This is a genomic window from Crystallibacter permensis, assembly GCF_025960875.1.
Taxonomy (GTDB): Bacteria; Actinomycetota; Actinomycetes; order Actinomycetales; family Micrococcaceae; genus Crystallibacter; species Crystallibacter permensis.
The window spans coordinates 1-112,064 of sequence record NZ_JAODLR010000010.1 but is presented as its reverse complement, the minus strand read 5'-3'; the positions used below and the strand labels follow the sequence as shown (position 1 = coordinate 112,064).

Below are 112,064 nucleotides of genomic sequence, written 5' to 3'. Positions count from 1 at the left end.
TCATCGGCAGCCCGTCCAGGGTGGGGGTGAAGCCGGTGACGTTGTCGATGCCTACCCGTACCAGGTGATCCCACATTTCCTGCGCTGCTTCCTGGTCCGGTGCCAGCAGGACCAGCGGCCGGTCATCGGTTTCCGGGTCATACGCCCAGGCACCGAAGCTGGCCATCTTCGTCCCGGCGGGGATGTTCAAGGCCCCCGTCACTGTTCCCTGGTGCACCTGACCGTTCGAGCGGGTGTCAACAAAGGTCACGCGGTCTTCCGTCAGGTCACCGGCCAGCGCTTGGTTGTCCAGTTGCGGCAGCTCACTGCGGGGCCCCATCACATCCGGGCCGAGACGGTTCTGCCGCTTCATCCGCCCGAAGTAGGCGTGAGCATCCGGCTGCCCGTCGAGAAGTTCGCGGACGAAGCCTTCCTCGTCATTGGCAGCAAGGTACGGACCCCACCATGCGTACAGGCGCTCATAGCCCACGGTCGTGGAAGGGATCGCGCCCAAGGCCTTGCCGCAGGCGCTGCCCGAACCATGGCCGGGGTAGACCTGCACGTGATCGGGCAGGGTCAGGAACTTCTCCCGCAGGCTCGCGAAGAGCTGCTTCGCGCCGACAAAACGGGTATCCAGCCCGCCGGCGGCTTCATCCAGCAGGTCAGGCCGGCCGAGATCGCCTGAGAAGACGAAGTCGCCGGAGAGGAGGTACCCGGGTTGGTCGCTGAACGCGCCGTCGGTGATCAGGAAGGCAAGGTGCTCCGGAGTGTGACCGGGCGTGTGCACGGCCTTGATCGTGATGTTGCCCGAGGTGATGGTGCTGCCGTCGTAGAGCCGCTCGGCGCCGAAGCCGTACTGCCAGTCATCTCCGCCCTCACCGGAGACATACATGTCCGCCCCGGTGGCTTCGGCCAGTTCCCGCGTCCCTGAGAGGTAATCGGCGTGGATGTGGGTTTCGGTCACCGCAACGATCTTCATCCCATTGGCGGCTGCCAGCTCCTGATACGGGGTAATGTCGCGGCGGGCATCGACCACTACGGCTTCGCCTTTAGCCTGGCAGCCGATGAAGTAGCTCGCCTGGGCCAGATCCTCGTCATAAATACGCTCAAGAAGCATGATCTTCCTTCCGATAGTCTTTCAGATACCTAGGGGGGTATCGCTCTGGGAACAACAATAATACCTAGGGGGGTATCCGCGCAAGTGCCTCCGGACTCGCCCTGAAATACCCCGGCGGGTATTATGGTGACAGTTTGATTCAACGGAAAGGAATCACAGATGTGTCGGACAACCACCTGCATGTATTGCCGCAAGACCACCTGGAGTGGCTGCGGTAACCACGTCGACCAGGTCATGCGAGGCGTACCCAACAGTGAGCGCTGCACCTGCTCCACGGTCAACGGGCGCACCACCACAAAGGAAAAAGGTTCCGGAGCCGGCAACTGGCTGAGTCGACTGTTCGGACGCTCAGCATGAGCGCGACATCTGAACCCAGGGTGCTGGTCCTGCATCTGGCCGGACCGGGGCACGAGCCCTTCCCGGACCTTGCCATGGCAATGCGGGTCGCCGGCAACGCCGCAGCGGAGCTGCCCGACGTGGAAATCGAAATTCTCGTCCAGGGACCGAGCGTCGGTCAGCTCATCGGAGACAAGGCGATCGCAGAGGTTCCGGAACCCTCAGTATCGGTCTATGCCTGCGGGAACAGCCTCCGGTCCGCCGGGATCGACCCTTCCGCCCTGCCTTCAGGGGTGAAAGTGATCCCCGCGGCCGTCGCGCACATCGCCCACCGTCAGTTCGACGGCGCAGCTTACCTTCGGGTGTAAGCATGGGTCGGGCTGCCGATGGCTAGGGCAGCGTTTACTTTCCCTCATGGCGCAGGTTTCGTTTCGTACAGGGCGTATTCGCGGTCCGTGTTCACGCGTCTGGCGCAGTGACTCAGTCTCACAAGCGGACTCCGGGCAATGACGTTAGTGTCATACCACGGCAATGTTCGCAAATAGCAGTCGAGGCATTCATGGACACTCACCAGCCGTCGTCTTCCCCCACCAGGCTGTCTGCCTCCGGCGGGACCGGCGCGCCGTTGTGGAAGAAGGTCAGCGCCGACCTGATGGAAGAGATTCATAACGGCGTTTTCGCTTCGGGCTTCCCGGGGGAAGTGGAGCTGGCCAAACGCTACGGCGTGAGCAGGGGGACGATCAGGGCTGCGTTGCGCCCGTTGCGTGAGGCTGGACATATCACTGCCCAGCCTGGGCGTAGGCCTGCTGTGGTTGCGGGCAGCAGCACCGCCTACGGCCCGATCTACAGCATCCTGGCTTCCATCCAGGAATCCGGTATGAACCACTCCAGACCGTGGAGTTCCGCCCATAGCCGTGCTTCCCGACGGGACAGCTCTCTTCCCCACAAACCAAAACGGAACATACGCGGTTGCGCATGTCGCCGGAAGTCCATAGGTCTTCCGCGCGAAGATCGGCCCGTACAAACGAGAATTACAGGCACCGATCCATATCGCCGATTTGTCTATAGGAACATCTCCTCCGGCCGCCGCCTGACACGCTGGGGCGGGCACAGCCCAGAACCAACGCCACCACCGCTAAAGCGCTGCCCGGGGAGGCAACAAGCAGGATGGCTGGCCGCTGATTCGGTCACCACGCCGCAGGTGTCCTAGCCAACACGCGCCGTAACGGCGCGAGGGCCGGCGCTGATCTAGGATCATGCTGTGGTGAAGGTAAAGGGCGTTATCCGCCCCATGGAAACAAGAGAACTCGAAGCCGAAGGCGAAGACTACGCGGCGGCGCGCGAAGCACTGCTGGCCCAGGTCCCCGAAGGCTGGCAAGTACTTTCCGTCATGACGACACGCTAACGAGCGCGAGAAGATCTTAGGCGTCGTTGCCGAGGTTGGGGATTGATTCTCTGGCGCTCAGCCAACCGTCAGGAAACTTTGCAGCTGCACACATAAACCAGCGCTAACGTCGTAGACACCTCAAAGGTGCGAGTGAACACGGCACCGGCCATGGTCAGGAGTAATCCCCCAACCTCCCAGACCAGCCGGTGCCCACTCATTTAATCGCTCACGAGCGATTCCCTTTGCGAAGGCCCAGAAACGGGCCCCACGGCAGTGGCAGGGCTGCAAGGTTTGTAGTGTTAGTTTATGGAAACCAGGCTCCCGCCCGGACTGCGCCCACCCGTGGCAGTTGCACTCGCCCGCGTCGCGGAGAACATCCCCAAGACAGCGGGATCCTGGCAAGCAGAGCCGAAATGGGACGGCTACCGCGCGATAATCGCCAGAGACGGGGAAGACACCTCCTTATGGTCCCGCCAAGGCAAAAACCTCGGCCGCTACTTCCCAGACCTCTTAGCGGCAGCCACCCTGCAGCTGCCGCCCGGCTGTCTCATCGACGGCGAAGCCGTCATCTGGTCCAATGACCGGTTGGATTTCTCCGCGCTGCAGCAGCGGCTGACGACCTCAGCCAAGTCCCTGGTCAAACTGGTCCGCGAAAAGCCGGCACACTTCGTCGCGTTCGACCTCCTCGCCGTGGCCGGACACGACACCCGACAGGAACCCCTCAGCAGCCGCCGCGCACTGCTCGAAGAACTCGCCAAAGACTGGGAAGCCCCGCTCGACCTCTCACCCGCCACCACCGACCCCGCACAAGCCCAAACCTGGTTCAAGGAACTGCCGGCCACAGGAGTAGAGGGCTTGATAATTAAAAAGACCACAGAATCCTACGCGGGAGGCCAGAGAATCTGGCAAAAGCTGAAGCACAGAGAATCCGCCGACGTGGTCTGCGGAGCAGTTGTCGGTCCCATCAACCGGCCCGAAGCCATCGTCATTGGCTTGCCCATCGACGGCGAACTGCGCATCGTCGGCCGTTCCGCCCCGCTCAAGGCCGCGGCCGCGAAACTCCTCGGAGCCCAGCTGCAACCGGCCGGACCCGGCCACCCCTGGCCCCACCGAGTGAAATCCACGGCCCTCGACCGGTTCAACGCCGACAAAGACGAAACCGAACTGACCCTCGTCGAACCGATCGTCGTCGAGGTCTCAGCCGACACCGCGATGACCGGCACATCATTCCGCCACGCCGTCAGGTTCCTGCGTGCCCGTCCCGAGTTGCATCCGGAGGAGCTTTCGACACCCTTCGATAAGCCCTGAACAAGTGCGACTTTGCCAGTGCGCGGCCAGAGCTGGAGCCGGACGACGTCTCCATACTTTCAATGTCGGATCAACGGTGCCCTGAACCGCGTCCCAGACTGTCCATAATATCCATTCGTCCTAATGGATACATTTAGTAGGACTTCTTCTTGGCGGCAGGAACGCCACCACCTGTTGACTGCGCTGGTGTTTTTCTCCGGTGTGCAGGAGTCCGATACTCGCTCGCTCGCATCGGGAAGCGGTCCTCGCTGCGCTCGGCTGTAGAAGCGTTTTTTTCTTTTTTGCTGCTGTCCTGACGGATCATACGTGCCCGCTCCGTACCGTCAACCGGCCTGCGGCCGGCCGCGGACCCGGGATTTTCGTCCGGCGCTCCTGCGTCGCTTATTTCCTCCCGAAATTCCCGTGCCCTTGCCCCTGGCGGGGTTGAGCAGTACTCCGACGGGCACAGCTCCGCAAGCTTCGCCAGCAGGCAAAAAACAACGGGGGGAAGAGCAGAGCTGGCCGGTGCAGAACCGCTGCCCCCACCCCACACCTCGCCAAAGGAAAACAACCATGACCCAGCACCTCATCGCCTGGCCCACCGATTCCTCGTTCGTTTGCCGCGCCGACGCGCTCGGGCGCCGCGACTCGCGCCGCGATATCGATCCGACGCTCACGGACTGCCGCAGGTGCAAAGCCTCGCCGGTGTGGCAGGCAGCCCTGGACGGTACTACCGCCCCGGGCTCGTCTTCTTCGATGACTGCGAGCCGGTGAACGTTTTTGTGCGGCCGCGGACGTGGAACGGCTGGGCCATGCCGTGCCTGCCGGCCAGCCTCGCCCCGGCATACCTGACGAAGACCGGGTTCTATGACTTCGAGGTCAAAGCCGACGGGATCCACTACATCAGCGGCAACGGCAACCCCGAAACCGCCCCGGCCATCACCATCAGGGGCATCAAGTGCTACGACTTCAGCACCCAGGGACTCTGCTGGAACACCGCACAACCGGATACATACGGGGCCACGGGTCAGACCGCGCCGGCCGCCTAAACGGCACCGGGTCCACCCCGCGCCGGCGGGGTGGACCACCACCAGGAACAGCAGCTGGGGACGACAGGGGTGGGGGATCGGGACCACCTAACGCAGCAACGCAAACCCGTTGGCGCGGGAAGGGTTCACAACCTGTCATTTTCCATACTCGCCTGCACGGCGGGCCGCCTGTTTTCGCGGTTGTGCAGGCGAGTGTTGAGCGCTGGTTTTTCAATACTCCTCTGCACTAATGTCGATGTTGCTTACTACTCCTCTGCACACCAAGGGAGGTAGCGGAGTGGATGCAGAATCTACACACATTCGTGAGCCGGGCACGTTGACCATGCCCGATGCTTTGTGGGACCGGACGAAGTCAGTTTCGGCGGTGATCACGCCCTTGGCAGCGCACGCGGTCGTCGGCAGGGCGACAGTTGATGCGGCTGCCCTGGCGTTGGGCATATCGCGACGCCAGGTGTATGTGCTGATCAAACGCCATCGCGCCGGGTCTGGGTTGCTGACGGATTTGGCCCCGGGCCGCTCCTCCGGAGGGAAAGGAACCGCGCGTCTGTTGGACGAAGTCGAAGACCTCGTCCGCGAGATCGTGCGGAAGCAGTTCCTGACCCGGCAGAAACGTACCTTGGCGGCTGTGTATCGCGACATCGCTGCAGCGTGCCGCGCACGGCAGCTCCCTGTCCCGGCTCGAAACACGGTCGAGCGGCGAATCCGGGCGCTGAATCCAGTTGAGGTAGGCCGGCGCAGGGGTGGCCCCAATGCGGTGCGGCAGTTGCAGTCTGCCGGGGACGAGGTGCCGGTGATCGGCACAATCTTGGAACAGGTGCAGATCGATCACACGGTCATCGACGTCATCGTCGTCGACGAACGGGAGCGCCAACCGATCGGCCGCCCGTATCTGACTGTCGCGATCGATGTCTACAGCCGATGCATTGTTGGCATGGTCGTCACCCTGGAGGCGCCCTCGGCAGTGTCGGTCGGGCTGTGCCTGGCGCATGCCGGCACAGACAAAAGGCCATCGCTTGAAAGTTTGGGTATTGAGGCGCAGTGGTCCATGAGCGGGAAGCCGAGACAGCTGCACCTGGATAACGCCAGCGAATTCAAGAGCGAGGCGCTCCGGCGAGGATGCGAGCAACACGGTATCCAGCTGGCCTACCGCCCGCCGGGCCGGCCTCACTATGGCGGGATCGTGGAAAGGGTGATCGGCACCGCGATGCAGCAAATCCACGAACTTCCCGGAACCACCTTTTCCAATCCCGTCGAACGGGGCCGGTATGACTCGGACCGGAAAGCGGCGCTGACCCTGCGCGAGCTGGAGAAATGGATGACCCTGGCCGTGACCAGCTACCACGGCACCCTCCACAGCACCTTGGGGCAGACGCCCACCGGTCGGTGGGCAGAAGGAGTGGCGGCCACAGGGCTGCCGGCGGTTGCCTTGAACCCGACAGCGTTCCTGGTCGACTTCCTTCCCGTCGTGCGGCGTACCTTGACGCGAACGGGATTCGTCATCGACCATGTCCACTATTTCTCGAACGTGCTGAAACCGTGGATCAGCCGGCGCGACACGCTTGGGCCGTTTCTGATCCGTCGGGACCCCCGGGACATCAGCCGGATCTGGGTGTTGGAACCGGAGGGGGTTCATTATGTGGAGGTTCCTTACCGGACGATGGCGAACCCGTCTGTGAGCCTGTGGGAGCACAGACACGCATTGGCGCGGCTGCACGAGCGCGGCCTAGCGCAAGTGGATGAGGCGGCATTGTTCCGCATGATCGAGCAGATGAGAGAGATCGCGGCTACTGCGTCGAAAACAACCAAGCGCATGCGACGCGACGCCGACCGCCGCAATGCAGCGACGACGCGGCGCGGCGGGATACCAGCCCCTTTGCTCCCGCCGCAAGCCCTTGCTGATCAGGCGCCGGAGACGGTGTCGGATGCGGCCCGGGTGCTGCGATTCGATCAGATCGAGCAGTGGTGACCATGGCCGACTACGAGGCACCAGAGTTGTCGCACCTGCACCCGAGTGTGCGGGACACGGCCCGATTGCCTGCGAACGAACGGGTTGAACTGATCCGGGCCGACCGGTGGATCGGCTACCCGCGCGCGGTGGAGGTGGTGGCCCGCCTGGAGACCCTGCTGTGCTGGCCGGACAAACAGCGAATGCCGAACCTGTTGCTGATTGGGCCGACGAACAACGGCAAGTCGATGATCGTGGAAAAGTTTCGCCGGGGGCACCTACCTGTGACCGAGGCAGACCGGGAAAACATTCCGGTGTTGTGCGTGCAGATGCCGTCCGAGCCTTCCGTGTTGCGCTTCTACATCGCGCTCCTGGCGGCGCTCGGTGCACCTCTTCAACCACGCCGGCGTCTGGCCGACGTGGAGCAGATCTCGCTGAAGTTGCTGCGTTCAACGGGAGTGCGCATGCTTGTCATCGACTTTACCGACCGTGATTTGTGTTGTTCGTGATGTCTGTTCGAGCCTGTGATCCGATTGTCACGGGCCCGTTTACCGACCGGGACCGGGACGTTCGTCATGTTCTGGTGTCGGTATGGAGGATTAAGTGGTACGACGCGTTGTGGTTGGGGACCTGAGGGTCCAGCAGATCAATCGGAAGGATGGGCAGCGGTCGTGGACGATCGTGTGGCCCGAGGGGACAGTCCATGAGGAGGCGGACCGGTTCCTGCGGCAGCATGAGGGTTCGGGGACGCAGAAGACCTACGCGTACTACCTGGTGGACCACCTGCGCTGGTTGGAGCGTGAATGCCTGACCTTCGACAAGGTGCGGCTGCGCGATCTTGAGCGTTACATGGGCATCGTCGGCGCCGAGGTCCGCATGCCGCTCGGGGAACCGTGGAGGGTCGGCAAGCGCCCCTATGGACGCTCGGCTCTGTCTACCGCGGCGGCCTGCCTGAAGGGCTTCTACATGCATCAGTCCTCCCACGGCATCAACGGGGAGCTCGGCAAGAAGCTCGACACGTCTCGGCTGCCGTCGCGAGCGGACCGGCGCCGCTCCTTCCTCGGGCACGTGAAGTCCTCGCTGCCGGCCAACCCGCTTGCTCCCTCGGGGCCGCACCGTCGGCATCCGAAGATGCTCCCGGACGGCGCGCGGGAGAAGCTGCTGGCCACCGTCAACGCGGCCCGGGACCGGCTGGTGGTGACCTGGCTCGCGGACGGTGGCCTGCGGATCGGCGAACTGTGCGGGCTGCACATGGTCGACCTGCACCTACGCGAGAACGCGGCCTGCGGCCAGTGCCGCACCCCGCACCTGCATGTCTGCCACCGTCCGGGAAACCCGAACCGGGCCGAGGCGAAGACCAAGCATCCCTGGCGGGTCGAGCGCGGCATCGTGACCGGCGGGCTGATCAAGCGGGTCAGTCCGGCGATGGTGCACGCCTACTTCGAGTACGTCACCACCGAATACCCGGCCGGCGCCAACCACGGCATGCTCCTGGTCCAGTTGCACGGCACCGATGCCGGTCAGCCGTGGTCCCCGGTCGGTGCCCGGCGGATGCTCGGCCGGGCCGGGAAACGCGCTGGCCTGGGGCACGTGAAGCCCCACGCGTTCCGGCACTCGTTCACGTCCGCGGTTCTCGACGCCGCCGACGGCAACCTGCTGATCGCCCGTGATGCCGGCGGCTGGGCGTCGGCGGCGATGGTCGACGAGGTCTACGGGCACGTCGACGTCCACGATCCGGCGTTTGACGCTGCACTACGCGCGGTCTGGGGTGAGGCGTGATGCGGCGGCAGGAGTACCTTCGGCCGCTGTTCGCCGAGCGTCCGGACCGGGTCGGCCGCGACCGGCTGGAGATCCTGACCACGCTGATCGGCGGGCCGTCGTTCGACCCGATCTTCCGACCGGACGTCATCGCGATTCCTGGTGGCCACGCGGTCTACCGCTGGGAGTGCTTGGTCGAAGGGTGCGAACGCACCCGCAGCGGCGGGTCGGACCTGTGCTCGGAACACCAGCGGCAATGGGCCCACGACAGCGAGCAAGGCGTGGGCAAGGCCGCCTTCGTGGCCGCCGCCCAAGGGCTGGACCGGCGCCTCGGAACGGAAGAGACCATCTGCCGGATTTGCCCTGAACGCCCGGCGGCCCGCAGCGACCTGAGGTTGTGCCAGCGCCATCTGAGCCGTTGGGCCGCACGCAGTGGCGAAGGAGACGACAACGACTCCTTCGCCGCCTGGGTAAGCGACGAACAGGCGTGCCCCGGCTACGGACCCTGCGGCGCGGTCGTCTGCCCGAATCTGGCCGACTCCCCGCTGGGGCTGTGCGCGTGGCACGGCAGCCGCTACCGCCATGACAGCCGGCCCGGGGACGCCGCGATGCCGGACAGCTGGTGGCAGCGATACGAGAAGTTCGGGAAGGCGGTGCCGATCGAGTACGGCGACCAGGCCACGTTCCGGCGCTGGTGCGCTGCCGTTCCCGCGCAGCCGTGGCCGGGGCAGATCAATCTGCGCGGGCTGCGGCCCCTGGTGCGGGCCGAGATCCAGTGGGGGTTGTTCGTCCACACCCGCAGGGCCCGGCCCAGCCGCTGGGACCTGGGCTGGATCCGGTCGCTGGTGACCACCTGCCGCACGCTGGAGGTGGACTCGCTGGTCGACTTCGAGTTCGGCGCCGGTGGGTCCGCCGCGTTCACCGGGGCGATCGCCAAGGAGATCCTGCACGAGCTGCGGCTGGTCTACTTCACCCCTGAACAGGCCAAGGACGCCGGATTCCTGGAGACCGAGCACTTCGGGGTGCTGTTCCCGCACCGGATGAGCCACATCGACCTGACCGGCATCCCGCAGCGCTGGCTGCGGGACCTGACGTGGGACTACTTGGCGGACCTGCTGCGGTCGCCGCGCTGCCCGCGCTCGGCCGGCCCGGTCGACGGCCTGCGCCGGGCCGCCGCCGAGCTGGGAGCCTTCCTGGAAGTCGACGTTCCGGGCGGTGGCCACGACCCGGCGGTCCTGCGGGAAGCCCATGCCCAGCGGTTCGTCGCCGACCAGCGCCACCGCGAACGCGAAGGGCTTCCTTCACTGGCCGTCAAACGGACGGACGGGACCGGGAGCATCGTCACCACCGTCACCCGGTCGCTCGTGTTCAACGCCGTCCGCAAGCTGATGCGCGGGGCCCTCGACAGCGGTGCCGCCGAACAGCTGGGCCTGGAACGGGAGTTCATCATCGTGTTCCCGGCCGCCGGCGCCGCCACCGGCCGCACCGCGCGTCGGCCCTTCCCCGACGAAGTCGCCCGGGCTCTGGCCGACGAGGCGAATCTGGCCGAACTCGCCGCCACCTACGACATCAACGACAACGGCGTGCGCGACATCTGGGAGACTACCGTCATCACCGGCCGCCGCCTCGGCGAGGTGGTCAACGCGCGGTGGGACTGCATCGGCCGCTACGGCGGCCTGGCGATGTTCTGGCATGACCGACCAAGGTCGGCAACTACGACGCCGCGATCCGCATACCCGAACGCCTCTACGGCATCCTCGCCGAACGCCAGCGCAAGACCCTGGACCGCTTCACCGCCCGCTACGGCTACCGGCCGACCGGAGCCCAACGCGCCGGGCTGGCCCTGTTCCCCACGACCTACCGCAACCACGACGGGACGGCTTCGCTGACCCACCAATGGTTCTACAGCAGGTTCCGGCCCTGGGTGGATGCCATGGACCTCGGCCACTATGTCCCCCACCAGGCTCGCCACACCCTGGCCACCAACCTGCTGCGCCACGGCGCCACACTGACCCACATCCGCCGATACCTCGGACAGGTCAGTGATCGCATGGCGGAGCACTATGTTCACCTGACCAGTTCCGACCTGGAGAACGTGCTTCAGCACGTCTGGGTTGCCGGCCCCGGCACGGCCCAGCCCGGCGAGCTCCTCGCCGGGGACGCCGCCCCGCTCACCCGCCAGCAGGCCCAGGCACTGGCGATCGACCTGTCGCGCCGCAGCACGCCGGCCGAGGGCGGGTTCTGCACCTTCCAGCCCGTCGTCAGCGGCGGCGCCTGCCCCTGGAACCTGGACTGCCACAACTGCGACAAGTTCGTCCTCTCAGGCGCCGACCTCCTCTATTGGCGCCGTAAGCGCGAGCAGTGGCGGCTGCTGGCCGAAGGCGCCCCGGACGACGCCACCGCCGACTACCTCCACAAGTACTTCAAGCCCACCGCCCGCGCCATCGATGGCCTGGAGAAGGCCCTGGCCGGCCTCGGCCTCCTCGACGACGCCCTCGCCCTGGACCTGCGCAAACCCCAGGACTACTTTCACCGCGTGTGGTCCACCGCCTTCCGCGCCACCGACCTCGCCGACGCGGGCAACGACGAGGAGAGCGAGTACATCGATACGCCCACGATCGAGGACACCGACCCCGAACAGGACGCCGCATGAACACCGCTACCGTCCCCGAGCCCCGCACCGCAGCGGCCCAGGCCGCCCGCCGCCGTAAGACCGAAACCGCCCTCGAGCGGGTCCATCAGGCCATCGCTCGGCTCCGGCGCGAGAAAGCCCAGGTCAGCGTCGCCGCCGTCGCCCGCCGAGCGGATGTCTCGCGCACCTTCCTCTACGACAACGTCCAGGCCAGGACCGCCATCGCCACGGCGATGGCCGAGGCCGGTAAACGCCGGTCCCAGATGCTCGTAGACCAGGACAGCGGACGCGAGGCGACGTGGCGCGAACGCGCCCTGAACGCCGAGGAAGGCCTCAAGGCCGCCCAAGCCGAGATCCTCACCCAACGCACCCGCATCGGTGAACTCCTCGGCCAGATCCGTGACTTGCAGGCCGAATGGACAGAGGAAGCCGTCCAGCGGATCACCACCGAGAACACCACCCTCAAACAGCGCGTCCGCCAGATGACGGCCGAGAACCGCACGCTCGACGAGCGGCTCAAGGCCGCCCGCTCAAACCTGCGCTTCCAGGACCGACGCGTCGCCGACCTCGAAGCCCAGATCGCGGGCCCCTGAAAATCCAGACCGTGCCGCTCCGTCCTGCCCGGTGACCAAGGAAATCCCTGGTCACCGGGCCGGATCGCGCCCACGCCCGCCGCGCGTCGGCGACCTCGATGCAGTTCAACAAGCAGATGCGGAAAAGGGCAGGCAACCCGCCGCGACGAGCAACACCGAGAACACCCGACACGCTGCAGCAAATCGACCCAACTCGCCGTCGCGGACATGTAGTCTATGTATCGTCGCAGTTCAGAGCCGCTTCACGAGCTCCTGCGGTCGGTAAAGTCGATGAGCTGCACAATGTCCTCGCCGGGCAGGGCAACAGCCGCCGGGAGTTCCTCAATCTCCTGCGATTCCTGGGCAACGAGCTGCGCATCCCGATCATCGGCGTCGGAACACGGGAGGCGTATCTTGCGGTCAGATCCGATGATCAGTTGGAGAACCGGTTCGAACCCATCGTCCTTCCCCTGTGGAATACGGGTGAGGACACACTGTCGTTGTTGGCCAGCTTCGCCGCCGCCCTGCCGCTGCAGCGCCCCTCGGACATCGCTACCCCCGATATGGCGCAGTATTTGCTAACCCGAAGCGAGGGAACCATTGGCGAACTCACCCGGCTCTTGACCACCGCGGCGATCGCCGCCGTGGAAAGCGGTGAAGAACGCATCAATCGCCGCACCCTGGTCATGGCCGACTACGCAGGACCCACCGAACGGCGGCGCTTGTTCGAACGCGAACTGATGTGAGACCGCCGGAACGCTGGCCCCTGCACCCGGCACCTGTAGAAATGGAATCGTTGTCTTCCTGGCTGCGGCGGATCGCTGCCAGCTACGGCATGTACTCCGACGCGCTGCTCGAATACGGACTCGGCCAAAGGGAACTCAGCGACCCCGAGCTGGATCTGAACCCGCCGACGGACCTGCTCGAAGAGCTCGCCAAGCGCACCGGTCTTGACCAACACCGCGTAAACGCAATGACCATGGCCGGCTGGGTGCCATGGCTCTTCGACAGCCTCATCCCTGCCCCCGGCGCTTACGAAACCTATGTGCACCAGCTCTCGGTGCTCCTGCCGCCGAAGCGGCGCAATATCTACGCCCCGCGGAAGTGGCGGCCATGGCTGCCGGAAACCGGGGCGCGGCGGGGATGCCCGGACTGCCTGGAATCCAGCCCGGCGCTACTGCTCTTCCGGCAATTGCCGCTCATGGCCAGCTGCCTGGTCCACGGGCGCCGGCTCGAAACCTACGAAGGACATCCTCCTGACTACATTCTGTGGGCAACTCCCGCCCATGACCAGCGGCCGCTGCCGGAGTCGCTGTCCCTCATGGACCGGCGGACCTGGCAGGCGATAACCACCGGTTCCGTCGATCTTCCCCGGTATCCGGTTCACGCCGGCATCTGGTTCCGGCTGCTGCGGACCCTCCTGGACGAACTCACCACCGCGCAGGGACGATATGGCCGGCAACTGGAGGACGTGCGTCGTGTCTGGGAACACTGCGGCCACCCTTTTCGGGCCGGCCTGTATTCGTGGCAGCCGTTCGAGACCCTTCATTGGGCCGTCCAGCAGCAGCTGCTCGAAGCAGCCGCCGCCGCGATGGAACTGATCGAAGCCGGCTCACTGACCGCTCTGGGTACCTCCGCGCACCTCCTGCGTCCCGAACCGAACCCCCGGATCAGCGACGGAACACGGCCTGGCACACGGACAGCAACCGCTCAAGAGAAGCCGACTCTCGATGAGCTCTGGAAACAGGCAACGGACGCACCGGAAGTCTGCATCGCAGCAGCCAAAGTAGACCCGCTCGTCGCGCAGCAGCTCTACGACTTCGCACGATACGGGTGCCGGAGTGAAGAATCCGTGGGCAGTCTCCGGGAAACCTTCGCCGAGCTTCACATACCCCTCGACTTTTGTCACAAACAGAGAATCAATGACCCTTTGCCTGACTTAGAATAAATAACGGGTTAAGTGACATCGTCTGATTCCAGCCGGATCCGGAATCGCACTGTCACTTAAACGAACGTATAAATGATGGAGGGCAACCGATGCTGGTCGGCTATATGCGGGTTTCCAAAACCGACGGATCACAGACCACCGACCTGCAGCGCGATGCCCTGCTTGCCGCCGGCGTCGACTCCGGCCAGTTGTATGAAGACAAGGCATCCGGCAAACGCGACGACAGGCCGCACCTGACCGCCTGCCTCAAAGCCCTCCGGGACGGCGACACCCTGGTGGTCTGGAAACTTGACCGCCTCGGCCGCGACCTGCGCCACCTGGTCAACGTCGTCCATAACCTCACCGAACGGGGCATCGGCCTCAAAGTCCTCACCGGACAGGGCGCAGCCATCGACACCACCACAGCCTCCGGGAAACTGGTCTTTGGGATCTTCGCGGCCCTGGCCGAATTCGAACGCGAGCTCATCTCCGAACGCACCCTCGCCGGCCTCGCCTCGGCACGGGCCCGCGGACGAAAAGGCGGACGGCCCTACAAAATGACACCGGCCAAAGTCCGGCTCGCCATGGCATCCATGGGCCAGCCCGACACCAAGGTCGGAGACCTCTGCGACGAGCTGGGAATCACCCGGCAGACCCTGTACCGGCACGTATCACCCACAGGGGAACTGCGTCCGGACGGTGAGAAACTTTTTTCCAGATAGTCTGCCGGGCAGTGAACAGGGAACGGAAAGTGGCCTAAACCTACGGTTCAGCGCCGCGGGGCGGCTAATTGTCCCCGCCGCCGCCCTAATCCCCTATGTATCAGCCTGTGGGGCGGCGGTTTATGTGGTCAATGGGGCGCATGCGGATGGCCACGATGAAGCCGGAGAGCGCAGTCAGGCCGGTGACGGTCAATACGGCTGCCGGGATGCCGTAGGCGTCGGCGATGAGTCCCGAGAGCAGGGCGCCGACGGCGAATCCGCCATCGCGCCATAGCCGGTAGATGCCGACTGAACGTGCCCGCCACCCGGGGTGGGCGACGTCGCCGATCGCTGCGAGCAGCGTCGGGTAGACCATGGCGGTGCCGGCACCGAGCAGGATGACGGCGGCAAGCCAAATTCCAAAGTCATTCCCGAAGGCGACCATGCCCAGCGCCGCGGCCTGGACGAACATGCCGCCGGCGATCAGGGGTTTGCGCCCGATCCGGTCCGAGAGCGCGCCGGTGACCAGCTGCCCGGCGCCCCAGACGGCCGGGTAGAGAGCGGCGAGGATGCCGATGCGTTCGATGCTGAGCCCTGCGGCGGCGAACAGGACGGGGAAAAGTCCCCAGGCGAGGCCGTCGTTGAGGTTGTTTACCATCCCGGCCTGGCTGACGGAGGAGAGGGATTTGTCGCGGAAGCTGGTCAGGGTGAAGACGGCACGGTTGCTCAGCCCGGCCTGGCTTCCGGCGTGGACCGGGACATGGGCGGCGGCTTCGGCCTTGGCGTGGTGGTGGGTTTCCCGCACGGCCAGGACGGACAGGCCGAGTCCGACCGCGATGAAGGCGGCACCGAGCAGGAACGGCCCTGGACGCAGCCCGTAGGTGGAGGCGATGTAACCGGTGGCCAGTGCGGTGCCTGCGACGCCGAGGTAACCGGCTGCTTCGTTCAACCCCATGGCCAGGCCGCGGCGTTCGGGGCCGACGAGGTCCATTTTCATCATCACCGTGGTTGACCAGGTCAGGCCCTGGCTGATGCCGAGCACCACGTTGGCCGCGACGATCCAGCCCCAGGAGGGTCCGTAGATCAGCAGGACCGGGACCGGGAGGGCGATGAGCCAGCCGGCGACCAGGACGGGTTTGCGGCCGTGGCGGTCCGAGAGGGTTCCGGCGAAGTAGTTGGTGGCGGCTTTGGCCAGCCCGAACGCCAGGATGTAGGTCAGGGCGGAGGTGTACTGGTCGAGGTGGAAGACCTGTCCGGCGAGCAGCGGCAGCACCGTCCGCTCCTGGCCAAGGGTGCCGCCGACCAGGGCGTTGACGGCGACGAGGAGCATGAACTGGGCCAGGTTCTGCCGCAGGCCCAGCGTGATGCCCTCTGGGGTTCGGGGCTGCCGGCGGGCGGGGGTGTTGCCTGAGGCCATTGACGGATCCTGTCGGTGTTCGGTGCGGTATCCGGCTGAGCCGACGGCGGTGTCCCTGTGGAGCCGGCCGTTTACCGCCCGTGTCTGTTTTGATTCTGGACGTATCCGCACCGGGGGTCGTAGAGCACAGGTTGCAGAGCCATGCATGGGTTGCAGTGAGTTTTCCCGCGGTCGCTGGCTGGTCAGCGGGCTTGGACGGTGGCCATCATGCCTTGGTCTTCGTGGTCCAGGATGTGGCAGTGGAACACGGTGCGGCCGGAAAAGTCGTCAAAGGCCACCCGCACTTTCACCTGGCTGCGGGCGGGGACGTTGACCACGTCCTGCCAAGTGGGCCTGGTCACGTCGCGGCCGCCGTCCTGGATAATCTGCATGGGCCACACGTGCAGGTGGATGGGATGGTCCATGGGGCTGGAGTTGGCCAGGGTCCACTCTTCCACGGTCCCGGCTGCTGCCGTCTCGTCGAGCCGTTCGGGGTCGAACTCCCGTCCGTTGATGGTGAAGGCCATCATGGTGCCCTGTCCGCTGCCCATGCCCATTCCCCCGCTCATGTTTCCGTTCATGCCCATGGCGAAGTCCAGTGTACGGGCGGCGGTGACCGGTTCGTTCCGCAGATCGCGCAGCGGCTGTCCCTCAGGCACGGGCCCTGGGTCAGTGCCGGCGCTTCCCGAGACGGCCAGGGTGAGCAGTTCGACCGGGTCGCCACCGGGTACGTTGTCACCCCTCATGGCCCCGCTCATCATGGCGTTCATGCTGCCGCGGTCCACGGGGGCCGCGGTGAGGGTGGAGGACCCGCCACGGGTGTCCACGAGCAGCTCAACGCGGTTGCCGGGGGCGAGAACCACTTCGGTGACGTCCTCGGGGACCGGCAGGCGCCCGAGGTCCCGGCTGAGCAGCCGGACCCCCTGGCCCTCCAGTGCCAGGCGCAGGTACCGGGAGGGGCAGGCGTTGATGATCCGCCAGCGCTCCCGCTCCCGGGGCGCGGCGCGCAGTTGCGGGCGGAGTTGTCCGTTGACCAGGACGATCTGTCCCTCGCGTCCCATCATCTGCTGCATCTGGTCCACCTCGGCGAGATTCCCGGAAGCATCCAGGGACAGGTCGGAGACCACCATGACCCGGTCCCGGGTGACCGGGACCGGGTCGGGGTCCTCCACCACGATGGCGCCGTAGAGGCCGGCGGCGACCTGGCCGGCGACGTGCCCGTGGCGGTGCGGGTGGTACCAGTAGGTGCCCGGCGGGTGGTCCTCTGGCAGGGTGAATTCGTAGTCGAAGGACCCGCCCGGGTCGATGCTGACGAAGGGGTTGTCGCTGTTGCCCTGGGGGGAGACGTGCAGTCCGTGCACGTGCAGGTTCGTGGGAGCCTGCAGCCCGTTGCGCATGGTGATCCGGATCGTGTCGCCCGCGCGGACCCGCAGGGTCGGGCCGGGCAGGGAGCCGTTGAACGCCTGGACGGAGGCCTCCCGCCCGCCGACCTGGATCCGTGCCGGCGCGGCGGTCAGGTCCAGCTCCAGTACACCGCCGCGGCTGGCCAGCACCTGGGGTTCGGCCAGGTCCTCACCCCCGGTGTATCCGAAGCCCGGGCCGTTGCCGGTGGTCAGCCACAGCCCGGCGCCGCCGGCAGCGGCAGCGCCGGCACCGACCGCGCCCAGTGCCAGCAGCTGGCGGCGTGTCAACGGCCTCACCGGCCGTCCTCCTCCAGTATCCGCCGCCGTTCCTGGTATTCCTCGGCGCTGATCTCCCCGCGGGCGTAACGCTCCTGAAGGATCTCCCGGGCACGGGCGGGGCCGACACCTGTGCGCGGTGGTCCTTGCATATCGGCGGGTGTGTTGCCGCCGGCGTTGCTGGTGAAGGCTTTGACCAGCACCACGGCGAGCACGACTACGCCCGCGATCAGCAGAAGCCAGAAGATCCAGGCAAATCCCATTCCGCCCATACCAAAGCCGTTCATCATCAAGGGATTCCTTATCTCTTTTCGTGCACGGCCAGGCCGTTCCTGACCGCAGGTTTTCCAGGACGTGCCGGTGGGTCGTGGTTCTAGGCCTTGGCTGACTGATGGGAGTTGTGCCAGGCGTCCCAGGCGGCGTAGCTGCCCTCGAGCTCGACGACGTCGTACCCGGCCCGGCGCAGGGCGCTGGCCGCGACGGAGTTCCGCACACCGGACTGGCAGTAGCTCACAATGGTTCCTTCGGTCGGGAGTTCATCCAGGTGCCACATGGCGCGGCCGCCGCTGAGCTGGTGCGAGCCGGGGACGTGCCCGGCGGTGTGCTCGGTCTTGTTGCGGACATCGAGCACCATGGCGGCGTCGAACCCGTCGAGTTTTTCGGGCTGGATCAGCTTGGGGGTGAAGGTGGGCAGCCCGTCGATGCCGGTGAGGTAGCCGGCGACGTTGTCGATGCCGACCCGTACCAGGTGGTCCCACATGTCCTGCGCCTGCTCCTGGTCCTTGGCCAGGAGCACCAGCGGGTTCTTGTCGGTTTCCGGGTTCACCACCCAGGCGCCGTAACTCGCTACTGACTTGCCGGCAGGGATGTTCAGGGACCGGACCACGGTGCCCTTATGGACTTCGCTGTTGGGGCGGGTGTCGATGAAGGTCAGCGTATCTTCTGCCAGGCCCGCGGCAACGATCCCGGTGGCAAGTTCGGGCAGCGGGGCGCGTTCGCCCATGACGGCCGGTCCTTCACGGTTTTCACGCTTCATCCGGCCGAAGTAGGCATGGGCGTCGGGCTGTCCGTCCAGGAGCTCGTCGATGAAGCCCTGTTCGTCGTTCGCGGCCAGGTAAGGTCCCCACCAGGAGTAGAGCCGCTCATAACCGACGGTGGAGGAGGGGACGGCACCCAGAGCCTTGCCGCAGGCGCTGCCCGCGCCGTGGGCAGGATGGACCTGGACGTAGTCCGGCAGCGTCAGGAACTTATCCCGCAGGCTCGCGAAGAGCTGCTTGGCGCCCTCGAACCGGGTGTCGATCCCGCCGGCTGCTTCGTCCAGCAGGTCCGGCCGGCCCAGGTCGCCGGAGAAGACGAAGTCGCCGGAGAGCAGGTAGCCGGGCTGGTCGCTGAACGCCCCGTCGGTCACGAGGAAGGACAGGTGCTCGGGGGTGTGGCCCGGGGTGTGGACGGCCTGGATGCTGATGTTGCCTACGGTGATCGCGTCGCCGTCGTAGAGCCGTTCACCGTCGAATTCGTACTGCCAGTCGGGCCCGCCCTCACCCGAGACGTAGATCTTCGCGCCCGTGGCGGCGGCAAGTTCGCGGGTACCGGAGAGGTAGTCGGCGTGGATGTGGGTTTCGGTGACGGCCACGATCTCCATGCCGTTCTTCGCGGCCAGATCCTGATAGACCGCGATGTCGCGGCGGCCATCCACCACGACAGCCGTGCCGTTGGCCTGGCAGCCGATCAGGTAGCTGGCCTGGGCGAGGTCTTCATCGTAAATACGCTCGATAAGCATGTGATGCTCTCCTTCGGGAAGGGATGGGGGAGTTTTCCCCGTTGTTCTGATAACAAGACTAATACCCCCTGGGGTATTACGCAAGGCCGGAGCTGGCCTTGGTCCTGAGGGTCAGGATGTCCGCGCCGCCCGACTCAAGAGGCGGTGCCGGAGGGAACCTAGGGAGCGCCGCCGGTCAGGAGGAGGGTTGTCCGCCGGGGCCGCGGCGTAGATAACGGGGCGGCCGTTGCGGTACCACTCGGTGATCCCGCCGGCGACGTTCACGGTCTGGTAACCCCGGTCCGCGAGGATTTGTGCGGCCTGGCTGCTGCGCTTGCCTGAGCCGCACAGCAGGTGCAACGTTGTGTTCGGCAGGTCCTTCAGCCGGGAGGATATGTCATCCAGCGGGATGTTGAGGCTGCCCGGTATGTGGGCGATGGCGTATTCCTCACGGCTGCGGACGTCGACCACCACGGCTGCGGGCCAGGTGACGGCGAGTTCATCGGCCGTGATGGTCCGCGTGGCTGCCATGTGGTAGTTCCTTTTCAGGCCTGTTGCCGGGCGGTTTCGGCGTGGACTTCGTCCATGTCCAGGTTCTTCACGGCCTGGATGACCTGCTCCAGTCCTCGGGCGTTCAGGGCGCCGGGCTGGGAGAAGACCAGGGTTTTGTCGCGGAAGGCCATCAGGGTGGGGATGGAGATGATGCCGGCCGCTGCGGCGAGGGCCGGCTCAGCTTCGGTGTCCACCTTGGCGAAGACAATGTCCGGGTGCTTTACGGAGGCTGTCTCGTAGGTGGGGGCGAACATGCGGCACGGGCCGCACCAGGCTGCCCAGAAATCCACGAGGACGATCCCGTTGTTCTCCAGGGTTTCAGCGAGGTTCTCTTGGGTGACGTTGATGGTTGCCATGATCCGTTCGTGTCCTTCCGGTGTCGTCCGAAGCGCTTGGAGGATGTGGAGCCCTGAAGGGAGCCCAGATGACGGGGTCAGGTGGTGGGGAGGCCTGCGCGGGTCCAGGCTGTCATGCCGCCGGCCATGGTGTCCGCGGTGTAGCCGGCACCGTTGAGCGCGTCAGCGACCTGGGCGGACCGGTTCCCGCTGCGGCAGACGGCGATGACCGGGACGCTGGGGTCCAGTTCGGACAGGCGGGTCTGCAGCTGTCCCATGGGGATGTGCAGGGCGCCGGGGATCATGCCGTCGGCGACTTCGAAATCTTCGCGGACATCAAGGATCCGGGCCTGGTCGCGGCGCTGGTCGGTTTCGGTGACGGTGATTTCAGCCATGGGGTTCTCCTTCGAAAGTTCGGGTCAAAAGCGGGGTGGTGTGGTTAGCGGACGGTTTCGCCGGCCTGGCGCCAAGCGCCTATGCCGCCGCGGAGGGAGTAGACTTCGTAGCCCTGGGCGGCGAGGAGCCGGGCTGCGGAGGCCGAGCGGACCCCGGAGGCGCACATCGCGATGACCGGCCGGGTTTTCTGGATGCCGGCGGTGCTGGTCTGCAGCCGGTCCAGGGGGACGTGTTTGGCCTGGGGCGCCCGGCCGGTGCGCCATTCCTGGGCAGATCGGACATCGATCAAGGTAGCGCCGGAGGAAAGAAGGTCCTTGGCCTCGGCTACGGAGACGGTTTTGTAGGGTTTGCTGAATGCCTTCTTCAGGGAGCTGATGAGTCCCATGACGTTCATTCCTTTCGTATTGATCGAGTGGCGCCCCGGCGGGACGGCAGCGGTACTGGTTCGGCTGCCGGTCAGGCCGGAGAGGGCTGGCCGCTTCTGTGGGCGCTGTTCCTGTCGTTCTTGCGCAACGGGCAGGAGTTGACGAAAAACCAGCAGATTCCGGCAGCAGTCACGGCCAGGGCAGCAACACCGGCGACGATGATCCAGCGCAGTTCCTCCGGCGCCTGTTGGGTCAGGACAAAGGTGCCCATCGCCAGGACGAACCAGCCGAATGCTTTCCGCAGGGCAGCTTCCGGGATACGGCCCGCCAATTTGGAGCCCACCAGGGTACCCACTATCGCGGCTGCCGTGACGGCCAGGGTCAGGCCCCAGTCCAGGTGCACCGTGGTGAGGTAGCCGGCGAGCCCGGCGAAGGACTTCATGGCGATGACCACCAGCGAGGTTCCGACGGCCACGGACATCGGCAGGCCGCCCAGCAGTGCCAGGGCGGGAACGACGAGGAATCCGCCGCCGGCGCCTACCAGGCCGGTGACCAGACCCACGACGGCGCCGTCCAGCAGCACCCGGCCCAGGGGAAGTTCGTGCTTCACGGGTTCGGCGCCGTCACCCCCGCCTGCCTTTTTCCTGCCGCGGAGCATCGCGACAGAGGTGGCCACCATCATCAGGGCGAAGGCGATCAGCAGGATCTGACCCGGGATCCGGCCGCCGAGCAGCCCGCCGACGAAGGCGCCCGCCATGCCGGCGGCGCCGAAGATCAAACCGGTCCGCCACATTACCCTTCCGCCGCGGGCATGGCTGATCACGCTCACCGCGGAGGTGACGCCGACCACGAACAGGGACGCCGCGATCGCTTCCTTGGCCTCGAATCCGGCCACATAGACCAGGATCGGGACAGTAAGGATGGAGCCACCGCCGCCCAGGACGCCGAGCGAGAGCCCGATGACCACGGACAGGGCAAGGACAAGGAACAGGGTCATGGTCACGACGCTTTGGCCTCGGCTTCTGCGGCCGGGCCGACCGGGAACTGCAGGATGGCGCTTTCGCGGGTAGGCTCCTTGGCGGCCTTGTTCCACGGCATGGCCGAGATCGCCTGGCCCATCGCGCAGGTGTTCGTCGCGGCGGAGAAGGTCAGACCCGTGCCAATGGCGGCGGCAAGCATCCGGATCTTCGGGGAAACGAACTTGCCGCCCGCCAGGCCAAGGACAACAAGGGAGCCGGCGGCCAGGCGTACCTGGCGCTCCAGGTCCCAGCGGTTCTTGCCGCGGACCACGTCGCCGCCGGCGGCCGCGAACCCCGGGACACCGCCGGTCAGGACGTAAGCGGTGCCGATGCCGGCACCGCCCAGGCGCTGCCGTGCCTGCTCGGCGCGGGCACCGGACTGGCAGACCAGCACAACGCGGCTGCCCAGCCGGGCCGCCAGCTCATCCGTGTGCTCGGAGAGCAGCGGCAGCGGCACATTGTAGGAGCCGCGGATGTGCATGGACTCGAATTCGGCGGCGGAACGCACGTCGATCACCACGAGGTCCTGGTGCTCTTTGAACCAGGACTGGAGGGTTCCGGGGGCGAGTGCGGTAACGGCTGTTGCCTTGGAAGGGGACGTCATGGGTGGCCTCTCGGAAGGGGACGGGTGAATACCCACAGAGTATTGCAGATACCCCCGGGGGTAGTCAAAACACCCACGGGGGTATATAGTTGAGGGCAGCACCCCCATCGATGGAGACCCCCATGGAACTAAACCCAACCGAACTCACACCAGTGATCAACCGCCTCAAGCGCGCACAGGGCCAGCTTGCCGCCGTCACCCGGATGCTTGAAGAAGGCCGGGACTGCAAGGACGTCGTCACCCAGCTGGCGGCCGTGTCCAAAGCCCTTGACCGTGCCGGCTTCGCCATCATTGCCACCGGCCTGGAGCAGTGCATTGTCCAGAAGGACGCGACCATGGACCGGAAAGACCTGGAAAAGCTTTTCCTCTCCCTCGCCTAAACAGCGGACCGTCGAGCAACTTCGAGGAGCATCATGACGTACACCCTTGCCACCACCGTCTCCCTTCCCTGGGCGGAAGCGCTGGAACGCACCCGCGGGGCCCTGGCCGCGCAGGGGTTCGGAATCCTGACCGAAATCAACGTCCGGTCCACCTTCGAAGCCAAGCTTGGCGCCGAAGCTGCGGACGCCGTCGGGGATTACGTCATCCTCGGCGCCTGCAACCCGGCCCTGGCCAGCCGCGCCCTCGCCGCAGAGCCCGAAATCGGTGCACTGCTGCCGTGCAACGTAGTGGTGCGGCGGAGCAAGGACGCAGCCGTGACCATCATCGAGGCCATTGACCCGCAGACCATGGTCCAACTCAGCGACACGCCGGCCGTGAAAGAAGTGGCAGACGACGCCGGCACCCGACTCCGTACAGCCTTCGCCGGGCTGAGTGAAGCAACAAAGTAAATGTCCATAAACAGGACGCCGGCAGAAACCGTGAAAGATGGACACGGCAGGGGCTTTCTCATTCACTCCGCTGGGCCGCTTGAGCAGGACACCCTTGCCAGCATCCTCCGCAGCGCCTCCAACGCCCGTGCCGCACTCATCGCGGGAACTGGCATCGAAGTGGTGGTCCAGGGCCCCGGCGTCAAACTCCTCGCCACAAACTCACACGCCACGGAGGCCGTCAATAGCGCACGGCACCTGGACGTGAGCATCCTTGCCTGCGGCAACAGCATGCGCTCAACAGGCTTGGAAGAAAAAGACCTCGCTCCCGGCATTGACATGGTTCCCGCGGCCATCTCACACCTGGCCCAGCGCCAATGGGACGGCTGGGCCTACGCCAGGCTCTAAATTAGGTGGCTCTCCGGACGCGCGCTCCGCGCCGGACAAGGCACAAAACACGATCTCTGCGTAGCCCCGTACAACCCGTGCGGACGACTTCGGACATGCAAGTGCAGACGACTTCTGAAACTAACAGCCTGTTCACCTCCAATTCCTCGGTCGATGTCGCGTTCGCCCCGCCTGAGAAAGCGCCCGGTCAAGGATCCCCAAACAGGACGCGCAAAAGGGCCGCCTGACGCCTAACGTGAAATTTCGTACCGATCCTCCTCAGACCCCGGAGCCCGCGGCATTGAGCCCGCTCAATGCGTAAACCGCCAAGTCCTGTGGTGCCAGGTCTGTCCGAACAGCGCCGGCTTTTGCCGCCTGGCTGATGAGCTCGGCGATGAAGTCCTGCAGGTGCAGCTGTGCATCGGTTGCGTGGGCGTTTTGATGCAGGAAAGCCGCTGCCTCGCCGGCACCGCGGTGGTGGAGCATGAGGGCGTATGCCTCCAGGGCGGCACGGAGCTCGTCGCTCGAACCCGCTGCCTGGCTCCCGGGGGCGGACAGTGGGCGCGCAGCTTGGCGGCGGTGACGATATCAGCCCGGGTGGCATCTTAAGACATCACAAACACGGGTACGCCGGGGATGCCTTACGGTCCCGAATGCCCGGTTCCCTCCTAGCTGGGCTGGAGTTTGTGGTCCGGTTTGACGATTCGAGGAAGAAGTTTGACGTAGGCGACCATTCCGAGGAGTTCGACTAAGGTCTGCGTGACGACGACAAGGGACACGAGGGCGAGTGGTTCGGGCAGGGCCAGGGCCAGCGGGAGGATGACCAGCGAGTTGCGTGTCGCGCCGCTGAAAATCACGGCTTTCGTACTGCCCGCATCCAGCCCGGCTACCCGTGCCGCCGCCTTGCCGACGGGGACCATCAGCACCAGGAAGGCGGCATAAACGGGGATGACTGAGAGCAGTGATGCGAGTTCGTGCCCGACGCCAACGATCTGCGATCCGATGACGACGGCCAGCGTCAGCATCATCAACGGAACCATCAGCCCTTCCATCACCGCCATCACGTCCCGGCCGGCGGCTGCCCGCCGGGACCACCATTGCGTGAGGGCCGCCAGCACGAGCGGGATGATGATCAGCAGGACCAGAGCCTCGATGAAAGGTCCGGGTTCGATGGCTGAAACAAGGCCGGGGCCGATGAACAGCAGCAGGTACAGGGGCAACAGCAGCATCTGTGTCAGCATCAGCAGCGGCGCGGCAGCCAGGAGCCGTTCATTGGCGCCGCCGGCCAGTCCGGAAAACACGATTACATAATCGATGCAGGGAGTGAGGAGCACCATCATCACCCCGATCAGCAGGGCCTGATCATGGGCGATGAACCGCGACAGGCCGAAGACCACGGCCGGGACGACCACGAAATTCAGGACGAGAACGGTGGCCATGAACCGGACATCGCGTACCGCCTGGCTGGTCGAGGCGAACGGGATGCCCAGGAACGTCGCGAACAGCAGCAACCCCAGGACGGGGTTGATCGCCTGCTCGAGGGGCCCAGAGGCGGCAGGGACCAGCCAGCCGAACACCGCGCCGACGATGATGGCCAGCAGATACAGGGCGATCTGATGCCGTTCCATGGTTTTGATCAAAGGCGTTATTCCCACGTACCAAGCCTAGACAGATGCGTACCCGACGCATGACAGCGCACAAAGCCTGCGTGAGGAAACGAGAACCCGTTGGATGTTGCGACTCTTTTATGCGCGGCGATCGGACACTTTGCCCTGCGCGAGGTAAGCGCAGGATTGGCTTAAGCGCCCACGAAAGCGTTAAAAAAGCGAACGACAACCGAGGCTGCCACACCGACGTAGACCACCGCCACGAGAGTCCACGCCCACTCGGAGGCGGCCCTGGCCAGGCCAGCTGGTACTTTGATGACTCCACGGGCCATGTTTCTGACGGTCAGCAGGATGAACATGGGTATCATCGCGGCCCAGACAACCATGCAGTACAGGCACAGGATGTAGATTTCGAAGAGGGCCTGGCCCCATAGCCAGGCAACGAAAACCATGCCCAGTGTCACGCCGGCTTGCAGCCCGAGCCAGTACCAGCGGCTGAACCGGGCGCCCGCGAGTATGGCCATCGCGACGGTGATGATGATGGCGAACGCGGCGATGCCGATCAGGGGGTTGGGGAAGCCGAACAGTTCCGATTGCCAGGTTTTCATGACCCGGCCGCAGGAGACCCAGGGATTGATATCGCAGCTGGTCGCGTGCCCGGAGTCCTTGTACAGTTCCAGCCGTTCCAGGACCAGGATCCCTGAGGCAATGAAACCTATCGCCCCGGTGACCAGCAGGAGGAACCCGAACGGCCGCTGTCGGGCGAAAACCGGCAGGGCACCGCCTGCGGCATTGCCTTCCGGGGCCGCTGTCACGGGACGTGGCGTGGCGGTACGATTTGACGTGTTCACGGGGTGCGCCCCTTGGCCGTGTCGGAGATGAGTGCCTTCAGGGTGCTTTTCTGCGCCACGCCCAGGATCCGGGCTGCCACGCGGGTCTGGCGGTCCAGGACGAGGGTGGTGGGAACGGCCTGCGGCGGTACGTACTCGGTGAGGACGAGCAGGATTCCGCCGTCGGTGTCGTCGAAGCTGGGGTAGGTGGTCCCGAAGTTGCGTTCAAAGGCCGCCGCGGTGGCGGCGGAGTCGCGGAGGTTGACGCCGTAGAACAGCACGCCGTCGTCCTGGAATTCCTGGTGCAGGGCTTCGAGGTCGGCTGCTTCGACGCGGCAGGGGGCGCAGGCGGCGTACCAGAAGTTCAGCACCACGACCTGGTCCGCCCACTCAGTGGAGCCCACGGCTGTGCCGTCGTAGAGCCGGCCGGTGAGCTGGACGGGTTTGCCCCGGCCTGCGGGGGCGTATTCGGAGACCGAGCCGTCGCCGGCGATGTAGTTCTTGTTGTCTCCTGCCTTGGCCTGGGCGGCCAGCGAATCCGGTGCGGCGCAGCCGGCGAGGAGCAGGGCAGCGAATGCCGTGCCGAGCAGGACGCCGCGGCGGCCAGGCCGCGGTGTGCCGGGAGGAACGGGGATGCGGGGGTTCATGGTGGTGCCTTCCGGTTAGACGGGGGTGGTGAAGGTGCCGGCGAGGTTTTGCAGCTGGTAGATCCAGAGCATCCAGATTCCGGAGACCATCAGCACGCCCACGAGGATGAGCAGGGAGCCGCCGATGATGTTGAACGGGCGGATGTGGCGGCGGATGAAGCCCAGGCTTTTCGTGACCCAGTCCAGGCCCAGGGCCACGAGGACGAAGGGTATGCCCAGGCCCAGGCAGTAGAGGAAGCCCAGCAGCGCGCCGCGCCAGGCGTCCCCGGTGGTGGTGCTCAGGGCCAGGACGGCGCTGAGGGTCGGGCCCATGCAGGGGGTCCAGCCGAGTCCGAAGACCACGCCGAGCAGCGGGGCGCCGGCGACGCCGGTCCTGGGCTTGAAGGAGAGTTTTTTGGTGGTCTGGAAGAAGGAGAACCTGCCGACCAGGACCAGGCCCATGAGCACGACGAACACGCCAAGGACGCGGATCAGGGTGTCCTGCCATTGCAGCAGCCACCCGCCGATCACGCCGAACGCTGCCCCGTAGAGGGTGAACACGGCGGCGAAGCCGAGGATGAACAGGCCCACGCCGGCCAGGACCCGGCGCCGGCTGTCCGGCCGGGACGGGTCGGCCAGCCCGGACACGTAGCCCAGATACCCGGGGACGAGCGGCAGGATGCAGGGCGAGATGAATGAGACCAGACCGGCGGTCATGGCCAGCGGCATGGCCACCAGCAGCGCACCGGACTGGACCATTTCGGCGAAGTATCCGCCAATACTCATGTCGTTCCTTTACAGCACGGCGGAGGGCCCGTTGCCGGCACACCGTGGGTGTACCGGCAACGGGAAAGGGCCAGGGGCGGCTAGTTGCCGGCCTTGGCCTTCCTCCTCACGACGAACGCGGTCAGGGCGACGATGAGGACCAGGACCACCGCGGCCCCGATAAGGACGCCGGTGGCATCCGAACCGGTGGCTGCCTGTTCGCTGTCCCCTGCGGCTTCCGTCGACAGTGCTGCGGAGTCCGCGGGAGTGGCCGGTGCCGGAGCAGCAGACGGGGAGGCAGCCGGTGTACTTTCCGGTGTTGCCTGGCTCTCCGCCGATCCGGCAACGGTGAAGGTCAGTGTTCCTTCGATGGGGTGCGAGTCCGAGGACACGGCGCGCCACAGCACCGTGTAGTCACCGGCCGGCGCCCCGGAGCGGACTTCCTGGATCATGGCGTCGTCCACGATGCGGGTTTCGCCGTCGGTCCAGTCGTTGCCCTCGGCGTCCTGGATCAGGACGGTGCTGCCGAGGCCGACCACGTCCGCGGAATAGCGCAGGACGATGTCTCCGGGCATCTGTTCGACGGTGTCGCCGTCGGCAGGGTCGCTGCCCAGCAGTTCATCGTGCGCGAAAGCCCCGGATACCGGCTGCAGCAGGACAAGCGCTGCCGCCAGGAGGAAGGCAAGGGCCGCCGCCGCGGCGCGCGGCAGGCGGAAGGGCATCGGGTTGTTCATGGTTTTTCCTTTAAAGAAACGGGTCGCCCGGCCCCGCGTCGTCTCAGGCAGGGCGGGCAGGAATATAGGTGAAGTGCCGTGCTCGTTGAGCAGCGGGATCAGAGCATGAGCCGGCAGCCCGTTCGGGCCACAGGCGCAGCGTGGGAGCCGGACCAATGCCGGCCGGTGGCCCGCGCGGCGAGTCCCTCCGGTACCCCGTGCGGGCTACCGGGACGGAACCACATGTTCCGGGAAGGACACGGACCGCCGGTATCCACTGCGCGGGCGCGGGCAGGCGGAACAAGGCAAGGAGGCAGTCCGCGGCGAAGCGCAGGGCGGTTTCACCGCGGGCGATCATCAGGGCAGCGACCGCCGCGGCAAGCAGATGCGCCAATGCCATGGGCAGGGCCGGGAGCCCTTCACCCAGATGCAGATGGGCCGCCGGAACGGCATCCGCGGCGGCGGCGCACCACGTACCCGGTCCGGGCCCGTGGTGCGCCGGTGGACCGCCGGCGGGCGCGCATCCCTGGTGCGGGGAGAGCAGACCGAATAGTTCATGCAGGAGCAGCTGGCCCGCGGCCAGCACGGGCAGCAGGGCACGTGCAGGCAGCTGGCGGGAAACCAGCAGTCGCACGGGAAGTAACAGCAATGCGCCCAAGGTGGCAGTGATGCCGGCCGCGGGCAGGGTTCCGCCGCCGGCAGTGTGCGCCCCGGCGGCGAGGGCGATGACCACGACCGTCACCACGATGGTGCGAGGCAGGGCACCCGCGCTCCGCAGGTGCCGGTTGGCCGTGGAAGCGGGCATGGCGGTCAAAGCCTCCGCGTTCGGGTGGAACGCAAAGCGGTGGCAGCGGCGGCGCACAGCAGCGGCACGGCCCCGGCCAGCAGCATGGCCACGGCCCCGGAACGGAAGTCTGCGAGCACCCCGGCGGCGTCCGTACGGCCGAGGGACGCGAACCATTCGCCCTGCACCGGCTGGCCGAGGGCCGCGGTGTGGACCGCCCAGAGCACCAGCAACGCGGACAAGCCCAGCAGTGTGAAGACACCGGCCCGGTTCCCACTGCCCGGGCGGGTGCCGAGCACGGCGGCGGCCAGCACCAGGCCGATGGCCAGGGAGGCCGAGATCATCAGTTCGTGCCCGACATGGTCAGCCAGCGACCAGCGGAACAGCGGGGAATAGTAGAAGACGGCCAGGGCTGCAGCGGTGAGCACGCCCGCTGCGGCCGGCCGGGCCAGCAGCCGACCCGGTCCGGAGTCCGGCCAGGCGCTCATCGCTTCCCGCCATCCGAGGGTGGCGTCGGTGCGCCGGGGGAGGGTGGCCGAGGCCAGCAGATAGGGGCGTGCACCGGTCAGCAGCAGCGGGACGGCGAAGATGAGCAGCAGGTGCGCGGCGGTGTGCATGCCGAACAGGACCGGCAGGTACACCGTGGGCGCGCCGGAGGTCACATAGACCAGCAGCGCCAGTCCTGCCAGCCATGCGGCGGTGCGCCGCCACGGCCAGGACTTTCCGGCGGCGCGGAGCCGCCGGACGGCGGTGAGGTAGGCCAAAGTCAGGATCACGGCGACGGCGATCCAGAGCCAGTCCCAGCGCCACTGTGTCAGCCAGGCGCCGACGCTCACTTCGGGAGGGAGGTCGTAGCCGGTGAGGATATTGGCCGGGGTAGCCGGCGGTTCCGGCACACGGGGCACCGGCGGCGGTGTCTTGCCCAGGACCGCGGCGACGGCCATGACCGCGCCCAGGACGAGGGTTTCCACGGTGATCAGCTGCCAGATGAGACGGCGGCCGGTCAGGGAGCCGGTGTTCCCGGCGATCCAGCGGCGGTGTTCGAAGCCGATGTAGCCCAGGGCCAAGGTTGCGCTGGTTTTGAAGATGACCAGGGACCCGTATGTGGATGCCAGTCCGTCCCAGCCGCCGATCCGGTAGGCGGTGTTGATGATGCCGGAGGCAACGACAAGGGCGAACGCGGTACCGGCCATAATGGAGAATCTTGCGAGAGCTGTGCGCATCAGGTCGGTCCCGGCCGTTAGCTTGCCTGCTATCAGCCCGAGGGTGATGACTCCTCCGGTCCAGAGGCTGGCACCGAGCAGATGCAGGGCCAGAGCGTTGACCGCCCCGTTATGGTCGTCGCTGCCGGCCACATGGCCGATCAGCGACAGCGGCACGACCGCTGTCGCGGCCAGCAGGGCGGTGGCGGTGACGGCGCCGGGGGAGCGCACGGCGAAGGCCAGCGTCGCCACGATGGCTGAAATGACCGTGATGGCCAGCCAGGTCCTGCCCAGGGTGTGGTTGGTCATGTAGAAGGCAAGCTGTTCGGTGAACTCCGGGGAACCGGAGACCGGCAGGCCGACGGTGTCGGCGTAGGCGAGGATGAGGATGGACGCGGCGGCCAGGGCCCATACGGTCGCGGCGGCCGAGGCCACGGCCATGGCGTGTTCCCGCGCCGGATGCGGCCGGCCGTTCCCGGTTGCCGGAGGCAGGACGGTGGCGGCGATGGCGAGGGCGCCGAGGGTGACGGCCATGGCCAGGTGGTGCAGTGTCGTGGCCGCGGGCAGGCCCCAGCGCACGATCGCGCCGGGATCGGCCAGGAGCCGGGGCCCGGCGATTCCGGTCACGGCCGCTGCAATTATCAGGGCTGCCGCGGCGGCCGCGATGATCCCGGTGGTCAGCCGGCGTGGGGCCGGCGTACCGGTGTGCCGGGTGGAAAGTGTTTTCACGGGAACCTGCCATTGGATTGCCCCGGGGATGTTTGGCCGCGCTGCAGCCGGGCGAGGTAGTCGTTGTAGGCGTCAAGTTCGGGGGTGCCGTAGATCTCGGCGTCGGCGTCGGCGCGTTTGGACTGCCGGGATTCGTCGCGCTGCCAGCGGACCATGATGAAGAGCAGGATCAGCAGGGACGGCAGCTCGCCGTAGGACCAGGCCAGTCCCCCCGCGACGCCCTGGTCGGACACAGGGTCCACGCCCCAGGCGTCCGGCGGGTTGGCGAAGAAGCCGACGATGGGGGTGGTGGCCATCATAATGATCACGCCGAAAAAGGCGTGCAGCGGCATTTCCGAGAAAATGTCGATGAGCCGGCCGAAATGGGTCTGCCGGATCGGCAACGGATCCGTGGAAATCAACGGAACGGTGAAGAGGATGCCCGAGGCCAGGAACAGCAGTTCCAGGCCGATATGTCCGTACCAGGTCGGCAGCAGAGTGTCGGCCAGTTCGCTCAGATAGACGCCGTAAAAGGCGACCAGGAACAGCGGGATCATGAACCCGGGATGGATCGCGATCCGGGACAACCGGGAGCGCAGCCCTGCGTGGGCCAGCCGGAGCACCAGTTTTCCCGGACCCTTGTGCGGGGTCGCGCGCAGCAGCAGGGTGCCCGGGCGGCCCAGGATCAGCAGCGGCGGGGCCGCCATCATCAGGGTCAGCTGCTGGAACATAAAGACCGAGAACATCCGCAGCCCGTAGCCTTCGATGCCAGCGCCCATGGTCACCGCGATCAGTGCGCAGCCGGCCAGGAACACCAGGGTCCGCCACAGCGGCCAGCGCCGGTTGGCCGCCCAGAGCCGGGCCGCCCCGGCCAGGTAGGCCAGCGCCATGAGCGCCGCCAGGACCGGGATGAGCGGGACCGGCTGCAGGGTAGGCGCCAGCAGGGTTTCCAGGCTCGGCGGCAGGGCCGGCACCCACACGGGGCCGGTAACACCCGGATCATCCAGCCCGGGGAACGGGGTTTGCCGGAACATCACGGGCACGTCAGGAGCCGTTCGCTGCGGCCTCGACCACGGACCGGAATTCTTCGAGGGACTTGGGCTCGAGGAGTTTTCCGTCCAGGTAGAAGGTCGGTGTGCCGGACACGCCCAGGGCCTGCCCGTCGGCCTTGTCCGCTTCGATCCGTTCCGTGGTGGCCGGGTCGGCGACCGCGGCGTCATAGGCGCCCATGTCCAGGCCCAGGTCCTCGGCGTAGGTGCGGAACAGTGCGCTCTGATCGTTGGAGGATTCGCCCCACTGTTTCTGGGTGTCGAACATCTTGCGGTACATCGCCTCGTACTGACCCTGCTGGGCTGCCGCTTCCACGGACAGGGCAGCGTTCATGGAGTTCTTGTGTCCCGGCAAGGGGAAATACCTGTTGATGAAGGTGACCGTGTCACCGTACTCGGCCCGCAGCTCTTCGATGAAGGGGTACGCGGCGAGGCAGGATTCGCATTCGAAGTCCAGGAATTCGACGAACTGCGCCTTCTCATCCGGCGCCTGGGAGAGTACCCGGCTGTTTTCGCGTACGACCTGGCCGCCGTCCGTGGGTTCGGCAGCGGTGAGGGAGTTCTTCGTGAGGGTGAATCCGATGATTCCGCCGATGACGATCAGGCCCAGAAGGATCCAGAGAAAGATTTTCGCTTTCTTCGTTTTGTCCATGCCGGTAGTGCTCGTGCTCACGTGTTTCCTGTTCTATCGTGCTGGCCGTTAATGGCGGATGGTTTCGGTTCCGCGGTGGGAGACCGGTTCGATCTGGAAGGTGGAGTGTTCGATGGACACCGCGAAATCATCGGCGACGCAGGTCTGCAGATCGGCGAGCACGACGGAGACGTGGTCGGCCGTCAGGCAGGAGTCCCGGACCGTGACGTGTGCGCTGAGCACGGGGGTGTCGGAATCGACGCGGGAGGCGTGCAGGTCATGGACGTCGATGACGTGGGGCAGCGCGAGAAGGCGCCGGCGGACCTGGTCAAGGTCAAGGCCCCTGGGTGCGGTTTCCATCAGCACGTCGATGGTGTCCCGGAGCAGGACCAGGGTCCGGGGGATGATCAGGGCACCGATCAGCAGGGAGACGATGGCGTCGGCGCGGGTCCAGCCCGTGGCGGCGATGATGACCGCGGAGACGATGACGGCGACGGAGCCGAGGGCATCGTTGAGGACTTCCAGGAACGCGGCCTTCATGTTCAGGTTGCTGCGCCGGTCCGCGGCCAGGATGATCAGGCCGATGAGGTTGCCGGCCAGGCCGATAATGCCGAACCAGAGCATGGCCTCCGATTCGACTTCGGGAGGGTCAATCAGCCGCCGGATACCCTCGTAGAGGATGAACCCGCCCACGGCCAGCAGCAGGGCGGCCTGGCCGGCGGCAGCGATGATTTCGACCCGCTTGTATCCCCAGGTCCGCTTGTCCGTCGGGGGTTTCAGAGCCAGCGACGCGGCCAGCAGGGCGATCAGCAGTCCCGCGGAATCGGTGAACATGTGCCCGGCGTCGGCCAGCAGGGCCAGGCTTCCGGAAACCAGGGCGCCGATGATCTCGGCGACCATGACCGTCGCGGTGAGGGCGAAGACCACCGCAAGTTTGCCGCGCCGGCCCCGGGCCAGAGCGCCGTGGTCGTGGTCGTGCCCGCTCACGTCCCGGCTCCTGCAGGGCCCAGCAGTGCCGCGGGTGAGCCGTTCCGGGCCGGGTCGGCAGCCTCGCAGCCGGGGTCATCGCAGCTGCAGACGGGCTCGACCGTGAGGATGGTGCTCAACAGGTCCCCCAGTGCGTGGGCCAGCTTCGGATCGGAGAGTTCGTAACTCATCCGGCGGCCGGCCGGTTCGGCAACCACCAGACCGCAGTCGCGCAGGCAGGCCAGGTGGTTGGAGAGGGTCTGCCGGCTGACACCGATCTGTTCGGCCAGATCCGAGGGAAACGCCGGGCCGTTGCGCAGTTCCAGCAGCACGGCCGCACGCGTCGGATCGGCCAGAGCTTTCCCGAAACGCGCCAGCACATCAGTGGTGGAGAGAATCCTCATGGCCCAAACCATACAGAATTTTCTGAATTCAGTCACTTCTGGCAAACCGGCAAGGGCGATCGGTAGTTCTTGGTATTATCGGCATATGACGATCAATGAATCCTGCGGTGATGCCGCTTCCGGCCTGGATCCGGCGGCTGCCCTGTTCCATTCTCTCAGCGATCCGACCCGGCTCGCGATTGTGAAGCGGATGGCCCGGGGCGAAGCGCGTGTGGGCGATCTCACCGGTGAACTCGGCCTGGCCCAGTCCACCGTGTCGGCGCACGTAGCCTGCCTGCGCGACTGCGGGCTGGTGGACGGACGCGCCCAGGGGCGCAGCGTGTACTACTCGCTGACCCGCCCGGAGCTGATGGACATGCTCGCCCACGCCGAGGTCCTCCTGGCAGCCACCGGCAACGCGGTCAGCCTCTGCCCGAACTACGGCACCGCCGCAACCCGTGCCGCCGGTGCACGCGCCGCGAAGGAGAACGCACGATGAGCGACGCCTGCTGCAGCCATGACGAGGAACCGCGGTCCGGGGCAGAGGCAGCGGAGCATGAGCCCGTGAAGTTCTGGCAGGTGACCGAAGTCCGCTTCGCGCTGACGGCTGGCGTGCTGTTGCTGGCCGGCTGGGTCGCCGGCCTGGCCGGTGCCCCCTCGTGGCTGGTGCTGCCGCTGGAAATCGCGGCGCTGCTCGTTGCCGCCTGGACGTTCGTTCCCTCCACGCTGAAGCGCCTGGCGAAAGGCAAGATCGGTGTCGGCACCCTGATGACCCTCGCCGCCGCCGGCGCCGTCGCTCTCGGACAGTTCGAGGAAGCGGCCATGCTGGCCTTCCTTTATTCGATCTCCGAAGGGCTCGAGGAATACTCCCTGACGAAAACCCGCCGCGGCCTGCGCGCCCTGCTGGATCTGGTCCCGGCCGAAGCGACCGTGCTGCGCAACGGCACAGAGACCACGGTCGCCCCGGCCCAGCTTGTGCCCGGGGACCGGATGGTCGTGCGACCCGGCGAACGCCTGGCCACCGACGGCCGGATCATTACCGGCCGCACCTCCCTGGATACCTCCGCTCTGACCGGGGAATCCGTCCCGGTAGAAGCCGGACCGGGCAGCGATGTCTACGCGGGGTCGATCAACGGCACCGGACCGCTCGAAGTCGAGGTCACCAGCACCAGCGAAGAGAATTCGCTGGCCCGGATCGTGCACATCGTCGAGGCCGAACAGTCCCGCAAGGGCCCGGGCCAGCGGCTCGCCGACGCCATCGCCAGCCGGCTCGTGCCGGGCATCCTGATCGTTGCCGCCCTGATCACCGCCTTCGGCTTCCTGGCCGGGGAACCGCTGCTGTGGTTCGAACGCGCCCTCGTCGTCCTCGTCGCCGCCTCCCCGTGTGCCCTGGCCATCTCCGTGCCCGTCACGGTCGTCGCATCCGTGGGCGCCGCCAGCCGCATCGGTGTCCTGATCAAGGGCGGGGGAGCCCTGGAAACCCTCGGGAAAATCCGCACCATCGCCCTGGACAAGACCGGCACCCTCACCCGCAACCAGCCCGCAGTCGTCGATGTTGCTTCCGTCGACGGTGTCAGCCGGGAGCGTGTACTCGCCTTGGCCGCCGGGCTCGAAGCGCGCAGCGAACATCCCCTGGCCCGCGCGATCCTCGCCGCAACCGACGACAGGGCTGTGGTCACCGATGTGGACACGGTCCCCGGTGCCGGCCTGGAAGGCAGCCTCGACGGTAAACGCCTCCGCCTTGGCCGCCCGGGCTGGATCGCTCCCGGGCCGCTGGCCGCCGAGGTCGAGAGGATGCAGCAGGCCGGTGCCACCGCGGTGCTGATCGAAGAGGACGCGCGGGTGATCGGCGCCGTGGCGGTGCGCGATGAACTGCGTCCCGAAGTCCGCGGCGTCATCGCCCGGCTCGCCAAATCCGGGTACACCACGGCCATGCTCACTGGCGACAACACGATCACGGCCAACGCCCTGGCCAAGGCTGCCGGCATCAGCGAAGTCCACGCCGACCTCCGCCCCGAGGACAAGGCCGAGATTATCCGCACGCTCAAGGCCCGGCAGCCGACCGCCATGGTCGGCGACGGCGTCAACGACGCCCCCGCCCTGGCGACTGCCGATACCGGCATCGCCATGGGTGCCATGGGTACCGACGTCGCGATCGAGACCGCGGACATCGCGCTGATGGGAGAGGACCTGAACCACCTGCCCCAGGTGCTCGACCACGCGCGCCGGACCCGGGGCATCATGCTGCAGAACGTGTGCCTGTCCCTGCTGCTGATTGCCGTGCTGATTCCGTTGGCCCTGTTCGGGGTGCTCGGCCTTGCCGCCGTCGTGCTGGTGCACGAACTGGCGGAAATCGTCGTCATCGCCAACGGCGTGCGGGCAGGCCGGATCAGCCGCAAATCCGCCTTCGCTCCGGCGAAGGCTCCCGTGCTGGAGCCGGCGGCATGAGCGCCGAATCCACGGCCCGGACCGCAACACCGATCCGGGCCGGCCGCCGGGTCCGGGCGGTGCTGCTGGTCTGGGCGGCGGTGCTGGCCGCCGCCGACCTGGCCGTCAAGTCAACGGCCGAGGCCCTGCTCTCCGGCGGAGCGACGGCCGATCTGGGGGTGCTCAATTTCCGGCTGCTGTACAACCCCGGGGTCGCGTTCAGCTTCGGCGCGGATCTGCCGGACTGGGTGATCATCGCAGCCACCGGCCTGATCATTGCGGGCCTGGTCTGGTATGCCCTCTCGTCGGCCCCCACCATGACCCGGGTGTCCAGGGCCGGCGCGGGACTGCTGCTCGGCGGAGCGGCCGGTAACTTCATCGACCGGCTCGACGGACGCGGCGTCGTGGACTACCTGCATACGGGCTGGTTTCCCACCTTCAACCTCGCCGATATCTTCGTCACGGCAGGAGTGGCGCTGTTCGTCCTGGGCGCCTTCCTGCAGCCCCGGACCGGGACCGATACCTGAGGAAAGCCAACGGCCGCCGCAGCGTCGGGCAGGTGGCGGCATCCGGCTTATCCGGCGTACCACTTTTTGTAGAGGAGAAAACCCTTTGAAACATCTCATCCTGGGCGTCACCAATCCTTTCCCCGACCAGGAAACCAAACTGCGTCCCGGCCTCGATCCCGACCAGGTCACCCCCGGAGCACTCGGATTCTTCGCGACCTTCTTCATGGTGCTCGCCATCGTGCTGCTGATGCGCTCCATGGCCAAACGCATCCGCCGCGTCCGCTACCGGGAAATGGCCGCAGAACCGACGGGCACAGCGTCAGCGAGCAGCCCCGGGATACCGGACCCGCCCGCCCGCCCGGGCACAGGCGATTCACTCCCGGACCGGGTCCGAGCCTAGGCTGCAATGGTGTACCACCATGTTTCGCGCCGCACGTTCCTGCTCGGAACGGGGGGAGCCGCAACGCTGCTCCTGACCGGATGCGGCAGCACCAGTGACCCCATTTCCACCGCCGGAACACTGGACTTCGCGAATTCACTCAACATTCCGCCGCTGGCTCCCTCCACCGTTGCCACCAACGGGACAAGGGTTTTCAAGCTCACAGCCGAAGCAGGAAGCAGCCGTTTTCTCCCCGGTGGGCGGACCCCTACCTGGGGATATAACGGAGCCTTTCTGGGGCCCACCCTGCGGGCACGGCGCGGTGAGACAGTACGCGTCGCCATTGAGAACGCCCTCGAAGAGGCCACGACCGTGCACTGGCACGGCATGCACCTGCCGGCCATCTACGACGGCGGTCCCCACCAGGTCATTGCGCCGGGGGATGAATTTGCCCCTGAATGGACACTGGACCAACCCGCGGCCACCCTCTGGTACCACCCCCACGTCCATGGGCAGACCGAAGAACAGATGACCCGGGGATTGGCCGGCATGTTCATCGTCGACAGCGACGGAGCGGACCAGGGCCTGCCCGGAGAATACGGGGTCGACGACATCCCCTTGATCGTCCAGGACCGCGCATTCGAGGACGACCGAACCTTCACGACGACCTCGGATGCGCAGACGGGGCTGCTGGGCGACACCATGCTGATCAACGGCACCGTCAACCCGCACTTTTCCGTGACCACTGAGACCGTGCGCCTCCGGCTCCTGAACGCGGCCACGGCCCGCGTGTTCAACTTCGGGTTCAGCGATAACCGGGAGTTCACCGTCATCGGCAGCGACGGCGGCCTGCTGCCGGCCCCCGTTGCCGTGGAACGACTGCTGCTCTCACCCGGGGAACGGGCCGAAATCGTGGTGCGGTTCCAGCCCGGGGAACAACCCGTCCTGCAATCGTTCGCCCAGGAGCTGGGCATGAGCGAAAAATTCAACAATGAAGCCGGCGGCAATGACGTCTTGGACCTGCTGCAGTTCAGGGCAGCCGCGAGACTGGCTGCTGCACCCGGGCTGCCCCTGACCCTGGCCACCCTTGAGCCGCCCGCCCTGGAAGCCTCGGTCGCCACACGCAGCTTCATCCTCAAGGGCATGTACATCAACGGAAAACTGATGGACATGTCCCGGATCGACGCGACCGTCGGCGCAGGGACGACGGAAATCTGGAATGTCAGCAACACGGACAGCCAGCCACACAACTTCCATGTTCACGGCGTGCAGTTCCGGATTCTGGACATCAACGGCGCCGAACCGGGACCGGAGTTCTCCGGCTGGAAGGACACGGTCTTCCTGCCCGTGCGGGCCTCCGCCCGCATCGCACTCATGTTCGGCCCCTACACCGACCCGACAACGGCATACATGTACCACTGCCACTTCATCCGGCACGCTGACCACGGCATGATGGGCCAGTTCACCGTCATCGAATCATGAGTACGCACCGTCCACAGCCGAAAGCCAGACCCAACTTTTGGATACCGTCCTTCCTTGCTATGAGTGTGCCGGAAGCCCTTGGTCCGCCCCATGTGTGAGCAGGAGCTGCGCTGGCACCGGACGCAACAAGGAACGGTTGCCCAGAGGCTACTGCCCGGAGACCGTGAGCACGATCAGGACGCAGTTCAACCCGACGATCAGGACGGCGCTGACGATACCGGCCACCCGAAGCGGGATGGAATCGACATGGATCCCCATGATCTCGCGGTTCCCCGTCAGACGGATCAGCGGGATCAGCGCGAACGGTATGCCGAAACTCAGCAGCACCTGGCTCAGCACCAGTGCCCACGTCGGCTCGATCCCTGCCCCCAGGATGATCAGGGCGGGAATCAGGGTAATGAATCTGCGCAGCAGCAAAGGAATGCGTACGTGCAGCAGGCCGCCCATGATCGTTGCGCCGGCGTAACAGCCAACCGACGTTGACGCCAGGCCCGAAGCCAGCAGTCCGATCCCGAAGATGACGCCGACGACCGGACCCAGCGCGTCGGTAATCGCGGCATGCGCGCCGGCAATAGTATCGGTGCCTTCCGTTCCGCGCAGGCTGGAAGCTGCCAGCAGAAGCATGGCAATATTCACCGCGCCGGCAACCAGCAGGGCGCCGACGACATCCCACCGTGTCGCCCGGATCAGCCGCTGCCGCTGTTTCGGGTCTTCGGCGTAGCCATGCCGGTCCCGGGCCAGGGCCGAGTGGAGGTAAATCGCATGGGGCATCACGGTAGCGCCGAGCATACTGGCCGCCAGCAACACGGTGGCAGTGCCATCGAAGCCGGGTATCAGCCCGCTGAGCGCCTCGCCCGGATCAGGCGGGTTGACGAACAGACCGGTCATGAACCCGCCGGCGATGACCGCCAGCAGGACAATAATGATGTTTTCAAACGAACGCTGCCCACGCATCGACTGGACAGCGAGCAAGACCATGGAAGCAGCCCCCACAATCACCCCGCCGGCCAGCAACGGCAGGCCAAACAACAGGTTCAGCGCCACGGCGCCGCCGATGACTTCGGCCATGTCCGTCGCCCCGGCCACGGCTTCGGCCTGCAGCCAGTAAGCCCGCCGGCGGGCGGTCGGCAGCCGTTTGCCCAGGATTTCGGGAAGGCTCATCCCGGTAGCCAAACCGAGTTTCGCCGACTGGTACTGGACCAGAACCGCCATGGCGTTCGCCATGACCAGCACCCACACCAGCAGGAAGCCATACTGCGCACCGGCGGTGAGGTTGGCCGCGACGTTTCCCGGATCCACGTAGGCGATTGCCGCAACGAAGGCTGGGCCAAGCAGCAGCAGCCTGGCCAGGACGCGCGGCCTGCTGCGCGGTCCGGTCAGGACGGGGGAAACGGGCATCGGAACCTCAACTGCTGGAGGGGAGAAAGCATGGTCTTGAACAAGTTTAGGCGCACCGAAAACTCATTACTAGGGGTGTCTACACATTTCTGGGCGCGTCCCGTCTTCGCCTCCCCGCCGCCGGAAATGGGCACTGGTTCTCAGGCTGCTTCCAGCCGGCCTGTAGAATCCGCTCAGGTAAGCACTAGAAACAACAGGGCTGGACGTTTAGCCACGGCCCTACGGCCGCCGTATAAAGGACAAGCAAGGGGCAGCTGCGTGACGAGCGGGAAAGCATCCAAACAGGCACGGCAGGACAGGGGCTGCCCGGCTGGAAGCGGTCAGGACGGCGCAGGCCCGGCAGTCCCGTAGACGCAGGATCCTGGCAGGTGTGGGCAGCCTCGCCGCCGTGGCGGTCGTCGGAACGCTGGTCACCGTCGCACTCAGCAACGACCCGCCGCCGCCCTCAGCGGAGAACATCGAAGTGGCCGGACTGCAGACGTTCGAGGATCTGAGCGCCGACCATGTCGATACGGCGGTTGCTTACGAGCAGTCGCCGCCTGTCGGCGGCGACCATGCATCCGCCTGGCTCAACTGCGGCACCTACAGCGAACCCGTGCCCGGCGAGAACGCGGTGCATGCGCTCGAACACGGCGCTGTCTGGATGACCTTACGACCCGACCAAGGTCTCGGAGGCGGATATCCAGAGTCTGGATGAAGCGATCCCGGACACGTACTCGGTTCTCTCGCCGTTGGAAGGAACAGAGTCCCCGATCATGATGTCGGCGTGGGGAGCCCAGGTCGGGCTCGATTCCCCGGACGACGAACGGATCGGCCTCTTTGTTTCCAAGTACTGGCAGTCCCCGGATGCGCCTGAACCTGGCGCTGCCTGCACCGGCGGGGTTGACGCGCCGGGCCGGACAGCCTGAGGGTGAAGAGCTATTCTTTGCGGATTGTTGCCGCCATCGCAGCCCTGGCGTTGGCCGTTGTGGCGGGCTGCGCGCTGGGCAGCTTGACTTCCCGGCCCGCCGTCCCCGGTGAGGGAAGCGCGGAGGCCGGTTTCGCGCGCGACATGCAGGTCCACCATCTGCAGGCCGTGGACATGAGCATGATTGTCAGGGATCGCACTGAGGATCCGGCCATCGATCAGCTGGCCTACGACATTGCCCGTTCCCAGCAGCAGCAGGCGGGGCAGATGTACGGCTGGCTCTCGCTGTGGGGCTTGCCGCAGGCAGGCGCGCAGCCGGCCATGGCCTGGATCGGGGGTGCCGGCCACAACACGCATAGCGGGACACCGGCGGAAGAGAGCGCAGCTACTGATACGGCGATGCCCGGCATGGCCACACCAGAAGAACTGGCAAAACTCAAAGCCGCCAACGGGGCCGACGCCGAACGGCTCTATCTCGAACTGATGATCGAGCACCACAAGGCAGGCGTTACCATGGCAGAAGCCATCCTGCCCCGCACCGATATTCCGGCCGTAGAATCCCTTGCGCAATCGATAGTCACCGCGCAACAGTCCGAAATCACTTACATGGACCAGCTTCTCGCCGCTCGTTGAGGTGCGCGGGCAGCCGGGCCACTTCGTGGCCTTCGATCTCCTCGCGGTGAAAGGACACGACATCCACCAGGAGCCCCGGGACAGTAACGTTCAGCATCCCGGGTGTGCTCCGCGCTGTCCATAGCCCCAATGTAGGACGTTCGCGCCCGGGAAGCACCAGGCAAACAGAAAACCCCAAAGCAAAAATCCGGCTGGGGACGACGGGGTGGGGGAGCGGGACCACCATGCACAGCAACCGCGAAACCAGGCGCCGGAAGGGTTCACAACCAGGCTCAACCGCAGCAAATACCTGACTCACCATGGGCTCCCGGACGCACCAAAAATTGGGCAAAACCCCTAGTGTCACAACCGCTGTCATTTTCAGAAGCCGACTGCACACCGTCAGGCGAAATGACGGGCTTCGTGCAGGGGACTATTGAAATTGGATTGTCAGGAGTCCTGTGCACAATCGGTCTTCTTGCTTAGAAGTCGTGTGCACAACGCTGTACGTTCTCAGGAGTCCGCTGCATGAATCGACACAGCAGTCCACGGGAGGCGGTGTCAGTTGGGGATCCGGAACCGCACACGCGAAGGAATGAGGTCGAAAAGTCCAAGGGGCGGCACCGTGGCAAACAGCCGAAACTCACAGTCAAAGCAAGAAGCTCACGTCAACAAGCTCCACGCCTCGGACGAGTACAGCACGCGGGAGCTGGCCGAGCTGTTCTCTGTAGGCAGGTCTACCGTCTACCGTGCCATCCGACGCGCAGAGCCAAAACTCTCCGGCCCCTAATTCGCTTGTGCGGTCGACTTCGGACATTCCGTGCAGACGACTTCTGAAAGTGACAAAAATGCCTGCCCCGCCGCAGGCTCCCGGACCAACCGACAAGGTAGGGGGGATAAAAACCCCTAGAATACGCGGCAAAACCCCTAGTCATTCAGATGAATGAACGCTAGAATAGAGGTATCAAGTCATCCAGACGAACCTCACCAAAGCTGATACGAAACGCAGGACTGAACATGACTACTCCCACGTACTGGTGTAACTGCATTATTCGTAAGTTGCGTTAATCGAATAGGAACTGCCCGCGGCGAGGTCGCGGGCAGTTCCTATTCTTGCCATCCACGGGCTCTCGACAGTGCAGCCCGTTCTGGAGTTGTTCGGCCGCGTATGCGGCCTGTTCTGATTATTCCTGCTGGTGCTTAGTGGCCGCCGCCGAGTTTTCCGGCCATGCGTTCGCGCATGAGCACGCTGGCGGAGTTAAGGCCGATGATTTCCACGTCTTTGCCGTGCCGGTGGTACTTCTCGGTTATCGCGTCCAAGGCGGCAATCGTGGAGGCATCCCAGAGGTGTGAGGCATGCATGTCGATGATGACTTTGTCCGGGTCGTGCGCGTATTCGAACTGAGTGTAGAGGTCATTGGAGGAGGCGAAGAACAGTTCGCCGTCCACGACATAGGTGGCCACCTTTTCCCCGTTGAGTTCCATTACGGTCCGGTCGACGCTCACGAAGTGTGCCACGCGCCGCGCGAAAAGGACCATGGCGGTCAGGACGCCCACCCCGACGCCGATCGCCAGGTTATGCGTCCACACGGTCACGATGACGGTGGCCAGCATGACGGCGGTTTCGCTCTTGGGCATCATTTTCAGTGTCGAGGGCTGGATGCTGTGCCAGTCGAAGGTGGCGATGGACACGAAGATCATCACGGCTACCAGGGCGGCCATGGGGATCAGTGCGACAATGTCGCCGAGGCTGACCACCAGGAGGAGCAGAAACATGCCGGCCAGGAATGTGGAGATCCGGGTGCGGGCGCCGGAGGCCTTCACGTTGATCATGGTTTGGCCGATCATGGCGCAGCCGCCCATGCCGCCGAAGAACCCGGTGATGATGTTCGCCGCACCCTGGCCCCAGGACTCCCGGGTCTTGCCCGAGCGGGTGTCGGTGATGTCGTCGACGAGCTTCGCGGTCATCAGGGATTCGAGCAGGCCGACGAAGGCCATGGCCAGCGAATAGGGGAACAGGATCTGCAGTGTCTCGAAGTTCAGCGGCACGTTGGGGAAGAACAGTGTCGGGAGGCTGTCCGGCAGGTCGCCCTTGTCGCCCACGGTGGGAACGGTGATGGCGGCCAGGACTGTGATGAGCGTCAGGACGATGATGGCCACCAGCGGGGCGGGAACTACGTTGGTCAGCTTCGGCAGGCCGAAGACGATGGCCAGCCCGAGGGCGGTCAGCGGGTAGACCAGCCACGGGACGCCGAGGAGTTCGGGGACCTGGGACATGAAGATCAGGATCGCGAGGGCGTTGACGAAGCCGACCATTACCTGGCGGGGGATGAAGCGCATCAGTTTGGCTACGCCCGCCAGTGCCAGCAGCACCTGCAGGACACCGGCGAGGATTACCGCTGCGATGAAGTAGTCGATGCCGTGGCTGTCGACCAAGGGGGCGATTACCAGTGCAACGGCGCCGGTTGCCGCGGAGATCATGGCGGGGCGCCCGCCCAGGAAAGCGATCGAGACCGCCATGGTGAACGCCGCGAACAGTCCAAGCCGCGGGTCCACTCCTGCGATGATGGAGAAGGCAATCGCTTCGGGAATGAGCGCCAGGGCGACGACGAGTCCGGCCAGGACTTCGGTCTTGAGCAGGCGCGGGGATTTGAGGGTGCGCAGCACGGACTGGCGCTCCTCGGGAGAAAGGGCCGGCTTGCTGCCGGCTGTTGTGGTGGCCAATTCAAGGCTCCATTCACTGTCAAGAAGGCACGGCAGGCCTTCGGTTACAAAAGAGTCCGAGGGATGCGCCACGCTGCGCAGAAGAAAGCGTCTGTCGGCAACTGCTCGTTCCGCAGGCCGGTTACTACCCTAACCTAACGTGAGGGTAGGGTTGTAATCCTTGGGAAGAGGGAGACTTGGACTGTGAACAAATCCAAAGGAACAGCCACCCAGGCGCGGACGATGCATATTGGTGAATTGGCCGATGCTACGGGGCTGTCGCTGCGCACCATCCGCCACTATGACGAGATCGGGCTCCTGCCCGCAACCACGCGGACGGAGGGAGGGTTCCGTGTTTATACGGACTCGGATCTGCAGCGCTTGATCGTGATCCGCTCGATGAAGCCCCTGGGCTTCACGTTGGAGGAAATGGCTGAACTGCTCGAGGTTGTTGATACTCTCGCTGACGGCGCCGCCCACCCGCGTGAGAGGGAACTGTTGGAGAGCTACATCCGCCGGGCCAATGAAAAAAGGGACAAGCTCGCACTCAATCTCGAACGGGCTGATGACTTCATAGCCAGCCTCGAAAACAAGTAATCCGGCATCGGATCGGGCGGCGCGGTGCGCTCTAATTCCGTGGAGCGGTCCTGAGTTGTGGGTAGTTGTTCCAGGATCGTGCCGCTGTGTCGGCCCAGCGGGCAGCGGCCAGGGTGCCGAGCCCGGTCAGATCGCACAAGGGGGCGATGGGGATGTGGGCGGCAAGGTTGATCAGTCCGGCGTTACGCAGGGGAGTGGCTTTGATGCCGCATTTCGAGAGTCCGGCCGAGAGGGCCGACGGCGAGAGGTGGCGTCCGGGCTGCGGGGCAGGGAATAACCAAGGCGCCGTTTCGTCCATCGCCCAGGGCTTGGCCGCCCGCTGATGCTCTGCGATCAGGGCTGCGAGATTACCGTGGGTCTGAATTGGGGAGAGGCCAAAGCGCACGGATACCTGACGATCATCAATGACAATGTCGTTGAGCGTAAGTGTGGTGATGCTGGTGAGGGTTTGCGCATAGAGGCCGACGAACAAACCGGTGATCCTGACGTGCAGCGGAATACCGTCGTCTGTTTGCAGCCGGTCGATGGTGGCCCAGTAGTCCTGCTCCGACATGGTGGAAGAGGGATACCCCGGCTGCGGGACATGAAGCCGAAGCTTGGGCATATCGGTATCAGCTGCGGCCCAGGTCAGGAAAGCGGCCAGGAGCGGCTTGCTTCGCGGGTTTTCCAGCACATAGCCATCGAGTGCGGATTGGCTGGCTTGCGCAGGTTCGAGCCCCAGACCGGCCAGGTGCTGCATGAAACCGGCGGCGGTTTGTCCTTTTTGCCGGGCCTGGGAGAGCGTGCTGTCCTTGGTCGGTCCGGTGCGTGCTTGCAGGCGGAGCTGCCGGCCGATGATCCAGCGCAGGTAGGGCTCGAGATAGGTGCGTGTCTCCTGAGGCAGGCTGCCCAGGAAGGCCGTGGTCCAGGTTTCGAAGCGGTGCAGGTTTTCATCGCGCTGGGGGAGCAGCCCGGTGGCGATGAACAGGCTGCGGACGTAGTCCGTTGCACTGGTCCGGGGACAGCCATCAAGGGATGCGTGGTCGAGGGTGAGTTCATTGTTCACGAAGCGGCGGATCAGCCGGGCCGAGGCGCTGCGGCGGATCCAGTGGGCGATGGACGTGCTGCGTGAACTGGCGAGCAGTTGCTGCCGGACCGGTACGAAAACAGTATTGAGAACGCCCTGGTTGTCGGTGATCAGGTCCAGGCTGCGTTCCCGGACCTCGCAGGAGCAGCATCGCCGGCCGTAGAGATTCTCTTCGGCGCCGCAGTCGGTGCAGCTACGGCGGGGCGGAACTCCGGCGCAGGAGGCGCAGCACGGGGTGCCGGTGGAGTCCAGATAGGCGATGATTTTGTTGCCGTGGCAGTGGGGGCATGCGGCCGGGACGCGGCGGATCCGGTGGTGGCAAGGTTCGCACTGCGGGCCGCCCAGCAGGTATCCCCTGATGCGGCCGGTCTTGGCGCAGCTGTGGCAGGCGGCGATCGTCCCGGGCGCGCAGCGGGGGCAGAGCAGGCCTTGCGGGGATCTTTTTTCGATGGTGCCGTACCTGCCGCATCCGGAGCATTCCTTAAAGGAGGCCGGGTCTTTCCGCCAGCACCGCTGGCAGTAATCCACGCCGTTACGGACCGTGTTGATTCTCCGGGGTTCGGCGCAGATTCCGCAGTTGCGGATGTATTGCTTTGTGGTGCAGGGGAAGCAGGCCCGTTGGCCGTTGCGCATGGTTTGGACGAGGAAGCGGGGTTCGTTGCAGGCCATGCAGCGGGGCAGGATGATCCCTGCGATGCCTGCGTCCTGCGTGGCGCGCAGCAGTTGTTGGGCCAGGCGGGGCATGTAGGGGTCGGCGTCGGTGGTGAAGCCGGGCCGGCTGAGAACATAGCGGCGCAGCACGCCCTGGCTCTTCGGGGAGCGGGCCACGGCGTCGACCAGTGTGGACAGGTCCTTCCTGCCGATCCGTGCGGTGGGCCCGGGGAGTTCCTGCAGTGCGGTGATGAGCCGGTCGCGGGCGGTAAGGCGCGGGGGAGCGGCAGGAGAGGACGGAGGCACCTGAGTGTTTATTGTTCGGGTCGGCGGATGGTGGCGGGAAGGGGCCGCAGGTCGCCGATCCGCCGGGGTCCGGGTGTTTCGCCGGAGGCGGTCTGGTCCAAAGGTTTCTCGGCGGTACGGGCAGTGAAGCTGATCAGGTCATTGGGGGTGCAGCCGAGGATGTCGCAGAACGCTGCCAGTACTTCGAGGTTGAGCCGGGCGGGAGTGGAGGTCACGAGCCGGTAGACCTGCTCCCGGGAGAGCGTGATGCCGCGCTCGGCCAGCAGCGGGACCATGTCGGTGGTGTGGAAGAGGCCTTTAGCGGCCATCAGCTGCCGGATGTTCCAGGTGATGCTGTAGCCGTCGCTCATGGGTGCTGTCCTTGCTGCTCGGGGTGGTAGATCCTTGCCAAGGCCTTGGCAAGGATCCGGTTTTTGTAGTCGTTGCTGACCGAGGTGTAGATCGCGGTCGTCGAGGCGTACGAGTGGCCGACCTGTTCCTGGACGAAACGCTCGGGGTAACCGAATTCAACCAGGTGCGTGACATAGGCATGGCGCAGGCTGTGCAGGGTGAGGTGCTGGTCGAGGTCCAGCTCGCGGCGCAGCTCGGCGAACCTGGTGTCCAGATGGCGGGCAGTGACGCGGGAACTGCGCTCGGTGATCCATAAAGCCGTGGAATTGCGGGAGCCGAACCTGGGCCGGGCTTCTTCCACCCATTGACGCAGACCGTGCAGCGCCCAGTCGAACTCAGGTACCGCCAGGACGGTACGCCGTCGGGGTGGCCCGCCTTTGAAGGCCTTCCCGAAGCGTACGTGGAGGGTGCCGAAACTGCCCCACTGGGGGCTATGGGGATTGGACCGCAGATCGGGTAGGTCCAGCATCACCGCTTCGGTCCGCCGCAGTCCGAAGGCGTAGATGGTCTTGAACATCTGTGCATCACGCAGCGCCGCGAGGGCGCCCTTCTTGCCCGCCGCGACGATCCGGTCGACCTGCCGGTCGGCATGGGCGAAGAAGGCTTCGAGTTCGTCATAGGTGAAGGGCCGCCTGGCCGGTTTGGCCTCGAATTCAGCCAGGTGGTGGAGGGTGTTGCGGTCATGGCAGATCTGGATCGGGTGGGTGCCGAAACGCTGTTCGCATTCCTCTGCCCATCCGTATCCGGGGTCGGTGATGAAACTGCAGAAGGATCTGATCTTCGCGTGATAGCCACGCAGGGTCGAATGGGCCAGCGGCGGCTGCCGCGAGAGCAGGGAAGCGGTGAAGTCTTCAACGTCCCCTGCCTGCCAGCGCCAAGGATAGTCTCCGGTGAAGGACATGAACCGGCGCATAAACGACAGGTTGTTCTTTATGGTCTGGCGGCCCAGCCCGCGGCTTAGCTGCTGCCGCTCCCATCCGGTAAGCATTCCATCGAAAACGGCCGCCTCCGGGTCCAGGTGCCGAACGTCCTCGCGGCCTCCGATTACCGAAACAGGCGAAAACATGCGCAGGACCTCCTCTCTCGACATGGACAAAGACTTAAGGAAAAGCTTCATTCTGCTGTCATAGTACGGTATGTTGCATGTAGTGCATCAATCGGGAGGGGGAATCAGATTGAAAACCGCGCACCGCGCCGTCCCCCAGGGACGGAAACTCCTGATCCGGCCACTATTTCAGATCAGCAGAATGTCGGTACAAGCTGTCAGGCTGGTTCCGAGACGTGGAATCAGCAATCGAAGGAGGTGCACGGAAGGACCGCTAACTCTCGCACCGGTCGCTATTGCCTCGGAACAGGTCGCGAAGCACGGGGGAAGATCCGTGCGGTTGCAGGCCGGCAGCCTCGTTGGAACAGGAGATGATGCATCAGATGAATAATTCCTCCTTGTTTACACGAAACCCGGCTGCAATCCTTGCCGCAAAACCATTGAGAAGTTTCGGGACGCAGGTATTGAACCGCACGTCGTGGACCTCACCGAAACCCCGGCAGCGCTGGACTACGTTTGTGAGGAACTCGGGTATTCCCAGGCGCCCATCGTGGTCATCGACGACGACTTCCACTGGTCGCACCTGTTTCCCGACAGTATTCAACGGGCCGTCACCGCGCTCACCCACACCACCGCTGGCTGATCCGCCGCGAACGAAACCAGAGAACAGGACCGCATAACCATGTCAGGCGAAAACAGCGTCACCGTCACCGGCAACCTCACCGCCGACCCCGAACTGCGCTTCACACACGGCCTCCGGTACGGCGGTCGCGAATTTCACCATCGCCTCCACCCCTCGCGTCTTTGATCGCGAGGCCGGCGGGTACAAGGACGGGGAGACCCTGTTCCTGCGGTCCTCCGTCTGGCGGGAAGCGGCCGAATACGCCGCCGAAACCCTCACCCGAGGTACCCGCGTTATTGCCCAGGGCCGGCTCGAGCCGCGCAGCTACGAAACCAGGGCCGGGGAAAAACGCACCGCGATAGATCTGGAGATCAACCAAAGCGCGGAGGAGCCTGCGGGGGAGCCCGCGGGTGTGCACCCGGTGGACCTGCTGCCGATCAGCCCCCGCGCATACGCCGACGACGACGCCTGGTTCGGCAAAATCGCCAACCCCGAAGGCCGCGGCAAACCGACCCCGCCGGATGGCCGGCCCGCGCCGGCGGAAGAGCCGGTCTTCAAAGGACTGGCGCTGCCGCCCGGTACGCTCACCGGGAACGTTAACTGAACTTCTTTGAGGAAGGGTAAAGGTGAAGGCCCTGGCCGCGCGGAACATCGTTGGGGGGAATGTCCGCAGCGGCCAGGGCCAACAAAAAAAGTCCCGGGCCGGATAAAACCAGTTTGGGGGAAACCATTATCAACAGCCCGGAACCAGGGAATAGTTTACATGAGCAAAAATAAGCCGGCTTCCTTCACCCCGTACTTCACCGAGGACGACGCCGGACAGGTCAGGGCGGCGTTCCTGGCCAGCGGCCACCAGGAAGGCTACGCCTCCATCTCGGAACTGATCGAAGCCGCCACCCTGCGCGAAGTCCGCCGGCTGGCACGCAAATACAACCACAACAGGACATGGAAACCGGCCCCGCCCGGAACCCTGCGGCCCGGACAACGAACACGGGAAGAACAACGATGACCGGTGCCCCCGCCCGACGCAGATTCCTTAAACCCGGCGACGTGATGGACATCCTTAACATCTCCCGCGTCCAGGCCTTCACCCTGGTCCGCTCCGGAAGTCTCGAAGGGATCCAGATCGGGGGCCGGAATTATCTTCAGTTCAATCCAGCTCATAAGGTGGAATCCGCAGGAAGATAGCGTTGGCCAGGCAGCGCCATCACCCCTGGACAGTGAGGAACGTGAGGTAAGAAGCGTGATAAACCGGGGTTTTGAAGCAAGGGAAGTGCCACTGTGGCTGAGCGACGTTTCATGACCCTCGGCGATGTCGGTGAGGAGCTGAACATCTCCTCGGCACAGGCTTACGCCTTGGTTCGTTCCGGCGAACTGCCCGCCATTCAGATTGGGGGCCGTGGGCAATGGCGTGTGGAAGCCCGGATTTTTGAAGAGTTCATCGTCCAGGCGTACGAGAAATCGGCGGCCGCTGCCCGGGAAGCGCGTCCTGCTGAGGACGATGAAAACGCAGGTGGCGAGGAGGAGCGGTGATCCCCGAAACCGCGATTGAGGCTGCCGCCGAGGCTATCTGAAACCAGGAAGCGGGAGGACCGGCATGGGAGCGCCTCGATAACGACAGCAGCGAGCGGGCCCGTTGGCGTGTGATTGCGATGTTCGCCCTTGAGGCTGCAGCACCGCATCTGGCCGCGCAAGTCCGGCAGGAAGCAGCCGACGACGTGCGCGATAACATTCCGGCCGGTTGGCCGGACGCCTTGGCCGCCCCGAACGAGCGGACTTGGCGGCGCGGATACGCTGCAGCACATGAGGACATGGAAGACCGCCTGCGTGCCAGTCCAGCTGCACGTCGCCCGGAGGGCGACGAAAACGCAGGTGACCGGGACCAGTAACTACTGCTCGTTTCCCGCCCTTCGGTCCGTGCCGTGAGAAACGAGCTGAGGATCGAAGCCTCCGATCCTCACGGCCGGCAGCGGACTCAAGATAAACGTGGGCAATGGCGTGTGGAGAATCGTATTTTGGACCAGTACATTGCCAGACGGCTACCGGCGGACCAAAGAGAACATCGCCAGCGGTCTCCCGGAGGAAATACCCGAGATGCGTGTAGGAAAGGAAACACCGATGGCCGAACTGAATGAGCTTCCGACCTTTTCAAGACATGAGGCGCCGTGCCTTCGCGCTGCTCGGCGGCCTTCCAGTCTGAACTGTGTTCCGGCTGGATGGCCGGGGCCGGGCCCGCTTCGGAACAAGCGGAGGCTGTGCGTGAAGCGCGGAGGGCCATCCAGGAAGGCGCCAAGTACGCGCTGGATCGGGCAGTTGACTAATAAGCCTAGGACCTAATCAACTCAAAAAGCTTCCGGCTACGAAGCGGTAAGCCCGGCGCAGGTTTCCCTTTTGGCGAGGAAACAGGAAGGCCCGCCACGCGGCGGGCCTTCCGCTTTTAACCTCCGGCGCTTGGTTATTCGCGGGGGTCTGCCGGTGGCGGCCAGGACCCGGTCGGCGTGTTCGACGAGCTCAGCCAGACCTTGCCCTCGAGGATGAGTGCGTTGCCCCTGATCGCTTCAATAACTTCGATGGACACCGTCCTGTTCTGGATAACGCGATTGATGACCCCGGTGTTACCCGTCTCGTTCTTTGGCGATGTGGACGTCACTGTGGTTGACCAGCGGCGGAGGGCTGGTGGTCGCCGCGGTGACGGCTTGCTCGTCAACGGTGACGGGCCCGTCCAGCCGTGTGGGACCGTTGGTCGTCACAGTGACGCGCGCGGGCAAGGGCTACGCGGGCGCGGGCCGGAATTTTAGGTGCGCGGTATCGGCAGTAGGCGTTCGCCGGCCAGGATTCTGATCAGGGTCCATGGCGGGGCCGGTCACTGCGAGCCGGTCGCGGTAGGTCAGCGCGGCATCGGTGGGCAGGTTCACGGTGGCACAGCCAGCACGCTCGGCTGTGCCACCGGCCGCACCAGCAGATCATGGTCGACACAGGGCGGCGGCCTGAACTCCGCGTTGGTAGAGCGGTGTCGGCTTGGCGCAATCCAGCGCCGTACGGTGCTGACCGGTCGGCCCGGCTCGGCGGCGATCTGCCGGGTGGCAGTGCCGCGGGCCGTCGGGATCAGCGCTGTGCGGGATCATGACCGGAACGGTCCACAAGACGGTGCGGCTGTCGATCAGGCCGGCGGGCGGGATGTGGGCGAGAAAGCCGCTGCCGGGGAGCCGGCGCATCCGGGCCAGGTAGGTTTCGGCGGCGTCCCAATGGGCGTAACGGCGGGCCGAGAGGGTCTTGCCGACGCCGGGCGGGCCGTAGCACAGTCCGATATAGCGGTCGTGGCGCACTGCGTCTGCGAACTCGCAAAACCGCCGGTACTCGCCGGTGAGAAGGAGTGTCGGCGGTCTGGTGTCAATCATTGCGGTAGCGCTTGAGTTTGCGGGCCGGGCGGGGCGCCGGGGTAGCGGCCTGGTGCACGGCGAGCAGCTCGTCGACCAGTCTGTGCCGTGCGGTGATCTCCTCACGCAGCTGGCGGCGGTGCCGGTCCCGGGCCGTGCGCAGGTCTTTCAGGCTGATCGTTGCGTCGGCGATGTCCTGGCATATCGCGGTGCAGAGGAAGGTCCCGTTGTGAAATACCCGTATCTGGCCGAGATCTCTCGGGTCGTAGCGGATGAGAACCGGCTCGCCGACGAACGCGGCCAGGTTCACATCGAGGTAGCGCAGGTTCTGGAAGCGGATGCCGTCACGATGCACCACCCGGGGCGCCGGCACGGTCAAAAGCAGCAGGTCAAGATCTTCGATGCGTTCCGGTAGCTGCGGCAGGAACCCGCCGGCGTCCCAGCGTTGTTGCGGCGGCTCCCCGGTTTCGCTGTGTCGGCGCTGGTTGTAGTCGCCGACGATGAACGCGTGCAGCAGACCGTCGAGCTCACCCAGGGTCAGCTTCGGCACAGACGTCTGTACCCCGTGCACCAGATGCCCCGGCAGGCCGGGCAGGAACAGCTGGTTCACGCTGCGAAAAAGGCGTTCGATCTTGCCCCTTCCGCGGGGTTTGCCTGCCGTGCTGTGGATCAGCTGGATGTGCAGGTCGGCACATACCTGCTCCAGATGGCGGCTGGTGAAATCCGATCCGTGATCCACGTACAAGACCTCGGGGATGCCGCACACGTGCCAGGCCGGATCGGTTTTGGTCCAGATCGCCTGGTGCAGCGCCAGTGCCGTGTTCAATGCCGACGGGTCGCAAAGGTTTAATGCGTAGCCGGGCACGGCGCGGCTGTGGTCATCGAGGATCACCGACAGCCAGGGCCGGGCAGGCTTACCCTCGGGGTCAATGACCAGGATGTCGAGTTCGGTGTGGTCGGCCTGCCAGATGCCGTTGGACCGTTGGGACTCCCGCCGGTACAGCAGGTCATAGGCCTGCTGGTAGGCCTTTGTGCCCTGCTGCGCCAGGGTTACCAGCGGATCGCCCAGCGCCCGGACGATGCTGCGCACGGTTGTGTAACCCGGTGCGGTCCAGCCCTTGCCGGCGGCGATCTCCTGCACCTTGCGGTGCACGGTCGCGACCGACGGTGCAGGGCGCTTCAGATACAGCGCCTCGATCACGGTGACCAGCTCCGGCCGGATCCGGCGCCGGTCGCGGTCCGATCGAGGTGTCGGGGCCAGACCGGCCAACCCGTGCCTGCGATAGGCCGAAAGCCACCGTTCGGCGGTCCGTGTGGAGACTCCGGCTTCCGCAGCCGCCCTGGTCAGCGGCACACCCTCGTGCTCATGCGGGCTCAACACAGACCAGCGGGCCATCGCGGTCCGCCGCTGATCCTCGCTTAGCCCGGCGAGCGTACGCGTCATCGTGTCCGCGTCCACATCTTCAACTATAGATCGCCGGCCGCCATAGAGCGCCGAGAGAATCCCGCTGGGATTGCTCGCGATCTTGTCAGCGGATTGCTCAATTGTGTCAGTGCCTTCAAGCGGAAGGTGAGGGTTGGGCATCCCGTTCGGGTCTCACCTTTCCAAGGTCGCTGGGGGCTCGATAGGGGTGGGCTGCGGCTGGAACTGCTGGTCGGCGCTGAAGTCGACGTCGTACTGGCCGCCGAAATAGTCGACACGCTCGATCCCGATCCACGCCTGCCAGGCGATCACCGGGGCCACATGGTGGGGCAGCGTGATGGCGCACTCCGAGGCCGCCGCCTCGATCTGGTGAGCGATGGCGCCCCAGAAGAGGCGACGACGGATGTTCTCGTCGGGCGGGATGAACTCTCGGGCGGCCTGGAACAGGGGCCGGACGGCGGTCGGCACGTAGAAGATGGCCGGGACGCGAACGAGTGTTCGCCGGGGCCACAGGTTCGGTGCTGGACGTTGCAGCCTCGTTACTCGATTGTTGATCCGAAGACGGTCGGCGCCCGGTGTCAGCGACTTCCACGTCAGGGGCATCAAGCTCGTCGGCGCCAGGCCGGTAAACAAGCTCGTGGCCAACGCGGCGGCGATCGCTGGGTGCGCTACGCCTGCGCGGATTCGGTCGAGTAGCTGGTCGGTGACTGGTTGGCTGGTCAGGCCCGGGCCCGCCAGGACGTCGAGCAAATCCCGGGATGCCGGCAGAGTCAGCTTGAATCCGTGCCGCCGGAAAGCGGCCTGCGCGCTGCGAAGCCGGGCCAGCGTGTGGGTGCGACTGGGACTGTCGTGGACCAGCTCCGAAAGCAGACCCATGACAGCTTCTCGACCGTCGTCGGACGTGGCCGCGTCGGGGCGGCCATCGAGCCAGGCCAGGGTCGTCTCCTGGGCCGACTGGTAAATGGTATCGAGCCGGGCGAACTCGATCGGCCCGAGTTGGTCGAAAGCGTAGCGGCGGAAATTGACCACGCCGGGGTACGTGACGCGCGGCAGGGAAGCCATCCCCGGATCGGCTGCCGGAGGGGCGCTGGGTCGGTGCCCACCCGCCGGCAGATCGAGGAGCTCGAGATTGGTGAGGATCTGGTGGTCGATCTCGGTAAGCGCCTGAGCCAAGGGACTGGGGATCGACCGTGTGTGGCAGACCAGGGTCAACCGGGTGCCAGTGCCGCGGCTCAGCTCGATGAGCTGGCTCCAGCGGTCGGCGCCGAGCAAGTGGGCGCGCAGCACGATGAGATCGGAGAGTTGGTCTGCGTGAAGCCACGCGGCCACGGCGCGCCAGGCGGGCCGGGAGCCCTGCAGGCGTTCAGCGGCGAGCCGATGGATCGGTCTTCCCAGGGCGCGCAGCAGGTCGTGGCTCAGGTCCTGGGACGTGGTACCGGTTGGGGTCGGGTGCACGACGACGGGGCCGGCGGCGGGGTTATGCCGTCGCAGTAAGCCAGCGGTGACCGCGATGTCGTCGGTGCGGTCCAGAAGCACCTGCACCGCCGCCGGACGGCTCGGCGTGACGGCGCTGGTGGGAGGATTATCGAAGCCGGTTCTCAGGTGCTGCCGCCGAGTCGGCTGAAGGCCCAGCGCAGCACATCCCGGTCCGGCGCGGTGCCGGTCGGACGGTCAAGGCGACGGAGCGCGGTCACCGAGTGGGCTGTGATCTTGGCCCAAGCACGGAAGTTGCCATGCCCGGCGTGAGCATCGGCGAAGGCGATATCGGCGGGGTCCGCATCGGCCCAGATCGGGTGGTAGGCGGGGATGACCTCGAGTACCTGCTCAGGGGTGAGGCGACGGAACTCCTGCCAGACATAAACGCGGCTGGACAGCATTGGCTCACGGCGAAGCACCCGGTAGCAGTCGCCGCCGCCGACGAAGACGATGGCGATGTCGGTGCGGCGGTCGTCCCACAGGTGTCGCCACAACTCGAAGCATTCGCGTGAGAGCCACTGGGCTTCGTCGCAGACCAGCACCCGGAACCGTTCTTCGAGAACGTCTTTGAGGAGCGCGTCGAACTCGATCGGACGACTCGGCGGGCTGCCGCCGATTCCGAGTGCCTCGAAGAGCACGTGCCGGATATCGCGAGGGGTTGGCCGGGCACGGAACTGCACCCGGCACACGTCGGCCGGCGCCAGCGCCCGCAGAGCGGCGTTGACTGACAGCGTCTTGCCCAGTCCGGCGTCACCGTGCACGCACATCATCGCCCGAGCCGCGATGACGTCGACCAGGTTGTCCCGAAGCGCCAACAATGCATCAGTGGCCACCACGTTCGCTCCGGGAAGTGCGAGGTAGTGGTCCTCGGCCCCGTCCACGGCGGCCCAGACATTCATGGCTTCGGGCCGGTCCGGGAGGCGTGGGGGAGTACCCATTCAGGCGACGGCGGGCCCGGGGCGAACAGATCGACCCGGGCCGCGGCCTGCAATTGGGTGTCTTGGGCCGTGGCGAGCTCGGCTCGTGCCGCCTCTGCGGTGACCGCCTGAACCGGTTGGAGCGGCGCCGCCTCGGTGGCCGCGGCATAGCGGACTCTGCGTGCCTTCTCCGCGGCCCGCAGATCGGCTCGTAGGCGGCGCTGCTGCTCGCTCCGGGCCCGGTGCAGTGCCGCGACCTCCTCCGCGCTGGCAGCATCGGCCAAAGTTGCTGAGCCCAGGTGCTTGCCGCTGGTCGCGCCAAAAACCTCGATCTCGTGCTCGTGGTGCGGCATGTGACGCACTCGGACCGCCAGACCAACCTGGCCGGTCATCCAGGCCGCCACGTAGTGCCGTCCGCGCCACGACACCCCCTTGGGAGTGATCGTCCGAGCGCGGCCATCATCCTCCAGCATCAACAGCCGCAGGTCAGCAGCCGGGACAGTGCTCAGCGGGGTCGGATCCTCGGCCCAGGCTTGCAACGGCGTCCGGCCCCCCAAGGCCGCTATGGTGTGACCTTCGTTCTCGCCGTTCCACCAGCGGACCCAGGTAAGGAACTCGGCAACGAACGCCTCGAACGGCAATGCAGGTGCATCGGGATCGGTCGGCTTCCCGTTCGCACCCTGCTGCGCGTGGGTGTACCTCGGTAGGGCAGCGAAGAACATGGTCTCGGCCGCGTTGTTGAGTGACTCCACGGTGCCCTTCAGGTGCGGAGTGTACCCGGGCAGTGCCACCACCCGCACCGCCAACCCGGCCAGGACGCTGTGCACCGTCTTGGACAGGAAGTCCTTGCCGCGGTCGATCCGAACGGCACCAGGCAATCCGCCCGGCGGCCCGTAGGGCTCCTCCAGACTGATCGCCGCGCGAAGCGCAGCCAAGATGCTCTCCCGGCTCGGTGGACCCGGCGTTACCGCGGCACCGCACACCGCGTCAGTTCCCACGTCGACGAACCACGTCACCCAAGGCTTGACCAGCCGATCGTCGGGCAAGAGCACTTCGACCGGCACCTCAACGTGATCGGCCTCCCATACCTCATTGCGGTGCACGCGCGGTCGGCGCAGGAACACTTCGTGTGCGCGTCGCGCACGCTCGCCACCACGTAGTCCGGCAAGCTCGCCACGAAGAACGTCGCGAGCCACGGCCCGCTGGACCGTCGCTCGGCTCGGGCGCTTCCCGCCCTCACCTGCGGCGGCGACGAGTTCCCGATGCACCGCTGAGACGTTCCCACGCCAGAACGCCAGCCGCTCCCTGACCTCATCAGTAATCTCGAACCGCTCCCGAGGTGACTGTACTTCCCCTTCGGACCGTGCCTGCGCGAGCCAACGCCACACGGTCCTCTCGCTGACATCGGATCCTTCCGCGGCCAAGCGCACATCCTCAGTGGTTAACCGCCCCGCGGCGTCCAAGGACAGCAGCAGCCGCACCACCGCCTCCCGCGGCAGGTCAGCACTGACAACTGGCTCGTCTACGTCCAACTCCCAGGGCTCCTCTGCGCTCGTGCGCCCAGCCACGTCGGCAGGCGACCGTACATGCACTGACATGGGTAATCAGACCACTGACAGTGGTGAGAAATCTACTGACATAAGTGAGCAATGCGCTGACCTTCTCGCGATCAATCCCAATCGGCACTGTGCCCAGCACCTCGGTCGTGTCGGCCCACACTTCTGTCTTTAATCTTTCGTTCTGTATTTCGTCTTTAGTCTTTTATTGTGTTCCGTCATGGTAGAGTGACGATATGAGCGAGCAGCAGATCGAAGAGCGCACCTGCCGGTATCCGGGGTGCCGCCGTCCTGCCATGGCGTCCGAGGCCGGCACCGGCCGGCCGCCGGAGTACTGCGACGATCCCGCCCACACTCGGGCTTCCGCGTGGCGCGCCCGGCAACGGCTAAGCGAGGACGACTCCCGCAGCACCGAGGCGCGGCCCGTGGATGCCGCGCGCCAGCGTGCGGGCGAGATCACCGGACAGGTCGCCGGGATGATCGAGCAACTGGGCCAGCAGCTGGGCGCGCTCGTGGAAGAGCTGCGCACGGTGGGGGACCCCGAAGCGGCCGAGGCGCAGATCGAATCGGTGGCCAGCGAGGCTGCGGAGCAGGTGGCCGCGGCCAACGCGCGGGCCACCCGTGCTGAGCAGGCCCAGCGCCGGGCCGAGGCCGAGAAGGATGAGGCCGACGCCGCCGCCGGGGAAGCGACCCGTAGCAGTGAGGAACTCGCCGCCGAGCTGGAGCAGGTCCGTGCCGACCTGGCAGCCGCCTACGAGTCCGGCGAGCAGTTCGGCGGCGAGCTCGCCCAGGTCCGCGCGGCCGCCGAGGCAGACCGTGAGCGCGCTCAAACCGAAGCCGATCAGCTGCGGGCCGAGGCCGAGACCGCCCGCGTGCAGGCCCGGCAGGCTGAGCAGGACTGCGCTGCCGCCACCGACCGGGCCGAGACCGCCGAGCGCGCCCAGGCTGCCGCCGAGGAAGGCGCCCGCGCCGCCAGCATCAGGGCAGAGGCCGAGACGGAGCGCGCCCGGCGCGCCGAGGCAACGACCGGCGAGGCGCGTGACCAGCTGGAGGCTGCCCGCGCCGACATCGAACGATTGCGCGAGGCGGTGGCCGACCTGCGCGGTTCCATGGCGTCACTAACCGCCGAGCGGGACGCGGCCCGCGCCGACGTCGAGCGAGAGCAGGCCCACGGTGAGCAGCGGGTCCAGGACCTCCACACCACCTACGGCCGACAGGTCGACCAGCTGCGCGCCGAAGTTTCCGAGGCGCGCGAAATGGCGGTCCACGCACGCCGCGAGACTCCGCCCGCCAGTATGGGAGCCGGAGAGATGGACAGGTGAGTGGGCCACGCGTTGTCAGCGTAATGCCCCGGCCGGGAGTAATAGGGTAAGAAGACCCCGCAACAACGCGCAGTGCATATGCATTGACTGGGCCGCGGCTTCTGCCGGGACATCGCCACGCCACAGGAGGCGGGATGATTTCAATCTCTCAGGCTCCGAATCCAAGGATCTGAAAGGGGAATTGCCTGGCCTGATTCTTAGCGCTTCTTTTGGCAAGCAATCAACCACTGACTTGGCTGGATTCCTGGCTTAAATGGTGCCTACGGATAGTCGGTCACACACACCGCCGCAAGCTGAGGGGCGTTCCCAAAATGCGGGGCCGGCCGCCTCCCCGTTACCGGCGCTCCTCCGCCCGCCGCCTGACGCACTGACGCGGGCGCAGCCGCAATCGGTGCCATCGGCTCCAGGCGTCGGAACCAGCAGGCGCCGAAAACCCCCAATGCAAAGACGGGCTGGGGACGACAGGGTGGGCGAGCGGGCCACCGTATGCAGCAACCGCAGGCCCAGGCACGGGAGGAGTGAGTTCACAACCGGGAATCAACCGCAGCCAACACCCCACCTCACCACGGGCTCTCGGACGCCCCTCCCACCAGAAATTCACATCGGATGCTATTCGCCGGATTCCGACTTCCATATGCGCCCCGTTATCGCCCGCTTGAAGTGCAGGAGACGCAGGGGGCTGCATCGAACCTTCCGGTGCCAAATTACGTATTACGCGGTAAGCTTGAAATGTACCGAACGTCATGGAGGTCGCAATGAGCATTGAACGGCCTGAACAGGCACTTGAAGGACGGCAGCGCGCCGAATGCACGTTTCCAGCCTGGGTCGACAGCCTGGCCGCTGCTGGACCGTACCTTGAGATCCATCTCGATGCGTTTCCGGTTGGCAGCCGCGAGGTGCCGGCGACCTCGTACTCCGGATCACTGAGCGCCCGCCTGCTTTCCCAAATTGCGCGCGTCGACCGAAGTGTCCATGCCCTCGGCCCGGCGATGGCTGCGAATCGTGAACCCACGTCCCCACAGCTGGCCCGAAGTCTCCAGGCCGAGGTGAATGTCTGGAAGCGGATCGAGGATGAATTCAGTTTGCTGAGCAGCAGTGAAGTTGCCGAGATGCTCGGCGCCAGTCCCAACAACCGGAACCTGGCCTCCGAGAAACGGCGCGCTGGAAAGATCCTCGCCGTCGGGCGTGGCAACACCTTCCGCTACCCCGGCTTCCAGTTCGACCGCCGGCGCGGCATCGTACGCCCGGTCATCGAGGAGCTCATCGCGCTGGCCGCAGAGGCCGACTGGCCCCAGGAGGACCTGCTGCTTTGGTTGTGCTCACCGTCGGCGTATTTCCATGAGGCCGACCGGCCGGTGGATCATCTGAGCGAGCCGGAGCGACTGCTTGAGGCGGCGAAAGCTCAGTTCGAGGCGGCTTGGTGACGGCTAAACCGGGCCTGGTAGTGACGCCGGAACCACCGGATCCCTTCGTCCCGCACGCAGTGTCGTTGCCGGCTGGCACCGTCCTATACCGCGTTCATTCCAACCGTTTCGGGTCGACGGATTTTAACCCCGGACCGAAAGGTCCGGGACGGTTTCACTTCTTCGGTTTCCCCACGGTGCCAGTCCTGTACGCGGCTTCAACAGAGATCGCCGCGGTGGCCGAGACCCTGCTGAGGGACATTCCGCTTTCCGGCGGCAACCTGCTGTATCCGGTCTACGGCGACAGGGTGCTCTCAGCCCTCTACCTGCTTGAGGATATGAACCTCGCGGCTTTTTCCGGCATGGGACTGCGCGTCCTCGGCGTGGAAGCCAGGCAGCTGACCGACACCCCCGGGGAAAACTATCCACAGACCAGGAAGTGGGCGGAGGCCGCCCATACCGCCGGATTCCAAGGGATTGAGTGGATGTCGCGGCAGGACAACAGGGACCGGGCGTACGTGTTCTTCGGCGACCGCGTGGACACAGCGCAGTTCGGCATCGTTCCAGGCAGCGGTCGGATCTTCGCCGCTGGAGACGATCTTGATTGGCTGGTCAACCAATGCGGGGCAGTCAACATCGAAGTCCTCCCTCCGCACTGACCGAATTCAAACCAAATCGACAGCTGACCGGTTTCGCTCCGGCTAGCGCTCAATGATGATGCTGAACAGATCCCATCTGTTCAGCATCATCATCATTCCCAGGGACATATGCGCCGTTATCGGTATTTGTCGCTCGACGGCCATTCATGGCTATTCAAGTCGCTGAGCCACACATGAAGCCAAGGAAACTACACCACGGCTGAGGATCAGATTAACAAGGGGAACGAAACGGGCGTCCCGGAAGTGGAAGAAGCATAGGATGACCGACCCGGAGGAGCACCATGGCAGAGATGATCTGGATCGAAGGCGAGCATGTCGAGGCCCTGGACCTGGCAGGGACGAGGATCAGCGGCACTGTAGAGCAGGTCGCGCCGGAAATCGGGGCAGCTTGGATCCGCGAAGACGGGTTGGGCGAGCGACGACTGGTAATTACGGATGACGTGGTCGCATCGGACTAATAAGGCGCTGCCGCTTACGCCTAGGCGACTTCTCCTATTACTGGTCATATGCGCCGTTATCGGCGGTTGACTCCCTATTATTCGTCGTGCGGGGTCAGAGGCCCGGATTCTGGGACGTTGTGTTTGCTTCGTGAGCCGGGGAGGGATGTCTCAGGCGCAGATGACGCGGATGCTGTAGTCGCTGGTGTCCAGCATCTTGCGGGTGTCGAGGGGTTCCTCCTTGATCCAAAGGACCCCCGCTTCGGGAGCAATCTCTTCCACCCGGCCGTGGTACCGGATCCGATCGGGGCCGGTGGCTTCGATCCGGGCCCCGCGGCGGAGGTTCGAGACGTCATCAAGGCGGGCAGACGAGGGTGGGCGTTCGACAGGGGAAGTTTCCGCTGTCATGGGTTCCTTACTCTTTGGCATTGGGGGTAACTCTTTTCATGGTTGCTCGGAAAAGGTGGTTGGGAGGTTTCGCGGGTGCAGCCTGTTCAGAGGGCACGTCCGGTGTCTGGGGGAGGAGCGCGAAGTGGCGGCAGACGCTGCCGGGCCAGGGGCGGCGTTGCGCTCAGTTCACCTTGGACACGCGGCCAAACGCTGCTCCGTCCAGGAACATCACACACCCGGCCGAATGCGCGGTGGGTGACTTGGTTGTAAGAAGGGGCCGGCGGCCGTGGGGGATGCCGGCCCCTTCCATACAGCGGATGAAACGCATTTCGAGCATGAGCCGGCGTGCTTAAGCGTTCATCCTTCTTCCGGTGGCACCGTTGCTGATCGTTGGGGGGACGCAGCAGGTGCCAGCCGGGGTCTTATCGTGCTTTCTTGTCCCGTTTTCATAACGGGAAAGATTCTTTCTGCAGCGCTGCTGTTTCTCCCCTGTAGCGATGACGAAAGAAAGCGGAGCACAGGCACCGATCCGCATTGTGGCTCATGCGGTTTCGGGCTCTTTAGAGAATATTGGGCTTTGCAGCCTCTTGGGCTGATTTTTCTCAAACCTCCGACAACTGTCGGTCGGGTGGCGGCCATTCAGCACTGCGAGGGCGCTGCAAAGCGGAACAAGGATCGTCCGTTTACGTTCGCAAAAGGGCGGAACAGGTACGTCAGGAATCGCAGGAGGGTGGTTGGTTTATTTCGTGCGGGGCGCGATCGGATTTAAGTAGCCGTAAAGCCAGGACAGCGGCGTATGCGCTGGTTAAGGGAATGGGTCCTATTAGGCGGTAGCCCAGGACTTCTTCGACGTTGCCGATACGTCTGGCAACGGAGCTGTGGTGAAGGTGCAGCGCTTTCGCGGCACGGCGCAGTGTTCCTGTCCGGCACAGCGCTTCCAATGCTTCAAGCTCCGCACGCCCGCCGTCTTTCCTCTCGATGGCCTGAAGTGCCGGGAGATCGGGCAGCTTCAGGAGATCATCACGAGGTACCCGGGCGAGCAGGGTGAGGTTCCCGAGCTCAGCGTGTGAAATGACGCGGGAAACAGGACTGCCATCGCCGGTAAACGGCAGAACATCTAGGGCGTGATGGTAGGAGAGGTGGATCCGGGCAACCGGTACCCGAGGACCGATACCGACACGAACACCGGCTGTCATTTCAGCAAACCGCCGCAACGGCGTATCCCGTGGCGCAATGGCGATTGTGTCGGCGCCCGTAGTTACGGCGATGCAGTCAGGGTCGGCTTCTGCAATCCGCTGCGGCAACTGTTCAGAGGATTCCTTCTCCCGAAAAGCCAGCACGGCGCTTCGCTTCAAGGTGCCCAGGCCCAAAGAAATCCAAAGATTCTCCCGATCACGATCGTTCGTATCAGTGTGAAGCAGCCCGGAGAGGAGCCTGCGCTGAGGCAGGACAGTGGCATTGGAAACTGGATTCATGACTCAATCGCGGCAGGAGTATGCGGTCAGGGCCAACCCGGGCCTAACCGCTGGACAAACACTGGTGGACGAAACCTGCGGAACAAGCCGCGGCTGTCGAGGGAACAGCCCTTCAAAAAGCCCCCCAAAAGGAGACTACGGCCATAACCACAGGTCAGCGGCATATCCGGTGAAAGATCCGACAACTGTCGGACGACTGCGGAGGGACTTCCGCAATAGACTCTCGTAGCATCCCTCCTCTGACGCGGCCGGGATGCATGCGCTTGAACAACCGATAAAACGAGGCCCCTTCGACGGCTGCCGCTCCGTCTAATGAAGCAGGAAATACACCGGATGAAATCTGACGCAAGATGCCGTATAGAAGTCGTTGTGAGTGATGGAAGAGAACTGAACGGGCTTCTAGACAAAGCTGTGGATACCCTTATCGCGACGGCATTGGAGCGAAAAAAGAACGGGATCCTCGTGACCCGGCACGACGGCAGCCGATACACAGTCGAACTTACCGATGAAGTCCCCTACGGGCTCACCCACGAACGATCCATATGAGCGGCGGCACCGCAGAATCTCTGCCTTACCTCAGCGGCTCCGGCGCTGAGTCCAGGTACGGCAGGTACTGTCCGCTCCACAACCGCTCGTCCTGGAAGCGGTTGTCCGTTCGAGAGCGCGAACCGGTTTGAGCCATGAGTGAAGCGGCGACAGGTCAGATCTGGGCGTTGGATCCGGCCAGCCTCCACGAGGTGCTTCTGGACCCTGAAGCAGCTCTGGCCCAGGTTAAGGAAGGGTCGCCTCTGGAACGGATTTGGGCCTTGCGCTTGCTCGGGTGCCTGGACCAGGCCGCTATCGAGGCAGAGGATCTGCTTGCCGGTGCCGATTACAGGTTCGGCCCTCTGCTCCTGCTGGCCCACATTTACCAGTGCCAGTACAGGTGGGAGGAAGCCTCCTGGCTGCAGGGGGAAGCGGTCAGAATCGCCGGAACACCGGAACGCGAAGCAATGGCACACCATCACACAGGACGAAGACTGATGGTAGAAAGCCGCTACCGCGAGGCCGAACAGGAATTCGAATGGGCCATAGACCTCTTCCGGGCTGCGGGCAGCCCAGAAGAAGTGGCCGACGCCTCCCGGACCGCCCAGCAGCTGGCACGCCGGCTTTCGGCCCAGAACACCTTCAAAGAAGAACCCCCGCTATAAATCGCGGGACACTCACCTCCACGGACTCAAGCCAATGCGATCGGGACGAATTCCACCACGAAAGAAGCAGAAAAACGCGATTTCCAACCATGCGTCTCTGCATTCCACACCTGACTAAATTCGAACTGATCCCACGAGGCAAACCGCTCTTCATATGCGTCGTTATGGGCGTTTGAAATCCCGCACCTGCCGTTGGGTCTGCGGTTGGGTTATCTGATGGCTTGTGGCTGCGAGCAGAAGCGCCGTTCCGCCCGGTCGGCGGCCTCATCGGGTCAGCCCAGTCCGGCAGGTTCCTGGTGTCCGTCGTCGTCGGTGATTTGGCCGGTGACCGGTTTGCGGGACAGGTGGACGTCGCCGGCTTCCGGCCCACGGGCTGTTGCGGCGGCGACGGCATCGCGGTCATCGGCTTTCGTGTAGGCGTGGCGCAGATGGACCGGGTCGATGGGCTTGCCGAGGCGTTTTTCCTGCCGCCGCTTGGCCGCCAAGTTCAGTGCTTCCACGGCGATGGCGAACGCCATTGGGCCGTAGATGAGCGCCTTGTCGATCTTGACCTCGAACCCGTCGGCGATCAGGAATACCCCGATCAGTACCAGGAAGGCCAGGGCGAGCATCTTGACGGTGGGGTGGCGGTTGACGAAGGCGAAGATGTACTTCGCGGAGAAGAGCATGATGGTGAAGGAGGACAGCACCGCGACGATGATGATCAGCAGGTTGTCCACCATCCCGACGGCGGTGATCACCGAGTCGAAGGAGAAGACCATGTCCAGGATGATGATCTGCCCCAGCACGGCGCCAAACGTGGCGGCCTTCGCGCCACCCATGCCATGGGATTCGGTTCCCTCGAGCTTCTCATGGATCTCCCGTACCGCTTTATAGATCAGGAACAAGCCGCCGAACAGCAGGATCAGATCCCGTCCGGAGAACCCCATCCCGAAGAGTTCGAAGAGGTCCTCGGTGAGGGAAATGATCCAGGACGCTGCGAACAACAGGACGACCCGCATCAGCATACCGAGCCACAACCCGAGGTTGCGGGCCTTGGCCTGCTGCTCCACCGGAAGTTTGCTCGCCAGGATCGAGATGAAGATGACGTTGTCCACCCCCAGGACGATCTCCAGGATGAACAGGGTCACAAACGCAATGGCCAGATCGGGTGTCAGCTCGAATGCCAGTTCCATCCGGCCAGCATAACCAACATGCATGGCAAGTAACGTGGGTTCTGCGTCTTCGCGCCTAAGACCCGAGTCAACGAAGCCCGAGCAGTCCCGGGGCGCTAACAGCGGCACGATCCGTCGGTTAGGACGACGGTTTCGGTTCGGCTAAGATAGTCCTATCAAGGGGAGTACTCCCGTCTGTGATCGGCCCGTCAATACGGATGCATTGAAGCGTCTCGGGTCGATTGGTTCCGGTGTCGACCGGGCGGAGGAGACCTTGGCGTTTCTGTCAACGCCTACCCCTTTGGGAGCATCCTCATGCAGGTCACACCTATGATCTGGTTCATTACGATTGCCGTGACGATCCTGTTCTTCGTCTACGAGTTTTTCGCCCACGTGCGTAAACCCCACGAGCCGTCCATCGCGGAATCGGCGCGCTGGTCCGCGTTCTACATCGGACTCGCACTGCTGTTCGGGGTGGGGATCGGTACGGTGTCGGGATGGACGTTCGGCGGTGAGTACTTCGCCGGTTACCTCACCGAGAAGGCACTATCGATCGACAACCTGTTCGTCTTCCTCATCGTGATGGCCGGATTCGCAGTCCCGAAGAAGTACCAGCAGAAGGTGCTGATGATCGGGATCATCATCGCCCTGATCCTGCGCGGCGGGTTCATCGCCATCGGAGCGACCCTGATCGAGAACTTCTCCTGGGTTTTCTATATCTTTGGTGGCCTGCTGCTCGTCCTGGCCTACCGGCAGGCGTTCAGCAGTCACGAGGCCAATCCGGCTAACGGTAGGTTCATGACACTCGTGCGTCGGGTCCTGCCCGTCACTGATGAGTATCACCAGGACAAGCTCACCGTGCGGCAGGGCGGGAAGCGCTTCGTCACGCCGATGTTGCTTACCATCATCGCGATCGGATTTGTGGATCTCGTCTTCGCCGTCGACTCGATCCCCGCGATCTACGGCCTGACCAACGAGGCCTACATCGTCTTCACCGCCAACGCGTTCGCGCTGATGGGTCTGCGTCAGTTGTTCTTCCTCATCGGAGGACTGCTCGAACGTCTGGTCTACCTCGCCCAGGGACTGGCCGTCATCCTCGGCTTCATCGGTGTGAAACTTGTCTTCCACGCCCTGCACGTCAACGAGCTCCCCTTCATCAACGGCGGGGAACCGCTCCTCTGGGTGCCCGAGATTCCCATCTGGTTCTCGCTGCTCTTCATCGCCGCCACCATCGTCGTAGCGACCGCCGCGAGTCTGCTCAAGACCCGCGGTAACGAGAAGAAGGACGGTCGCGGACTGGTCCATGGCGAACCCGTGATCACCACCGACCCGCACGACCGGGACGAGAATTCCGGGGTCGATGAGAAGACGATATCCACTGCAGACACGTCCAGGTAGTTATCCCACCGGCAGCTGTGAAAGGGGAGCCCTGAGGCTCCCGCCGTTCGGATTCACGGCCGCAGCCGGCGGTCAGGGGGCCGGCCTGGTCGCTCCCGGGACGACATCAGGTTCCGCAGCTTTGCAGGAGTCCGAGGCCGCTGCGGCCGATGCTGCTTTCCCCGCTGGTCCCGTGCCCGCGACCGCCGGAGTGATCCCCGTCCTGGTCACCGTCATCGCCGTGGTGTGCGCCGGCGGCTCGCCGGCAACCGGCCCTCCTGACCGGGTGCGGGGAACCGGCGCCAGTGCCGGTTCCCCGCAAAGGCACCCGGCGGACACGCGGTTTCCCCTGCGGTTGCGGCGTCGATGTTGCTAGCGGCAGCTCGCCGCGGATGGCGGCAGGGTCCGCCGGCTGCCTTCGTGCTCAACCAACGCACGGTGGTCGACGCTTTTACGGCATCACGGATGTACGGACCAGCCGCTGGGGTACCGCATTGAGCAGACAATCTTGGGGAGGGGCGGCTGGATGTTCGCGGGCTGTCCAGCTGAAAAGCGGAACAGAGTGACCTCCCCCTAGGGCAGTGCTTTCCGGCTGGGTCTGCTCTTTGCGTCCGTGGGGCATGCGATGGCAAAATTATGCTGTCCACGGCAATCAGGCCGCGGACGTTTTCTGTCTTTTGATCTTTGAGAGGATCTGATGTCCACTCCCGGTGACAGTCCGGGGCATAGTCCATGCCCCCTGCTGATGCTCGAATGTGCTCCGAGAACCGCAGCAGGGGGTGTTTCTAAATGGAATTAGTCTCGATCCTGGGTGGTCTGCTGCTGATCGCCGGTTGCGGCTTGTTCGTCGCGGCCGAGTTCTCCCTGATTACGGTGAACCGCAACGCGGTCAGGGATGCCGCCGACGCCGGTGACAAGAAGTCCGTGGGCGTGTTGAAGGCGATGAACACGCTTTCCACCCAGCTTTCCGGTGCCCAGTTGGGTATCACGTTGACGAACCTGGGTATCGGCTTCATTGCCGAGCCTGCCATCGCATCCCTGGTGCTGGGGCCTTTGATGGATGCCGGTCTTGCTGAGGCTGCGGCCCGGTCCGTGTCCGTCGCTATCGCGTTGGTTTTGGCGACCGTGTTGACCATGGTGTTTGGCGAGCTCGTGCCGAAAAACCTTGCCATAGCGAGACCGCTGGCTACCGCGCGGGCTGTTTCCGGCTTTCAGCGTGGATTCAGTGCTGTGACTAAGCCGCTGCTGGTGTTCTTCAACGGCACGGCTAACAAGCTGGTCCGGGCGGTAGGCGTGGAGCCGCAGGAGGAACTTGCCTCGGCCCGGTCCGCGGAGGAACTGGCCGTCCTGGTGCGGCACTCCGCCCGCCAGGGTGTACTGCCCGAGGAGACGGCCGAACTGGTCCGCCGGTCGTTTGCGTTCGGTGCCCGCCGCGGCCACGACGCCATGACGCCGCGGACGAGGATCGTTGCCGTGGCCCCGGAGCAGAACGTCCAGGAAATGCTTGACGTTGCAGCGGCCACCGGCCACTCCCGCTTCCCGGTGATGGAGCCCGGTTCCCACCATGTGCGCGGGGTCGTGCACATCCGGCGCGGTCTTGCCGTCCCTTTCGGGTATCGCGGTGACCTCGCGGTCGGCGAAATCATGGACGGGCCCACCCTCATCCCGGACACCGTGGAACTTGATGACCTGATGGACACGCTTCGGGCCGGCGGCCTGCAGATGGCAGTCCTGATCGACGAAACCGGAGACGTCGCCGGGCTGATCACGCTGGAGGACCTGGTTGAGGAACTTGTCGGCGAAGTCACGGACGAACACGACCCCGATGACGACACGAGCGAGCGGCTGCCCTTCGGGGTGTGGCGGCTCGACGGCGCCCTGCGCCCGGACGAGGCCACCGGGATTCTGGGCCACACCATTCCCGAAGGCACCGAGTACGACACGCTCGCCGGCCTGTTCACCCTTCACCTGGGCCGCCTCGCCGAGGCCGGAGACACCGTCGAGCTGGTGACCGAAGGCTCGCACGATCACCCTCCGGCCAGGATCGGGCTGCGCGTGGAGGAGATGGACGGGGCCCGGATCGCGAAGATCCTGGCCACCGCCAAACCCCTGGCCACCGACGGAGAGGAACGCTAAATGGACGCCACCGGAATCATCCTGACCATCGTCCTGCTCGTGGCGAACTTCTTCTTCGTCGGAGCCGAATTCTCCCTGATCGCCGCACGGCGCAGCATTGTCGAACCCCGGGCCGAACAAGGCGGCCGGGGCGCCAAAATGACCTTATGGGCCATTGAGAACGTCTCGCTCATGATGGCCGGCGCGCAGTTGGGCATCACCGTCTGCTCCCTGGCCCTGGGCTATGTCACCAAGCCGATGGTCGTCCACGCCCTGGAGGGTCCCTTCAATACCTGGGGGATTCCGGCAGGGCTGATCGACCCGATCGCCTACGCCATCGCCTTGAGCGTGGTGACGTTCCTGCACGTGGTGCTCGGCGAAATGGTGCCGAAAAACATTGCGCTGGCCGGGCCCGAGCGGATGGCTTTCATCCTGGGGCCGGTCCTGGTCGTCGTGGTGCGGATGCTGCAGCCGTTGCTGTGGTGCATGAATGCCATCGGCAACGCCATCCTGCGGCTGTTCAAGGTCGAGCCAAAGAACGAGGTCGCCAGCACGTTCACCCGTGACGAGGTCGCCGGATTGGTCGAGGAATCACGTGAAGGCGGGCTCCTCGATAAGCAGGACGAACGGCTCCTGCTCGGCGCGCTGACCTTCGAAGAACGCTCGGTCGAAAGCATCGTGATCCCGCTGAGCAAGGTCACCACCCTGCCGGCCGGGTGCACCCCGGAGCAGATTGAACAGGTTGCCGCCAACGGTTTCTCACGGTTCCCTGTCCAGGCACCCTCCGGCGCCTTGGACGGCTACGTGCACGTCAAAGACCTGCTCGGACTGGCGGCAGCGGACAGGAACAAGCCGCTGCCGGCCAGCCTGGTCCGTGACCTGCCGAGGCTGAACCTGAACGACGCCCTGCGGTCCTCGCTGCACCGCATGCAGCGTGAAGGGGCGCACCTTGCACTGGCCATCGACGAAACAGGACACCCTTACGGCATCGTGACCCTCGAAGACATGCTCGAAGAACTCGTTGGCCAGATCCGCGACGACAGCCGAAGCACCAGCCGCACCTAAAACCACAGCAGCAGGCTGCAGTGGCGAAGTACCCGAGTCAGCACCGCGGCCGCACCTGAAGCGGCCGCGGTGTACCCGTGACGCTGGCAGGCCCGACGGTTGTGACCGGACCGGTTCCCAACGGATCCCGCGGATCTTTCCGACCCCGACCCAGCAAGACGGGGTCTGTGCGCCGTTATCGGAGCTTTCCGGTGCTTGACTCTTGAAGAAGCCCGGCATGTTCCTCCGGTTTTACCCGGGATTACCTGTCCTCGCATTGGGTTTCCATGCGGCCGCGGCTGTTCGATGGCCGCGTGGAAGCCGCACTTTTAGGTGCGCGGCATGGCCGGTGCCGGGAGGTAGACCTTGCCGCCGGATTCCAGGAATTCGACGGACTTGGCGTTCATGCCTGCGATGGCTTCCTGCTCGCTGGCGCTGCCGAACTGGTCGCGGATGTCCTGGGAGATCCTCATGGAGCAGAACTTCGGCCCGCACATGGAGCAGAAATGCGCGGTCTTGGCCGGTTCGGCCGGCAGGGTCTCGTCGTGGAACGCTTCGGCTGTGACCGGGTCCAGAGACAGGGCGAACTGGTCACGCCACCGGAACTCGAAGCGTGCCTTGGACAGTGCGTCATCGCGCTCCCGGGCGCCAGGGTGCCCTTTAGCGAGGTCCGCGGCGTGGGCGGCGATCTTGTAGGTGATGACGCCGGTCTTGACGTCGTCTTTGTTGGGCAGGCCAAGGTGTTCCTTGGGCGTGACGTAGCAGAGCATCGCCGTGCCGTAGCGGGCGATCTCGGTGGCGCCGATGGCAGATGTGATGTGGTCGTATCCGGGAGCGACGTCGGTGACCAGCGGGCCGAGAGTGTAGAAGGGAGCTCCGTCGCACAGTTCCTGTTGGCGTTCCACATTCTCGCGGACCTGATGGAACGGGATGTGGCCGGGGCCTTCCACCATGACCTGCACGTCGTACTGCCAGGCGCGCTTGGTCAGTTCGGCGAGGGTGTCCAGCTCCGCGAACTGCGCGGCGTCGTTGGCATCGGCTACCGAACCCGGACGGAGTCCGTCGCCTAAGGAGAAGGCGACGTCGTAGCGGGCGAAGATTTCGCAGAGTTCGTCGAAGTGGGTGTAGAGGAAGTTCTCCCGGTGGTGCGCCAGGCACCAGCCGGCCATGATGGAACCGCCGCGGGAGACGATGCCGGTGACCCGCTCGGCTGTCAGCGGTACATAGCGCAGCAGCACTCCGGCGTGGATGGTCATGTAGTCAACGCCTTGCTCGCACTGTTCGATCACGGTGTCGCGGAAGATCTCCCAGGTCAGGGCGTTGGCCTCGCCGTTGACCTTCTCCAGCGCCTGGTAGATCGGGACGGTCCCGATCGGTACCGGGGAGTTGCGGATGATCCATTCCCGCGTGGTGTGGATGTCGTCGCCGGTGGACAGGTCCATCACCGTGTCGGCGCCCCACCGGGTCGCCCACTGCAGTTTGTCCACCTCCTCAGCGATCGAGCTGGTCACGGCCGAGTTGCCGATGTTCGCGTTGATTTTGACCAGGAAGGCCTTGCCGATGATCATCGGTTCGGACTCGGGGTGGTTGATGCTGGCCGGAATGATCGCCCGCCCCGATGCGAGCTCCGAGCGGACAAGCTCGACGTCGCAGTTCTCGCGCAGGGCGACGAACCTCATCTCCTCGGTGATGATGCCGTTGCGTGCGTAGTGCATCTGGGTCACGGTCCGGCCGCCGGCGGCGCGGCGCGGCTTGGGTTTTGTACCTCGCCATTCGGTCGAAGCGGCTCCGCGGCGGACCGCCGCGCGGCCGTCGTCGAGCAGGTCGCGGCCCCGCCCACCGTAGCTTTCGGTATCGGCCCGTCCGGCAATCCAGGCTTCCCGGAGCGGCGGGAGGCCGACCACCGGATCGCTGCCGGGGCCGGCGGTGCGGTAGACCTGCAGGGACGGATTCGGCTGCCCGCCGGGGGAGTCGTCCAGCGCGATCGCGGTCACCGGAACCCGGATTTCCGGGTCAGCTCCCGAGACATACTGAAGCGAGTGGGCAGGATGGAACGAATCGTTCATGATTGATCTTCACTTCCTTCGCCGGCATTACCCGGACAGGTTCGACGGTCGCAGGCTGCATCAGCCCGATCTCAGCCCCTGCAACAGGGCTCCCGTGTGGATACACACGAGGATAGCAGCGGCAGGCCTACCGACAGAAACAAGCCCGTGCCTACGCCGTAGGAGTCCGCACCAAGACCGCTGCCTCTATTCCGGCCCTGCCTGATTCCGAACGGTCACGCATGCTGCCAACGCCTTCCGGGCAGGACCGCTCCTGAACACGGCATTTGACGGGTCCTGTTGGTGCGAGCAGGTATCTGCCAGCTGATGCTCATGCCCGGTGAAAAAGCGTGATCTGGGATCCTGCAGAATGTGCGGCGGGAGACGGGGTAAAAGGCGTCATGACGCTTGCTCGGCGAGTAGTGGGAACTGCTGACCGCGGATGCGCCCGCCCTTCCGCCGGTCGTTGGGGGGCGGCGCCGTTAGACGGCGTCCAGGGTGAAACCGCATCTACAGCCGAGGGAATCCTTAAGTGCCGGATGACGAGCTTGGTCAGGTGCTTGCCAACGCCGGCCGGGCAGAAAGGGCAGCCACGGGTCAACCAGTGGCCCGTGTGTGCAGCCACACCCTGGCCGACGGCGCACACCACGCCCGACGAACCGCACCGGAACCAGCCTGAAAGCGTCATATGCGCTGTGATCGGCGCTTTCTATTTTTTGCGGCGCCGCCACCACACTTTGCGGCTATTTGGTGATCTATTCAGACAGGTATTCCCTGTTGGGCATCCCGCATAGGGGCAGTACTCAACTCGGTTTTAGGGACTGACCTTGAGCTTGAGGTCCGTGACGCCGCGGCCGACGCGCCCGATTATGCTGCTGCCTGGGTCGGCTCTGCTGGTCCTGGGCGGGTCCCGCTGCTGTGGAGACCATCCAGAAGGTCAGGGCGGGAGTAATCAGGCCATTGCTCCGTCCGCACCACGTAGATGGAAGGGTGGTCCGGCCGGATGAAGCGCAAACCGGCCGGACCCAGACTCCCCGTGCCCTGAAAAATCGTGTGGCATGCGCTGGGGACAGCCTCAGCCAGCTTATGGGGAGCCGTACACGACACGCTAGAGGCAGAAAAAGTTGCCCTTGCAGGCTGTGCAGCTGAAGGAGGGTGGGCTGGTGCCCGGATGGGGTGCGGCGGGACAAACCGCGCGCGGCTGAACCGGCTCTTGAACGCCGGCCGGGCGGCATGCCGGGGTTGCGCTGATTCCCCCAGACGTCCGTACGGTGGCGCTGCATGGTTTCATGGGCGCTGAGGATTTGCATAATGATTAAGTGGGGAAAATTATTCGCACTATTTAGGAGTCGTCCGGCATGGCGCAGCAGATCAAGATCGTTCTGGTTTCGGACTTGGGCGGCGGGCCGGCCGACGAAACCGTGCAATTCGGACTTGACGGCATCAACTACGAAATCGATCTGTCCGCCGATGAGGCCGCCGCTATACGCAACGTACTGCACCAGTACATCAGGGCCGGGCGCAAGGTCACTGCGGCTGCTTCCAGGCAGCGGACTTCCCGTTCCGCGCCGGCAGCAAACAGGCGGGATGAGACCCGGAAGATCCGTGAATGGGCGAAAGGTAAGGGCTTTCAGGTTCCCGGGCGGGGCCGGATATCAGCCGAAATCGTCGACGCCTACCAAAAGGCCGTGGCCTGAGCCCTACGATGACTACTCTTGCAGGTCATTCAGGATTTCCACCGGCCTATGAATCCAAGTAGACGGTGAGCCCACGGACATCAGTACACCGGTTACCTATCCCGAACAGTGCGGGGCGAAGCCGGCAGACGACGTCAGCCATGACTTCCTCCGCGGTCCGCTGGCGACCGTACCGGGTTCTCTTCGAAACTGGTTTCGGGCAGGGGAGCAATTGCCGGAGGCATGACACGCAGCTGACTTGGCGCCACTTCCTAGGCCGACGTATGCCGTTGTCGGCGTTAGGGCGTAGCTTGGGGAATCACGGGCGGAGGCCGCGTGTACGCCGGGACCAGGGGAGAGCCCTACAGTGTTCCGTCTATCCGCCAGGGACCAGGGTTTTGCGCAGCGGGCAGGCAGGGACAGCGTAGCGGCAGGTGAGCGCGGCCAGTGCCAGTGCGGCGGCGGTGATGGCGAGGATGAGGTTGGCCGGTTCGGGGAGTTCCTGGACGAGGACGAAGACGCCCATGGCCAGGACGAAGATGCCGAAGCCTTTGCGCAGGGCTGCTTCGGGGATGCGGCCGGCGAGGCGGGATCCGGCGACGGAGCCGGCGATCGCGGCTGCGGTGACTGCGGCGACGAGGCCCCAGTCGAGGCTGACGGTGGTGAGGTAGCCGCCGAGTCCGGCGAAGGATTTCAGGGCGATGACGACCAGTGAGGTGCCGACGGCGACGGGCATGGCGAGGCCGCCGAGGAGGGCGAGGGCCGGGACGATGAGGAAGCCGCCGCCGGCGCCGACGAGTCCGGTGACCAGGCCGACGGCGAGGCCTTCGAGGATGACTTTGAGGACGGGCAGTTCGTTGTTGTGGGTAGTAGCGGTTTTGTTTTTGCGGCCGCGGATCATGGCGATGGAGGTGGCGACCATCATGAGGGCGAAGGCAATCATGAGGATGGTGCCGGGGATGTGCCCGCCGAGCAGCCCGCCGGCGAAGGCTCCGGCCATGCCTGCGGCGCCGAAGACCAGGCCGGTGCGCCATTTGACCCGGCCGTTGCGGGCGTGGGTGATGGCGCTGACTGCCGAGGTCGCGCCGACGACGAACAGGGAGGCGGCGATGGCTTCCTTGGGGTCGAGGCCTGCGACGTAGGTGAGGATGGGGACGGTGAGGATGGAGCCTCCGCCGCCGAGCAGGCCGAGGGAGAGTCCGATGACGACGGAGAGCAGCAGGGTGGCCGTGAGGGCGAGGCTCATGTGGTCTGTCCTTCTCTTGTTGGGTCGGGCAGGTCGTCAGCGGACGGGCAGGCCCGCGGCCTGCCAGGCGGTCATGCCGCCGGTCATCGTGTCGGCGGTATAGCCGGCGGCGTTGAGGGCGTCGGCGACGCGGGCGCTGCGGTTGCCGCTGCGGCAGACCACGATGACGGGGCGGGCGCGGTCGAGTTCGGACAGTCGGGCGTTGAGCTCGCCCATGGGGATGTGCAGGGCATCGGGGATCATGCCCCCGGCGGTTTCGAAGTCCTCGCGGACGTCGAGGATCTGGTCGCGGCTGCGGCGGTCGTTGGTGTCCTGGATGGTGGTCTCGGCCATGACGGCTCCTTCGAATGTATTGGATGGGGTGGTTCCCGCCCGGTGTGGGGCCAGGGCGGGAACTGGCTCAGGGGAGGGGGGTCAGGCGGCAGTTGCGGGCAGCTGCCGGATGGCGCTGTCGGCGGTGGGCTCGGCTGCGGTCTTGTTCCACGGCATCCTGGCCAGGGCCTTGCCCATGGCGCAGGTGTTCGTCGCCGCAGAGAAGGTCAGGCCGGTGCCGATGGCACCGGCAAGCAGGCGCAGCCTGGGGGAGACGAACCTGCCGGCCAACAGGCCGCCGACGACGAGGGAGCCGGCCGCCATGCGGACCTGGCGTTCGAGGTCCCAGCGCTGGGCGCCACGGACAACGTCGCCGCCGGCGGCAGCGAAGCCGGGTACACCGCCGGTGAGCACGCGGGCCGAACCGATCCCTGCAGTGTTCAGGCGCTGGCGGGCCTGTTCGGCGCGGACGCCGGACTGGCAGACCAGGACCACCCGGGCGCCGAGGCGTTCGGCCAGTTCGTCGGTGTGTTCGGAAAGCAAAGGCAGCGGCACGTTGTAGGAGCCGCGGATGTGCATGGACTCGAACTCGGCGGCAGAACGGACGTCGATCACGATCAGGTCTTCGTGCCGGTCCATCCAGTCGCGCAGGGTCTGCGGGTCGAGGGCGGTCACGGTGGAAGTCTCGGAAGCCAAAAGGGGGTTCCTTTCAAGGGAGGCGGATGTGTCGCCATAAGTCTGCCACATACCCGTGGGGGTATGCAAGACACCCGTGGGGGTATAGAATGGAGCAAGACTTCCAGCCCCTTTGCCAAGGAGAACATCATGCAGCTCGACAGCACCGAACTCACCCCGGTCATCAACCGGCTCAAGCGCGCCCAGGGCCAGCTTGCCGCGGTGACGCGCATGCTGCAGGAAGGCCGCGACTGCAAGGACGTGGTCACCCAGCTCGCCGCCGTGTCGAAGGCGCTGGACCGGGCCGGGTTCGCGATTATTTCCACCGGCCTGGAGCAGTGCCTGGCCAAGCAGGACAACTCCATGGACAAGAAGGAACTCGAAAAGCTCTTCCTCTCCCTGGCCTGACCTCGGCAGGCAGGCAGGCAGGCCGGCAGGCCGGCATGGGGGGGGCCCCGCGCAACGGATTGCGCGGGGCCGTTTTTTGCGTGCGCGGGGGTTCGTGGTGTTGGTGTGCCGGGGTTTATCCGGTGCGGGGCGGGAGCGTCTCGTACATCCTGGCTCCCACGGCTGCTGCGGTGGCCGCGCTGAGGACCGCCGCTGCCCAGACGGCGGCGTTCAGCCCCAGCAGGTCAGCGGTGATGCCGCCGAGGACGGCGCCGACGGCGTAGCCGAGGTCGCGCCAGACCCGGTAGATCCCGACCGCCCGGCCGCGCCACGCGGGATGGGCGACGTCGCCGACGACGGCGAGCAGGGTCGGGTAGACCATCGCCGTGCCGGCGCCCAGCAGCACCGTTCCGGCGGCCCAGCCGGCGAAGCCGCTTGAAGCCGCGATGACGGCGAGGGCGGCGGCCTGCAGTGCCATGCCTGCGGTGATCAGGTGCTTCCTGCCGATGCGGTCCGACAGCGCGCCGGTGACCAGCTGGCCCGCTCCCCAGACGCCGGGGTAGAGCGCGAACAGCAGGCCAATCTGCACCGCCGGCAGGCCGGCGGTGGCGAAAAGCAGCGGGAACAGGCCCCAGGACAGGCCGAAGTTAAGGTTGTTGACCAGCCCGGCCAGACTGGCCGAGGACAGGGCCGGTTCCCGCAGGCTGGCCTGGACCAGGATCTGCCGGCCGGTCAGGTCCTGATGCAGGTGGTCGTGGATCCCGTCCGGGCGCGGAACGTGGGTCCCTGATTCCAGGCCTGCGTGGCCGCGTGTTTCCCGGACGAAGATCCCGGAGAGCAGCAGCGCCAACGCCGTATAGAAGAGTCCGAGCAGGAACGGGGCCGGGCGCAGACCGTACTGCCCGGCCAGGTAGCCGGCCAGCAGGGAGGATGCGGCCACGGCGCCGTAGCCGGCCGCCTCGTTCAGCCCCATGGCCAGGCCTCGCTGCCTAGGTCCCACGAGGTCGATCTTCATGACGACGGTGGTGGACCAGGTCAGGCCCTGGTTGATGCCCAGCAGCACGTTGGCGGCAATGACCCAGCCCCAGTCCGGGGCGAAGATCAGCAGCAGCGGCACCGGCACCGCGAACAGCCAGCCGACCAGCAGCACCGGTTTGCGCCCGTAGCGGTCCGAGAGCATGCCGGCGAAGTAGTTGGCGATCGCCTTCGTCACGCCGAAGGCCGCCACGTAGGTGAAGATGAAGGTGAACCCGGTCAGGCCGAAGTCTTCGGTGGCCAGCAGCGGCAGGACGGTCTGTTGCTGGCCCACCATGCCGCCGACCAGTGCGTTCACGGCCACCAGCAGACTGAACTGGGCCGCGTTGGCCCGCAGGCCAAGGGCAGGCACGGCCTTCCTGGGGTGTCTGGCCATTCGGTTGCCTCCACAAGGGTGAGGTGATCATAACGCCGAAACGGGCCCGCACATTCGTGCGGACCCGTCCGGATTGGGCGTGCAGCGGTCAGCGGGCCGGGGCGCTCTCCCGGGAGTTCTGCCAGTTCTCCCAGGCGGCGTAGCTGCCGTCGAGTTCGACGACGTTGTAGCCCGCGCGGCGCAGGGTGCTGGCGGCGACGGAGTTGCGGACCCCGCTCTGGCAGTACGTCACGATGGTGCCGTCGGCCGGAAGCCGGTCCAGGTTCCAGAGCACGCGGCCGGCGCTGAGCTGCCCGGAGCCGGGAATGTGCCCGGCGGTGTGTTCGGTCTTGTTCCGCACGTCCAGGACGAGGGCGGCGTCGAAGCCGGCGAGTTCCTTAGGCCGGATCAGGGCCGGAACCGTGATGGGCAGCCCGTCCAGGCCCGTGGTGTAGCCGGCAACATTGTCGATGCCCACGCGTACGAGGTGGTCCCGCATGTCCTGTGCGGCGTCCTGGTCGGGTGCGAGCAGGACCAGCGGACGGTCGTCGGTCTCCGGGTCGTAGGCCCAGGCGCCGAAGCTGGCGGCCTTGTTGCCGGCCGGGATATTCAGGGCGCCGGCCACCGTTCCTTCATGGACCAGCCCGTGGGGCCGGGTGTCGACGAAGGTCGCCTTGCCGGCGGCCAAGTCCGCGGCGACGGCCTGGTTATCCAGCTCGGGCAGGGGTGCGCGTTCGCCCAGGACCTCCGGGCCGAGCCGGTTCTGGCGCTTCATCCGGCCGAAGTAGGCGTGCGCGTCGGGCTGGCCGTCGAGCAGTTCATCGATGAAGCCCTGCTCGTCGTTGGCTTCAAGGTACTTGCCCCACCACGCGTACAGCCGCTCATAGCCGACGGTCGTGGACGGGATGGCGCCCAGGGCCTTGCCGCAGGCACTGCCGGAACCATGGCCCGGGTAGACCTGGACGTGGTCCGGCAACGCCAGGAACTTGGTCCGCAGGCTGGCGAAGAGCTGCTTAGCGCCCTCGAAGCGGGTGTCGATGCCCCCGGCGGCCTCGTCCAGCAGGTCCGGCCGTCCCAGGTCGCCGGCGAAGACGAAGTCGCCGGAGAGCAGGTAGCCGGGCTGGTCACTGAACGCCCCGTCGGTCACCAGGAAGGACAGGTGCTCGGGGGTGTGGCCGGGGGTGTGCAGGGCCTGGACCGTGATGTTTCCGATCGAGATGGCATCACCGTCGTGCAGGCGTTCGGCGTCAAACCCGTACTGCCAGTCTGCCCCGCCTTCACCGGAAACGTAAATACTGGCGCCGGTGGCCGCGGCCAGTTCGCGGGTGCCGGAGAGGTAGTCGGCATGGATGTGGGTTTCGGTCACGGCCACGATCTTCATCCCGTTGGCCTTGGCCAGGTCGATGTAAACACCGATGTCGCGGCGGGCATCGACCACCACGGCCTCGCCCTTGCGCTGGCAGCCGATGAAGTAGCCGGCCTGGGCCAGGTCCTCGTCATAGATCCGCTCGAGCAGCATATCGTCTCCTTCTGATCGCTCTTAGTACCCCGGGGGGTATTACTTTCGAGTACAACGATAATACCTGTGGGGGTATGCGCGCAAGTCCCGTTCCACTCCGACGCCATACCCAAGGGGGTATGTAGAATGGTGAGTGCCGCACGCAAGCGGCGACGAACCGAGACGTGATGGAGGAACGTGTATGTGCCGGACGGCGACATGCCAGAAATGTTCGAAGGCGACGTGGGCAGGCTGCGGCAACCATGTCGAACAGGTGATGCGCAACGTTCCGCAGTCCCGCCGCTGCACCTGTGTAACCGCTGCCGGCCGGCAGCCGGGCGCCGGGTTCGGCTGGCTCAGGAAGCTGTTCGGCCGTTAGGCCGCAGGCGCATGTTAAGGTGACGCGCATGGAAACACCTGATTTGATCCTGCACCTCGCCGGTCCGGGGGCGCAGCCCTTTCCCGACCTTGCCGCAGCCCTGCGCGTCGCGGGCAACGCCCGGGCGGAACTGCCGGGCGTGCGCCTTGAAGTCGTCGTCCAGGGTCCGGTTGTCGCGCAGCTTGCCGGCGACGCGCACAATGCCGCGGAAGCTTCCGCCCTCGCGGCCGAAGACGGCGTGACAATAACCGCTTGCCGCAACAGCCTGCGCTCGGCAGGAATCGACGAAGCCTCCCTGGCGGCCGGAGTTGCCGTCGTTCCCGCAGCCGTCGCCCACCTGGCCCGGCGTCAGTTCAACGGTGCCGCCTACATCCGCATCTAGGCGGGAATTGCGCCGGCCCCTGTCCGACCGGCGGCACGGGGGCCGGTACGTGAAAAGCCCGGCAGGCCGGTTCCGTCCGGCCAGGGCAGCGGCGGCATTGGCGGCGCCGGTTCGGGGCGGAGCTTGTCCGTTAGCGCGGCGTCCGGGTGCCGAACGTTGTGCTGACGGTGTAGTTCTCGGCCAGTACATAGCTGCGCCGGAACTCCACCGGCACGCCGTTGGAGCAGCCCAGGCGTTCTATGAACAGCAGCGCCGCTCCGGGCGTGCAGTTCAACGATGCTGAGAGCTCCGGGGTGGCTGCGACGGCAGTGAGTTTTTCTTCGCCGCCGTCGAGCCTGATCCCGCACCTGGTCTCGAGCTCCTCATACAAGGCGCTGTTGGAAAAATCCGCCGCCAGCAGGGGCCGGCACCGGCTCTCCTGCAGCCATACCTCGTCCACGGCCAGCGGAACGCCCTGGGCGTAGCGCCTGCGGGCCAGGCGGAACAGCGGCTCCCCGGCCGGCAGGCCCAGGCGGGCGGCGGCGGCCGGGTTCTGTTCAATCTCCTGGGCCAGGATGTCGCTGGAATGTTCCAGCCCGGCCTCCTGCAGGGTGGCGAAAAGGCTGTAGACCGGCCCGTAGGCCTGGCTCGTTCCGGCGATCACCGGCGGCAGGGCCACCGGTTTGCGCCCGCGCTCGGCACTGACCAGTCCGGCTTCACGCAGCGGGCGCAATGCGGCGCGGATACTGCCGCGGCTGGCGTTGTACTCCCTGGCCAGGGAGAGCTCGCCGGGAAATCCGGCGGTGAATTCACCCTCCTGCAGCCGGCGGCGCAGATCCCGGCTGATCGATTCCCACAGCGGGACCCCGGCCCCGGCGGCACCGGATTCTCCCGCAGACGGTTTTACATGGTCCTGCCCGCTCACGTAGCCTCAATCATAATGTCTAGACATTTCGCGGCCCTGGGGGCCGCAGCGAGGAGTACGCATGCCATCCCAGCGATCCGATCCGGCCGGCACTTCCCGCCGCCGTAACCTTACCGTGGCTGCCAACGTGTTGGGAGTAGCGGTCCTGGTGCTGTTTGTGGGCATCTTCGCCTTTCAAGGCGGCAAATCGCAGCAGGCCGCGCAGGCAGGCCAGGACACGGCACAGAGCGGAGCCGTGCTGGATATGTCCCGCCGGATCGCTGATGATCCCGCCGCGCTCGGGGCCGTGGACGCGCCGGTGGTCATGGTCGAATATGCCGATTACCGCTGTCCCTTCTGCGGCCTCTTCGCCCGGGATGTCCTGCCCCCGCTGGTGGAGAAGTATGTCGACAGCGGCCGGCTGCGCATTGAATGGCGCGATCTTCCGGTCTTCGGCGAGCAGTCCATGGAAGCGGCCGTGGCCGGCCGGGCGGCCGGCGAGCAGGGCAGGTTCTGGGAGTTCAACAAGGCGGTCTTCGCGGTTGCCCCGGAGCGGGGCCACGCCGAGCTGGACCGGGAGAGGCTGATGGATATCGCCAAGGAAGCCGGCGTCCCCGACCTGAAGAAATTCGAACAGGACCTGGACTCGCCGGACCTGCGCGAAGCCGTGGGGAAGGACGTGCGCGAAGCGGCGTCGCTCGGTGCCTCCGGAACACCCACGTTCCTGGTCAACGAGACCCCGTTCGTCGGGGCCCAGCCCTTGGAAGCCTTCGAAAAGGCCATCGATGAGGCCCTAACCGAGGCGTCCCGCTGATGGAAATAGGGTATGCCGGGGCGTTTCTGGGCGGGGTGCTGACGCTGCTCAGCCCCTGCTCGGCACTGCTGCTGCCGGCGTTCTTCGCCTATGCTTTCTCCACCAGGACCAGCCTCGTGGCCCGCACGGCGCTGTTCTATGCCGGGCTGGGCTCCACGCTGCTGCCGCTGGGTATCTTCGCCGGCGCCCTGGGATCGCTGGTAACCGTGCACCGGAACCTTCTCGTCACGGGCGCGGCGGCGCTGGTCATCCTGCTCGGCGTGCTGCAGATCCTGGGCATCCGGATGCCGGCCCTGCTCCGGAACACAACACAGGCCGGTTCCTCCCGCCTGTCGGTGTTCGTCCTCGGCGCGGTGTACGGCGTCGCGGGCGTCTGCACCGGCCCGATCCTGGGATCGGTCCTGACCGTAGCCGCCGTCGGCTCCAGCGCCGTGTACGGTGCGGTCCTGCTGGCCATCTACGCGCTCGGCATGGCCCTGCCGCTCTTCGTGCTCGCCCTGTTCTGGGACCGGATGGGAATCACCCGCCGCCGCTGGCTGCGGCCGCGCCCGGTGAGCATCGGCCGCTGGTCCAACTCCTGGATCATGGTGATCTCCGGAATCCTCTCGGTCGCCATAGGTATCCTGCTGCTGCTCACGGACGGAACCGCCGGCCTGGGCGGCGTACTCAGCGTAGGCGACCAGTTCCGGCTCGAAAGCTCCGTCAGCGCCGGGGCCGCCGGCATGTCCAACACGGTCTTCGCGCTGATCGCTCTGGCCGTGCTCGCCGCTGCCGCCGTGCTTTTCCTGAAGAACCAACGCAACACCAACCCAAGCCGCACTCCGGTCCCGGACCCGGTGCAGCCGAGCGACAAGGATTCCTGATGAGCGCAGACCGCGCCGCCGGACACCAACGGTTCCTCTCCGCCCTGGCGGCCTGGCCGCGACGGCGCTGGCTCGCGGCCGCCGCCGCGGCAGCCGGGGCCTGCCTGCTGATAGCGGTTCCGACCGATCTGATCGATACACCCTTGTTCAGCCGCGAGGTGCCGCCCACCTGGTGGTCCTTCCCCGTCCTGGCCGTCACCGCCCTCCTGGCCGGCCTCGTCACGGCAACCTACGTCTCCCGGACACCCTCACCCGCCGAAAAGAAAACACGCCTCGGCGCGGCCGGAACCATCATGGCCTTCTTCGCCGTCGGCTGCCCCGTCTGCAACAAACTGGTCCTGCTGGCGTTGGGAACCTCGGGAGCGATGCAGTACTTCGAACCCCTCCAGCCGCTGCTCGCCGCAGTATCGATCGGCCTGCTCGGCTGGGCTCTCTATAAGCGCACGACGTCCGAAGACCGCTGCGCAGTACGGGCTAAACCGTCCCAACCTGCCGTACCGGTCGAGCCGGGCGGGTCGCCGGTCCAGAACCCGCCCGTCAAGAGCACAGACCGCTTCCCGACAGCCGGCCCGTAACCGCACGCCCTCCTGCCGCCTGCCCCCGGGGTCCGGCTCGACCCCGCTAAGCCGCCTGCCCTGATACCGGCGGTCGTTGCGTCGTCAGCCGTTGCCCGCCGGCCCGTCGGGCACGGCCAGGGCAAACATGCTCTGCTCCCGGGTGGGAAACAGGGCCGTGCCGTTCGGGAGGACGGACACCGGAAGCCTGGCATCACCGGTGTCAAGGATGGCCCCGGACTCAACATCGATTCGGGCCGCCACGCCGTTGAGCAGGGCAAAAACCGCGCCGCCGCCGATCGAGGAGACGCGGGCCTCGTCAAAGGATTTCCGCCACAGCAGGCCGGTGCCGGGCCTGAAGGCCCGGAGGACGCGGGACCCGTTCCCGGCATCCGAAGTCAGCAGCACAATTCCCGTAGCCTCATCCGCGGCGGCCGCCGCGGCAGGCTCGCCCGGAACCTGCCCCAGTTCTTCTCCGGAGCGCAGACTGTAAGCCACCAGCACCGGTTCCGCGACCCCTGCGTCCCATTCCAGGACGACGATTCCCCCTGTCGAGGGGCCGTACGCGCCGGTAAAGCGGACTACGGCCTCCGGATCTGCCCCTGCCGGCCGGCGCAGATCGGCGGACGACCACAGGGTGTTGCCGGAACCGGTATCGAGGGCCGAAAATGATGTTTCGCTGCCGGCCAGGGCAGTGCCATGATGCTCATAGAGCGCAGTTCCGGTGCCGACCTCAACGACGGCACCGGTATCGGCATCAAGCAGGACACCCGGGGGCGGGTCGGCCGTGAGCGCCTTGGGGGTATCGGCGAAAATCAGCCCGGATCCAGCAGACGGACCGGGCACCCGGGTCGGCCCCCACAGCACCTCCGCATCATCCGCGGCGAACGCCGTCGCCACGACGACGCTTACCGGCCCCTGTCCGTCCGTCCTGGCATCGGAATCCAAAATGACGACGGCCGGCTCGCCGTTAACCTCGGTCACCACCGTGCCCACGCAGGACGGGTTCGTGTCCACCCGCCAAGCGGTCTTCGCGGCATTGAACCCGTAGAAGCTCAGGTCCGTCCTGCCGTTGCCGGGGAAAACAGAGCCAAGGAAAACCGTTCCGGCCTCCGCCGGGGCGCTGTCGACCGGTACACCGGACACGGGACGGAACCCCGGAAAATACTGTGTGTCACCGGCGGGTGCCGAAGGCCCCGCCAGCGGTCCGCCTGTTTCAACGCGTTCGGCACCCGGAGAGTCCGGGACCAGGGTACAGGCGCTCACACCCAACAGCACTGTCAGGGAAAAGCCCAGAAATTTCAGCCGGTAATGTTTAGACATTTCGTGTGCCACGTTACCACGCAGACCCAGCCCGTTCCGCGGATAACCCGTCCGGCCACCAATAAGAGAGGAATCCCAAGAGGTGCATGGGCACGGCAACTTCATCCCGACGAGATTTCATATGCGCCGTTATCGGCGTGAAGCGGGGTGTCAGCGGAATGAGCCTGAAGCCAACCGCTTGATTCTAGAGGCGCTTCCATCGTCTCGTTTGCTGTCTTTGTTGAGGAAGATCTAAACCGTTGGAACAACTCTTATCAAGTGGAACGCCGATACGCGGCATCAGCTGTCACCGTGAACATGGGATCGGTTTCGCGTCCCTGGGCCCATGGTCCTGGCGTTCGAGGCGTGTTCACGGGCGCTGACTGCTTAGGGACTTCGGGAAGTCCCTTTCGTGCCGTCCGTTAATATTGGGGAACAGGCAAAACAATATTGGGGAACAGGCAAAACAAAAAGCGGGAATTCCGAGGCCGGATCTGAAACCGCTCGGGAAGTAGGGGCAATGAGTCGTCGTCGGGTAAAGCAGGCCGCTGGGAGGGCTCAAGACCGGCATCACCTTCGGTCCTTTGAAGCGCTGCCAGCCAAGGATCCAGCCAAGGCGGGCGGCGGGACATGCAACACCAAGAAGCGTCCGAGAGACTGAGGTTTCGATGCCACTGTCAGATGAAGAGCGCGTGCGCCTGGAGAAGCTGGAACGGGAGCTCAGCGCAGATGATCCGCAGTTGGCACGGAAACTACGGTTCGGACTGGTGCAGGGCATCCCTGTGTCCGGATCCGTAATGCATGGTCTGGCCGTGATGGCAGCGATTGGGCTGCTAATCCTTGGTTTGGTGCATCTGGTTACCGGGAACGGTCTCTTGGGCGCTTTTGTGATCACTTTGGGCAGTTATTGGCTCTTCCGCCTCCGCGGCACTCCTGCGAACAGCGGGCAATAGCTGGCACTACACGGCGGATACCGGGTTACCTTTCCGTTCCTGAATCGTGGCGGACCGGCAGGACTAGGGCTTGGATGTGGGCACATTCTTCTTTTCAAACCCCGGCTAGGCTGCACAATTCGCTCAGGCTCACACTGCAAGCCGGCGGAATCCACTGGGGCGGTCAATAGAATTGACCGTCACCGACAAGAATCCTGCTTTGTCGATCAGCAGACCAAACGACCATCCGCTTTCCAAGTTCCTCGTGAGCTATCTTCAGTGGTGCGAGAACACAGTTGCGCCAAGTAATGCAGCAGTAAAAGTGTTATGCCGCGTACTCCTTTTCTCCATCAAAGCAACTGAGTAAGACGACCCAGGTCCAGCGGCGAGGCGGTTACGGGCCGAGACGAGAGCGGAATACGCTGCAAAATGTAGCCGTGGTGTGCTCTTTGAAGGCAAGGCATTGTTTCCTTGCCAGTTCTGCGACTGCCTCCCTACCCCCCCGCTTGTCTCCGGAGTTGCCGACCATAACTCCCGTCCCGTCCGCTCAGGTCCCGGCGAGTCCTCGCAGTTGGGGCCAGGAGCCGTTGGCATGCGTGAGGTCCGACTCCGAGATGAGGAGGTACTTCCAGTGCTGGCCGTTGAACTCAGGTGAGGTGTTTACATAGTTCGCCCAGCGTTTGGCGGCTTCACGTTTTGCCAACACGGTCGAGTTTGTGAGGTCACGGTCTGCTTTGACTTCAATCAACCAGTGGTGGTTGTCCGTTCCGATGACGATGAAGTCGGGATTGTATTTTTCACCTGCTGAAGTCCACGTAAGTGGGAGTTCGTCACGTTGAAGCCGGATCCACCACCGCACGGATTCGTCGTCGTCGACAACATTTGCGAACTCACGTTCGGGAGCTGAATCAAACCAATCAAGAGGCATAATTGAGCGGTTCCAGCCCTTATATGCGGTGTTTCTGTCGAAAGGTCCAAGCCGGTCCTCGGACTCGTTCGACCTCGTATTCCTCCGTGACGGGTTGAAGCGACGGCCTGTTGCGACTTCTTGCACGACGGCTTGTGAGGACCGTTGGCGTTGTTCGTCGTTGACCAACTGCAACAGTAGAGCGGCGGCGCGGTCGAGATAGGCAGATAGAAGCGTCTCCGCGTTGCCATTCACTCCCTCAAAGAAGGCATCAAGTAGCGGATCCGCTGCTTGAGATTCAACTGACCGTTCCGACCTTCTGGCGCTTACAGCAGGGGCACTGAGAATGGCGGTTCGAAGCTGCTCCCGGATGTCTTCTAACGAGTAACTTGTGGCGGACTCGGCACGAACTCGATCCTGCGCGGTCGTCCTGACGAGAACCATTCGCTCAATTCCGTCCGAGCCGGTTTGCCTCCGTGCAGAAATCGCAGTTCGTTGTAGTTCCCCTTGGGGGTCAACGCGAAGCCGGCGTCCGAGATCCCTGAAGGGCGAGACATCGGTGATGTCTCGCAGAGAGAAGGAGGCTTGAACTTGAGTCGGGCGGAGCACCGGAAAGGTGAGTGCCGGCGCGTTGGGGATGGGCTGTACGAGCGCAGATCCCAGGAGGGCGGATGTTGCTTCCCCCATCTGGGCTCGTCCCTCTACAGATGCGACCTGTATTGTGCCAGGGGTACCAGGACTCTCGATTACGTCAGAGTCCTGGGTAGGTGAATCTGGTTCTACCGGCTCGATGGTGACTGGATGTGTCCCTACTTCCTCTTGTTCACGAACAGAGACCAAATCGCCAGAGGAGTTTTCCTGTAAGACCGCTCTTGTGCGGAAAGAAATGAACTCCTCGCTTAGTACGTTGGCTCGTTCCAACAGCTGCCTGAACCTGTCGTGTGCGAGCACTTCCAGCGTGTCCAGCATTTGTATGCCTGTGTACTCGCCGAAGGGGAGGCGCAGACCCCGGCCGAGAACCTGCTCAGTCAGTACGTCCGAAAGAGACGGTTGAGTTGAGTGGAGGACGTAGACGTTCTTTACATCCCATCCTTCTTTCAGCATGCGTACCGATACCACAATGCGGATTGGGGACGACGGCTCCTCAACATTCGATAGACGCTCCCACATGGCAGGTTCTTCTCGATCTGTCACCGAGGAATCCACCTGGATGACGGCCTCTGCGTAGGCGCCTTCTTTGAAGTCAGGGCTTCTCAGAACGCTAGCGATCTCGTCAGCCTCTGACGTGTCTCGGGCGAGTACGAGCATGACGGGATTTACATCGGGTGCTTTGGGGTGATCCTGCCGGTATTGAGCGACGGCTTTTCGTTTGTATTCAAGCAGAGTAGTGCCATCGATGAGCTGCGTGAGTAGATCATGACGATCATCTCGCCTGCCGACAATGACCGGCGTCTTGACGAACTTTTCGCCTATGGCTGCGGCGAGGGGGTATTTGAAAATGATCTGGTCTTCGGGAGTGTTACGGTGTGGTGTGGCAGTCAGCCCGATGAGAACCAGTGGGTTCAATCCGCGAACCGCTGCGGAAAACTTCGGTCCGTAGTAGAGGTGGTGCTCGTCAGCCAGCACGACAAGATCGTCCTGTTGCTGTAGGAATGAATAGAGTTCCCCACCCAGTCCTTCCATGAACCGGTGAGCGCGTCGTGATCCGGCAGTTTCCGGACGTAGGAGTACTTGAACTGTCAGGACATAGATTTTCACAACCTCGGGGTCCGCGATGATAGCGGCCATATGCGGGGTATCGAAATTCTCAGCAGTGATGAGTTCAGTCCTCACACCCAGAGCGGCCGTCAACGATTTCGCTGCACCTGGCGTGAAGTTGTCTAGCGTTTTTTCTCGAATCGTGGATCCTGGGACGACTACGACGAAGTGCGTCCAGCCTTTGTGCTGTGCAAAGTAGTCAATGGTGGATGCCATTACGTAAGTTTTGCCGACGCCTGTAGCAGAGCTGACTACTCCTTCGAACGGCGGAGCTAGCTGTCGATCGTCGAAGTGTTCAGAGACGCTTGCGACGATGGTTTCAAGCGCTTGTGCGTTCGGCGGTCGCAGCTTTAGCTGCGCGCTTATTTCCGCGAGGAGTTGCTGGTTCACGTCTAGGCCGTTAGCCACTTAATGCCCCCAGGTTCCGCTCGGCCGGTGCGACCCAGCTAAGTCCTTCTTGTTGTTTGCGGCTCGACCTTCGGTAGGAAGAGACAATTGATTCTGGAATTTTCCGGAGGGAGGACCCTCTGCTGATCGCCCCGAGACGTTCAGCCGCAGCGGGATCGATGCTGGTTCCAAAAGCCATCAGTAGCTCTCCGTCATCCAGCCAGTCGAGAAGGAAATCGACCACGGCGTCATTGACCAGTCCATCGATCACTGCAAGGCGTTGCCGTCCTCGCCTACCACTGAAGGGGGAGCTGACCTCGAAGGTGAATCCATATTGACCGGCTACAGCCTCGGCCAACGCGTCACCTTCGGCCCAGTGAGCAAGGAGTACTTGGCTGTTTTCAACCTCGAACATTGAAGGACCTATGTCGAGGACACGGAAACCACCGCCGCCCGACCATCTCGCCGTGCGGATTGTTCTCGTCTTTCCCATTGCAGCTAACTTGGAGAGAAGCAATCGCCATAGTTCCGACTCGGCATGTGCGACCTTCTCAGCTATTTTTTCATCGCTGAGGTTGCGCCCCTTTGGCACGAATGATCCCAGCTTTCCGAGCTGCTCAAGAATGCCGCCGTCTGCGAGACTTCCGTGCTGGATCAATTCACTGAAAACTGTTTGTGCTGCCCGTGCGGCTGCCGGGGTTACCGACGGCGGCAAATCGGAAACGGCTTCGACTGACTCCGTGTAGGTAACACCTCCCGGGTCTTCGCCGGCCACTACCCGCTCCAGCCGAGGCAGGGTGAAATCTTCGATGGTCTTGTGTTCCCATTCGATGGTCACCCACCGCCGGCCCATCTTGTGTGCAACAGCCGCGGTGGTGCCTGAACCCGCAAAGCAGTCGAGAACGATATCGCCAGGATTGGTCCCAATTTGGATTATGCGTTCCAGGAGACGTTCTGGCTTAGGTGTTGCAAAGGATTTGCCGAAAAGGTCTTTGAGATGTTCGGCTGCTTCGTGGTTGTGGCCAACTGCACGTGCAGGCCAAATAGTTTCTGGTGGTCGAGCGGTAGAAGTGTCTGCATACTGCTTGACATAGGGCATTAGGCCCTGCGGTGTGGGAAGCCACTCCAATTCGTCTTTCTTGAGCTCGTATGTTTCTCGACCCCATCTCCATCGACCCTCCGATCCATCTGAACGTATCGGCCAGGCGGTGGTACCGTCAGGGGCTTCTACTCCGAACCACATGTTCGGTCGATCCTGTCGGGACGAACCTTTGCCGTCTTTTCGGAGTTGCCGACTCCTATAGGGTCTGCCCGTAGCGTCTAGTTTTTTGAACTGCTTACGGTCGGCGGTTACTTCGAGACCGTTGGGAGCCCAACCGGTGTTTTTTGAGTAGACGAGAATGCTGTCATGGCTAGAGGAGAATTGCTTTGAATCCATCCTTGGGCTGTAAACCTTTTCCCATATAACGGTCGCAACGAAATTGTTCGGCCCAAAAATCTCATCCAAGACGGATCGGGCGCGGTGAACTTCGACGTCGTCAAGGTGAAGCCAGACCGACCCATTAGGGGCCAAAAGGGTCCTGATCTGCTGTAACCGGTCCCTCATCATCGTTAGCCAGACCGAGTGCTCCAGTGCATCGTCATAGTGGTCGAAGGCTTGCCCGGTGTTGAACGGGGGATCGATGTAGACCTGCTTTACCTTCCCAACGTACTCCTGCGCGAATTCAGGAAGCTGCGTGAGGGAGGTCAGGGCGTGAAGTGCATCGCCGCGAATCAAGAGGTTGTCCTGTGATCGTTGCTGCGAGGTTGTTCCTACTTGGGTGACGTCATGAAGCAAACGCACTTCGCTGGTTCGGTAGTCTCCAGGAATGGTCCATTCATAGGAGCCATCCTCATGAGCAAGCAAGCGTTGCTTCTTATTGGTCCACGTCAGCTCAAGGCGTCCTTCTGGAGCAACCTCCGGCACGTTCATCATTGATTTTTTATTCTCCGTAACAGTGCGATCACCGAAGATGAGCCTACAGGGTTAGCGCGTCTGGGCTCAGCCGGGCGCAGAGCTCGCCCTTTTCACGTGAGGAAGCCAGCGCTAGCTCAGGAGAGTTGCTTCGATATTCCGGACAACTTTGTAGGTCTTGACGTCCGCGGGATGCAGGGTGAGTACTGGGTCGGTACGGTAAAAGGAGAGATCATCAAACGTTGAAACTGGTCGTCTATCGCTTGCACCCGTATCGTCAATATTTTTTGCTAGGAGGGTTGCGGAGGGTTGGTCTTTTTCCTGTAACTCGTCGGCTACTTCGGACCGGTCTACGAAAAGCACGTATGTGGGCGTGCCGTCCTGCGCGCTGAAGAGCTTAATCCCATCGATTTTGGTGCGCGGTACCCATCTGAAGAACTCCGTTACAACCTGAGTGGGTAGGTACTGCATGTGGGGGCGTCCATCAGGATGCAATGGTGCGGCGACGTTTTTTCGGAAGTTCGCAAAGAACTGGTAGACCCCGTACTTGGGTCTGGACTGCTTATCAAAAATGCTGGGCAGCGCTGGTATACGGGTGAGATCGAGTATGACCAGTTCACGCTTGTTCTTGAAGGCACCGATTCTGGCATACTTTCGGGTTCCGTGGGCGGCGATCTCCCGTATGGCAGTGATCGCACTTTCGGAGCCGTAGAACATGGAGATGCCTTCAGGGCTCATTCGATTGGCGGCGGCAAGATGCGCGGGGGCCGGGCCTAAATCATCCGCGGAGGATGTCTGGTCAAACTGATCTTGAACGAGTCTCCCCCTATAGAACGGGGTTCCGGTAGGGATGGTTGCCAGCAGACCTAGTTCTTTTTCTTCGGCATACGGCAGCAAGGACTGAAGGAAAGCGGCGCTTCGTTGGCCGGGGCTGGCGACGTGCTCGGGCTCAGCGGGGGACATGTAGATGAAACGCGATTCTGAACTGACGTCTGAAACAAAGGTTTCCCATCCCCATTGGGCGGCTTCCAAGGAATGTCCGTGCCGACTGGCTACCCATTCGAGCGTATGTATCGCTTTATCGAATCGGTCTATAAGTGAGTCCTCAATGTCACTGGAGAAGTAGCCGGAACAAACCGTTTGTAAGACATCGATTGTGTCGTCAACGCGGGTGGCCAGGTAAGCAATCCCTTCGGCCGGTTCGTACAAGAAAACGACGGCGTCCATGACTTCGGCTAGTAGGACCTGGAGTGGGATGACTGGCTGCGCGTCGCTTCCAGGTGCACCGGCGTCACAGAGACTGCAGGTTCCTTCAAGCACCACCGCGCTCAAAGCGGCTTCCAAGTCCGAGTCCTCGACGTGCGCGAGACACAGGTAGCCCTCAATATCGCTGTATCCCTGCTCTTCCACCCGAGCTGCTACTTCCTTCCAATAACCCATGGACTCAGCTTGCCATGGTGGGGCGAAGCGAGAGAACGCAGACACTGCTACTTGGATCGGATTATTGGGACTAGTTCTGGAGCCTTCAGCTGATCCTGTCACTACTCGATACGCAGGGTGGCAGCAGAGTACTTGGGATAGGCCGGGGGTGGGCGGAGGACCACATCTACATAGGCAAACGGTCCTTTGAGCAGGTCGCGATAAGGGACACCTGAGAGCGTTGTTCAGGGTTTCGGGTGAGCTCAGAAACCGATGGCGAAACCAACAGCCTTGATGACCGCAACAGGGATGAGTTTTGATGCTGGACCGACTCGCTGCCGCCACCATTCATGCAAAGGGAACTACGCCCACGGGGAAACTCCTTGACCTGAGACAGGGGTATGGGTGAACTTCCCACTACCAGTCCATATTAACTTGGCGCTCCCAGTTGTACTCGTGCGAGTTCACAAATGATTGGAAGTCGTCCCTCGCGCTCTCTGCCTGTGTGCGGAACTCCTCATCGAAGCGCAGATCAAGGCCGTTCGTCACCCACGTCCATCCATTTGCACAGTCACCTTCGGCAATCCATTTCTCCAGCTCATCGAATGTATCCGTAATGCTGCGGAAATCTTTCTCCTGGGTGGGCACAAAATTGAAATGGGGAGAGTCTCGAATGTCGCTCAAAGTCGCAGGGACGACGCCGATACCAGGTATGTGTATACCAAGTGCTGAACCCGGCTTGTCGAAGCCTCCATGGCTGTAGGGATTCCGGTACTGGTCGGAAATAATCTTCAGAGCAAGATAATGACGCTGCGCGGCCCGGTCCGAGCCAGGGTTGAACACGCGCTTGAATTTATCTCCCCATTTGCTCCCCATGAATCTTTTGACGGAATCCTTCGACGGATCGAACTGGCTGAATGGCAAAAGGCCAACCATGACATGCTCTAGAACGCTGAAGTAGGCCGTCACCATGGCGAATGTGTTCCACCAGCCTTCGGTTTCCCGGGAACGCACCTCCTCTCCTTCCCAGATCTCACGGATAATCTCCTGTATTTCCGGAGGTAGTAATTGGGCAGGACCAGCTGCATGCAGCCGCCCATGCCCTGCATATGCGATTTCTGCACCCTTCCGGAAGTAGTCGTAGGTTCTGCGCAATGCCGCGTACTGATTGCGGACCGTGAGATTGCCGGCGGTGACCTGTTCCTCGCCTAGGGGGCCGAGAAGATCGCGCTCAACAACTTTCTGACCTGCAATCAAAGCAGCCACGATCCGATCGGCCAAGATCGCTGCGACGCTTATCTCAGGTACGTCTTGCAGGCTCACATAGAGGCGAAGCCCGAACTTTTGACTGGCCATCGAGCAGCGCGTCCCGTCTACCTTGAAGGTGTGCTCCCAGTCCAACTTGTCTGCCCGCCCGAGATCTGGTGCGCCGACGCCCATGAAAACAAGCCGTACTATCTCAGGCACCGGCAATCTGGCGGGTGGAACTCGAAAGCGGTGAGATGCAAGTCCGGACATGGCGAACCCAGAGTGGTTATTGGGATCAGGCGCGACTCCCCGCATTACTCGCCGAAGTTCAGGCCCCAGCATGTCAGACAAGTTCAGCCTCATGCGTCTAGCCTCGTCGATTCCGGTCCCGGGGTCGACTTCGAACGCATAGCCGCTGCCGGGAATTTCATGCCACGCTCCCTCTTGACGAGCCTCTTGGCGAGTAAGAATTTGAACTCCGAAGAATCGGAGATCGTGTCCGCGTGAAGTCTCCATAGCTTGCTGTTCTCGGTCTGGGGCAGTGCGGGCATTCTGGAGAGCCGTCGGGCGGAAGAATTACTATCAGTGACCGCAGTACGCTCTTCCTCATGTCATCCCGATTTTCGTCCAAGAATCATTCAAAGCGTGGTCCAGCCTTTGACGAGGCCGATATTGGGGCCTTCTTGTCCTTGCCACCGGCGCAACAGTTCCGTGTACTTCACGACTTACGGCATGAGGCAGCGCTACTCTCCGGCGGAGGCTTGGGCCCTATGGCGGCAGCCTATATCAGTGTCATCGCTGCGGCCCTACCTCTCGTAGCGCTGGTATCTCTGCAGAATGACCGGACACTCGCGGTAGTGACATCACTTGTAGTCGGTGGGCTGATTCTTCTCCTAGGGCTGTACCTCACGATTGACCTTGCTAGGAATCAGGGCAGACTTGCGCGCTCAGCGACTCGCCTCGCCTTTTATGAGGACGCGCTAAAGAAAGAAGCGGAATTCGCCGCTCGAGTATCCGACTCCCGCCGGCGGTGGCTCAGGCGCTAACGGCTAACCAACAGCCGCGGGCGCGCATTCTCGACGAGTTTCGACAGGATCTTGGCCGGAATGAGGGACCTCACCGGCAACGCCGCCTCCGTCTCACAAAAGGATCGTTTATCACGACGAGGCGGTCCACCTGACGGCTGGCCAGACTGACGATCAAATCCGAGGATCGTTATGTCTCGCCAACCTGTCTCATATTTATTTTTCTAGAATACGGAACCGTAACCCTTTGATAGGGCGGCGGTGAGCACTTTATGACCGAGACCGTTGCCCTAAGATCTTCACGCCGAAGCTTGCAGCATTGGCCAGAGTTGCTAGGTGATCGACCAGGGATCCAGTTGTAGACAAAGCTCCGGGAACTGCAACATGGCCCAGCATCGTTTGCCAGGCATTTGCATGAGCGACACCACTGTAGCCATGCCACATGAAAAGAAGGCGTTCGCGCAGCAGGGGCGCGTCGGTTTGATCTGGAAGGCGCCACAATACGGCTTCGATCATGCGGTTGATCAGGCCTGCCTCGCCCGGTCGATCGCCGTAAGGAAGTCCATCAGCGATTTCCTGCACTCGCGTCCGTGCATGGCTTGCATGTTGAATTGTCAGTTCAAAATCGCCAAGGACACGCCAGGCTTGGGATGCGCTATGTGCGTCAACTCGGGCGAGGATTAGTGCGTTCTCCCATCTTTCCTCTGCAATATCAGGGGAAAGTAGGAACGCTGTCCGGCAGGAGCCGATGAGCGCCGTACGAAGCAGGACTTCAACGGGTGATACGCCCGAGGCGTTATCGGGATGGCACAAGTGAAAGGCGCCAACGAGGCATTCTGCCGCTTTTCTGATCATCAGGTGTGCCATGGCGCCCGGATGGACTGTCGGCGGAGTGTTGTCCTCGTCCTCGGCGAGGTCGCTGCCGGCCTGGGGCGGCCACGGTATCTCGGCCAGTTCCTCGTGCAGACGGTCGATGAGGAGCTTGGCTTCACCAAGCGCCTCCAAGTCCTCGCGTTCGGTGTGGATGGGCATACTTCCATTTTGTCTGCTGGGTGCTAAGAGCCGACACGTTTCTGGCATCCCCCATTGCCCGTCGTAGTAGCTGATGCTTAAAAGCAGCGTCACGGACGTTCCGTGTCGTGTACGAAAGGTAGAGGTAGATGCTGGATATGACCATGGGTGAATGGTTCACGGAGGCGATCTTCGGCTGTTTCCATAGTCCGGGGCTCTTTCCTGACGATCGACAACGTCCTGTTCGGATTGCTGAAAAATTACGTGATCGGACAGGGATCAGCGTCTCGTACGTGACGAAGGAAGCTCTGCGCAATGATCTCCTAGCGATGGGCTACGAGGAGACGGCCCAGCTATATGAGGAACTAAGCGATTGCGTCGCTGAAGAAGGCTTCAAGGAACTCCACCGTTATCAAGTCGAGAACCCGCCATACCGGGTGATTCAAGCGTAGTCCGTCTGCGATGTCAGGATTAGCTTCCAAGCTAATCCGTAACTCCACTTATCGGGCTTTGCTGTCTGTATCCGGTCAGTTGTTCGCTGGTGCCTCGATGCCTGGGGGTGATGAATGAGTTTTTGTAGGAGACCACTTGGGGTTTGAGCGAGCATTCGAGTCTTATGAACACATCGCGTTTTCCCTCGCCAAGGCGGATCTGACTTATGTTGCTTCCGCGATCTTAGGAAGCGAGGGGAACGCCCAAGTGTGGCCGTTCCTGCAATACGGATCCATGGTTGCCTACGAAACTAAGAAGTATTCTGCGCAGGCCGCTCAATGGGATCTCCACGTGGAATGGGATGAGGAGATTGCGGTCGCTGCACGGATGAGCGGAAAATTTTTCGAGGATAACCGGCGGCTCGTACACGGTGTAGTTGGGCACTTCCAAGCTCAGATCGACGCAAATCACGGGGCTTTCTTTCCCCCGGATCGGCGCGGCCGAATATTCGACTTTCTGCGGAACGATCTGGCTGTTGCTTTTTCGGACAACGTCCCCATTGTCACAAACGTCGGCGGACCCTTCCTCGCCGGACTGAGTCCCGACCATGTCGTCTCTCTCGATGGCATAGGGCCGCGAATCCATCGGCTGGCGAGAGGCATCGGCAATGTGACGGCCCAATTGGTCGGTACGACGGAACTGGATCAGCATCATCGAGGCTTTACCGAGAATTCGGATGTGACATGGTGGGACGGAAAGTCTCGTCAATGCTTCCCTCGAATGTTCGCGGGAGAACTTGAGCCTTCGTTGGCAGCGGCCCTTATGACTATCCAAGGAACTTGCGTGGTAACAGAACGGTTCGCTCGTTCCCAGTGTTGCACCGCATGCGAGTTCGCCGCGCTAAAGCACCGGTTTATCGTGCTCTACCAATCCGCTAAGTCTCTTGATTCCCTAATAAATTCGCAATATGTCCTCGGAGAAATCGCCCGACACAACATAGCTCAGGCGCTCGAAGTCGCAGAGCATCCCCTCGAGATCCTTGCGCCGCACTATCGGCGGCTGAGGAATGGGCTCGTCCATTTAGGATTTGGCGACGTTAGTGATCAACTTATGGAAAATGACCTCGGATCAGTGATCTACGCGTATACCGGGCACGATCAGGCCACATTGGCGGCAGTAGTCGACACGAGCCTAAAACATGTTGCAGATACCCTTACGAAATGGGTTTTGACCCCTGTTCCTGGAGGCCGGAACTTTCTCCACTATCTGCGCAAGCCCGACTAACCCGAAGTTACGTGGGCTGATCGCTCTGGTTCCTTGTGGTTCCGGGCGATCAGCCCTCTTTTGTATCACAATTTGTAGCCACTAAATTATGGTGTGTCGTATCGTCGTTGCGTCAGGTCCGGGAGTAGGATCATGGCATGGCGAAGACGCAGCAGGCAGTGCACGTAGCCCGGACGAAGTCGCGGCGGGTGAACAAGGCCGGGGAAACCGTCGAGTACGAATCGGTGCTGCTGCGCCGCTCATACCGCGACGGCGGCAAGGTCAAACACGAGACGCTGGCGAACCTCGCGGCGCTGCCGGAGCAGGCGGTCGAGGACCTGCGTGCCTCGCTGGCCGGCAAGACTCTGGTCGAGGCCACCGCCGGCCTGGAAGTAACCCGGTCGCTGCCGGCCGGGCACGTCGACGCCGTGGCGCGGATGGCCCGCGGGCTGGGGTTCGAGAAGCTGCTCGGTCCGGCCTGCCGGGAACGCGACATCGCGATGGCCCTGATCACCGCCCGGGTCTGCGCGCCTGCCTCGAAATTGGCGTCGCTGCGCTGGTTCGAAGACACCACCCTGGCCGCGGACCTGGGCCCGGTATCCACGGACGAGGCGTATACGGCGATGGACTGGCTGCTCGCCCGCCAGCCGCGGATCGAGAAACAGCTCGCCGGCCGGTACCTCGGCCCGGAATCGAACCCGGAGAAGCTGGCGTTGTTCGATCTGTCCTCGTCCTGGGTGACCGGGCACCACAACCCGCTGGCCGCGCGCGGCTACTCCCGGGACCGGAAGAAAGGCGTCGAGCAGATCGAGTACGGCATGCTCGCCAACCGCCACGGCGTCCCGGTCGCCGTGCGCGTGTTCCCCGGCAACACCGCGGATCCGGCCGCGTTCACAGCCATCGCCGGCGAGATCAAGGACCTCGCCGGCGTGGAGGAGATGGTCATGGTCGGGGACCGCGGCATGATCACCGCCGCCCGCATCCGGCAGCTGAAGGAAACCGGCGGGCTGGACTGGGTGACCTGCCTGCGCGCCCCGGCCATCGCCGCGCTGGCCGCCGACGACGGGCCCCTGCAGATGAGCCTGTTCGATCAGCAGGACCTGGCCGAAATCAGCCACCCCGACTACCCCAATGAGCGCCTGATCGCCTGCCGCAACCCCGCTCTGGCCGCCGAACGCGCCCGCAAACGCGGCGAACTGCTCACCGCCACCGAGGCCGAACTCGACACCGTCGCCGCGGCGGTGACCGCCGGGCGGCTGGCCGGAGCCGCGAAGATCGGCATCCGGACCGGCAAAATCATCGACAAGTACAAGATGGCCAAACACTTCGATGTCACCATCAACGACACCAAACTGACCTACAAGCGCCGGACCGAACAGATTGATGCCGAAGCGGCACTGGACGGCATCTACGTCATCCGCACCTCGGTGCCCGCCGCCACGATGGACGCGGCCGAAACAGTGCGTACCTACAAATCCCTGGCCAACGTGGAGAAGATCTTCAAATCGCTGAAATCCGTGGACCTGCTCATCCGCCCGATCCACCACCGCACCGAGGACCGCACCCGCGCCCACGTCTTCCTCTGCATGCTCGCCGGACACCTGACCTGGCACCTGCGCCAGGCCTGGGCGGCGCTGACCTACACCGACGACAACAAGCCCACCCCGGAGAACCCGGTCACCGCCGCCGTCCGCTCACCCGAAGCCGGGCAGAAGGCCTCCACCCGCACCCTCGCCGACGGCACCCCGGCCTACAGCTTCCGCGCCCTGCTGACACACCTGGCCACCCGGACCCGCAACACGCTGCGCGCGGCCGGCACCGCCGCCACGTTCGAGCTGACCGCGCTGCCGACCCCCGTCCAACGCCAAGCCCAAGAACTGATCGACCAGCACCTCAACACCTGGACCAAGTAGCCAGAAAACCACCCATCAAAAACGCCGGGACCCCCGCAAACACAGGGATTCCGGCGTCTCAGAAAAACGTAACTTCGGACTAACTGCCGTCCGCGATGAAGCGGTGCCTGCGAAACTTAACCTTCTACCGTCCGTTGTACGACACGGTAAACGGTACTGCGGGCGACCTTGAACAGTTCGGCGATCTCGGTGGTGGTGTGGTTTCCTCCCTTGTATAGGGAGACGAGGTGGGCTTCCTGGCTCTTGGAGAGTTTGGGTTGTTTGCCGCGGAGCCGGCCTTTGGCTTTGGCGACCTGCATGCCTTCGCGGGTTCGGGCGCGGATGAGGTCGGATTCGAATTCGGCGACCATGGCCAGGACGTTGAAGAGCAGCCGTCCGACGGGGTCGGTGGGGTCGTGTACGGATCCGCCGATGCTTAGCTTCACTTTTTTCTTGGTCAGTTCTTCGACGATGTCGCGGGCATCGGGCAGGGAACGGGCGAGCCGGTCGAGTTTGGTGATGACCAGGGTGTCGCCGTCGCGGACGGCGGCGAGGGCTTCGCGCAGGCCGGGCCGGTCCCTGTTCCTGCCTGTCAATCCGTGATCGACGTAGATCTTGTCTTCGGGGACTCCGAGAGCGGCGAGTCCGTTCCGTTGCGCGGTCAGGTCCTGTTCGTTTGTTGAAACTCGGCGTAACCGACGACGTGTGCTGGCATGGACTCAACTGTAGCGGTTGAGCGGCCAATGAGGGACAGCTTTGCGGGCGGGGTATACGCGAATCGAAGAAGTCAGCAACTGTATAGGATTTTTGGCGGCGGGGGAGTGGCCATCGAGTGTCGCGGTGGAGGACCCTCTTGCGAGATCCGTCCCGGGACCCTGCGCGGCTGCGGCACCGCTCGCGGCGCGTGCCATCCTTGAAGGTATGGCACGAACCTGGTTGTCTCTGACGGTGGAACTGCTCGGCGGTCGTGGCGAGGAGCTGTGGCCGTGGCCGGGGCGTATCTTCGCGGTTGGACCGTCGCACACATTCATGGATCTTGCGAACGCCATCAACGATGCCTTCGCCCGCTGGGACCGCTCGCATCTCTCAGTGTTCACCCTGGCTGACGGCCGGGTAATCACCGACGAAGAGACGGGAGCCGAGATGGCCGGATCGATCGGCGGGCCGATCATCGTACCGATCGACCTCGCCGTTGCCAAGGTTGCCCGGACGCTGGAGCCGGGGGCTGAGTTTCAGTTCACGTTCGATCTCGGTGACTCCTGGATGCACCGGTGCGTAGTCGGAGAGATGAAGGTCGACCCGTTGGAGGTTTTGGGTATCCGTCCTGATGGCCCGCTGCCGTACTGGGGCTGGGGCAGCATCCCGGACCAGTACGGGCGCGGATGGGCTGCCGACGACGGTGAGAGCCGGGCGCCGAGGAAACCGAGCAGGCCGCACCCGATGCAATTTCACTCATGGCCCGGACGGGTACAGGTGCCGGGGCCCGACTTGTCCGAACTGCGTGCAGCCATCGCGGCAGCAGATGCCGCCCGCTTCCTCGCGGCCGTGACGGGACGCGACATCGATGACGCTCTGCAGCAGGTGGGGGCCGGCATGCCGATGGCGCTGGAGCACCGACGACGGGAGGCCGAACCGGTGGCACTGTCGGTCATCAACCGGCTGACTTGGCGCGGCGGGCCTGGGGACCGGCTGCTGGCCGAGGACCTGCTCGCCGGTCTGCGCGGCGAGCCGCTGACCGGCCGGGTGGTGCGGGTAGACCTGGACATGCTCAGCACCGTGCTGGAAGGGGATCCCGACCTGTCGGCCGGCGGCTACCTCGATCTGCGCACCGGGCAGGTGTACGACGCCAGCGCTACTGACCCGATGATGGTCGGAGATGACGCCGCCATCGACGTGGAGCAGGAGCCGGAGCGCTGGCTCCGGCTCCATCACACCGGTTCACGGGACGGCTGGCGGGACATGGCGGCCTTCGCCGAGCGGCAGCACGATGCGGCCCTCCGGGAGCGGTTGGAGCGGGCGATCGAGGGCAACGGTGCCTTCAGCCGGTTCCGCGACCTCGTCCACAACGGGAACCTTGGCGAACAGTGGTACGCCTTCTCCACCGACCGCCGGATAGGCCGCTCCCGCGAGTTCCTCGCCGACAACGGCATACGCGTGGGCTGATGCCCCGGGCATCAATGTGGAGCAGATCAGCAGGGTGATCATGAGGTCGAGCGCGGTCACAGGGGCCGCCCGGTTCAGGTTCAGCTTACGGGACGGTCATCGTCCCTCGCTCAGCTCTGAAATCGGTTCGAAAGCTGTTTCCGAACGGACTATGAACCAGAAGTTTTGCAAACAATTGACGAGACGCGGAGACTGGCCAGATCTGGTCCGGTTCCCAAATCGGAGAGCAGCGGGGCGTGGGCGTTTCATTTCCAAGGAACTGGAGCAGCGGCACTGCACCGCAGTCATTATCCGGCTGCCCGGTCAAGGGCGTTCTTTGCCTTTTGGATAGCCTCGCGCGTATCCCGTGAGGCCTGGGCCTGCTCCCTCGTCGGGCCGGTTCCTTCCCTCCAGTCCGAGCGCAACCAGTCTTCGGCGTCACCAAGCAGTGCGAAGGCGTGGCGTCTCATGTCTTCCAAGGTTGGTAGCTGGCTCATCGATTTTCCTTCAGTCGGCAATGTCGTTACTTGACGGCTGATTTCCAGATTGGCGGGCACGACCAAGAAGGTCCGCAAATACCCACAACGTGCTCTGGTCCATCGCCCGCGCAGCCCAGTCCACAATTCGCTGGTCGTATTCGCCGAGGGGTAGGCCGTCAAGGGCTTCACGCCAGCGGGCATTCGCGGCGGCGACGCTGTCCCCGCCGTGCCGAGCCGCTGCAGCCCTTATTTCCTGGGTTGGTTCTGAATCATACGGTCCCGCAACCAGTTCATTCATGCCCGAATCCTCCCATCCCGCAGTGACAATTCGGAAGGCTGCGTGCAGTCGGCTCCAGACTTTATCGCTGCTGCCTTTTGGCCAGGGAAGCGGATCGTCCGCTGGCGCGGCCGGCTGTGAAGGACCAAGCCCGTTGTCACAGTGCTCCGCCGTGCCCGGCCCTGGTTTTGTCTGCGACGTTTTTTTGCTGCTGTCCTTCGGATTCTACGTGCCCGCTCCGCACCGTCAACCGGACTCCGTCCGGCTGCGGACCCGGGGATTTTCGTCCGGCGCTTCGCTTTTTTCCTCCCGAAATTCCCCGTTCCCTTGCCCCTGGCGGGGTTGAGCAGTGACTCCGACGGGCACAGCTCCGCAAGCTCCGCCAGCAGCCAAAAAACAACGGGGGAGAAGGGGAAGCTGGCCGGTCACCATCAGCCGCCCCGCCCGCCAATACTTCTGCAAAGGACGAAGATCATGAATGATGACCGCACAGCACGCGCCGCATTGACCCGCCTGTTCGAACCCGGCGACACCGTGGGCCTTGCCCTGGTCGCCAAGCACGGCGCCCCTGCTGCGTTGGGAATTGCGATCGGCGCGCGCCCGGCCTACCCGTTCGGGGACGTGACCGCGGAGGAGCTGGCCGCCGCCCTAGACCGGTGGGCGCCGCGCATCCGGGAGCTGGACGCTAACGCGGACCTTGCCGCCATCGAACGTCTCGGCGGCGGATTCCTGACCCCGGACGACCCACAGTGGCCCGCCGGCTTGAACGACCTCACGGCCCCGCCGCTCGGGCTTTGGTACCGGGGAAACATCACCGACGGGGTCCCCGTCCCGGCGCAGTGCGCCGCCGTGATCGGTTCCCGCGACAGCACCGCCTATGGGGCAGCCGTGGCAGGGGAAATGGCCCACGGGCTGGCCCAGCGGGGGATCTGTGTCATCGCCGGCCTCGGCTACGGAATCGACGCGCAAGGGCACCGCTCGGCACTGGCCGGACACCAAGGCACAGGCCCGTCTACCATCGCCGTTCTGGCCGGTGGGCTGGACCGCGACTATCCGGCGGGGAACGCCGACCTTGCCGCAGCCATCCGCGAGACGGGATTGACGCTCTCGGAACTGCCGCCGGGATCCGCGCCGACCCGGTACCGGTTCCTGATGCGTAACCGCCTCATCGCCGCACTCGCGGGCGTGACCGTCGTGGTGGAGGCGCGCTGGCGCTCCGGCGCCCTGAACACCGCACACCACGCAGAAAACCTGGGCCGCCGTGTTGGGGCTGTGCCGGGCAGCGTTCACAGTTCCAATTCGGCAGGCTGCCACCGGCTGCTGAAAGAGGGCAGCGCCGTGCTCGTCACCGGCGCGGCCGACGTCGCCGAACTGCTCGCCTAGCTGGAACCAGCGGTGGCCGGCTCGTTTCGGGCCGGTCACCGCGGGCGGCCCGCCGCAACAGGCCGCTTGTCCTGTTGGTTGCCGGCGGCGGACCGCCATCCCGCCCAGGTCAGCGACGCGGGAGCCGTGGGGTACGCGGCCCGCCTAGCCATCGCGGGAACCTGAGGTGAAAGCCGGGGTACTGGAGATGGGGCTCGCAAGCCTCGCCCGGGAATCGGATCGTCCGCTGGCGCGGCCGGCTGTTGAGGTCCGGGCCCGTTGTCGCAGCGCTCCACCGGACACGGACCAGTTGTGTCTACGACGTTTTTTTGCTGCTGTCCTTCGGATCGTACGTGCCCGCTCCGCACCGTCAACCGGACTCCGTCCGGCTGCGGACCCGGGGATTTTCGTCCGGCGCTTCGCTTTTTTCCTCCCGAAATTCCCCGTGCCCTTGCCCCTGGCGGGGTTGAGCAGTGACTCCGACGGGCACAGCTCCGCAAGCTTCGCCAGCAGGCAAAAAACAACGGGGGGAGAGGGGAAGCTGGCCGGTCACGCGACTGCCCCCGCCACCCGGAATCCTCAGCAAAGGACACGAAAACCCATGAACAACAAGATCAAAGCTGTTAGCGCCGCCGATATCCTCAGCTACGTTCCCCACACGCTCGGTTTCCAGCCGAAAGACTCGATTGTGCTGGTCACCCTGACCGGGCCGCTGCTCGGCGCGACGCTGCGGATGGACGCACCGACACCGGGCAGCGATGTGCGTTCGTTCGCGCAGACGTTGACCTCGTTTGTGTGCAAGGACGAGACGGCGGACGCCACCTTGTTCATCGTCTACAGTGACGAGAACACCCTGTCAGGCGCACGCCCCCACGCCGACCTGATCGACGCCCTGCGCGAAGAACTCGAGACGGCGGGCATGCCGATCCGTGACGGCTGGATCGTCACCACGGGCGGGTGGGCGAATTACCGGTGCGAGCCCGGCTGTGAGGTCCCGGACTGCACCGGCTGGCAGGACACGTCCCTGATTGAGAACAGTATCGTGAGCGCGGAAATGATCTACCGCGGATCCAACCCCGGCACCACCGAGCACGCCCCGGCACCGGAGTTCAGCAGCTCCACCAGCAACGCGGACACCATCGACCTCCTCACCGGGAATTACATGGTGGCCGATCCGGTCGACTTCACGACCGAGCCCATGCTCGCCGCCCGCCACGCCTTCGATGCCGCGATCGGCAACGGCGGCGAACCCGACGAGCCGGAAGCGCTCGAGCTTTGCGCAGCGTTCCAAATCAAGCCGGTGCGGGACCGGCTGATGGCCGACATCATCGACACCAGCGATGACGAAACCGTGTTCGGGAAAGTCGTGATCGGCCTCGCCGAGACGGCGCCGGACTGGGGGAGGGTCGATACAGCGGAGCGGTTGCTGGTGCACCTGCTGCGGTTCGCCCCCGGCGTGTACCGGGCGCCGCTGTTGACCGGGTTGGGTTGGATCAACTGGTACAAGGGCAAAGGCACCCCGGCAGGCCTGTACACGGACAAGGCCCTCGCCGCGGATCCCGGTTACCGTTTGGCGGAACTGCTGCGCAAGTTCTACAACATGGGCATCCTGCCCCGCCCGGCCCTGAACAAGGAAACCGCCTACAAGCACTAACCACATCAGGGAGGCCCGCCCGCACGGGCGGGCCTCACCCGGTTTCGGAAATGGTCGGCCGGCTGCCTCCGCCGCTGCGCTCCCCCGGCAGCCGGCCGACACGCTGGCGCGGGCGCAGCCCCTAACAACCGACAGGGAAACCAGAGTGCCAGACTGGAGGGAAAACCACTCCGAAAGGCCTCATCCATGGGATCCGATTACCGGCGGCCCGTCGCCGACGTCTACTACTGCCAGGACAGCAGGGCGGACAGTATCGCAGAAGAGCAGCTGGAAGCATTTACCCTTCACGGTTCCGGAATTCCCGGCCCGGTCGATGCCGTGTGGGTCGACCGGCAGGACCTTCCCTGACCCGTACCCCAGAAGAACACGGTGCCACCCAAGGAGAGCCTGCGTAGTGCCAGGGTGGCTGGGTAGAGTTCTGCAGGGAAGACCACCGGCCCGGGCAGCCGTGGCACCGATGCAGCACCACAATTTTCCTTTTGCTGAGGGAAACGAAGGGAAGGGCCGGCACCAGGTGCAGGCCCTTCCCTTCCTCTTTAACCGCCATCAAGACCAGACATTCGCAGGCGCACATGGATACAAGATGCAGCTGAATCAGGCAACCAGGGCGAGCCGCCCCGGGACCTCGACCAGGAAGTAACGGCCGAACCGAATACTAGGAGCGCATGATGTTCATCCTGATCTTCCTCGCCGTCTTCGCAGCTGTCGCCCTGGGCGGGTGGGTGATCTTCGCGCTGACGCACCCGATAACCGCCGGCCGGGGACTCTTGATCTTCCTGTGCAAGGCCGCCGGCGTTATCGCCCTCATCTCAGCTGTAGGGACCTGGCTCGGCCAAGGCCTACTCCACGCGCTGCCCGGACTGCTGTTTACCGCGGGCTTCTTCTTCGCGGCCAACAGGCTGGAACGCCGCTGGCCCAGATGGTGAACCCATCATGAGCGTGTCACCGGATGAGGCCCGGTTCTGGCCCAAGATCATCAAAGGACGCCGGGAGAATGACTGCTGGCTCTGGACCGGAGCCGTCGGCGATGACGGCTACGGCCGCTACTGGATCAAGACAGCCAGCGCGCAGCAGGCCCTCCGCCCGCAACGCTTCGCCTACCTGCTGCTCACCGGCGAGCATCTGCCGGCCGACATCAAGCTCCTGCACACCTGCGACATCCCCCTGTGCGTCCGCGCCACCGGCGGGAAGGACAGCCACCTGTACCCGGGAACCCAGGCAGATAACCTTCGTGACCGCTCACAAAAAAGACGCCACGCCAACGCCCATACCTGGCGGTGGCGCGGCACCGGCCGTACCAACTTCGCCGCACAGTCGCGGCAGCTCCGCGACGCTCTCAAAGAGCACGGCTGGGACGAATCAGTGATCCGACCCCTCATGTCCGGCCACGACCCCAACGCTCCTACGCTCTTCTAAACCATCGGCCCCGGTGTCCCCGCTACCGGTGTCGGGTTTGGCCTTCTTTGACGCGGCCACGTCGATGCTGCGCACGTAGGACACGCTGACGTCCAGGAGTTCGGCGATCCCTTTGCGGGTTTCCCCGGTAGCGAGCATCTTGAGCACCGTTTCCTTCGCATCCTCGACGGCCGCCTCGGCGTTCTGCTTCGCGGCGGCGATCAGCTCCGCGGCCTGACGCTCGGCTTCCTCCACCGTGGCCGCGGCCATCATCGTCGCCGCATGGTAATCGGTGGCCAGCGACTGAAGCTCCGCCTCACGCTCGCGCCGCTTCGCGGCCAACTCTTCGGTCTTACGGCGTGCCTGAACCATCATCGAATTACGTGCCTTGCCAGCCATCACGGCCCCCTACTGTGTGCTCGGGTTATACGTTCCTCCGCCCTATTCTGACAGAACCCCCGCAGGACACCCGGCCTAACGGTTACAACTCGGCCGCGTGTTGTCCCGGGCAGCCGCGCGGTGCCGGCGTTGACGCCCGCTCAGCGTCACCGCCGGGCAATAGCCGCTGGCGTACCGGCCGGCGGCGTCAGGCCCGGTGCGGGGCGCTGGCTGGGGTTACACACACTGTGCTCTGGACGGACCAGGAACCCCCTCTTTGTGGTCGAGCTGTGCATAGCCCTTGGATGCGGGTATCAACAATCGAAGCTGGCGCTTCTCATATGGATACCCGCATCCAACCGATGGACAGAATCCGATGTTTTTCGAACCGATACTCGCACGCTCGCATCACACTCAAAACGCTGAATCCAGTCACACCTCTTGCATTTCGAATAAACGAGGCCGATTCCGTTAGAGTCGGGTCATGATGTCGCTGCACGTTCTCAGTGCTGGCACCGGCTACCTGTACTACACGCAGGAGACCGCCAGCGGTGATGAACTGCGCGCCGGGGACCGGGAACTGGGCGACTACTACACCATGGCCGGGCTCCCGCCCGGGCAGTGGCTCGGCCAAGGCGCGGCCGCACTCGGCGTCTCCGGCAACGTCACGGAAGCGCAGATGGCGAACCTGTTCGGCAAGGGCCGGCACCCGGAATTCGAAGCCATCCTCCAGGCCAAGTCCGCTTCCGGCATGAGCGCGAAAGCCGCCCAGCGGGCCGCGGAGAAGGAAGCCAAACTCGGCCGCAGATACTACGAATACGCGCCCAAGGACAACACCCTCGCCCAAGCCATCAGCGTCCGCGAAAGCGACTTCGAACGCATGCAAGGGCGCAAGCCGAACGCCGCGGAACGCCACCGCATCCGGGCCACCGCCGGCGCGGTCATGTTCCGCGAAGACCACAGACGGCCACCGGCGACCAAGGAAGAACTGGGAAGGTTCATCACCGCCCAACTGCGGCCACAGCAGAACGCCGTCGCCGGATACGACCTGACCTTCACCCCGGTCAAAAGCATCTCCGTGCTCTGGGCGCTCGGCGATGCCGACACCCGCAAACTCGTGGAGGACGCCCAGCAGGCCGCGCTGAACGACTCGATCGAGTACCTGGAAACCCACGCCCTGGCCACCCGCCTGGGCACCAACGGCATCGCCCAAACCGCCGTCAAGGGCGGCCTCACGGCGACCGCGTTCCGGCACCATGACTCCCGCCTGGGCGACCCCAACCTGCACACCCACGTCGTCGTCTCGAACAAGGTCCAGGACCTCCAGGGCAACTGGAAGAGCATCGACGGCAAGCTCCTGCACCGCTCCGCCGTGGCCGTCTCGGAGCACTACAACGCCCGGATCCAGGCCTACCTGGAAGAACACGGCGTCCGGTTCGAAGCCCGCACCGTGAACGGGTCCAAACAGCCCGTAATGGAAGTCGCCTCAGTCCCCAGGGAACTTGTCTCTTTGTTCTCCAAGCGCAGCGAGGGCATCCGCACCAGCCTGACCGAACTGCGCCGCGCCTACGAGGAACAGCACGGGCACAGCCCCGACCGTACGGCCCTGATCAAACTCGCCCAGGCCGCGACACTGGACACCCGCCCGGATAAGGAAGCACCCAAAACCCTCGCCGAACAGGCGGTGATGTGGCGGCACGAAGCCGGCACCCTCTACACCGAGGACGACCTCGCCCGCATCACCGGCACCCGCGCCAACACCATCCGGCCCATAGCCACCGGGATCGACCTTGACGCCGCAGCCCGCCGGATCATCGACGCCGTCTCGGACAAACGCTCCACCTGGACTGTCCAGAACGTCATGGCCGAAGCCAACCGCTGGGCCAAGGAATACGCCGCCGACCACGGCCCGGTCCCGGCCGGAACCGTCGCCGCCGTTGTCTCCTACAGCCTGGGTTCCGCGTCGGTGCGCATCACTCCGGACCAGGTCCACGGACGCTTCGAAGCGCTCACCCGCAACGCCGGCACCGCCGACTTCAACCACCGCACCGACGCCCGCTACACCTCCACGAAAATCCTCGAAGACGAGAACCTGCTGCTGCGCGCCGGACACACAAACGTCATCCCCGCCGCGTCGATGCAGGACTTCGACACCGCCGTGGCCGCCTACAACCAGGCCGTCGCCACGGGGGAAAAATCCCACCCGCTGGACACCGGGCAGATCGACCTCGCCCGCGAATTCGCGACCTCATCAAAACTGCTCAGCGTCGGCATCGGCGCGGCCGGCACCGGCAAATCCACTTCCATGGGGTTGGTCCGCGCCGCGATCACCCACGCCGGCGGCCGGGTCATCGGACTCGCCCCCTCAGCCGTCGCCGCCGCCAACCTCGGCGGGCAGCTCGGCGTGGCGGCAGCGACCACGGACAAATTCCTCCACGCCAACCGCCACCCGGACCAGGACCCCAACCAGGACCCGGACCGAGCAGCGGCGGCAGGTCCGTTCACGGTCACTCCAGGCACGGTCGTGATCGTCGATGAAGCCGGGATGCAGGGCACCGGCAAACTCGCCGACGTCGCCCGGGTAGTCGAGGCCGGAGGCGGGCTCGTCCGCCTCATCGGCGATGACCGGCAGCTCTCAGCCGTCCAGGCAGGAGGCGCCCTGCGCCTGCTGATCAACGAAATCGGCGCCACCGAACTGGAAACCATCCACCGGTTCAACAGCCCATACGAGGCAGCAGCGTCCCTGCTGCTGCGCACCCCCACGGCCCACGAAGCGGACCCGTTCGCCTGGTACAAGAACAACGGCCGCATCCAGGCCGGGACCATCGACATTGTTGAAGGACTGGCCTTCGGACGGTGGCAGGCCCGCCTGAACCAGGGCGACGCCGCGGTGATGATGGCCCCGACCAATGAAAGCTCCCAGCGCCTGTCCGAACGCGCGCAGGCCTACCGCATCCAGACCGGCGAAGTCGCCGGGGCAGGGACCTGCGTGCAGCTGCGCGACGGTTCCCGGGCCTGGGTCGGGGACCACATTGTGACCCGCTCAAACGACAACGGGCTGAAGGTTAAGCGCGGCCGGGATGTCGTGAAGAACGGCGACCTGTGGACCGTCCAGCAGGCCCACGAAGACGGTTCCCTGTCCGTGAGCCACCTGGACCACGGAGGGAGAGTTCGTCTCCCTCCGAAGTACGTTTCCGGCCACGTTCACCTTGGCTACGCCCTGACCACCCACCGGGCGCAGGGCATGACCCGTGACGCCGGCATCCCGATCCTCGACGCGGCAACGTCACGGGAAAACGCCTACGTTGCCGCAACGCGCGGGCGGGACGAGAACGTTCTGTTCGTCGCCGTTGAGGAAGGCCAGGACCGCGACACTGTTCTTGCCGTCATCGCCGGGAACCACAGCCAGGATTCCTCCGCGCACGAAACCCTGGCCACCGAATACGACCGGATCAACTCCCCGCTGACCCTGGCCGACCAGTACCGCTACGTCAACGACGAAGCGAACACTATCCGCATGGCGGCCATGGCACGGGACGTCCTGGGACCGGACGCGGAAACGTTCATCACCGCCGAATCATGGGGAGCAGTGGCGACCCACCTGGCCGGCGCCGAGCACGGCGGCTGGGACCCGGCCGGGCTGCTGCGCACCGCGGCAGGACAACGGGACTTCGACAGCGCCGAGGACCAGTCCGCCGTGCTCGCGTGGCGGCTGGAAAAGATCATGGAGAAAGCACCCGAACTCCTCGCCCAGGCAGGAGAACGCCCGCTCCAGCAACTCACCGACGACCAGCTGGCCAAGCTCCGCACCGATGCGGAAGCCGCCGCCCGCACCGCACGGGAAGCCGCCGCAGCCGACGGCCCCAAACCGGCAGACCACTGGGCGAACCGCCGCCACGGCAACCTCACCGACGCCGAGCTGGAACGCAGGATCTTCACCACCCGGTTCAGCGCGCGGGAACAATCCTCCATCAACGACGCCGCCGCCGCCCGGCAGGCACATCAACAGCTCCGCGCCCTCCAGGACGAGCACCGGATCCGCACCCAGCAGCTCAAAGACGGACAGCGGACGGCCGAAGCAGCAGAGCGCGGCAGCCGCACCCAGCACGGTGCCGGTGATCCCGTGGCCGCCGCCGTCAACCAGCGGGCGCTCGGGCAGGAAGCCATCGCCGCACGCGCCCGTGCCGAAGAACGCCTCCGCGCCCTCACCCCGCGCCCTGACACCGCCACTGATGTGCCGGACCGGCTGCCGGAATGGCTGGCCCCCTCACGGGCAGCAGCAAGCACGTACCTGCCCGGGCCGTGGCGGGAAGAACTCGCCGCACGGCGTCAGGTCCTCGCGGCACGGTTCGAGGAACGTGGGCACCTGCTGGCCGCCGAACCACCGGAATGGGCACAGAAACTCGGGCCGGTGCCGGCACGCCCCGACGCCGCCAGGCAGTGGCGCGACACCGCAGCAACCCTGGAGATGTTCCGCGCCCGCTACAACATCCCCGAAACCCAGGCCACACCCGTGCCCGAGCGGTTCAGAAACGACGACATCGGCCGCCAGCTCCACGAGCAGGCCGTGACCGTCAGCAAACGCTCCCGCGCCCTCACCGACCACGCCACCGACCAGGACCGGACGCTGGACGCCATCAACGCCGTGGAACGCACCAAGAACACCCACGCCCCGCAGGCCCCCGCGCAACAGGCATCCGACACCGACCGCAAGACTCACGGCCAAGAGCCAACAGCCATCACCCCGGCGCAAACGGAAAAGCCGCGCCTGATGACCAGGATGGAGAAAATGGTCGCCGAACAGCAGGCTAAGAAAACCGCGGAGCAGAAACCGGCAGAGCAGAAGGCCCCGGAAACCGACGCCCAACGGCAGGCCAGGCTTGCCGCAGAACGCGCCGTGCGCGAACAACAGCGGGCAACAGACGAGCTACGCGGTCCGGGACTCGGCCTGTAGCACTATCGAAATCCCTATGAAGAGCCCACAGGTTACGTCCCGTGGAATGGTGTAATTCTCCGCAGTTGCGCGTTGCTCCGGCAACGTAGTGAGCCATCGTGCGATGGTCAGTGAGTACAGATCAA

At 64.6% G+C, this 112,064-nt stretch carries 110 protein-coding genes, 4 pseudogenes and 1 riboswitch (1 of these 115 running past the window's edge); of the genes and pseudogenes, 60 read left to right on the top strand and 54 right to left on the bottom strand.

From position 1 onward, the window contains the following. A protein-coding gene (locus B0G38_RS13185; protein WP_169997898.1) for an MBL fold metallo-hydrolase crosses the window boundary here: on the bottom strand, positions 1-1,096 show its 5' portion. It extends 314 nt beyond the left edge of the window; only the first 1,096 of its 1,410 coding nucleotides appear in the window; it begins with the start codon at positions 1,094-1,096; the stop codon falls past the left edge of the window. 353 nt (positions 1,097-1,449) lie between these two features. Here B0G38_RS13185 and B0G38_RS13175 point away from each other — a divergent pair, with 353 nt between their 5' ends. From B0G38_RS13175 to B0G38_RS13105, 16 genes and pseudogenes are all read left to right on the top strand, one after another. Then, on the top strand, positions 1,450-1,800 hold the full coding sequence (locus B0G38_RS13175) for a DsrE family protein (protein WP_169997902.1): 351 nt from the start codon (positions 1,450-1,452) through the stop codon (positions 1,798-1,800). Positions 1,801-1,991: 191 nt separating this feature from the next. Next, positions 1,992-2,642 (top strand): GntR family transcriptional regulator, encoded by a 651-nt coding sequence (locus B0G38_RS13170; protein ID WP_264669849.1) that lies wholly within the window; start codon positions 1,992-1,994, stop codon positions 2,640-2,642. Positions 2,643-2,693: 51 nt separating this feature from the next. Then, positions 2,694-2,837, top strand: a complete 144-nt coding sequence (locus B0G38_RS13165; RefSeq protein ID WP_169997906.1) for a hypothetical protein — start codon at positions 2,694-2,696, stop codon at positions 2,835-2,837. A gap of 288 nt (positions 2,838-3,125) precedes the next feature. After that, positions 3,126-4,127, top strand: a complete 1,002-nt coding sequence (locus tag B0G38_RS13160; protein ID WP_169997907.1) for an ATP-dependent DNA ligase — start codon at positions 3,126-3,128, stop codon at positions 4,125-4,127. Positions 4,128-4,679: 552 nt separating this feature from the next. Further along, positions 4,680-4,880 (top strand): hypothetical protein, encoded by a 201-nt coding sequence (locus B0G38_RS13155; protein ID WP_169997911.1) that lies wholly within the window; start codon positions 4,680-4,682, stop codon positions 4,878-4,880. Further along, the gene (locus B0G38_RS13150) at positions 4,877-5,155 is read left to right on the top strand and encodes a hypothetical protein (protein ID WP_169997913.1); all 279 of its coding nucleotides are present in this window, start codon (positions 4,877-4,879) and stop codon (positions 5,153-5,155) included. Before B0G38_RS13155 ends, B0G38_RS13150 begins: the two co-directional genes overlap by 4 nt. Positions 5,156-5,432: 277 nt before the next feature. Further along, a complete protein-coding gene (locus B0G38_RS13145) occupies positions 5,433-7,121 on the top strand; it encodes a DDE-type integrase/transposase/recombinase (protein WP_169997915.1) in 1,689 nt (562 codons plus the stop codon). A gap of 2 nt (positions 7,122-7,123) precedes the next feature. Further along, positions 7,124-7,609 carry a TniB family NTP-binding protein gene (locus B0G38_RS13140; RefSeq protein WP_264669848.1) on the top strand — a complete coding sequence of 162 codons (486 nt, stop codon included), beginning with the start codon at positions 7,124-7,126 and terminating at the stop codon, positions 7,607-7,609. A gap of 94 nt (positions 7,610-7,703) precedes the next feature. Next, the gene (locus B0G38_RS13135) at positions 7,704-8,879 is read left to right on the top strand and encodes a tyrosine-type recombinase/integrase (protein ID WP_264669847.1); all 1,176 of its coding nucleotides are present in this window, start codon (positions 7,704-7,706) and stop codon (positions 8,877-8,879) included. Continuing rightward, on the top strand, positions 8,876-10,747 hold the full coding sequence (locus B0G38_RS13130; RefSeq protein WP_264669846.1) for a hypothetical protein: 1,872 nt from the start codon (positions 8,876-8,878) through the stop codon (positions 10,745-10,747). Before B0G38_RS13135 ends, B0G38_RS13130 begins: the two co-directional genes overlap by 4 nt. Positions 10,748-10,791: 44 nt before the next feature. Further along, a pseudogene (locus tag B0G38_RS23335) lies at positions 10,792-10,875 on the top strand (hypothetical protein); the annotation flags it as partial. A gap of 33 nt (positions 10,876-10,908) precedes the next feature. Continuing rightward, positions 10,909-11,511: a hypothetical protein gene (locus B0G38_RS13125; protein WP_264669845.1), complete on the top strand. Its 603-nt coding sequence runs from the start codon at positions 10,909-10,911 to the stop codon at positions 11,509-11,511. Further along, a complete protein-coding gene (locus B0G38_RS13120) occupies positions 11,508-12,083 on the top strand; it encodes a DUF6262 family protein (protein WP_264669844.1) in 576 nt (191 codons plus the stop codon). Before B0G38_RS13125 ends, B0G38_RS13120 begins: the two co-directional genes overlap by 4 nt. Before the next feature lie 98 nt (positions 12,084-12,181). Continuing rightward, complete coding sequence (locus tag B0G38_RS13115) at positions 12,182-12,808, top strand: TniB family NTP-binding protein (protein ID WP_461610103.1); 627 nt, start codon at positions 12,182-12,184, stop codon at positions 12,806-12,808. Beyond that, positions 12,805-14,010: a TniQ family protein gene (locus tag B0G38_RS13110; RefSeq protein ID WP_264669843.1), complete on the top strand. Its 1,206-nt coding sequence runs from the start codon at positions 12,805-12,807 to the stop codon at positions 14,008-14,010. Before B0G38_RS13115 ends, B0G38_RS13110 begins: the two co-directional genes overlap by 4 nt. A gap of 89 nt (positions 14,011-14,099) precedes the next feature. After that, the gene (locus B0G38_RS13105) at positions 14,100-14,711 is read left to right on the top strand and encodes a recombinase family protein (RefSeq protein ID WP_169997921.1); all 612 of its coding nucleotides are present in this window, start codon (positions 14,100-14,102) and stop codon (positions 14,709-14,711) included. Positions 14,712-14,811: 100 nt separating this feature from the next. Here B0G38_RS13105 and B0G38_RS13100 read toward each other — a convergent pair whose 3' ends face one another. From B0G38_RS13100 to B0G38_RS13055, 10 genes are all read right to left on the bottom strand, one after another. Next, positions 14,812-16,107, bottom strand: coding sequence for an MFS transporter (locus B0G38_RS13100; protein ID WP_169997923.1), 1,296 nt, complete (start codon positions 16,105-16,107; stop codon positions 14,812-14,814). Positions 16,108-16,289: 182 nt separating this feature from the next. Then, positions 16,290-17,786 carry a multicopper oxidase family protein gene (locus B0G38_RS13095; protein ID WP_169997925.1) on the bottom strand — a complete coding sequence of 499 codons (1,497 nt, stop codon included), beginning with the start codon at positions 17,784-17,786 and terminating at the stop codon, positions 16,290-16,292. Beyond that, the gene (locus B0G38_RS13090) at positions 17,783-18,055 is read right to left on the bottom strand and encodes an SHOCT domain-containing protein (protein WP_169997927.1); all 273 of its coding nucleotides are present in this window, start codon (positions 18,053-18,055) and stop codon (positions 17,783-17,785) included. Before B0G38_RS13090 ends, B0G38_RS13095 begins: the two co-directional genes overlap by 4 nt. 83 nt (positions 18,056-18,138) lie before the next feature. Next, positions 18,139-19,545 (bottom strand): MBL fold metallo-hydrolase, encoded by a 1,407-nt coding sequence (locus B0G38_RS13085; protein ID WP_264669842.1) that lies wholly within the window; start codon positions 19,543-19,545, stop codon positions 18,139-18,141. 111 nt (positions 19,546-19,656) lie between these two features. Further along, positions 19,657-20,055 (bottom strand): rhodanese-like domain-containing protein, encoded by a 399-nt coding sequence (locus tag B0G38_RS13080; protein WP_169997931.1) that lies wholly within the window; start codon positions 20,053-20,055, stop codon positions 19,657-19,659. A gap of 14 nt (positions 20,056-20,069) precedes the next feature. Continuing rightward, complete coding sequence (locus B0G38_RS13075; protein ID WP_169997933.1) at positions 20,070-20,432, bottom strand: thioredoxin family protein; 363 nt, start codon at positions 20,430-20,432, stop codon at positions 20,070-20,072. Positions 20,433-20,509: 77 nt separating this feature from the next. Continuing rightward, positions 20,510-20,806, bottom strand: coding sequence for a rhodanese-like domain-containing protein (locus tag B0G38_RS13070; RefSeq protein WP_169997935.1), 297 nt, complete (start codon positions 20,804-20,806; stop codon positions 20,510-20,512). A gap of 44 nt (positions 20,807-20,850) precedes the next feature. Then, positions 20,851-21,192 (bottom strand): rhodanese-like domain-containing protein, encoded by a 342-nt coding sequence (locus B0G38_RS13065; protein ID WP_169997937.1) that lies wholly within the window; start codon positions 21,190-21,192, stop codon positions 20,851-20,853. Between the two features lie 71 nt (positions 21,193-21,263). Further along, positions 21,264-22,175 carry a sulfite exporter TauE/SafE family protein gene (locus B0G38_RS13060; RefSeq protein ID WP_169997939.1) on the bottom strand — a complete coding sequence of 304 codons (912 nt, stop codon included), beginning with the start codon at positions 22,173-22,175 and terminating at the stop codon, positions 21,264-21,266. Further along, the gene (locus B0G38_RS13055; protein ID WP_169997940.1) at positions 22,172-22,795 is read right to left on the bottom strand and encodes a rhodanese-like domain-containing protein; all 624 of its coding nucleotides are present in this window, start codon (positions 22,793-22,795) and stop codon (positions 22,172-22,174) included. Before B0G38_RS13055 ends, B0G38_RS13060 begins: the two co-directional genes overlap by 4 nt. A 122-nt stretch (positions 22,796-22,917) precedes the next feature. Here B0G38_RS13055 and B0G38_RS13050 point away from each other — a divergent pair, with 122 nt between their 5' ends. Genes B0G38_RS13050 through B0G38_RS13040 form a run of 3 tightly spaced genes read left to right on the top strand, consistent with a single transcriptional unit; the run spans position 22,918 to position 24,012 of the window. Further along, positions 22,918-23,175 carry a metal-sensitive transcriptional regulator gene (locus B0G38_RS13050; RefSeq protein ID WP_142117514.1) on the top strand — a complete coding sequence of 86 codons (258 nt, stop codon included), beginning with the start codon at positions 22,918-22,920 and terminating at the stop codon, positions 23,173-23,175. Positions 23,176-23,208: 33 nt separating this feature from the next. Further along, entirely contained in the window at positions 23,209-23,625 is a 417-nt protein-coding gene (locus B0G38_RS13045) for a DUF302 domain-containing protein (protein WP_169997942.1), read from the top strand. Beyond that, positions 23,626-24,012, top strand: coding sequence for a DsrE family protein (locus B0G38_RS13040; RefSeq protein ID WP_169997944.1), 387 nt, complete (start codon positions 23,626-23,628; stop codon positions 24,010-24,012). A 258-nt stretch (positions 24,013-24,270) separates the two neighbouring features. On the opposite strand, the gene B0G38_RS13035 is transcribed toward B0G38_RS13040, so the two are convergent. The 12 genes from B0G38_RS13035 to B0G38_RS12980 form a co-directional block, all read right to left on the bottom strand. Continuing rightward, complete coding sequence (locus B0G38_RS13035; RefSeq protein WP_169997946.1) at positions 24,271-24,477, bottom strand: hypothetical protein; 207 nt, start codon at positions 24,475-24,477, stop codon at positions 24,271-24,273. 182 nt (positions 24,478-24,659) lie between these two features. Continuing rightward, entirely contained in the window at positions 24,660-25,619 is a 960-nt protein-coding gene (locus tag B0G38_RS13030; RefSeq protein WP_169997948.1) for an arsenic resistance protein, read from the bottom strand. Positions 25,620-25,789: 170 nt separating this feature from the next. Then, the gene (locus B0G38_RS13025) at positions 25,790-26,413 is read right to left on the bottom strand and encodes a vitamin K epoxide reductase family protein (RefSeq protein WP_413542066.1); all 624 of its coding nucleotides are present in this window, start codon (positions 26,411-26,413) and stop codon (positions 25,790-25,792) included. Between the two features lie 32 nt (positions 26,414-26,445). Then, positions 26,446-27,075 (bottom strand): TlpA family protein disulfide reductase, encoded by a 630-nt coding sequence (locus tag B0G38_RS13020; RefSeq protein WP_169997951.1) that lies wholly within the window; start codon positions 27,073-27,075, stop codon positions 26,446-26,448. 15 nt (positions 27,076-27,090) lie between these two features. Continuing rightward, the gene (locus B0G38_RS13015) at positions 27,091-27,840 is read right to left on the bottom strand and encodes a cytochrome c biogenesis CcdA family protein (protein ID WP_169997953.1); all 750 of its coding nucleotides are present in this window, start codon (positions 27,838-27,840) and stop codon (positions 27,091-27,093) included. An 80-nt stretch (positions 27,841-27,920) separates the two neighbouring features. After that, entirely contained in the window at positions 27,921-28,553 is a 633-nt protein-coding gene (locus B0G38_RS23235) for a copper resistance CopC family protein (RefSeq protein WP_169997955.1), read from the bottom strand. Positions 28,554-28,596: 43 nt separating this feature from the next. After that, positions 28,597-29,337: a hypothetical protein gene (locus tag B0G38_RS13005; protein WP_169997957.1), complete on the bottom strand. Its 741-nt coding sequence runs from the start codon at positions 29,335-29,337 to the stop codon at positions 28,597-28,599. A gap of 5 nt (positions 29,338-29,342) precedes the next feature. Continuing rightward, positions 29,343-31,247, bottom strand: coding sequence for a bifunctional copper resistance protein CopD/cytochrome c oxidase assembly protein (locus tag B0G38_RS13000; protein WP_264669841.1), 1,905 nt, complete (start codon positions 31,245-31,247; stop codon positions 29,343-29,345). Then, on the bottom strand, positions 31,244-32,260 hold the full coding sequence (locus tag B0G38_RS12995) for a cytochrome c oxidase assembly protein (RefSeq protein WP_240974805.1): 1,017 nt from the start codon (positions 32,258-32,260) through the stop codon (positions 31,244-31,246). Before B0G38_RS12995 ends, B0G38_RS13000 begins: the two co-directional genes overlap by 4 nt. A gap of 10 nt (positions 32,261-32,270) precedes the next feature. Then, on the bottom strand, positions 32,271-32,927 hold the full coding sequence (locus B0G38_RS12990) for a DsbA family protein (protein WP_169997980.1): 657 nt from the start codon (positions 32,925-32,927) through the stop codon (positions 32,271-32,273). 48 nt (positions 32,928-32,975) lie between these two features. Next, positions 32,976-33,893, bottom strand: coding sequence for a cation diffusion facilitator family transporter (locus B0G38_RS12985; RefSeq protein WP_169997959.1), 918 nt, complete (start codon positions 33,891-33,893; stop codon positions 32,976-32,978). Beyond that, on the bottom strand, positions 33,890-34,276 hold the full coding sequence (locus tag B0G38_RS12980; protein ID WP_169997961.1) for an ArsR/SmtB family transcription factor: 387 nt from the start codon (positions 34,274-34,276) through the stop codon (positions 33,890-33,892). Before B0G38_RS12980 ends, B0G38_RS12985 begins: the two co-directional genes overlap by 4 nt. 85 nt (positions 34,277-34,361) lie before the next feature. Here B0G38_RS12980 and B0G38_RS12975 point away from each other — a divergent pair, with 85 nt between their 5' ends. From B0G38_RS12975 to B0G38_RS12955, 5 genes are all read left to right on the top strand, one after another. After that, complete coding sequence (locus B0G38_RS12975; protein WP_169997963.1) at positions 34,362-34,754, top strand: ArsR/SmtB family transcription factor; 393 nt, start codon at positions 34,362-34,364, stop codon at positions 34,752-34,754. Then, entirely contained in the window at positions 34,751-36,703 is a 1,953-nt protein-coding gene (locus B0G38_RS12970; RefSeq protein ID WP_169997965.1) for a heavy metal translocating P-type ATPase, read from the top strand. The genes B0G38_RS12975 and B0G38_RS12970 overlap by 4 nt, the downstream gene beginning before the upstream one ends. Further along, positions 36,700-37,209, top strand: a complete 510-nt coding sequence (gene lspA / locus B0G38_RS12965) for a signal peptidase II (protein ID WP_169997967.1) — start codon at positions 36,700-36,702, stop codon at positions 37,207-37,209. The genes B0G38_RS12970 and lspA overlap by 4 nt, the downstream gene beginning before the upstream one ends. Before the next feature lie 85 nt (positions 37,210-37,294). Continuing rightward, positions 37,295-37,591 (top strand): hypothetical protein, encoded by a 297-nt coding sequence (locus B0G38_RS12960; protein ID WP_205834793.1) that lies wholly within the window; start codon positions 37,295-37,297, stop codon positions 37,589-37,591. A gap of 9 nt (positions 37,592-37,600) precedes the next feature. Next, positions 37,601-39,052: a multicopper oxidase family protein gene (locus B0G38_RS12955; RefSeq protein ID WP_264669840.1), complete on the top strand. Its 1,452-nt coding sequence runs from the start codon at positions 37,601-37,603 to the stop codon at positions 39,050-39,052. 147 nt (positions 39,053-39,199) lie between these two features. Here B0G38_RS12955 and B0G38_RS12950 read toward each other — a convergent pair whose 3' ends face one another. Then, a complete protein-coding gene (locus tag B0G38_RS12950; protein WP_169998931.1) occupies positions 39,200-40,450 on the bottom strand; it encodes an Nramp family divalent metal transporter in 1,251 nt (416 codons plus the stop codon). 370 nt (positions 40,451-40,820) lie between these two features. Between B0G38_RS12950 and B0G38_RS12945 the strand changes: the two genes are divergently transcribed. From B0G38_RS12945 to B0G38_RS23330, 4 genes are all read left to right on the top strand, one after another. Next, on the top strand, positions 40,821-41,147 hold the full coding sequence (locus B0G38_RS12945) for a DUF3105 domain-containing protein (RefSeq protein WP_264669839.1): 327 nt from the start codon (positions 40,821-40,823) through the stop codon (positions 41,145-41,147). Then, entirely contained in the window at positions 41,131-41,358 is a 228-nt protein-coding gene (locus B0G38_RS12940) for a DUF3105 domain-containing protein (RefSeq protein WP_319801246.1), read from the top strand. Before B0G38_RS12945 ends, B0G38_RS12940 begins: the two co-directional genes overlap by 17 nt. Before the next feature lie 17 nt (positions 41,359-41,375). After that, positions 41,376-41,990: a DUF305 domain-containing protein gene (locus B0G38_RS12935; protein ID WP_264669838.1), complete on the top strand. Its 615-nt coding sequence runs from the start codon at positions 41,376-41,378 to the stop codon at positions 41,988-41,990. A 574-nt stretch (positions 41,991-42,564) separates the two neighbouring features. Beyond that, positions 42,565-42,759 carry a helix-turn-helix domain-containing protein gene (locus B0G38_RS23330; protein ID WP_169998935.1) on the top strand — a complete coding sequence of 65 codons (195 nt, stop codon included), beginning with the start codon at positions 42,565-42,567 and terminating at the stop codon, positions 42,757-42,759. A gap of 410 nt (positions 42,760-43,169) precedes the next feature. Here B0G38_RS23330 and B0G38_RS12925 read toward each other — a convergent pair whose 3' ends face one another. Further along, the gene (locus B0G38_RS12925) at positions 43,170-44,693 is read right to left on the bottom strand and encodes a SulP family inorganic anion transporter (RefSeq protein ID WP_264669837.1); all 1,524 of its coding nucleotides are present in this window, start codon (positions 44,691-44,693) and stop codon (positions 43,170-43,172) included. A 222-nt stretch (positions 44,694-44,915) separates the two neighbouring features. On the opposite strand from B0G38_RS12925, the gene B0G38_RS12920 reads away from it, so the two are divergent. Continuing rightward, a complete protein-coding gene (locus tag B0G38_RS12920; protein ID WP_264669862.1) occupies positions 44,916-45,269 on the top strand; it encodes a MerR family transcriptional regulator in 354 nt (117 codons plus the stop codon). A gap of 31 nt (positions 45,270-45,300) precedes the next feature. Here B0G38_RS12920 and B0G38_RS12915 read toward each other — a convergent pair whose 3' ends face one another. The 3 genes from B0G38_RS12915 to B0G38_RS12905 are packed head-to-tail and all read right to left on the bottom strand — an operon-like array spanning position 45,301 to position 48,748. Beyond that, the gene (locus B0G38_RS12915) at positions 45,301-47,292 is read right to left on the bottom strand and encodes a variable surface family protein (RefSeq protein ID WP_264669836.1); all 1,992 of its coding nucleotides are present in this window, start codon (positions 47,290-47,292) and stop codon (positions 45,301-45,303) included. A gap of 8 nt (positions 47,293-47,300) precedes the next feature. Continuing rightward, a complete protein-coding gene (locus B0G38_RS12910) occupies positions 47,301-47,642 on the bottom strand; it encodes a helix-turn-helix domain-containing protein (RefSeq protein ID WP_264669835.1) in 342 nt (113 codons plus the stop codon). Next, complete coding sequence (locus tag B0G38_RS12905) at positions 47,639-48,748, bottom strand: tyrosine-type recombinase/integrase (RefSeq protein WP_264669834.1); 1,110 nt, start codon at positions 48,746-48,748, stop codon at positions 47,639-47,641. Before B0G38_RS12905 ends, B0G38_RS12910 begins: the two co-directional genes overlap by 4 nt. A 388-nt stretch (positions 48,749-49,136) precedes the next feature. On the opposite strand from B0G38_RS12905, the pseudogene B0G38_RS12900 reads away from it, so the two are divergent. The 6 genes and pseudogenes from B0G38_RS12900 to B0G38_RS12875 form a co-directional block, all read left to right on the top strand. Beyond that, positions 49,137-49,370 (top strand): annotated as a pseudogene (locus B0G38_RS12900) (glutaredoxin family protein); the annotation flags it as partial. A 39-nt stretch (positions 49,371-49,409) separates the two neighbouring features. Then, positions 49,410-49,728, top strand: a pseudogene (gene ssb / locus B0G38_RS12895) (single-stranded DNA-binding protein); the annotation flags it as partial. A 33-nt stretch (positions 49,729-49,761) separates the two neighbouring features. Next, positions 49,762-49,953: a hypothetical protein gene (locus B0G38_RS12890; protein ID WP_264669865.1), complete on the top strand. Its 192-nt coding sequence runs from the start codon at positions 49,762-49,764 to the stop codon at positions 49,951-49,953. Positions 49,954-50,112: 159 nt separating this feature from the next. Beyond that, positions 50,113-50,358: a ParB family protein gene (locus tag B0G38_RS12885; RefSeq protein ID WP_264669833.1), complete on the top strand. Its 246-nt coding sequence runs from the start codon at positions 50,113-50,115 to the stop codon at positions 50,356-50,358. 272 nt (positions 50,359-50,630) lie between these two features. Next, complete coding sequence (locus B0G38_RS12880; protein ID WP_264669832.1) at positions 50,631-50,882, top strand: helix-turn-helix domain-containing protein; 252 nt, start codon at positions 50,631-50,633, stop codon at positions 50,880-50,882. Positions 50,883-51,001: 119 nt separating this feature from the next. Further along, positions 51,002-51,238, top strand: coding sequence for a hypothetical protein (locus B0G38_RS12875; RefSeq protein WP_264669831.1), 237 nt, complete (start codon positions 51,002-51,004; stop codon positions 51,236-51,238). A 566-nt stretch (positions 51,239-51,804) separates the two neighbouring features. Here B0G38_RS12875 and B0G38_RS12870 read toward each other — a convergent pair. From B0G38_RS12870 to B0G38_RS12845, 6 genes are all read right to left on the bottom strand, one after another. Next, positions 51,805-51,999: a hypothetical protein gene (locus B0G38_RS12870; RefSeq protein WP_264669830.1), complete on the bottom strand. Its 195-nt coding sequence runs from the start codon at positions 51,997-51,999 to the stop codon at positions 51,805-51,807. A gap of 313 nt (positions 52,000-52,312) precedes the next feature. Beyond that, complete coding sequence (locus tag B0G38_RS12865) at positions 52,313-52,747, bottom strand: AAA family ATPase (protein ID WP_264669829.1); 435 nt, start codon at positions 52,745-52,747, stop codon at positions 52,313-52,315. Then, the gene (locus tag B0G38_RS12860; RefSeq protein WP_264669861.1) at positions 52,740-54,122 is read right to left on the bottom strand and encodes a Mu transposase C-terminal domain-containing protein; all 1,383 of its coding nucleotides are present in this window, start codon (positions 54,120-54,122) and stop codon (positions 52,740-52,742) included. Before B0G38_RS12860 ends, B0G38_RS12865 begins: the two co-directional genes overlap by 8 nt. Before the next feature lie 201 nt (positions 54,123-54,323). Continuing rightward, complete coding sequence (locus tag B0G38_RS12855; protein WP_143711734.1) at positions 54,324-55,685, bottom strand: hypothetical protein; 1,362 nt, start codon at positions 55,683-55,685, stop codon at positions 54,324-54,326. Positions 55,686-55,747: 62 nt separating this feature from the next. Next, positions 55,748-56,524: an AAA family ATPase gene (locus tag B0G38_RS12850; protein ID WP_052295573.1), complete on the bottom strand. Its 777-nt coding sequence runs from the start codon at positions 56,522-56,524 to the stop codon at positions 55,748-55,750. After that, complete coding sequence (locus B0G38_RS12845) at positions 56,521-58,023, bottom strand: ISNCY-like element ISAau5 family transposase (protein WP_011777053.1); 1,503 nt, start codon at positions 58,021-58,023, stop codon at positions 56,521-56,523. Before B0G38_RS12845 ends, B0G38_RS12850 begins: the two co-directional genes overlap by 4 nt. A gap of 311 nt (positions 58,024-58,334) precedes the next feature. Between B0G38_RS12845 and B0G38_RS12840 the strand changes: the two genes are divergently transcribed. The 4 genes from B0G38_RS12840 (at position 58,335) to B0G38_RS12825 (ending at position 61,940) form a co-directional block, all read left to right on the top strand. Further along, a complete protein-coding gene (locus B0G38_RS12840; protein ID WP_264669828.1) occupies positions 58,335-59,420 on the top strand; it encodes a coiled-coil domain-containing protein in 1,086 nt (361 codons plus the stop codon). Positions 59,421-60,163: 743 nt separating this feature from the next. After that, positions 60,164-60,844 carry a helix-turn-helix domain-containing protein gene (locus tag B0G38_RS12835; RefSeq protein WP_264669827.1) on the top strand — a complete coding sequence of 227 codons (681 nt, stop codon included), beginning with the start codon at positions 60,164-60,166 and terminating at the stop codon, positions 60,842-60,844. Beyond that, complete coding sequence (locus tag B0G38_RS12830) at positions 60,841-61,482, top strand: RES family NAD+ phosphorylase (RefSeq protein WP_319801245.1); 642 nt, start codon at positions 60,841-60,843, stop codon at positions 61,480-61,482. Before B0G38_RS12835 ends, B0G38_RS12830 begins: the two co-directional genes overlap by 4 nt. 281 nt (positions 61,483-61,763) lie before the next feature. Further along, positions 61,764-61,940: a hypothetical protein gene (locus B0G38_RS12825; RefSeq protein WP_264669826.1), complete on the top strand. Its 177-nt coding sequence runs from the start codon at positions 61,764-61,766 to the stop codon at positions 61,938-61,940. 150 nt (positions 61,941-62,090) lie between these two features. Here B0G38_RS12825 and B0G38_RS12820 read toward each other — a convergent pair whose 3' ends face one another. Then, positions 62,091-62,327: a hypothetical protein gene (locus B0G38_RS12820; protein ID WP_264669825.1), complete on the bottom strand. Its 237-nt coding sequence runs from the start codon at positions 62,325-62,327 to the stop codon at positions 62,091-62,093. 695 nt (positions 62,328-63,022) lie between these two features. Then, complete coding sequence (locus tag B0G38_RS12815) at positions 63,023-63,784, bottom strand: helix-turn-helix domain-containing protein (protein ID WP_264669824.1); 762 nt, start codon at positions 63,782-63,784, stop codon at positions 63,023-63,025. 680 nt (positions 63,785-64,464) lie between these two features. On the opposite strand from B0G38_RS12815, the gene B0G38_RS12810 reads away from it, so the two are divergent. Further along, positions 64,465-64,974, top strand: coding sequence for a hypothetical protein (locus B0G38_RS12810; RefSeq protein WP_264669823.1), 510 nt, complete (start codon positions 64,465-64,467; stop codon positions 64,972-64,974). 272 nt (positions 64,975-65,246) lie between these two features. On the opposite strand, the gene B0G38_RS12805 is transcribed toward B0G38_RS12810, so the two are convergent. Beyond that, positions 65,247-66,149 (bottom strand): TerC family protein, encoded by a 903-nt coding sequence (locus tag B0G38_RS12805; protein ID WP_264669822.1) that lies wholly within the window; start codon positions 66,147-66,149, stop codon positions 65,247-65,249. A gap of 294 nt (positions 66,150-66,443) precedes the next feature. Between B0G38_RS12805 and B0G38_RS12800 the strand changes: the two genes are divergently transcribed. The 3 genes from B0G38_RS12800 (at position 66,444) to B0G38_RS12790 (ending at position 70,685) form a co-directional block, all read left to right on the top strand. Further along, a complete protein-coding gene (locus tag B0G38_RS12800; protein WP_264669821.1) occupies positions 66,444-67,526 on the top strand; it encodes a TerC family protein in 1,083 nt (360 codons plus the stop codon). Between the two features lie 768 nt (positions 67,527-68,294). Next, positions 68,295-69,641, top strand: coding sequence for a hemolysin family protein (locus B0G38_RS12795; protein WP_264669820.1), 1,347 nt, complete (start codon positions 68,295-68,297; stop codon positions 69,639-69,641). Continuing rightward, positions 69,642-70,685 (top strand): hemolysin family protein, encoded by a 1,044-nt coding sequence (locus tag B0G38_RS12790; RefSeq protein WP_264669819.1) that lies wholly within the window; start codon positions 69,642-69,644, stop codon positions 70,683-70,685. It begins immediately after the preceding gene. Between the two features lie 308 nt (positions 70,686-70,993). Here B0G38_RS12790 and thiC read toward each other — a convergent pair whose 3' ends face one another. Then, complete coding sequence (gene thiC / locus B0G38_RS12785; protein ID WP_264669818.1) at positions 70,994-72,730, bottom strand: phosphomethylpyrimidine synthase ThiC; 1,737 nt, start codon at positions 72,728-72,730, stop codon at positions 70,994-70,996. Next, a riboswitch (TPP riboswitch) is annotated at positions 72,727-72,836 on the bottom strand. Its footprint overlaps the gene before it by 4 nt. A 1,231-nt stretch (positions 72,837-74,067) precedes the next feature. On the opposite strand from thiC, the gene B0G38_RS12780 reads away from it, so the two are divergent. Continuing rightward, entirely contained in the window at positions 74,068-74,406 is a 339-nt protein-coding gene (locus B0G38_RS12780) for a histone-like nucleoid-structuring protein Lsr2 (RefSeq protein ID WP_264669817.1), read from the top strand. A 355-nt stretch (positions 74,407-74,761) separates the two neighbouring features. On the opposite strand, the gene B0G38_RS12775 is transcribed toward B0G38_RS12780, so the two are convergent. From B0G38_RS12775 to B0G38_RS12765, 3 genes are all read right to left on the bottom strand, one after another. After that, positions 74,762-75,631, bottom strand: coding sequence for a sulfite exporter TauE/SafE family protein (locus B0G38_RS12775; protein ID WP_264669816.1), 870 nt, complete (start codon positions 75,629-75,631; stop codon positions 74,762-74,764). A 36-nt stretch (positions 75,632-75,667) separates the two neighbouring features. Further along, entirely contained in the window at positions 75,668-75,964 is a 297-nt protein-coding gene (locus tag B0G38_RS12770) for a rhodanese-like domain-containing protein (protein ID WP_264669815.1), read from the bottom strand. Positions 75,965-76,045: 81 nt separating this feature from the next. Next, positions 76,046-76,690 (bottom strand): rhodanese-like domain-containing protein, encoded by a 645-nt coding sequence (locus tag B0G38_RS12765; protein WP_264669814.1) that lies wholly within the window; start codon positions 76,688-76,690, stop codon positions 76,046-76,048. Between the two features lie 78 nt (positions 76,691-76,768). Here B0G38_RS12765 and B0G38_RS12760 point away from each other — a divergent pair, with 78 nt between their 5' ends. Beyond that, entirely contained in the window at positions 76,769-77,026 is a 258-nt protein-coding gene (locus B0G38_RS12760; RefSeq protein WP_264669813.1) for a metal-sensitive transcriptional regulator, read from the top strand. A 115-nt stretch (positions 77,027-77,141) separates the two neighbouring features. Here the strand turns inward: B0G38_RS12760 and B0G38_RS12755 are convergent, their stop codons facing one another. Together B0G38_RS12755 and B0G38_RS12750 are read right to left on the bottom strand one after the other, a co-directional pair. After that, positions 77,142-78,416, bottom strand: a complete 1,275-nt coding sequence (locus tag B0G38_RS12755; protein ID WP_264669812.1) for an MFS transporter — start codon at positions 78,414-78,416, stop codon at positions 77,142-77,144. A gap of 88 nt (positions 78,417-78,504) precedes the next feature. Next, entirely contained in the window at positions 78,505-79,914 is a 1,410-nt protein-coding gene (locus B0G38_RS12750; protein WP_264669811.1) for an MBL fold metallo-hydrolase, read from the bottom strand. A gap of 386 nt (positions 79,915-80,300) precedes the next feature. Here B0G38_RS12750 and B0G38_RS12745 point away from each other — a divergent pair, with 386 nt between their 5' ends. After that, positions 80,301-80,654: a DsrE family protein gene (locus tag B0G38_RS12745; RefSeq protein WP_264669810.1), complete on the top strand. Its 354-nt coding sequence runs from the start codon at positions 80,301-80,303 to the stop codon at positions 80,652-80,654. Between the two features lie 130 nt (positions 80,655-80,784). Here the strand turns inward: B0G38_RS12745 and B0G38_RS12740 are convergent, their stop codons facing one another. After that, on the bottom strand, positions 80,785-81,558 hold the full coding sequence (locus tag B0G38_RS12740; protein WP_264669809.1) for a GntR family transcriptional regulator: 774 nt from the start codon (positions 81,556-81,558) through the stop codon (positions 80,785-80,787). Positions 81,559-81,619: 61 nt separating this feature from the next. On the opposite strand from B0G38_RS12740, the gene B0G38_RS12735 reads away from it, so the two are divergent. From B0G38_RS12735 to B0G38_RS12725, 3 genes are read left to right on the top strand one after another with little or no spacing between them, the layout of a single operon-like run. Continuing rightward, positions 81,620-82,351, top strand: a complete 732-nt coding sequence (locus B0G38_RS12735; RefSeq protein WP_264669808.1) for a DsbA family protein — start codon at positions 81,620-81,622, stop codon at positions 82,349-82,351. Further along, positions 82,351-83,214, top strand: coding sequence for a cytochrome c biogenesis CcdA family protein (locus B0G38_RS12730; protein ID WP_264669807.1), 864 nt, complete (start codon positions 82,351-82,353; stop codon positions 83,212-83,214). The genes B0G38_RS12735 and B0G38_RS12730 overlap by 1 nt, the downstream gene beginning before the upstream one ends. Beyond that, the gene (locus tag B0G38_RS12725; protein WP_264669806.1) at positions 83,214-83,789 is read left to right on the top strand and encodes a hypothetical protein; all 576 of its coding nucleotides are present in this window, start codon (positions 83,214-83,216) and stop codon (positions 83,787-83,789) included. Before B0G38_RS12730 ends, B0G38_RS12725 begins: the two co-directional genes overlap by 1 nt. Before the next feature lie 84 nt (positions 83,790-83,873). Here B0G38_RS12725 and B0G38_RS12720 read toward each other — a convergent pair whose 3' ends face one another. Further along, entirely contained in the window at positions 83,874-85,091 is a 1,218-nt protein-coding gene (locus B0G38_RS12720) for a hypothetical protein (protein ID WP_264669805.1), read from the bottom strand. 647 nt (positions 85,092-85,738) lie between these two features. Between B0G38_RS12720 and B0G38_RS12715 the strand changes: the two genes are divergently transcribed. Further along, complete coding sequence (locus B0G38_RS12715; protein ID WP_264669804.1) at positions 85,739-86,023, top strand: DUF3040 domain-containing protein; 285 nt, start codon at positions 85,739-85,741, stop codon at positions 86,021-86,023. 526 nt (positions 86,024-86,549) lie between these two features. Here B0G38_RS12715 and B0G38_RS12710 read toward each other — a convergent pair. The 5 genes from B0G38_RS12710 to B0G38_RS12690 all read right to left on the bottom strand — a co-directional run bounded on the left by B0G38_RS12710 (position 86,550) and on the right by B0G38_RS12690 (position 95,732). Continuing rightward, complete coding sequence (locus B0G38_RS12710; RefSeq protein ID WP_264669803.1) at positions 86,550-89,075, bottom strand: DEAD/DEAH box helicase family protein; 2,526 nt, start codon at positions 89,073-89,075, stop codon at positions 86,550-86,552. Continuing rightward, a complete protein-coding gene (locus B0G38_RS12705) occupies positions 89,068-91,029 on the bottom strand; it encodes a site-specific DNA-methyltransferase (RefSeq protein WP_264669802.1) in 1,962 nt (653 codons plus the stop codon). The genes B0G38_RS12710 and B0G38_RS12705 overlap by 8 nt, the downstream gene beginning before the upstream one ends. Positions 91,030-91,140: 111 nt before the next feature. Further along, positions 91,141-92,418 (bottom strand): RES family NAD+ phosphorylase, encoded by a 1,278-nt coding sequence (locus B0G38_RS12700; protein ID WP_264669801.1) that lies wholly within the window; start codon positions 92,416-92,418, stop codon positions 91,141-91,143. A 426-nt stretch (positions 92,419-92,844) separates the two neighbouring features. Continuing rightward, positions 92,845-93,867, bottom strand: coding sequence for a hypothetical protein (locus B0G38_RS12695; protein ID WP_264669800.1), 1,023 nt, complete (start codon positions 93,865-93,867; stop codon positions 92,845-92,847). A 1,103-nt stretch (positions 93,868-94,970) separates the two neighbouring features. Beyond that, complete coding sequence (locus B0G38_RS12690; protein ID WP_264669799.1) at positions 94,971-95,732, bottom strand: hypothetical protein; 762 nt, start codon at positions 95,730-95,732, stop codon at positions 94,971-94,973. 128 nt (positions 95,733-95,860) lie between these two features. Between B0G38_RS12690 and B0G38_RS12685 the strand changes: the two genes are divergently transcribed. The 3 genes from B0G38_RS12685 (at position 95,861) to B0G38_RS12675 (ending at position 99,319) form a co-directional block, all read left to right on the top strand. Continuing rightward, positions 95,861-96,163 (top strand): hypothetical protein, encoded by a 303-nt coding sequence (locus tag B0G38_RS12685; protein ID WP_264669798.1) that lies wholly within the window; start codon positions 95,861-95,863, stop codon positions 96,161-96,163. A 136-nt stretch (positions 96,164-96,299) separates the two neighbouring features. Further along, on the top strand, positions 96,300-97,427 hold the full coding sequence (locus B0G38_RS12680) for a hypothetical protein (protein ID WP_264669797.1): 1,128 nt from the start codon (positions 96,300-96,302) through the stop codon (positions 97,425-97,427). 137 nt (positions 97,428-97,564) lie between these two features. Then, on the top strand, positions 97,565-99,319 hold the full coding sequence (locus tag B0G38_RS12675; protein ID WP_264669796.1) for an IS1634 family transposase: 1,755 nt from the start codon (positions 97,565-97,567) through the stop codon (positions 99,317-99,319). Between the two features lie 116 nt (positions 99,320-99,435). Here B0G38_RS12675 and B0G38_RS12670 read toward each other — a convergent pair. After that, positions 99,436-100,013 (bottom strand): annotated as a pseudogene (locus B0G38_RS12670) (recombinase family protein). Positions 100,014-100,219: 206 nt separating this feature from the next. Between B0G38_RS12670 and B0G38_RS12665 the strand changes: the two are divergent. Continuing rightward, on the top strand, positions 100,220-101,461 hold the full coding sequence (locus tag B0G38_RS12665) for a UPF0158 family protein (protein ID WP_264669795.1): 1,242 nt from the start codon (positions 100,220-100,222) through the stop codon (positions 101,459-101,461). Positions 101,462-101,748: 287 nt separating this feature from the next. Here B0G38_RS12665 and B0G38_RS12660 read toward each other — a convergent pair whose 3' ends face one another. Both B0G38_RS12660 and B0G38_RS12655 read right to left on the bottom strand, forming a co-directional pair. Further along, positions 101,749-101,937, bottom strand: a complete 189-nt coding sequence (locus B0G38_RS12660; RefSeq protein ID WP_264669794.1) for a hypothetical protein — start codon at positions 101,935-101,937, stop codon at positions 101,749-101,751. A gap of 10 nt (positions 101,938-101,947) precedes the next feature. After that, positions 101,948-102,217 (bottom strand): hypothetical protein, encoded by a 270-nt coding sequence (locus tag B0G38_RS12655; protein ID WP_264669793.1) that lies wholly within the window; start codon positions 102,215-102,217, stop codon positions 101,948-101,950. Between the two features lie 453 nt (positions 102,218-102,670). Here B0G38_RS12655 and dprA point away from each other — a divergent pair, with 453 nt between their 5' ends. The 5 genes from dprA (at position 102,671) to B0G38_RS12630 (ending at position 106,628) form a co-directional block, all read left to right on the top strand. Next, positions 102,671-103,579, top strand: a complete 909-nt coding sequence (gene dprA / locus B0G38_RS12650; RefSeq protein ID WP_264669792.1) for a DNA-processing protein DprA — start codon at positions 102,671-102,673, stop codon at positions 103,577-103,579. 580 nt (positions 103,580-104,159) lie between these two features. Beyond that, positions 104,160-105,212, top strand: a complete 1,053-nt coding sequence (locus B0G38_RS12645) for a DUF4192 domain-containing protein (RefSeq protein WP_264669791.1) — start codon at positions 104,160-104,162, stop codon at positions 105,210-105,212. A 186-nt stretch (positions 105,213-105,398) separates the two neighbouring features. After that, positions 105,399-105,560, top strand: a complete 162-nt coding sequence (locus B0G38_RS12640) for a hypothetical protein (RefSeq protein WP_264669790.1) — start codon at positions 105,399-105,401, stop codon at positions 105,558-105,560. A 317-nt stretch (positions 105,561-105,877) separates the two neighbouring features. Further along, positions 105,878-106,138: a chemotaxis protein gene (locus B0G38_RS12635; protein WP_264669789.1), complete on the top strand. Its 261-nt coding sequence runs from the start codon at positions 105,878-105,880 to the stop codon at positions 106,136-106,138. Positions 106,139-106,145: 7 nt separating this feature from the next. Further along, complete coding sequence (locus tag B0G38_RS12630) at positions 106,146-106,628, top strand: hypothetical protein (protein ID WP_264669788.1); 483 nt, start codon at positions 106,146-106,148, stop codon at positions 106,626-106,628. On the opposite strand, the gene B0G38_RS12625 is transcribed toward B0G38_RS12630, so the two are convergent. Continuing rightward, positions 106,572-106,982: a hypothetical protein gene (locus B0G38_RS12625; protein WP_264669787.1), complete on the bottom strand. Its 411-nt coding sequence runs from the start codon at positions 106,980-106,982 to the stop codon at positions 106,572-106,574. The genes B0G38_RS12630 and B0G38_RS12625 overlap by 57 nt on opposite strands. A gap of 487 nt (positions 106,983-107,469) precedes the next feature. Here B0G38_RS12625 and mobF point away from each other — a divergent pair, with 487 nt between their 5' ends. Further along, positions 107,470-111,939, top strand: coding sequence for a MobF family relaxase (gene mobF, locus B0G38_RS12620; RefSeq protein ID WP_264669786.1), 4,470 nt, complete (start codon positions 107,470-107,472; stop codon positions 111,937-111,939). Positions 111,940-112,064: the final 125 nt, after the last annotated feature.

Bases quoted from the DNA above. Each gene is read 5' to 3' on its own strand.
- B0G38_RS12685 (WP_264669798.1), top strand. From the start codon at position 95,861: ATGCTGGATATGACCATGGGTGAATGGTTCACGGAGGCGATCTTCGGC.
- mobF (WP_264669786.1), top strand. From the start codon at position 107,470: ATGATGTCGCTGCACGTTCTCAGTGCTGGCACCGGCTACCTGTACTAC.
- B0G38_RS12875 (WP_264669831.1), top strand. From the start codon at position 51,002: ATGTTCGCCCTTGAGGCTGCAGCACCGCATCTGGCCGCGCAAGTCCGG.
- B0G38_RS12825 (WP_264669826.1), top strand. From the start codon at position 61,764: ATGGCAGAGATGATCTGGATCGAAGGCGAGCATGTCGAGGCCCTGGAC.
- B0G38_RS12640 (WP_264669790.1), top strand. From the start codon at position 105,399: ATGGGATCCGATTACCGGCGGCCCGTCGCCGACGTCTACTACTGCCAG.
- B0G38_RS12820 (WP_264669825.1), bottom strand. From the start codon at position 62,327: ATGACAGCGGAAACTTCCCCTGTCGAACGCCCACCCTCGTCTGCCCGC.
- B0G38_RS12920 (WP_264669862.1), top strand. From the start codon at position 44,916: ATGCATATTGGTGAATTGGCCGATGCTACGGGGCTGTCGCTGCGCACC.
- B0G38_RS13075 (WP_169997933.1), bottom strand. From the start codon at position 20,432: ATGGCAACCATCAACGTCACCCAAGAGAACCTCGCTGAAACCCTGGAG.
- B0G38_RS12910 (WP_264669835.1), bottom strand. From the start codon at position 47,642: ATGAGCGACGGCTACAGCATCACCTGGAACATCCGGCAGCTGATGGCC.
- B0G38_RS12775 (WP_264669816.1), bottom strand. From the start codon at position 75,631: ATGAGCCTCGCCCTCACGGCCACCCTGCTGCTCTCCGTCGTCATCGGA.
- thiC (WP_264669818.1), bottom strand. From the start codon at position 72,730: ATGAACGATTCGTTCCATCCTGCCCACTCGCTTCAGTATGTCTCGGGA.
- B0G38_RS12990 (WP_169997980.1), bottom strand. From the start codon at position 32,927: ATGGACAAAACGAAGAAAGCGAAAATCTTTCTCTGGATCCTTCTGGGC.
- B0G38_RS13080 (WP_169997931.1), bottom strand. From the start codon at position 20,055: ATGGCAGCCACGCGGACCATCACGGCCGATGAACTCGCCGTCACCTGG.
- B0G38_RS12805 (WP_264669822.1), bottom strand. From the start codon at position 66,149: ATGGAACTGGCATTCGAGCTGACACCCGATCTGGCCATTGCGTTTGTG.
- B0G38_RS12760 (WP_264669813.1), top strand. From the start codon at position 76,769: ATGCAGCTCGACAGCACCGAACTCACCCCGGTCATCAACCGGCTCAAG.
- B0G38_RS12815 (WP_264669824.1), bottom strand. From the start codon at position 63,784: ATGAATCCAGTTTCCAATGCCACTGTCCTGCCTCAGCGCAGGCTCCTC.
- B0G38_RS13045 (WP_169997942.1), top strand. From the start codon at position 23,209: ATGACGTACACCCTTGCCACCACCGTCTCCCTTCCCTGGGCGGAAGCG.
- B0G38_RS23235 (WP_169997955.1), bottom strand. From the start codon at position 28,553: ATGAACAACCCGATGCCCTTCCGCCTGCCGCGCGCCGCGGCGGCGGCC.
- B0G38_RS12655 (WP_264669793.1), bottom strand. From the start codon at position 102,217: ATGAATGAACTGGTTGCGGGACCGTATGATTCAGAACCAACCCAGGAA.
- B0G38_RS12645 (WP_264669791.1), top strand. From the start codon at position 104,160: ATGAACAACAAGATCAAAGCTGTTAGCGCCGCCGATATCCTCAGCTAC.
- B0G38_RS12705 (WP_264669802.1), bottom strand. From the start codon at position 91,029: ATGATGAACGTGCCGGAGGTTGCTCCAGAAGGACGCCTTGAGCTGACG.
- B0G38_RS13100 (WP_169997923.1), bottom strand. From the start codon at position 16,107: ATGGCCTCAGGCAACACCCCCGCCCGCCGGCAGCCCCGAACCCCAGAG.
- dprA (WP_264669792.1), top strand. From the start codon at position 102,671: ATGAATGATGACCGCACAGCACGCGCCGCATTGACCCGCCTGTTCGAA.
- lspA (WP_169997967.1), top strand. From the start codon at position 36,700: ATGAGCGCCGAATCCACGGCCCGGACCGCAACACCGATCCGGGCCGGC.
- B0G38_RS12715 (WP_264669804.1), top strand. From the start codon at position 85,739: ATGCCACTGTCAGATGAAGAGCGCGTGCGCCTGGAGAAGCTGGAACGG.
- B0G38_RS13070 (WP_169997935.1), bottom strand. From the start codon at position 20,806: ATGGCTGAAATCACCGTCACCGAAACCGACCAGCGCCGCGACCAGGCC.
- B0G38_RS12725 (WP_264669806.1), top strand. From the start codon at position 83,214: ATGAGCGCAGACCGCGCCGCCGGACACCAACGGTTCCTCTCCGCCCTG.
- B0G38_RS13105 (WP_169997921.1), top strand. From the start codon at position 14,100: ATGCTGGTCGGCTATATGCGGGTTTCCAAAACCGACGGATCACAGACC.
- B0G38_RS12780 (WP_264669817.1), top strand. From the start codon at position 74,068: ATGGCGCAGCAGATCAAGATCGTTCTGGTTTCGGACTTGGGCGGCGGG.
- B0G38_RS12735 (WP_264669808.1), top strand. From the start codon at position 81,620: ATGCCATCCCAGCGATCCGATCCGGCCGGCACTTCCCGCCGCCGTAAC.
- B0G38_RS12635 (WP_264669789.1), top strand. From the start codon at position 105,878: ATGATGTTCATCCTGATCTTCCTCGCCGTCTTCGCAGCTGTCGCCCTG.
- B0G38_RS12750 (WP_264669811.1), bottom strand. From the start codon at position 79,914: ATGCTGCTCGAGCGGATCTATGACGAGGACCTGGCCCAGGCCGGCTAC.
- B0G38_RS13090 (WP_169997927.1), bottom strand. From the start codon at position 18,055: ATGATGAACGGCTTTGGTATGGGCGGAATGGGATTTGCCTGGATCTTC.
- B0G38_RS12975 (WP_169997963.1), top strand. From the start codon at position 34,362: ATGACGATCAATGAATCCTGCGGTGATGCCGCTTCCGGCCTGGATCCG.
- B0G38_RS12970 (WP_169997965.1), top strand. From the start codon at position 34,751: ATGAGCGACGCCTGCTGCAGCCATGACGAGGAACCGCGGTCCGGGGCA.
- B0G38_RS13020 (WP_169997951.1), bottom strand. From the start codon at position 27,075: ATGAACCCCCGCATCCCCGTTCCTCCCGGCACACCGCGGCCTGGCCGC.
- B0G38_RS13155 (WP_169997911.1), top strand. From the start codon at position 4,680: ATGACCCAGCACCTCATCGCCTGGCCCACCGATTCCTCGTTCGTTTGC.
- B0G38_RS12810 (WP_264669823.1), top strand. From the start codon at position 64,465: ATGAGTGAAGCGGCGACAGGTCAGATCTGGGCGTTGGATCCGGCCAGC.
- B0G38_RS12865 (WP_264669829.1), bottom strand. From the start codon at position 52,747: ATGATTGACACCAGACCGCCGACACTCCTTCTCACCGGCGAGTACCGG.
- B0G38_RS12850 (WP_052295573.1), bottom strand. From the start codon at position 56,524: ATGAATGTCTGGGCCGCCGTGGACGGGGCCGAGGACCACTACCTCGCA.
- B0G38_RS12840 (WP_264669828.1), top strand. From the start codon at position 58,335: ATGAGCGAGCAGCAGATCGAAGAGCGCACCTGCCGGTATCCGGGGTGC.
- B0G38_RS13055 (WP_169997940.1), bottom strand. From the start codon at position 22,795: ATGACGTCCCCTTCCAAGGCAACAGCCGTTACCGCACTCGCCCCCGGA.
- B0G38_RS12665 (WP_264669795.1), top strand. From the start codon at position 100,220: ATGGCACGAACCTGGTTGTCTCTGACGGTGGAACTGCTCGGCGGTCGT.
- B0G38_RS13030 (WP_169997948.1), bottom strand. From the start codon at position 25,619: ATGGAACGGCATCAGATCGCCCTGTATCTGCTGGCCATCATCGTCGGC.
- B0G38_RS13040 (WP_169997944.1), top strand. From the start codon at position 23,626: ATGTCCATAAACAGGACGCCGGCAGAAACCGTGAAAGATGGACACGGC.
- B0G38_RS12860 (WP_264669861.1), bottom strand. From the start codon at position 54,122: ATGGCCCGCTGGTCTGTGTTGAGCCCGCATGAGCACGAGGGTGTGCCG.
- B0G38_RS12795 (WP_264669820.1), top strand. From the start codon at position 68,295: ATGGAATTAGTCTCGATCCTGGGTGGTCTGCTGCTGATCGCCGGTTGC.
- B0G38_RS12980 (WP_169997961.1), bottom strand. From the start codon at position 34,276: ATGAGGATTCTCTCCACCACTGATGTGCTGGCGCGTTTCGGGAAAGCT.
- B0G38_RS12765 (WP_264669814.1), bottom strand. From the start codon at position 76,690: ATGTGGCAGACTTATGGCGACACATCCGCCTCCCTTGAAAGGAACCCC.
- B0G38_RS12770 (WP_264669815.1), bottom strand. From the start codon at position 75,964: ATGGCCGAGACCACCATCCAGGACACCAACGACCGCCGCAGCCGCGAC.
- B0G38_RS13170 (WP_264669849.1), top strand. From the start codon at position 1,992: ATGGACACTCACCAGCCGTCGTCTTCCCCCACCAGGCTGTCTGCCTCC.
- B0G38_RS12720 (WP_264669805.1), bottom strand. From the start codon at position 85,091: ATGTCTAAACATTACCGGCTGAAATTTCTGGGCTTTTCCCTGACAGTG.
- B0G38_RS13050 (WP_142117514.1), top strand. From the start codon at position 22,918: ATGGAACTAAACCCAACCGAACTCACACCAGTGATCAACCGCCTCAAG.
- B0G38_RS12800 (WP_264669821.1), top strand. From the start codon at position 66,444: ATGCAGGTCACACCTATGATCTGGTTCATTACGATTGCCGTGACGATC.
- B0G38_RS13115 (WP_461610103.1), top strand. From the start codon at position 12,182: ATGCAGTTCAACAAGCAGATGCGGAAAAGGGCAGGCAACCCGCCGCGA.
- B0G38_RS12630 (WP_264669788.1), top strand. From the start codon at position 106,146: ATGAGCGTGTCACCGGATGAGGCCCGGTTCTGGCCCAAGATCATCAAA.
- B0G38_RS13125 (WP_264669845.1), top strand. From the start codon at position 10,909: ATGGCGGAGCACTATGTTCACCTGACCAGTTCCGACCTGGAGAACGTG.
- B0G38_RS12835 (WP_264669827.1), top strand. From the start codon at position 60,164: ATGGAGGTCGCAATGAGCATTGAACGGCCTGAACAGGCACTTGAAGGA.
- B0G38_RS12755 (WP_264669812.1), bottom strand. From the start codon at position 78,416: ATGGCCAGACACCCCAGGAAGGCCGTGCCTGCCCTTGGCCTGCGGGCC.
- B0G38_RS12745 (WP_264669810.1), top strand. From the start codon at position 80,301: ATGGAAACACCTGATTTGATCCTGCACCTCGCCGGTCCGGGGGCGCAG.
- B0G38_RS12995 (WP_240974805.1), bottom strand. From the start codon at position 32,260: ATGTTCCGGCAAACCCCGTTCCCCGGGCTGGATGATCCGGGTGTTACC.
- B0G38_RS12730 (WP_264669807.1), top strand. From the start codon at position 82,351: ATGGAAATAGGGTATGCCGGGGCGTTTCTGGGCGGGGTGCTGACGCTG.
- B0G38_RS13015 (WP_169997953.1), bottom strand. From the start codon at position 27,840: ATGAGTATTGGCGGATACTTCGCCGAAATGGTCCAGTCCGGTGCGCTG.
- B0G38_RS13085 (WP_264669842.1), bottom strand. From the start codon at position 19,545: ATGCTTATCGAGCGTATTTACGATGAAGACCTCGCCCAGGCCAGCTAC.
- B0G38_RS13140 (WP_264669848.1), top strand. From the start codon at position 7,124: ATGGCCGACTACGAGGCACCAGAGTTGTCGCACCTGCACCCGAGTGTG.
- B0G38_RS12660 (WP_264669794.1), bottom strand. From the start codon at position 101,937: ATGAGCCAGCTACCAACCTTGGAAGACATGAGACGCCACGCCTTCGCA.
- B0G38_RS12690 (WP_264669799.1), bottom strand. From the start codon at position 95,732: ATGCCCATCCACACCGAACGCGAGGACTTGGAGGCGCTTGGTGAAGCC.
- B0G38_RS12905 (WP_264669834.1), bottom strand. From the start codon at position 48,748: ATGTTTTCGCCTGTTTCGGTAATCGGAGGCCGCGAGGACGTTCGGCAC.
- B0G38_RS12950 (WP_169998931.1), bottom strand. From the start codon at position 40,450: ATGCCCGTTTCCCCCGTCCTGACCGGACCGCGCAGCAGGCCGCGCGTC.
- B0G38_RS23330 (WP_169998935.1), top strand. From the start codon at position 42,565: ATGAGGTCGAAAAGTCCAAGGGGCGGCACCGTGGCAAACAGCCGAAAC.
- B0G38_RS13160 (WP_169997907.1), top strand. From the start codon at position 3,126: ATGGAAACCAGGCTCCCGCCCGGACTGCGCCCACCCGTGGCAGTTGCA.
- B0G38_RS13005 (WP_169997957.1), bottom strand. From the start codon at position 29,337: ATGCCCGCTTCCACGGCCAACCGGCACCTGCGGAGCGCGGGTGCCCTG.
- B0G38_RS13035 (WP_169997946.1), bottom strand. From the start codon at position 24,477: ATGCTCCACCACCGCGGTGCCGGCGAGGCAGCGGCTTTCCTGCATCAA.
- B0G38_RS12695 (WP_264669800.1), bottom strand. From the start codon at position 93,867: ATGGGCGTCGGCGCACCAGATCTCGGGCGGGCAGACAAGTTGGACTGG.
- B0G38_RS13175 (WP_169997902.1), top strand. From the start codon at position 1,450: ATGAGCGCGACATCTGAACCCAGGGTGCTGGTCCTGCATCTGGCCGGA.
- B0G38_RS12885 (WP_264669833.1), top strand. From the start codon at position 50,113: ATGAGCAAAAATAAGCCGGCTTCCTTCACCCCGTACTTCACCGAGGAC.
- B0G38_RS12790 (WP_264669819.1), top strand. From the start codon at position 69,642: ATGGACGCCACCGGAATCATCCTGACCATCGTCCTGCTCGTGGCGAAC.
- B0G38_RS13065 (WP_169997937.1), bottom strand. From the start codon at position 21,192: ATGGGACTCATCAGCTCCCTGAAGAAGGCATTCAGCAAACCCTACAAA.
- B0G38_RS12675 (WP_264669796.1), top strand. From the start codon at position 97,565: ATGGCGAAGACGCAGCAGGCAGTGCACGTAGCCCGGACGAAGTCGCGG.
- B0G38_RS12625 (WP_264669787.1), bottom strand. From the start codon at position 106,982: ATGATGGTTCAGGCACGCCGTAAGACCGAAGAGTTGGCCGCGAAGCGG.
- B0G38_RS13120 (WP_264669844.1), top strand. From the start codon at position 11,508: ATGAACACCGCTACCGTCCCCGAGCCCCGCACCGCAGCGGCCCAGGCC.